We start from the raw sequence: 115,343 nt of genomic DNA on the forward strand, positions 1-115,343 counted from the left end.
AGGAATAAAGGTAGCAAAAAAATTAGGTATACCATGCATTTGTGAAGTGAGGGATCTATGGCCTGAAAGTATAGTGGCGTATGGTGCTTTAAAAAGAAACAGTGTATTTGCTAAAGTATTATATCAAGGCGAGAAATGGATATACAAAAAAGCTGACTCAATCATTATGACATGGGAGGGCGGCAGAGAGTATATTACGGATCAAAAATGGGATAATCAAATTGATTTAGAAAAAGTTAAGCATATAAGTAATGGAGTAGTTATAGACAAATTTGATAAAAACAGTGAAGAATACAAGATAATTGATTCAGATCTAGACAATAAAAGTAATAAAAATATTGTTTATGCTGGTTCTATTAGAAAAGTTAATAATATTGGAATGCTTTTGGATGCTGCAAAAATAATTCAAGATCAGGGTAGGCAAGATATTAGATTCTTAATATATGGCTCTGGTGATGAAAGTGAAACACTAAAAAAACGCTGTGAAGAGGAACATATTAATAATGTAATATTTAAGGGACGGTTTGAAAAGAAGTATGTACCATCAATACTCAAAAAGTCCTATATAAATATACTTCACAATTCAAGTACTTCACTTGATAAGTATGGTCAAAGTCAGAATAAGTTCTTTGAGTATCTAGCAGCGGGAAAGTGTATTGTTCAAACATATACAACTGGATATAGTATTTGTGAAAAGTTTAATTGTGGAATTAGTACTCCTGAACAAAATGCTGTAGAAATAGCTAAAGTTGTTATTTCAGCTTGTAGTGATGAAAAGAATAATAGGTTGATGGGGGAAAATGCTCGTCAAACGGCCTATCAATTTGATTTTAATAGATTAACTGAGAAACTTATTAATATTATTGAGAACGTAGATGAAAGAGAGGAGCTATTAAATGAGCATGTACGAAAAAGTAGTTAATAAAGAGGAAAAAATAGCAGTCGTTGGTTTGGGTTATGTAGGTATGCCAATAGCAGTTGCATTTGCTAAAAAGGTTAATGTTATTGGGTTCGACCTTAATACTCACAAAATTGAGCAATATAAGAATGGAATAGATCCTACAAATGAAGTTGGTAATGAAATTATCAGACAAACTAAAGTTGATTTTACGGCTGATCCAACTAAGTTACAGGAAGCAAAGTTCCTTATTGTGGCTGTTCCTACTCCTGTAAATGCAGATAAGACACCTGATTTAAGTCCTATAGAAGGTGTGAGTAAATCAATTGGAAGAAATCTAACAAAGGGATCAATAGTAGTGTATGAGTCTACAGTTTATCCTGGTGTTACTGAGGATATTTGTATTCCTATTCTTGAAAAAGAGTCAGGTCTAAAATGTGGAGTAGACTTTAAAGTAGGGTACTCTCCGGAACGAATAAATCCTGGAGATAAAGCTCATCGATTAGAGAATATTGTAAAAATAGTATCGGGAATGGATCAGGAATCATTGGAAGAAATAGCAAAAGTTTATGAACTAGTTGTTGAGGTTGGAGTTCATCGTGCTAAGTCTATTAAAGTGGCTGAAGCAGCAAAGGTTGTTGAAAACAGTCAGCGTGATATCAACATCGCATTTATGAACGAGCTTGCCATGGTATTTGATCGTATGGGTATCGATACGCAGGAAGTTGTGGATGCTATGAACACAAAATGGAATGCGTTAAGATTTACCCCTGGATTAGTTGGAGGTCACTGTATTGGTGTTGATCCGTATTATTTTCTATATGAGGCGGAGAAGCTAGGATATCACTCACAAATTATTTTGTCAGGTAGAAAAATTAATGACGGAATGGGTTCTTTTGTAGGTGACGCGATAATAAAAAAATTGGTTCTTGCTAACAAAGTGGTTAAACAGGCAAAGGTTGTTATATTAGGTATTACATTTAAGGAAAATTGTCCTGATACACGTAATTCTAAAGTGGAAGACATTATTAAACGACTTAGAGAATATGAGATCGATCCAATTGTGGTTGACCCTTATGCAAATCCTTCAGATGCTAAAAGTGAATATGGAGTAGAGCTAGTTCCCTTTGATATGGTTAATAACGCAGATTGTGTTGTATTTGCTGTTGCTCATGATATGTTTAAGGGCATAACAATGAATCAGATAGATACATTATTTGGCAGTCTGCCAAATGAGGAAAAACTCATTGTTGATGTAAAGAGTATATTAGATAAGGATGAAATTGAGAAGTCCGGTTATAGTTATTGGAGATTATAAAATGAAAATCTTATATATATGTACTTATTATCATAGAGCAATGATTTTTCGCAATTCAATGAATTATTTAATAAAGTTAGGGAATCAAGTAAATGTTTTTAATGCTGTCGCTAAGAAAACAAAAATTGATGATAAATATAAAGACATAATGGATGATTTAGTAATTCATAAGGAATGCTTTAATAAATGGGATAGGTTTGTTTATCGTCATAAACAAAAAAAAATATATAAAGCCCTAGTCTCAAGTTATACAATAACTCTATTTGATATTATTCATTCTCATACTTTATTTAATGGAGGATATGTAACGTATCTTATTAAAAAGTATTTTGGGATTCCTTATGTTGTATCTGTTAGAAATACCGACCTAAACGTATTTTTAAAGATACCAATTTTCATCCGGATTGCAAATAAAATTGTGAGTAATGCTTCAGGTGTTCATTTTCTTTCGACTTCTTATAAAAATCAATTTATTAATGATTATATAAAAAGTGATTTGAAGGACGATGTCAATAATAAGAGTATAGTAGTTGGTAATGGCTTAGAAGAATTCTGGTTAGAAAACAAGGCAAATCCTAAAAAGCGAAGTGAAGGAAAAAAAATTAATATTTTGTGTGTAGGTAAAATTGATAAAAATAAAAATATTATTACGACAATCAATGCTATAAATATATTAATATCAAAGGGTTACGATGTAATATATACAGTAGTTGGACAAGTAGTGGAGGAGAGTGTCTTTAAGGAAATCAAGCAAGTAAGTTTTGTTAGGTACATCCCGTATTTAACTAAAGAGGAGTTAATTAAAATATATAGAGAAAATGACATATTTGTTATGCCATCTATTGCTGAGTCATTTGGTAGAGTATACGCTGAGGCAATGACTCAGGGACTTCCGGTTATTTACACACAAGGACAAGGTTTTGATGGTATATTTAATGATGGTTTTATTGGGTATGCAGTACCTAGTGATAATCCTGAATACATTTCTGAACGTATACTGAAAATTCTTGAAAACTATGTAGATATTTCAATGAGATGTATTGAGCAATGTGAGAAGTTTAATTGGAGTAATATTTCAGAAACTCTGAATCAATTCTATTTGGATTCAGTTAAGAGAGAGGGAGCAATTTGAAGGTAGGACTAATTACATTCCATAACGCTTTAAACTATGGAGCTGCATTACAGGTTTATGCATCCCAGCAAGCTCTAAAGCAAATAGGTGTTGACTGTGAAATAATAAATTATGTAAATGAGTTTAGAAAGAATGCTTATAGTATGAGTTATTTTATAAAAGAGGGCGTAAAAAAAGGAAACTTAAAATCAGTTTTAAAATATAGTGTGGGAAGTCCCTTTATGGCACAAAGGCGAGCTAAGTTCCAAAGTTTTTATAAAGAAAACTTATCATGCACCCAAAGGCTATATAAATCTAGTAGTGAAGCAGAGGATCTCAATACGGAATATGACAAATTTATAGTAGGTAGTGACCAGGTTTGGAATTATAAAAATAATGGAAATGATTTTGCATACTTCTTAAATTTTGTAAAAGATAATAATAAAAAAATTGCTTATTCCTCAAGCTTTGGCCTAGCGGAAATACCTGAAAATCTTATTGGTGATTACAAGAAAAACCTAAAATGTATAAAGTATCTTTCAACTAGAGAGAGCTATGGTGTTAAATTAATTAAAGAAATAACCGGAAAAAGCGCAGAACTTGTTCTAGATCCTGTGTTTTTATTAGATAAGTATCAATGGAAATCATTATGTAAAAAGCAAAAAGGTGATAAAAAGTACTTATTTTGTTATACCAATAAAATGTCCCAATTTGATGATTTTATTTCACAAACAGGTTATCCTTTAGACGGAGTCGAGCTCCATAAACTGACTCAACATTTAAAAGTTAGTGATTTTCTAGATCCTAAGGTAAAAGTTGCTTATACTATCTCTCCAGTAGAGTTTATCGAAACAATCTCTAATGCAGAGTTAGTAGTAACGGCATCTTTTCATTGCATAGCGATTTCAATCATATTAAACAAACCTTTTATTGCAATTTTAACTGGGGATCAGGGAAAAGATGAACGAGTTTTAAATATATTAAGAATTACAGGCCTAGAATCTCGCATTTTAAGCGAGGGAATGACTATAGATGAGATTAATAAACCTATTGATTTTAAAGAGGTTGATTCTAAGCTGGAAGAATATCGAAATAAGTCTTTAAATTTCTTGAGAAATGCAATATGGGGTTAATGATATGATTGTCATATGAAGCGTTTTTTCTGTGGAAATGGGGCAGAACTCCGCGGTCATATTGTGACTTTCAAGTCAAGTGGGATAATCATCCATATTACTGATGCTAAAAAGTGTAGTGAAGCTACACTCACACCGCCATTATTATGTCGGTTTTAGTCATGCAAAGAGTCCCCTTTCCATCATTGGGTTGGGAGTGTAAACTCATGATTGTTTTCTATGAGGATGATAAATGAGAGGAAACTGAAAATGCAAATATTAAAGAATGAACATTTAAAAAAGTATACTTCGGTGAAAATTGGAGGATATGCTAAAAACCTTTATTTCCCTGAAAGTTCAGATGAGTTAGTTGAATTATTAAATAATATCTCAAATAATAAATATTATATCCTTAGTGGTGGATCCAATATTCTTATGAATGATCAAAAAACATATGAACATGTAATAAGTATGAAAAAAATGGATACCACAATTAAACATTTAGGGAATGGGAAATTTTACGTTGGTGCATCAGCTAAATTACAACAATTAATAGACACAATTAATAAAGAAGGATATGGAGGAATCGAATATCTATATTCTTTACCAGCATTAGTAGGAGGATCAATTGCTATGAATGCTGGGAGAGGACAAAAATCTGGCCTTAGCATTAGTGATTATATAGAAGAGGTTTTTATTTATGATCAAGGAAATAAAAAGGTTCTGAGTAAGGAAGAATGTGACTTTAAATATAGATATTCAAATTTTAAAGGTAATAAATCAATAATATTAGGTGCAACCTTTACATTTAAAAAAGTTGATATTAATAACTCTACTGAATTAAAAAAACAAAGGATGAAATTGGTTAAAGAAGAACAAGATAAAAGTGGTTATAATTTTGGTTCTGTATTTAGAGAACGAAATACTATTATAATGCACTTATTTAAACTATTTCATCCTGGTTATAAAAATGGAATGGCATTTTCAAACATGACAGCAAATTGGTTATTAAATAAAGGGGAAGGAACTTATGATCAAGCAATAACTTTAATTAAGTTAGTTGAACGATTACACAAAATTATAGGAAAAAAGGCTATACCTGAAGTGATAATATGGAAGTGATCAGCTTTATTTAGAGACTCTAATCAACTCTCTATTTATGACATCACCTCCAGAAGCGTTGTGTTTTAGAGGGAGTGTGTTTTATGTTTTCAGTTTTTGATAAAAGATATAGTAAATTAGAATTTTCTTGTATTTTAGGAATCATAATATATAGAATACTACTTGATTTTGTCTATTTCAAAGGTGTTACTCCAATTTTCGGATATTCAGGATTTTATACCAACTTTAACTTGGGCAAATACATTACATCTTGGTTAATTCTTTTTATAATTATTCCGTTTGTTATTAGTTTATATAAAGCTACCTTCATTTCGAGTATTATTTTAATTACACTAACGTTACTTTCTTATATTCCATTCACCACCATGGTGGCCTTTCATTCCTATACTATTGGTTTCATAATTAGTAATATTATATATTGGTTGTCTATTTTTATATGTTATGTTTTATTTCCTAATCTAAAGTTTAAAAGTGTCAAAAGTGATAAATTAACATACTTAATTATAAACATTATTTTATTTTTATTTCTTATAACTGTATTGTATATTTCGTTCCGTTATACAGGATTTAGGTTAACATTAGACCTTTTTAACGTGTATGATCTGAGAAGTGAAGCGTCATCGTTTAACTTACCAATTATTATTGGCTATATTTATTCAGCTTCAAAAGCAATCAATCCTGTTTTACTTGTTTACTTTCTGTCAAAAAAAAATTATACCACAACTGTAATTATATTTTTTGTTCAACTATTAAGTTTCTCTATCAATGGATCTAAAACTGTTCTTTTTACTACTTTTTTAGCAGTATTATTATATTGGTTTTATAATAATAAATTAAAATATAAATTACCTTGGTTTTTGTCTATAATTTGTTTATTAGGGATTCTAGAATTATATATATATAAAACCTATTTTATAGTAGCGTTTTTTATAAGACGGGTAATGTTTGTACCCAATTTACTTCACTATTATTATTATGATTTTTTCAGTAGAAACACTCCTGATTATTTTAGACAGAGTTTTTTAAGACACTTTGGATTTGAAACCCCTTATACCCCAATTGATAATCTTATTGGTGCCGTTTATTTTAACAAGCCAGATATGGGAGCTAATAACGGGCTATTTAGTGATGCATTTGCTAATTTCGGCTTTATAGGATTAGTATTAATGCCCTTGATAATTGTGGTTACCCTAAAAATATTTGATGGATGCACAGAAGGGTTGAACCTGAAAATTTTAATTGTTTCTGGTATTACAATTTCTATAATATTTATAAGTTCGTTTTATTTCACTGTTCTTTTGACTCATGGTTTTATTGCACTTTGTATAATGTTGTATCTTTTACCTCGTAAAACAGATTTAAAGATAGGTTTAAAAACATATTCTTAGTTAGTTTAAGAATATGTTTTATTTACGTTCTATGGAAAGGGTAGGAAAATGGATGCTACAGAAAAAAGTGAACATACTTTTAAGAAGGTTATTGAAGGTTAAAGATAATGAATCAATCGAAGCTGCAATAAGAAGGAAGAGGGTAAAAATCAATAAAACGTTTTTTAAAAAGAAAATTACAGTAAACGATATATACTCGACTTTAATTAATCTAGGGATAAATGAAGGCGATAATCTAATGGTTCATGCCTCTTGGAGAGATATGTATAACTTTGATGGAAAACCAGAAGATATTATTGATTGTTTAACCAAGATACTAGGTGAAGAAGGTACACTATTAATGCCGGCTTATGGTCCTAAAAGAACATACTTTGATGTGGAAAATACTCCATCAAGTGCTGGGGTATTATCAGAGGTTTTTCGTTTGCAGCCCAATACTTATAGGAGCGCTTGTACACATTTTTCAGTTTGTGCGAGAGGGAAATATGCTTATGAATTAACTTATAAACATGTAAATAGTGAATATGGTTTTGATACTAATTCCCCTTATTATTTATTTACAAACTTAAAGCATAGTAAGGTATTATTTATTGGTCTTGGTAAAGAACCCACACAGATATCATTGTTTCATTGTGCGGGTTATATTTTAAAAGAGAAATTACCAGTTTTAAATAAACTCTTATCCCATAAATATAAATCTATATTGGTAAAGGATGGGAATATTTTCGGGCGAGAAATGATAATACGTAAGCCTGGTCACAAAAATAATAAAAGGGTTTTTAAAAAGATATTTAGAAGTATAGTGACTAAAAGTCATGTCCGCCATTCTAATATAGATTTTGTTGTGATGGATGCCAAAGAAGGATTGGAAAAAGCGATTGATTTTGCAAGAAAAGGCCAATACTGTTACAGCAATATTGGTAAGCTTAGTAAACATTTTGAATAAGTGGATAACTTATAATATGGAAGTGAACTAATAGAGTGAAAAAGTTTAAATTAAATAAAATAAGGAGAATCCTTTTGGATCTGGTAATTAATTTAATTGCAACAATGTTACCAATCCTTATAGTTCAATTCTTATTATTGCCAATTGTTGCAAGAGAGTACGATGAGTATAGTTATGGACTAGCATTAACTTTAATTAGCCTAATTACACTTTCTGTACAATCGTTTAGTGTATCATTAAGTAATTCTCGGTTACTATTAAATAAAACTTACGTAGAGTCAAATACAGCAGGTGATTTTAATGTCTTGCTAATAATATTTACAATATTAAATATTGTTTTTGTATCCATAGGAACTTATCTATATGAGGGTTATCTAGATATACTTAACTTATCATCAGTTTTATTAATCTCAATATTACAATTAGTTAGGAGGTACCTATTAGTAGCATTTAGAATAGACATAAACTACAAGGCTATACTGTATAGTAATATTTATTTAATAGTTGGGTACCTATTAGGAATGTTACTATTCCTTCATACAGGACTATGGCAAGTAATTTACTTGTTGGGCGAGTTAATTAGTTTAACATATATTCTTTCTAAGACTAATTTAATCCAAGAGCCTATTAAAATTACCAAATTTTTTAAAAGTACTACCAGTCATGGGATTATTACATTAGTAGCTTCCTTTTTAGGAACACTCAACACCCAAGTAGATAGATTAATCCTTTTTCCTATTTTGGGGGCTAAAGCAGTTACGGTATATTATGTCTCAACACTATTTGGTAAAACCCTTTCAATGGGTATTGTCCCGATGAATAATGTAGTTTTGACGTATCTAACAAAAATGGAAAAGTTTAAAATTGGTTACTTTAAATTATTGGTTATAACTTCCACTGGATTAGGAATACTAACATATGCTTTTATTATTATAATAAGTGAACCTATATTGAATATATTGTATCCCTCTTTTGCTACAGAAGCTATGGAACTAATTTTAATTACAACTTTAACAGCTATTATAAATATGATATGTACTGTTATTAATCCTGTAATAATGAGATTTTGTAATATATCCTGGCAAATATGGCTTAATGTAATAAATATCACTATAATGGTCATGTTAGCATTATCATTTATAAATTCATATGGTATTATAGGCTTTTGTTACGCAACTCTAATAGCTTCAATAATTAAACTAATTTTAATGATATTTATTTATTATAAGAATAGTAGCAAAATCAATAGCTAAATAATTTTACAAGATAGGGATATCCTTGTGGATATTAAGGGGACGGTTCTAAAAGTAGACAATCGGAAGTTTTGCGCTCAAAAAGGCTCCACTTGGAGGATGTGAACGCTTGTGGAGCCTTAATTTTTATTTATGTAAACAGCCTGTCCGCAAAATTTTTGATTGCCCTAGAAGAATGAAGTCGCGGCCCCTGGTTTTACAGTTGATGATACTTATCGCTGCTTTTGCTTGGTCTCCTGATGCCCTGTAGATTTGCTTATACTTCGGGTAGGCGGTACCAAAAATATCCTTAATTTTACTCATGCTTTTGGAAGTCATGTGTAGGTAAATCGATGTTGTTTAAAGATCCTTATGACCAAGCATATGTTGGATTAATGGCAACTTTACTTTATCTTCAAGGGCATGTGTGGTAAAGCAGTGTCTCAATGTATGGTATGAAATATTAGGATCCAATTTCATCTTATTTCTAAGTTTAATGATGATATTTTTTATCTTTTTAACATGAGATGATCCCCTTTGTTTTTACCAGGGAAAGCCAGTCATTGTAAGCCCGAATTCAAACTACGCATATAGACAAGTAGCATCTCCTGGTACGATACTTGTATCAATTTAAGGAGGTGCTTTCTTATGCCACAACAAAAATTAACCATTGTCCCCGTTACTCTCGATCCAGTTAGCAAAAATTCTTTTTCACCTACTTCCCCATCAATCCTACCGCAAGCATTTGCACGATTAAAATGGCAAACGCTGAAATCTCCTTCTTCAATGGCGTGAATGAGCACGTTATCCAAACTGTAATGAGGGAGTTGAAGCATCTATGAAGCACGATTACACAAGTGTGAAAAATATCTATATTATTTGCGGAAAAACTGATATGCGAAAAGGCATTGATGGACTAGCCACATTAATACAAGATTCTTTTGAACTTGATCTGTAAGGCGATTCAATAGTCCTGATTCTGGCTGGAGTAAAGATAGATTTAAATGTTTGTATTTCGATGGCGATGGCTTCGCCATGCTTTATAAGCGCCTGGATAATTGAAAACTTCAATGGCCTAAAGATGAAAATGAAGTTCGTAACCTTTCACAACAGGAGCTTCGATGGCTCCTTGAAAGTCGATTCAGCAACCTAAGGCGATTCAACCATCATCAAAAGGTGAGTTCTAAATTTTGTGAATTTTACCTTTATTCAACCATCCGAACTAGATATAATAATAGGAGTGAATTCGAACGGAATGTGGTGAATGATGTGGCAAACGCTTCTACTAATGAAAATCAATACGAAATATTAATTCGATTGCTTGAAGAACAACTGGCTCATTCGAATAAGCAAAACCAAGAGTTATCGAAGAAATTAGATAAAGCATTGAAGCAGAACGAAGCATTGTCAGAACAACTTCGCCAATTAACAAAGCTCATATATAAATCTAAAACCAAAAATCCAAATACAATGTGCCCGATGGGCAAGGTTCATTGTTTGAAGATGACCCGTCTTTTAACGAAACTGAGCACACAGTAGAACAAAGCCAACAGATAATTTCTTATACTGTTGTTCGAAAAATTCAAAAGAAAAAACGAAATGTCTCATTGTGTGATGATGTCGAAGTAGAGACGATTCATCATCACCCTGAGAATATAATCTGTGACTGTTGCCAACATCAAATGATTGAAATCGGCGGTACCCTTGTGCGTGAAGAGGCCAAATTTATTCCTGCAAAAATGATGAAGGTGCAGCATTTTGAACATGCATATGAATGTAAAATCTGTAAAGGTGATGTATCGCAGCCGGCGCAAATAAAACGTGGAAAAGCCCCGCACCCAGCTATTCAACGTAGCATCGCCAGCCCAAGTGTACTTGCCAAAGTCATCTATGACAACTTTGCACAGTACCTACTACTTTACCGTCAGGTAAAGGAATGGGATCGTTATGGCCTTAATACTAATGATAAGAACCTTTCGAACTGGGTTATACGTGCATCAAATGATTGGCTATTGCCTATTTACGAACGTATGAAGCAATTGATGATGGATAAATCGCTATTACATGTCGACGAAACTTACGGGCAAATTATTAACCGATCTGACGGGAAATCTGGTCAAGCCAACGCTTATAATTGGGTCTATCGTAGTGTGCCAAGTCAAGGTCCAACGATTACCCTGTTTCAAAGTTCGTTATCACGTGCACGTCTTGTCCTTGAAAGCTTCATTCAAGAATTTTCCGGAACAATAATCTGTGATGGTTATTCTGCATACGACAAAATCGAAGGGTTTTCTTTTGCGAATTGTTGGGCCCATGTCCGCCGTTATTGGCTTAAAGCCGATAGTAAAAATGGGCGGATCGGCTTAAGCTATTGTGAAGAGTTTTATCGTTTGGAAAGGACATTTAAACATTTATCTCCCAGCAAGCGAAGAAAAAAACGCAAAAAGTACTCGAAGTCCATTGTTGAAAAATTCCTTCATTGGGTTGAAGATTCACCATTATATGGAAAAAACACCCTCGCAAAAGCAGTTGAATACACATTAAACAGGGCAAATGGACTCAAAGCTTTCTTAAATGATGGGCGTATAGAAATTGATAATAATCCAGCGGAAAATGCCATCCGTCCAATTGTGATTGGCCGAAAAAACTGGCTCCACTCTGTAAGTGAGGCAGGTGCAAAAGCCAACGCTATATGTTTAAGTATCGCAGAAACAGCCAAGGCGAACGGCATAGATTTTATCAATACCTCGTGAAGTTATTGACGGATCTTCCGAATCTTGATATTCACAGAAACCCAGAAATATTAAACCAATATCTGCCTTGGTCAAATATGATACAGGCTGAATGTGGACAATAAAATAGCCATATATCTTATAAAAAATCAATGATATTTGGCTATTTGTGATGCGTACCGTGAAGGTGCGCTATTTTTATATTTCGGGCTTACTTTCCGCAAGTACTGGAAACTCCCACCAAAAAGTAAGCGTCAAATAGGCCCCATCTAAAATAATAGGTGGGGCCTATTTGACGCCTACTTTTAAAAAAGATGGCTGATATAAAAGGTGTTTTTACAACCTTTTATTCAGCCATAACATATTAGTTAATTACTTCTAAAGCATCAAATGAAATAGTTGTTCCTGTAGAGGAAGTGTTCTTAGTTCCCTTTACAACAACTTTAATCTTATGTTGCCCATTTGTAAGGTTAAGCTTTTCAAAGACAGTTTGCTGATTTACCGCAGTAGCAGAGTATAAATCTACCTGATTTATTAGTTGACTATCAATATATACATCTGCAATACCGTACATAGCTTTCTTCGTAGTAATCCAACTGATTCCTGTGCCTGTAAATGTATACTCAAAATAGTTTCCAGTAACATTAGTGTATTTTAAAGTACTGTTAAAATATTGAGAACCCGTTGTGTTGGACCATGTGCCATTGTAAAAAATCCCAGTGTTGCTATTATCAATCTTAGTTACAGTTGGCTGTGGGTTACTAATTACTTCTAGAGCATCAAAAGAAATAGTGTTGCCTGTAGACGAAGCATTCCTCACTCCCTTAACAACAATTTTAATTTTATGTTGTCCGTTTGTCAGATTAAGTTTTTCAAAGACAGTTTGCTGATTAAAAGCGGTACCTGGAGTATAAATCAACCTGAGTAATTAATTGATTATCAATATAAACATCAGCAATGCCGTACATCGCTTTTTTAGTTGCAATCCACCGAATTCCTGTTCCTGTGAATGAATATTCAAATGAGTTACCAATAACATTAGTATACTTTAAGGTTCCATTAAAATATTGAGAACCTGTTGTTTTTGACCATGTTCCACCATAAATAATGTTAGTATCTGAATCGTCAACTTTAGTTATTATCGTCCCACCTGATGAAGCTTTTTTAATATTTACACTAAGCTTATAAGGTCCTGAACCATAACTCAAATTAACATCAATATAGTATTTTCCTGCTTGTTCAGCAGTATAAGTTATAGTTTCTGTTGAAGTATCAAAGTTGTTACTAAATGCAACCTCTGGAACATAGTTCATTGACTCGTAATTAACTGTAGTTGCATTTGGTCCATAAAGGTAAAGATCTAGATCACTCCCATTTGTAGCCGTCGATGATAGGTTTAGTGTTATAGTGTCTCCCTTGCCTAACTCCACTGAATAAACATCATCACGGTCATATGGATCTAAGAAATCGTTTATGTCAGTTGATCCTAATGGGGCAGCAAATGGTATATCATCATCAATAACCGTTGGCTTGTTGTTTATGTTTATACTATACTCTCCGGATCCTGTATATGAATTAACAGCTATATAATATGTCCCAGTTTTTTCAACAGGAAGGGAAACATATTCTTCTGAAATAGTACTAAATAATTCTCTAAGCGGGGTGTCATAGTAAACATCTGTTGCGTTTGTATCATAGATACTATAGTCAAAATCTGTCCCGGCAGGACCGTTAAAACTGAAATTGTAGGTTTTCCCTGCTTCGAGATTAACTGCCCATATATCTTTGTAATCATTCATTTCATCAAGTGATCCGGTTACACTATTTGATTGCATCATCACACCTGGAATCTTGTCATCAAATATATATTTTACTGAATTGGATTTCACTGACTCTAAGTTCTTGTAACCAACAGCCGTAACAGTATATTCATATGTTTTTCCAACCTCAGCTGTGTTATCAATGTAATACGTATCCGGTGTGCCACCTAGTAATGTGTAACTTGTTTGGCCGCTTTCTTTTCTATAAATATTATACGAGTTGGCCATTTCATTGAAGTCCCAATAAAGAGTTGGAGCGTTGATATAATCATCGTAATAAACCTGAACATTAGTTGGTGCTTCAGGTGGAGTTAAATTTTCCTTAACGATTAATTTATCGACATTAATTGAAGTTCCACTCTTACGTGCTTTTGGATCACGTTTTCCTGTCCAAACAATCGACATATTATGTTTACCATATGAGAGTGTTTTCTTAAATATGGTTTGCTGGTTTTGAACTGTGTCCGCATATAGTGATACGGTTCCCATATCTTTTCCGTCAATATAAATCTGGGCTATTCCTTGAGTATTATCTTTAGAGCCGACCCATTCAAGTTCATTTCCAACAAAGGTGAAATCAAATTGTCCATTCGTGTTAATTTGGTGGATCGAATTTCCTGAATAGGATGAACCTGTTTTCGTATTCCAATTACCATAGTATCTAATTGCTGTAGAATCGTCTTGGTATTCACCAGGGCCATTACCAATTGCTGACGTTAACGTATAAGAACCTGCTCCGGCATACGCATAAACGTCGATATAGTACTCACCTGAATAATCAGCTGTAAATAGGATTTTTTCTGTAGAAGTACCTACATTTTCTGAATGCTCCAGCATATACACTGATTCAGTTACAGTTTCTGCCCCTTGATCATAAAGGTACAAATCAAAGTCAGTTCCAGTATCACCTGTTAAGGCGAGTTCAACCGATTCTCCTCCTTCAAGAAACACAGAATATACATCATCCGTATCTTCTTGTGAATCGAGTGTTCCCTCAGTCACATCCTGTTCTAGTGCCACTCCTGGAATATCGTTATCAAGATCTGCAGGATCAAAATTCAATGCATTATTTGCATTTACTTTTTTCCCATTGGATACCCAATAATTTAAAGAAGGTAACTCATCACCTGTAAACATTAGAACATCTTTAATTTGATTGGCAGTATAAGAAGACTGTGCACCCATGAGCAATGCTGCAACACCCGTTACATGTGGTGCTGCCATTGAAGTACCATCATAATATGCGTATGCATTATCATAGCTTTGATCTCCAGGATAAACGAGATCTACCTTTGTTAAGCTCTCATTATTACTTTTAACAAAATCTGCATATGGAACAAAATCAAGTTGGTATTGTGATCCATCGTAAATGGTAGAAGATACGCCTTTAGCCGTTATTCCTGAATCTCCTTCACCAATAAAGGAAAGACCTAGTGTATCTTGTGCAAATGTGCTGAATTCATTTCTAAATAAAAGATCTTGCCCGCTTAATAAAAGCCCCTTTTGCCCACTGTTTAAATAACTTTGTAATGAATTTAAATCACTATCAGTAAGTGTTGATGTATATTCACTTCCTAATGCATCACCGGAAAACCAAATGACAATATCGTAATTTTGTAGGGTGCCAGCGTCTGGACCGCTAAAATCAGTAGAAACTGTCCATGTAGTATATGATAATCCAGCATTGTTTAATAAACTTTGGTATTCAGCAAGATAATTAGGATTGTAATAATAACCACTGTTTGACTCATCGTCTTGGACTAATAGTATTTTTGAACTAGGAGTGGCTCCAAAGTACTGCATCGCTTTATTAAATGCACCTTGTCTGTCTCCGTCAATAATATTTTCAAAGCCAAAACCATTAAATATTGCTTTATAATTCATAATTGGATTATATATTTCAGCGGCAGCACCGAATTCAACTCTTTTTGGAACAGTACTTAAGATACTAGTACCAGGAGCCGCAATATCAACTGAATATTGGCCATAATTAGAGAAATTAGCTAAATATCCATTACTATCATGAGCTGCGACGGAAATGATATTCGGACTATTAAAGCTTGCAGGGAAAGTAGGATTGTAATCGTTGTTCATTCCTTCATTTCCTGCTGCAGCAACAAATAACATATTAGAATTGTTGATTGCATTCTCTAGTGCATAATCATATTCACTGCTACCCCAACTGCTATTCGAAATTTTTACTCCCATTGTAGTGGCATATTGTATTGCTTCAATTGCATCAGATGTATAACCACTTCCATCTGGACCAATAAATTTAAGAGGCATAATTTTTACATTTGGAGCAATGCCTGAAATTCCAATGTTATTATTTATCTCCCCAGCAATAGTTCCAGCCACGTGTGTTCCGTGATCGTCAAAATCTTGTGGATCAAAGACTGAATTATCATAATGGTAGAAATCCCAGCCGTTTATGTCATCGATATAGCCGTTATAGTCATCATCGATTCCATTATTAGCAATTTCGTTGGAATTTGTCCAAATTTTGTTTTTTAAGTCTGGGTGATTAATGTCGATCCCTGTATCAATAACTGCTACAACGACATTTTCTTTATTTGTATTTGCATTGAAGGTATCAAGAGCTTCAGGATAATCAATGTCAATATCGTCTGTTCCATATTCCCCTGTGTTATGTAATCCCCATAAATTTCCAAACATTGGATCGTTGGGAATGCTAGAAGTATAGTATTTGTAGTTTGGTTGTACGAAAACTACCGATGGATCATTTTTAAGGTCTTTTACTAAACTTTCAACCTTTTTATCTTTCGGGACTTTTACTACTTCAGCCCCAATAGATGATAATTTTTTCGTTGTTTTTAAAGAGTGTTTGTCTCGAAGTTTTTGTGCAGAAGCCTTTGTTTTAAACTTAATAATTACTTCATCTGTTGCAAATTTTTCTCGTTGTTCGTTTAAAGCGGCAAATTTTTGAGTTTCTCTAGTTTTGCTTTGTGAGGATTTTGTTGATGCTGTTTTATCAGTACTTTTTACTGTAGCCTTCGCAGTGGAACTCTTTTCTAGTTCACTTTTTCTAACTTTGGTACTTTTGTTTTCTACTTGTTTTGTAACGGTTGACGGGGTTTGTTTAATTAACCCCTGCTTTTTTAATGTTTTTTCTGTGGAAAGTTTTCGCTGATCAGCTGTTTTCGTGATTTTGTCTTTTTTACTTAGGTAAGTTGATGATTTTTCATCTTTACTAGCAGCCATCCCGACATTTGTAAGCACTGTCGAAAATAAGAGTAAGAACGCCAAAATCGAGACCAAGTACCTTCGAGTTTTTTTACGAAACATATTTTTTCTCCTCCCTAGTAGGTATTTCGACTTGGTAAAATCGACATACTTCTAATATTTTACTATAATAGGAGGTTTGTTTGTATAAATTTCGACACCGTTTTGGAAAATTTTCAAAAAATAGAAATATAATAGAGGAATAAGTAATTTTATGTAAATTATATGATAATATTATTATCGAAAAATTTTTCTATTAAGAGAGGTTGATAGAGGTTGGGAAAAGGATTAAACAGGCGGAAAGTATTCTTATATACTTTAACCTGCTTATTAATGTTTCTGAATGGAGTTGTTCCGGTTTCAGCCATTAGTAACCAAAGTAATCTTAAAGCTTCACAAAAAACAAGTGAAGTTGATAAAAAAGATGAAAGTATAAAAAACAAAAAAATACATCGAATGATATAAATAAGGCTAATAAAGATATTAAATTTGGACCGTATGATTCATCTAGTTCTTAGAATCAGAAGCATGCCTATCAACCATTTAAGGATAAAGATGAGAATAAAGAGATTGGTTATCGTAAAGACCGCCTTTTGGTAAAGTATAAAGATTCAGTCAGACTAACAAGTAGCGGAGAATTGAGAGCTAATAATAATAACTTGGATTTGACAGGTCAAGCCTTAAACTGTTATAAAATCAGATTTTACTAAAGATTTCAGCGTGGCCTTTAATCAAATAAAAGATGGTGTTCTAGAGGTTGCCATCGCAGGGACAAAACCTCTCCAAGGAACAGGAAAATTACTTGATGTTCAGTTTGAGCCAATTATTAAAAAGTTAAGAACCACAAGCCTACAACTTCAAGAAGGAAACATGAATGATGAGAGTATCGTGATTAAATCACTTACACTTAACAAAAACAATAACCAAATGATTAATACAAAGGTAAGGTGGAAAGCGGAGGCGCTTGGTGAAGACCTCACTTACTCATGGGTTCTTTACGAAGGTTCAAAATCAATCGAAAGAAAAGGATATTCCAAAGTAAATTATTTTGAGACTACTCTTAAAAAGGCAGGAACTTACCGTGTGCTCTTGATGGTAAAAGATATAAATGGGGAAGTGGTTTCGAAGGTTTCGGAAGATTTAATAGCTTTGAACGGTAAATAAGGCACAGCATGAAAAAGAACTGATAATTTGTTTTGTCAGTTCTTTTTTCTATAAATATAGTCCAAAATATATTTTTGCTTAATTTGGATATTTTATGAGAAAATATTCAGGATAATGAGAAGATGGAGGTAAATGAAACATATAGTGCGAGGTAATTAGGAGGGAGGGGTTATGTACATGAAAAGATTAATTTCGATATTTTTAATAATTATAATGATGGTATATATACATCAAGGAACTTTAGCTCAAGCGACCGAGTTAACATCAGATATTACAGTGAATACCGAAGATGAACTTGTTATGGCCTTAGCTAATGAGGATATTAGTTCGGTTACTATTGGAAATGATATTGAGATATCTAAAAATAATTTAATCAATATTAATGGAGATAAAAAATCCATTAAAGGGAACAATCATGTTTTACATATTACTAATGGCGATATTAGTTTTACTAGTAACGTAAAGTTAGATGAATTTAGTAATATAAAAATGAACTCCAATAATCAAATAAACTTAATACTAAAATATGGTGGAATTATTGATAATTTACAAGGAGATAAGATAAATGTAGATAGCAATAGTAGCTTAGAATTATATCGGTCTAGTGTAGCTTATATAAAAATTGAAAATGGACCTGCAAGTAAAATAGTTGATTCAATGATAAACGGGCAAGGTGTATATTTGGATAAATCTCCAAACACGATAATAGATTATGTAACCATAAACTTAGGTGATACATATGGTTATGGAATCTATTTAGCTACTTATTCAAATACGGACATATCAAATACAACTATAACTGGAGGATATTACGGAATCTATGCAAACTTGAATGGGATGTCATCTAACATAACAAATACAAAGATTAGCGGCAGTAAGCAATATGGCATTTACAATAGTGGTGATGTTAATGGAAGTACTTTAGTCCTTTCTAATGTTGAAATATCGGAAACAGGAAGCTACGGCATTTATAACAAAGGAGCGTATTCCCAAGGTACTATTACAATAGCTCCGGAGACAAATTTAACACTTAACACTGGGAACAACATTGGGATTTATCAGGAAAATGGATATTTGAACGATTGGGGAAAAGTCATTCATAACGGAAATCAATTTACGCTACTTAATAGCAATAGTTCTACAATTAATGACCCAAATGAAAATATGAAGTTAATACATCAGGTTGGTCCGATTACATTATTTAATTCCATAAATAGATCTGGGGAAGAAGTTGTTTTGGGGACTGTCCAAGTGAAAACGGAAGAGGAATTACGTAATGCATTGTTAGATGAGAAGGTAAATAATGTCCAACTCATCAATGATATTGAAATTATTAACCCATTAAGTATTGAAGTTAAGGGAATCCTCAAGAAGTTAATTGGTGAAAATTTTAAGTTAAATTTTGTTGATGGTGTAAACCCACAAATAACAGCAAATCAATTTTTGGAAATTGAAAATCTAACTATTAATAATGATAATTCAGGAGGCATAATACTTGAAAAGGGCGGTATTCTTAACAACATTATTTCAACTAAAATAAGAGTATCTTCTACTGGAGAAGCACACATAAGTAATAGTGAATTAGAAGGGATATCGATTAACAATGGGAACCATTCAAAAATAATAAGTTCTAATATTGGTTCATCAGGCATATATTTTTATTTTAGCCAAAATACAATTATAGACAATGTGAATATTAATCTAGGTGATACTTATAATAGTGGGATCATGTTATCGACTTTTACAAGCTCTGACATTTCCAATACAACCGTAAATGGAGGATATTACGGAATCTATGCAAACTTGAATGGGATGTCAGCTAACATAACCAATACAAAGATAAGCGGCAGTAAGCAATATGGCATTTACAATAGTGGTGATGTTAATGGAAGTACTTTAGTCCTTTCAAATGTTGAAATTTCTGATACAGGAAGCTACGGCATATATAACAAAGGAGCGTATTCCCAAGGTACAATTACAATAACTCCGGAAACAAATTTAACAATAAACACTTTGAACAGCATTGGGATTTATCAGGAAAACGGATATTTGAACGTTTTGGGAAAGATCATTGATAATGGAAATCAATACACCATCCTTAATAGTAATGGTTCTGCCATTAACGACCCAATTGAAAATATGAAGTTAATACATCAGATTGGTCCGATCACATTATTTAATTCCTTAAATAAATCTGGGGAAGAAGTTATTTTGGAGACTGTCCAAGTGAAAACGGAAGAGGAATTACGTAACGCATTGCTAGATGAGAAGGTAAATAATGTTCAACTCATTAATGATATAGAAATTTTCAAACCATTAAGTATTGAAGTTAGGGGAATCCTCAAGAAGTTAATAGGAGGAAATTTCAAGTTAATTTTCGGTGAAGATGTATCTCCACAAATAACAGCAGATCAGTTTTTAGAAATTGAAAATCTAACTATTAACAATGATATTACTGGAGGCTTAATACTTAATAAGGGAGGTATTCTAAACAACATTATTTCAACTAAAATAAGAGTATCCTCTACAGGAGAAGCACACGTAAGGAATAGTGATTTAGAAGGAATATCGATTAACAATGGGAACAATTCAAAAATAATAAGTTCTAATATTGGTTCATCAGGCATATATTTTTATTTTAGCCAAAATACAATCATTGACAATGTGAATATTAATCTAGGTGATACTAATAATAACGGGATTATGTTATCGACTTTTACAAGCTCTGACATTTCTAATACAACAATAACTGGAGGATATTACGGAATCTATGCAAGTCTGAATGGGATGTCAGCTAACATAACCAATACAAAGATAAGCGGAAGTAAGCAATATGGCATTTACAATAGTGGTGATGTTAATGGAAGTACTTTAGTCCTTTCAAATGTTGAAATTTCTGATACAGGTGGCTACGGCATTTATAACACAGGAGGATATTCGCAAGGTTCGATAACAATAGCACCTGAGACAAATCTGACACTTAAAACAGGTAATAATATTGGGATATATCAGGAGAATGGACACTTTGATTTGAATGGCAACATTATTAGTGAAAATTCAGGGATAATTATTTCATCAGACTATAAGTCGCAAATTAATGATAATAATAACCAATTAGTTTGTTTAAACCCTACAACAGACTCATTTAAGGATTATGTTCTAATGGAAAAGACATATGTTGAAACTATAATCCTCACAGGTGCAGGCAATGAAACAACTGTGGGACTTAATAAAAATTTACAAATTAATGCTTCTGTCGTCCCATCAGATGCAACTGACAAAACAGTTACTTGGAGTGTGGAAAGCGGTACAGGTACCGCAAATATAAGCCCAACTGGAGTTTTAACTGGATTAAGTTCGGGGACTGTGATAGTTAAAGCTACCGCTAATGATGGTTCAGGAATTTCTGGTTCAATTACTATAAAAGTTGTCATTTCTGTTAACTTTGAAAGTCAGGGAGGAAGCAGTGTAGCAGGAATTATTGTTGATTACGGCAGTTTAATTTCAGTTCCGCAAGCACCAACAAGAACGGGATTTACTTTTGGTGGATGGTATAAAGACGCTGCTTGTACAAATCCATGGGATTTTTCAATAGATACAATCACGAGTGATACTACACTTTATGCAAAATGGAAAATAAACTCGTATTCAGTTACGTTTAATAGCCAAGGAGGGACATTTGTACCATCTACCATAACAAACTATGATACTTTAATTGTTGCGCCTAAAAAGCCAACTAGAATAGGTTATACGTTTGTTGGTTGGTACAAAGAACCTACCTATTCCAATGCTTGGAATTTTAGTTTAAATAGAGTAACATCAAATACCACATTATACGGAGAATGGGTCAAAAATCCATCAGCACCGATATCAATAAAGGCTTCCTCATCATCGTATGATAGTATTAGTTTAAGTTGGGGAGCAGTATTAGGTGCCACTGGTTATGAAATTTATCGAGCCACATCTAGCGCTGGAAATTATTCCTTGATATCAAGGACATCGGAACCCAATTATAGTAATACTGGACTTGTAACAAATACTACTTACTACTTTAAAGTTAAAGCCTATAAAATTTCTGGAAATATTAAAGCGTACAGTGATTTTTCAATAGTAGTAAGTGTTAAACCGACATTTTCTGCTCCTATAAATTTAAAAGCGGTTGGTATAAGTCCTTCTTCAATAAAACTTACCTGGAACGGAGTTAGCGAAGCACATGGTTATGAAATTTACCGTTCTACATCTAGTAATGGTACCTACAGTTTATTAGCAGAAACAACATCCTTATTTTACACAAATTCGGGTTTGGAAAGTGGTAAAGCATACTTTTACAGGGTAAGATCATACAGAATAAGTGGATCCACTAAAGTGTATAGCTCCTGGACACCAGTAATTTATATAATAAATTAAATGTTCTTTTGTATTAGGAGAGCTTGTGTACTGGTAGGTAATCAAAAATTATAAAATTAAAGAGGCGCATGATCTATCATGCGCCTTAATGTATGTTTATTAATGTTAAATAAGTTGAAACATGTTAAGGATTAATTAATTCAAATAACATTGAGTTTATTGCTGGAATTCAACTCTTTTTCCAGAAGGCTCTGAAACTGGCCCGTGCCAATAATACTTACCATCCCCAATTGCTTGAACGGTGGCTGTATATTCCCCAGGACTTCTCATTTGGTTGGCAAAATTAAAATGTTGAACATTTGAACCAACACGTTGAGTTTTTATCAAAGTAGTTCCTCTGTATAATTTGACTTCATAATGTAATGCATTCTCTACTTCAGTCCATTCAAGATTTTCCCCGTTCCAAGTCGGTTTCTGAACTTTATTTAATGTAGTTATCTGGTCAGAAAGAAGGGAAACCGGACCATTTCGATAGGTGTCACTGTCGCTAATAGCCTGAACTGATACAGTATACTCACTAGGGATTATCATTTGGAGGGCAAAGTTAAAATGCCGCTCGCTAGCCTCAACGTGCTCGGTTGCTATTAAAGATGTCCCACTGAATAATTTGACTTCATATTGTGAAGCATTTGGAACTCCAGTCCACCAAATGACAGAACCTTTCCATATAGGTTTTTTGATACTATTTAAGGTTATTTTTTTATTAGAACGCTGGGATACTGATCCGTTTTTATAAAAATTATTGTCTCCAATTGCTTGAATTGTTACTGTGTATTCTCCGGGAGTAGTTATTTGTGATTCAAAGTTATATTCATGAATGCTTCCTGAAACTTGTAATGTAGAGACTAAGGTTCTTTTGTTATATAGTTTGATTTCGAATTGAGATGCGTTTTCAATAGCCTGCCATTGGATAATATCCCCGTTCCAAAAAGGTTTTTGGACTTGAGCTAAGTTAACTGTTTTTTTTACTTCATCAGAAGAAAATGAGACAGGTCCATCTAAATAATTCAAAGCATCTCCAATCGCCTGAACGGTTACCGTATAATTACCAGGGTTCGTCATAAAAGAAGTAAAGTTATATGTTTGCACACTTGCCTCAACCCTTCGCGTATTGACTAATGTAGTGCCATTGAATAATTTGATCTCGTATTGTAAGGCGTTTTCAACTGAATTCCACTGGATAACATCACTGCTCCAGGTAGGCTTTTCGACCTGGGCAAGAGTAGGAATTGGATTTCCCGATACCATTACATCATCTATATAAAAACCTTTATAATTACCTACATAATCAGTTATTAAACCAAATCTAATTTTAAAGTTAGTTGTCGCATAAGATGGGTCAATAGTAAATTCTTGTTTTTTCCAAGTTGAATTGGTTGTAGTTTTATTAAAATAGATACGATTCCAATTCTGACCACCATCTTTACTAATTTCAACATAGATGTAATCATAGCTAATCTCAAAGTCGGCAAATTGCATCCAACTTAATTTAATAGGTGATACAGCTTTACTAAGATCAATGTTTGGGGAAATAATAAAACTATTTTCATTATTGTAGTATTGATCATTTAAATTGGTAGCCCAGACATTAGAACCGGAAAAAGCTGTAAAAGGTGAGGTATAAGGGTTTAGATTTCCCCACTTCCATGATGGATTGGTCCCCATTATGGAATAATCACCGTTGTTATTTTCGAAATCTTCGTAGTATAGAATGTTTTTTCTGTTTCCATCGGATGGAATAGAAGTTTCTCCATCTTTATAATTAATATTATCTCCAATTGCTTGAACAGTTACGGTATATAAACCAGAGTCTGTCATTTGGGCAAAATAGTTTAATTGACTGCTATTAGCCCCTACCCGTTGTGTTTTGATTAATGTAGTGCCATTGAATAGTTTTACTTCATATTGGCTTGCATTAGCAACTCCGTTCCATTGTATAACATCATTATTCCAAGTTGGTTTCTGCACTTGATCTAATGGATTTAGTATTCGATGTTCATCAGATGGAGGTGAAAATAATCCATCTCGAAAATTAATATTGTCCCCAATTCCTCGAACAATGGCATAGTATCTACCGGGAACGGTCATAAGTGAGGTAAAATCAAATTGTTGGACACTAGCATTAACTCGTTGGGTATTTACTAATGTGCTGCCCCTATATAAATTAATTTCATATAGGTTCGCATTAGCAACTCCATTCCATTGTAATACATCTCCGTTCCAAATCGGTTTTTGAACAGTATTTAATGAAGGGATTGTTTTTTGATTTTCGTCTGAAAGGAGTGAGGTAGCTCCATCCCTAATATTTGTATTATTACTTTTTGCTTGAACGGTTACTGTATAAACTCCTATATTTGTCATATAAGGAGCTAAGTCATATTCTTGTTCAGAATCAAGTGTTCCAATCGTCTTTTCTAAAATTGCATCCCTGTATAATTTGAGTATATAACCGTTACTATAATCAACTTCATTCCACTGTACAACATCCCCATTCCAAGTAGGCTTTTGTACTTGAGACAAAGAAGGATGTACTGTTAATTTTATATCATCAATAGAGAAACCATAATCAGTAATTGAATCATCAGTTTCTAAACCGAACCTTACTTTAAAATTAGGTACTGCATAGGATGTGTCTATATTAAACTCAAGTTCTCTCCAGTCCGTATTAACAGTAATATATCCATCAGCGGTATAGATGCGATCCCATGTCTGACCACCATTTTTACTAATTTCGATATGTATAAAATCAAACTCAGGTTCAGTACGAGCATATAGCATTAAATTTAATGTAATGGATGTAGTTATATTACTTAAATTAATGTTGGGTGAAACGACATAACTGTTTTCGTTATTGTTATAGCGGGTATACCAAATTTTACTTGACCGATTACTAATACCATATAATCCCCACTGCCAAGATGGATTAGACCCAGTAACCGTAAAACCACCATTGTTACTTTCAAAGTCTTCGAAGTAAATGAGCCCTTTTCTATTCTTATCAGTAGGAATTGAGACTTCCCCATTTGAGTAATTTGTATTATCACCGATAGCTTGAATAGAAGCAGAATATTCTCCAGGAATAGTCATTTGAGGGAGAAGGTTTACTTGTTGAATACTTCCATCAACTCGCTGTGTATTTACTAGTGTGGTATCTCTGTATAATTTGACTTCATACTGTACTGAATTAGGAACTTCAGTCCATTGAACTATATCTCCGTTCCATGTTGGTTTTTGGACTTGTCCCAAGGTTTGTAGTCCCGTTGAAAAGAGGGTCGATGGTTTGATTGTTAAATTATTTGTGCCTTTAACACTAATTTGACTGCTGGAAAATTTCGGACTCCCCATTAACTTCTCGTTATTACCATAAGCAAGACTATCCATACTTTTGGGTAATAATAAACTAAAAATAAAAAAAGTGATTAAGAGAATTTTAAAATTCTTTTTATGCATATAAAAACCCCTTATTAAATAGTATGAGATTAGAAGTTTAACAAAATATTGATATGTTGGATGGGGAAATTCGAATAGAGCACCCTTTTCCTATTTTTAGGAACAATTTATAATGAATTATATCAAAATATTATCGTTTTCGTTATTATTTTCCAATGTATTTTCCAAACATTCCATATTATTTAGAATAATTCTTTAATATATCCCTAATCCAGTTCTCTGCAAAAATAGTGTAATAGTATGAACGCCTAGTTAATTCCACCCTAATTATGGAGAATTTAGGGAAAAAAACTCCCTAAAATGAAGACAAAACTGATTACTCAATGTAGTCTTCATTTTTAGGGAGGCTGTTTTTTAAGAATTCTATTGTTTATATTATTACTTAATCATATTTAATGTATTGTCTGGAACTACTTTCCTATTTATCTAGGAATTTTTTGTATTCATTTAATTTTTTTAGTAACTCATTATGATCATTTATAGTATTTGAATAAAGTTTTTGGGATTCTTCCAGCTTACCCATTTTTTCAAGGGACATAATTCTTAATGTAACAGCATTTAAATAAATGTCCTCTTCGTCCGTTATTTTTGATAAAAGAGCATTACTTTGTTGAAAGTCACCCTTAATAAAGTAAGCTAAAGAAGAATAATAATAGATTGGTCCAGTAATATGGAATTCTCTGCTGTTAAATTCTTCTCCTAAATGGAGTTTATTGTAATGATTCTTCCATTTATTAATTTGATTAAAATCTTTTAGAGCGGAGTTTAATAATGTATTTGCACTTGTCTTTTCATTACGGTTTAAATATAGAAGGGCTAATTTAATTTTAAACTCAATACTATCTTCATATAGCTTGGAGTTATAACGATCATATTTTAAGCATAAATCATAATATTTTATTGCTTTATTGTTATCTCCTATTTTTTGTGACAAAAGTGCTGCACTATGAAGGACAACTGAATTGTTAGGTTCAACGGCAGTCATTTTTAAAATCAAGTTTTGTGAATTTTCTTTTGCCTTATTATTCATCAAGCCTTCTGCCATATAAGTATTACTTAGATCCAAATAATATTTAATATTGTCAGGATCTTTTGATATAGTTTGATTCATTAACTCTTCTTTAGAGGAGATGTTTTTTTTCTGAACCGCTTTAATGTACAGTTGTCTTGCATCGTAGTAGTTGTATGCCTTATAACTTGTGATAAGTGCAAGGGCAACAATGCAAATATAGATAAACTTTATACTAGTGGCTTTAGAGAATATTTTTTTTGATAACATTGGATTAAATAAGAGTTGTTCTTTTGATATACCCATTGCAAAAAGCCAGAAGATAAGGAGCAAAACAGTTCCATATGATAAATCAAAGTCTATAAAACTGTGAGCAGCAGCAGAAAGCAGTGCAATAAAAATAGCAACATAAACGATGCTTTTTTCTTCAGAATTTCTAGATTTCAATAATAAATAACTAAGATAAGAAAAAATACAGATTAATAATATTAATCCAATCCATCCAGCATCAATGACCCATTCTAAATATCCGTTATGGATTTTGGTTGCCTGATAAGGAATTTGTTGATAATGATTGAACAAAGTAGCCCAACCGCCTCCTCCAAAACCAAACAATGGAGAATCCTTACTCATTTTTAATGCATCTTGATATAGATAAAGTCGTTCCTTTGCAGTCGAGGCATCCAATGTAATTCCAGAAACGCTCTTTTGAAGTCCTTCTGGTAAGGTTTTGAAAAGAAGCCCTTCGTTTTTAAGGTCTAGTAAACCTAAAACTAATGATACGACTACCAAGGAGGGGATAAGTAGACGAGAGAATTTAAATAACATTATTTTTTGTATCTTTGGATTTTTAATTGATCTAATTTTTTTATTTATAAGAAGGACAATAGCAACAGTAAACAACATCATTAATACTAAAATAAAAAATCCTGGATACTGTCTTTGTGATACTTGGCCGTTCTCAATTGATATAAAGACGATTAATGAACTAATTCCGGCTAATGCGGTAAATAATATATATCTTAATTGGAGTCGAATAGAAAGTAGTGATAATCCTATTAGCCATACTAGTGTAAATACAAGCATCATTCCCCTTGAAAAGGACATAATGAAGCAAAGAAAGAAAGGTACTAGTGAACTTGAGTAAAGAATCACTAGTTTTTTATTTTTTTCTGTTGTTAGATTTACTAAGGTGTAAAAAAAGAATAATGCCATAACCATTCCAAAAGTATTTGGATATTGAAAGGCTCCTGCAAAACGGTCATTCAGAATGGCATCACGGTAGTTCAATACTCCATAAAAATTAAGAAGCATGAAAAGGGAAAGCAATATCCCATTTACATGAAACATCAAGGGCATAGCTTTTTTGATAGTCGAGTTTAACGAGCTCCATGTGAGTAAAAAAAAGAATTCTACACAGAAGACCCACTTAATAATTAAATCCCAGGATCCTTTTGGTGTTTCAGCAAAAGGAAGAAAGATTAGTAACCAAAGTGGTAACAAAAATACTACGCTAGTTTTTAGGAACTTATTCTCTTTTTTTATAAACGGTAAAATTACTACGAGGACGCATAGTAAAGATAGAAAAATTACGATTCCATATAGACTGTTCGGAAAGTAAAGTCCTTTTTGATAAGGTGTAAATAAAAAGATTAAAGATAAAACAACAAAAATTCCCCATTGCATTAAATTAGTTCCCTCCAATAAATAGAACAACCATGTTATCCTTCAACTATACTAAATACTATTTAAAAATTAAATGCTAGTTACCCATCAACGTCCAAACCCCTTCTTTTTTTAGGGTTCAATTTATCACGTCTTTTTATAAAAAAGATTTGTTGTGGCGGAGATTGAACAGCGGGTGATTAATACATTGTTCGAAGCTTATGCGTTGTAAGGGACAAACTTGTGATTTCCAAAAAGTACATTCAATCTCCATTTTTCACGGTATGACATGACAAATTTTTTTCAACTATATAGGGGGAAATGGCGGGTATAATTGAACAAATAGTTTGTTTAATCAAACGTTTGATTAGATTCGGTTTCCTGGGAAATTGGTCGAATGAAAGGGGAAAAGGGTGGTGCTATCCGTGTCTAACAACGGAAGTAAGTACGGAAACCATTCCCCTGCTGATAACTTCAGTTCGGACAAGATTCCAAGAATAAACAGCGTACCGTCCCAAAAAACCTATCCAAAAAAGTAACCCATCGTTATGTATAGAAGGATGATTGGAATCGAAAAAAAGATGAATGAAATCACGTTATTCTTTTTCAACTTCTTATTATCTTTAACCCAGTAGAATAGAAGCAAAATATAGTTTAAAAGATTCAAGATTAATGCATATAGAAGAAAATCAAAAAAGGCCTTCATAGGACTATCAGATTGATAATTGATCGCCCCCATTAAAGCACTGAAAAAAAAGAGAATATGTAAAGGAATTGATATCACGTTTACCACTAAATAGGTTACAAACACTCGCATACGATCACACCTTCTATAGAAAATAAGGGATATAGATGAACTATATCCCTTTTCATTATACTATTTACGGAAACCGATTTTTATTTTTTCTATCTTTAAGTCGCACTAGATCGCTGCTTCGGCTACTATTTTAAAATTCCTCCTCATTCTTAGCCATTTCGGTTGTGTATTTGTAAAAGTTATTTAATGAATGTCTGGCTTTCACTTCATCCGATAAATTGCCTAATTCTCTCTTAATATCACCGTTTGTTCCGGTAATAATTGCATCGACAAGAGGGGTGATATCATAGTTATACTGCTTACCAAAAATGGTTCTCGAACCCATTCTTCCTTCAGTTTGGGGCTTATCAGAATAAAGGAATGTCTCAGCCATATACAGCATATCACCAGTCATCGCATAGTTATAAACAACATTGTCATACTTTGTTTTATATATATCGCTGAACGGAATAGCGGTTTTCTTAGCATTTGACTTTCTTTCCGGAAGGAAGAAGGCTGAGTTATAAGTGGTAGCCCCTTGGAAATAATCTTTCTTGTTAAGGGCTTTTTCAATCGCTTCTTTATTCTTTTTCCAGAAAACAACATCGGATAATTTGTTCTCATACATGTCATAGGCTACCGCTTGTGTAAGGAAACCACCCAGTGAATGTCCGGTTAAGTATACCTGAACATCTTTGTCCTTCGTTTCAAGCATAATATCTGCAGTAAATTCTTTGGCATCTTCAGCTTGATCGTTGTTGTTCTCGATTAAGATTTGTCGGTTGGCAAATAACCAGTCACTTGTTCCGTCCGAACCTCTATATGAAATCACAACCTGTTTTCCTTTTTTAAGGGCAATGGCACCAAAACCAAAGCCTAAATTATGGCTGTTTTCAGAGTCGATAACCTTCCAACCAACCAATTCATCATACTTTTCGTCAATGCCATCCAATTCTGTTACGTCTTTCCCTTTGTGCAGATTAATCCAGTTTTCTACATTGACATAGGATAGGTCAGTGATTAATACCTTATGTTTTTGTGATAGATTATAAACCAAGCGATTGTCTGGTTTTTCTTCGTCATCAGGAGCTCCATCGAAATCAGAATCTTTCTGACGCGGGTCTGAAATCATTTTGAAATATATCCCTTCAGCCCAGTCACCAATAAAGTTGCTAGGGACGATTTCTTCACCATCTAGTAAACCATCTTTGTCTTCATCACGTACTAAATAGTCAGTTTTCACAGTAACTCCATTACCCAGGCGTAAACCGTTTATTTCATACCAGTCTGGAATACCGTCTGTATCAGAGTCTTTTACGTAATCAATCGTTTCTTCAGCAGTTTCATCGAAAATTTCATCAAGCTTGTCCGCACTAGAGGCAAAGAAATATTTACCGCCCGTTTCGGTCGCAATTCGTTCAAGTAGACTTTGTTGAACATTTGCACCTAAACCGATTGTATAAATGGTTACATTGTTTTCATTTGCATAATCAATTGCACTATCATCCCAATAGCCATCACCGTCTGTTAGGAAAATAACAAAGCGGAAATTATTTTCATCACCATTTGCTACAATCTCGTCAATTGCTTCCTTCACACCAACATAAAGGTCGGTACCACCACTGCTATCAATCGTGTCGATTGCATATTGGACAGCATCTTTATCGGTTGTTAGGTTAACAAGAGTAGTTGCATAGTAATCGAAATCAACTACGGCCGCTCTATCTTCTTCTGTAAGCTTTTCGACAAAGGATTTTGCTGCTGTTTTACGTAAATCACTAGGGTCTTCCCAGTCCATACTGCCGGACGAGTCGATCGAGAAGACGACATCTATTTTCTTAAGATTTCCTTCATTATTGTAATTTGGGGGCACAATCTCATTTTCCCAAGCTTTATCCCACTCCACTCCATTTAATAATATATACTTACTAAAGTGGGTGACTGTCGCTGTAACAGTTCGGGAGTTCGGATCGTGAACCTGATTTTCTAATTTTTCTAGTCGTTGTTGTTCTTCGTTATAATAATAGATTTCTGGTCTAATAGATTGCCCATTAAAGGATTCATCGTATTGGAATGTCATCGCTGCTTCGTCAAATTCCACTTCAGTTGTAAAATCAAAGCCGGCTCCCATATAACCAGGAATCTCTTCACTTAAGAAAGAATCGACACCCTCTAAGTTTGTAATCGAAGTGGTTGCCGCATCTATTGCCTTCGATGTGATCGAAACACTTGGAGTCACATGATCGTCTTTTTCAATTAATGGAACTTCGGTTGTAAATTCGCCTACTTCATCGCTATCCAATATCCCATTATCATTGGTGTCCTTTTTCAATGGATTAAATCCGTTTTCTCGCTCGAAACCATCTTCCAAACCATCTTCATCTGTGTCCGGACTCAAGGCATTTGTTCCTAATTTAACTTCCTCTAAGTCAACCAAGCCATCAAAATCTGAATCCCCTTTGCTTGGCTCTGTCCCCAGCTCAAGTTCTTTTTTATTGGTTAAGCCATCTTGATCAAGATCTTCATCTCCATCAGACGTACCATTAGTATCAGTATCTTCTTTGGTAGGATCTGTTTGAGTTTGCTTGACTTCATACCCATCAGGGAGACCGTCATCATCCGTATCGGTATTTTTAACATTAGAACCATAGTACTCTTCTTGCGTATCGGACAAACTGTCTTTATCAGTATCCTTTGAGCCGTCTATTACAGTGACATTGGATCTAGATCCTTCTACACCATTTTCAACAGCAACAACATAATAATAGGTAAATCCGTTTAAATTAAAGCCTTCATCAACGAAGTTAGTCTCTTGTAAGTTTTCTCCAATTAACGCAAATTCATCCTCTGCAAAGCCTCTGTACACGTTATAAGAATCAGCATTCGGAATTTCCTCCCATGATGCCTCCCAACCTAGTGCTTGTGTATCAGGGTTTTTTACCCATTTACCAGATTGAAGAATGATTTCATAGCTTGCTTCAACCTCTGTTGTAATCGTATACTCTTTACCTTGTATAGTAACCGTATGAGTTTTCGTAACTTCTTCTTTCTTTTCTTCTGCTTGAATAAATGGAGCAGATGAAGAAAGTAGAGCAAAAATTAATAAGAAGGTTAGGCTCTTCTTAACCTGTTTCTTTTTAATCGCCCAAACGGATATACCTAATACGATTGAGGATAGGATTAATAGAGATATATATAGGGTGAAATTCGTGGGATCACCCGTTTTTGGAGCGTCAATATCATTCGTAACCTTACTGTCTTTGTTATTGTTCGAAGTGTTATCCGTTTTGCTTCCGTTATCAGTTGATTCTGAAGCAGGAGGTGTTGGTGTTGCTGTTGCGGCTTTTTTAGGAAGTTTCACACTGAAAGTTAAAACATTTTCTGCTTTTGGATCCAAGCTATCAATCTTCCAAGTTAGCTTATTAGCAGTTTGTTTAGCGGAGGAACTAAGTACTTCTAATTCCTCTGGTAATGTTGTGGTAACCTTTATATTTGTTCTTTTATGTACTGTGGGATTTGTAACCTTTAAATCATATTTGATTTCTTCATCAGGATTGTAGCTATCATTACTAGTCGTTAGGTCTACCTGCATTTGTAAATCGTCTGCTGCAAAAACGTTTAAATTGTTACTAAATAGAGCAAAAAATAGAACAGATAATAGTAAAAGTAATTTCTTAGTTGGTTTCATCAGTTTCTCTCCCCTTGGTTAGAAGCTTGGCGTGTATGACTAATCTTTCAGTATCATCCGTTGAACACGTTGACAACGTAAGAATAGTTTCTGCCTGTTCAATTTTTGTGTTCGTAAAAATTGAAGAATTATTTTTTATTTTACTCAAAAAGTCCTCAAATTCGGTCTGCTCTGGAAAGGACACCTTCATCCATTCTGAATCGGACTCATTGGCAATCGAAACCGAAAATATTTCCCAATCATATGTATTATCAAGAAAATTAGTTTGTATTAGGCTGTGATTAAGTGTATAAGTCTCATCCAAATACTTGGATAAATTCCCGAACATACTACCATCTTTCATATCATGCCCGTAAATAATGGTATTCTGGTCTAATTTTGTGGATGAATTCTTGCTATCCATAAAAATAGCCCCAGCTTTATCTTTTTCTAAGTAAAAATTATGAGATAAATAGAAATCATTATTATCGGTTTTTACAATCGGATAGTGGATGTTTGTATTTGGCAGCGATAGCCATCCGAGATAATCCTCATTAATACTACTCATTTTTTTAAATACATCTGAATTACCTTTCTTACGTTCTTCCTGATAAATTGTATTTATCTCTTTATATTTTTCGGAAGACTTATGGTAGGAATACATACTAGTTGAAATAAAATATACTGCTAAAATAATTCCGATTGAACTTATGACTATTAAAAACTTTAAAAAGCCATTGACGATATTCATTTCACCCCTTTCATTAGTAGAATATTACATTTTTTCATTTTAACACTTTTGTCATAGGAGAAAATATACAAGTGTTCGCCAAAATGCGACAATAGACCCATTTGAGCTTTGAAAATGAAAAAACGGTAATAAAAAAACGCCAATAATGGCGTTTGGTCCTTGTTTATGATTGTTTATTATTTATTGTTATTTTAAAATTCCTCACTATGTACCTCACTTATTTAAAGGTGCTGTTCATACCAATGGATAAGCTCATCGATTTCAGCATTCATTTTTGCTTGAGCTAGCTGTGTTTTTTCTTTTTCGGCTAATGGAAGAAAATCAGCTACAACATCTAGATCTTCTTGATCGCCTTTTTCAACAAGTGAACGGAGGAGCTTGTATACCAATTGGGTATCATTTTCACTTACTTGCTCTACTAGGTAATGAAGGTTTTCTTTTGGAATCATCAATAAAACACCTCTTGAAAAAAATAATGTGAATTTAGGTTGCACAAAGCAACATATTCTTAATATAACGCTTAAAGGTTGGTTGAATTGTGAAAGTTGTAAGAATTATAGGTTCTGCAATTATATGAGTCTGATAGAAACAACACATAGTAACAATTTTAGTCAATGACAAAATCGAACAAATCTCTTTAATTCTTTCTCGTACAATGGGAAAATTTTGAAAAATGGTAGTAGAATAGAATTAAACTCAGATAAAAGGGGACTTGTCTTGTGGCGGATAAAGCTAAGAATATTAAAAAGATTAGAAAACAGTATGTTGCCAGATTAAATGAGATAAAGGAAGACGTAAAGAAAGTAAAAGAAGTGGTCAATGATGATTGGTACAAAAGTATAGGGTTAGTTAATGGAACAAAGGATGACTTCAAACAATGGTTTTCAGCAAGACTGGAAGAAATTTATGCAGGCTATTTAATTCAGCTCATTGCTTCAACTGAGCAGGGGTTGAAAAGAGTTTATGCCGAAATTTTTAACCAGGAATTTGATCTGGATCGAAATATCATAGCGACCATTATCGTACGTCTAAATGGACAAATGAACATTTCCATTCCACAGAGTGAATACGAACAAATAAGACGGCTAATTACCTTAAGAAATACGTTAATCCATGAAAATTTCCGAGTATCCGCTATTCTACCTGGAAGGGGTAGCGAGCTACACCTTTGTTAAAGATTATATAAAAAGCTATAAAAATACATTCAAGCAATATTTCAAGGAAATTGAAAGCAAATGTAGTTAGGGTGTTGGGGCACGCCCATTATGAACTTTTAATTGAAGCAAAGCTTAGAATGTCGGCAATATTATTTTAACTTTGTCCTCTATCCTTGATACAGATTCGAGAAGTCGTGATAGTGATAATGAAAAAGTGACAACAAAAAAACGCCAGATAATGGCGTTTGGTCTGTGTTCATGATGAGTATTATCGGTTGTTGTTTTTGTTGTTGCCAGTTAAATTATTTACAACATTCTTAGTAGCATCAACCGTGTTCATTGCGATCTTTTCCGTAGTTTCTAAAGCGTTATGCATGGTTTCAAAAGCAGAGCCTGCTGTGTTCTTTAAACTTTCTGCGACACCTTGGTTATTTTGTTGATCCTTATTATTTTTTTGATTAGCCATTTAGTCTCACCTCCTAAACAGCCATAGGATATGTATTATTACGATAATTATTCAGATGAACATTCAATTAAGGAACGACTGCATAAGCCTTCCGAAGAGCTTTAATAAATAGATTTGGAACGTGGGTACGATTCTTCTTTTTGGTTAGGAGGACCGTACCCACATTTCGAAACACTTGATTGTTTTAGTTTCTATTACTTTTTGGCGTGTAAAAGGTTTAGGATTGCAAATTTTATGGCGGTTTCTCGATTGTCCTGCTGTTCCGCCATTCCGCTTTTAGCATTCGGCCCGTCTTTTTCGAAATCTTCCTGATGAAAGGCTAAAGAATACATCATTCCATTTTGTAATGTAAATAATTTAAGCGTGTACTGCTTCCCTTTGTAGTTGTACTGTTCAATTTGTTCCACAAAAGTGATTGAATGGAAGGTGATATCACTCTTCAACTCTTTTCCCTCTTGCCTGCCTTCTTGCTTTTTCTGTTGAATGGATTTTGCTTTTTTACGCTTATGTACGTGTTCTTTTGTTGGATAAAGAAATAATTTTGTATGAGGGTCTGCAATAACAGAGATCGGATCTTTGCCTATTCCAACCGTAATATCTCTTAGTTGTTTTGCACAATGAAGTTTGTGATTGAAGGATGAAAGGAGCGGCGCAACCTCAAGGACATAGCCATTTTTAAAAATGACATTTGTTCGTCTACCATTTTGCGTCGTTCTGTAAACTTGATTCGGATTGATCCAAATTTTTGTATCTGTTGCCAATTTAGTTGGTAGAATACAAATTCCTAGAATCGGGTTAACCATCACCTGGATACATGTTAATATCGCCGAGGATTTCTCTTGCTGACTTCTTGGCACCACTAAGGTTAAATCCGTTCATTTTAATACTATTTTCTAGAATTTGAGTAGGGGATAAATTAACCAGGAATGTACTCTCCACTTCGTTTATGATCGAACAAGGATTGCCAAATTGATCATAATGCTCCACCATAAAATTAAGCTGTTGATTGATTAGATAAAGATCTTTAATTTCCACTAGGTCACTTCCTTTAATTGGTTTTGGGTATGAAAACACTTGGCTAAGGAGTGGCAGGATGACATAGGAATGTTTTTACTATGTTTACATTTTTATCACCCACTTTCAGTATGTGTTTACTTAGATTAATGGCAGCATGATGGTTAGATTGTGATAAGAAATTGATGGCGCGACAATGGTTAAGGGCTTTCAGTTGTAGGTAGTATTGTAGTGATCTTAGAGGACTGGAGTATGAATGAACATAGATCGAACCAGTGATTGGTATAATAATATATTAGTATTATTTTACTTAAATGTTTATTAATTCAAATCATAACACACTGGTCCAATCGAAAATATGGAAATTATTGTCCAAAATTAGTCAGAATTATGAATGAATTTAGACTAAGGCGACTATTAAATTTACATTTGACGGGAAAAACCTGCAATTCATAAAGAAATGAATAGTTATTTTAATAAGTAAAGGATTGAAAATCGCCGATTCAATTTTCTTATTTGAATCGGCGATTTATTATTCATTTTTTATTAAAATGGGGTGCAATCCTATCAATGCGATTCGTCCATATTCCTCCATTATAATTCTTTGGAAGACGATCCAAGTCGGTTATGGAATCAAAGCCCTCTGACCATTCACCATCACCTGCAACAAGGATCACTCGTGTATTGGCAGCTTCCATTCTATCGAGAAACTTAGAGGGGAATCCCCATAAATATGGAGCGTACTTTTCAGGGATATGGAGCTCGGTGTTTTGACAAGCGGGTGGTACATAACCTGTCCAACCAGTGGCTATGTATGGAAGGAGGCAGCTTTTCATCGTATCCATAGACATGACTCGAAGTTTAGGAAGCTTCTCCTTTACGACTTTAATCGGTTCATTGTCCCCATAAACCGTAATCAATTTTTGTTGTTCCTGTGGTAATTCATCTAGGTAGAGAGCAAGCAGTTTTCCATCTTCCTTCCGATTGCTTTTTATATGAATTAACAAATCTTGCTTTGAGAATTGGGATAATACCTCTGTCATAGATGGCATTAAGCCAATTCCTTTGCCGCGGAACTGGTAGGTCTGCCCATCGTCCGCAGTATATCCATAGCCGATGTCCAATTCCTTTAATTCACTCATCGTGTATTGTGATGGCTCGCCGTTTGCATTTGTTCGACAATCAAGCGTTGCGTCATGAAACACAGCAAATTGATCATCCTTTGTTCGCTTGATATCAAATTCTACTAGATCTGCTCCTTGTTCGAATGCTGCTTGAATGGAAGAAAGGGTATTCTCGAGATAAGGATGTTCAGGTTTATAAATACGTTCGGCTGTACATGTATTCCATTTAATTCCTTCCATACTAAACGTTTGCGCCACGCCACGATGTGCTAGTAACAAAGGTTCCCTGTTTCGATCCTTTGTGAATAGGGATGTGTTATTTAGATAGACAAAAGCTATGAAAATAAGGAAAAATATAAGGAGTTTTTTATGTCTTCGCTTTAATTTCTTCAAAATTTCTTCCTCCAACTGATAGTATACGAATCGATCGATCGTGGACTTAATCAATTTAAATATAGCAAATCTTTCACGGAAATATTTTGGTGCTTTTTTGATAATAAATAATTTGTTAAGACTAGATTGGTTTGAGCTAATCCATGCTAGATTTATTGAACAGAGCCGGACATATGGTTCTTTATTTTGATAAAATACCCTTTCTGCTGACTTATGTGGACACAGGATTCGCTATTTAGATAAAAACCAATGAATAATGCCAATTGAAGATTAAATAACGAACCTGTTGTCCATTTAGTCTATCAAAATGCCCCTTTTTGCGGAAATAGAGGAACGTATGTCCGTTTCCAAAAAGGGGACCAAGGGGACGGTTCTTTTGATTGCCTACATTACTACTAACTTTCTATTTCCATTGCTGTCTTCAATTTTTCCTTAGCCCCAGCTTTCCAATTTTTCACCGCAGATAATGATACTTGCTCGATCGCCGCGATTTCTTTTGTACCTAGCCCCTGCAAGCAATAATACAGTACCCACTTTGTCTGATTTTCGGTCAGCTGACTGCATTTGCAATAGGAAAGTAAGGTATCTTCTTCCAGCGGAACCATTGTGCCCTCATCTACAATATATTCCCATAAATCCTCCAGGGCTGGAACCTCCCGTTCGTGACGTTTTGTTGACTTCGTCATTTCAGTCAGTAGCTTTCCTTTTATGTAGCTGTAGGCATAACTGGTGAACTCACCTTTGTCAGGATTGAATCGGCTGTATGCCTCCCATAATGCGATTAAGCCGAGCTGGGAGAACTCTTCTTTATTTTTATAGATGTTCAATTTTCGCATAATGCTGTGGATCATCGGTGTGTATTGGGTTGAAATTTGTTCAAAGCTTTCCATTGGTAATCCCTTCAGAAAGCGCGCTTTGTCCTTGTATTCCTGGGTACATTTACCATAATAGAATGGGCGAGTTGCATCACCATTAGGAAAATCGATTTTGGTGTGGAAAAACCTCTTATTATCTGGAAATGGGGTTCAAAATTGAGTTTTGGTAGGGAGAATTGGGATTTTGGCTGGATTAGAGGGTTTTGCAGTAAAGGAAACAGCGGCATACTGAATAAGGGAAGCAGGGCGACGGTTCCTGATTATGTTATAATATGAATAAAATAAAGTGGTGTTTGGTTTGTTCGTCATCGATAAAATAAAGCTTTAGGATGTGGGCTTATGTTAACCGAAGAGGAGAATCAATTTATTCAGGAATGCATTCCTTTTTACGCTCATTTAAATATCGATGAACTAGAGCAGTTGAACCAGGCCATAACGCGACGGTTCTTAACTAAGGGGGATAAACTATCACATCTGAATGATAGTTGTAGCGGACTTGTGATTGTTGAGAGTGGTCGAATTCGTGCCTATATTATGTCTGAAGATGGCAGAGAAATTACCCTATTTAGGCTGCTAGAAAAAGAGATTTGCTTGTTAACCGCATCATGCATGTTTCAAAATGTGAATTTCTCTGTTCAGTTTGAGGTGGAAAAAGAAAGTAAAGTTTTTTTCATTCCTACTTCCGTATTTGAAGAAATTAGTTCTTACAATATACATGTAAAAGAATATGTGCTGGAGCAGATGACTTCACGATTTTCTAGTGTGATGTGGGTAATGGAACAGGTCGTTTTTGGAAGCTTATCGAAGCGCGTAGCCGGATTTATTTTAGCACAAACCGCCCTCGAGAATAGTAAGACCTTAACGATCACCCATGAAGCGATTGCCAAAAATATCGGATCTGCCCGTGAAGTCGTCTCAAGAATGCTAAAGCATATCGAGAGCGATTGTATTATTCACACAGCCAGAGGAACGCTGGTTGTCGATGATATGGAAAAATTAAAAGAATTAGCTAAATAAAAAGATGTTGGCCGCGATGACCATCATCTTTTCAGTTTTATCCTAATGTTAAACAAATTTATAATTTATTTTTAATATACTCGATCATTCTCGGTGTGATATGAGGAATGATTAGTGGCAGCATATTCGGCATTAAGGCATCCATCGTCTTCGGTAGTAAGTCTGGCATCAATTGTTCCATGTCCTCTGGAAGTGGGCCCACTCTGAGTGAAACCTCCCTGAGCATGTCTGGCATGACTTTTGGCATAATGTCTGGAACGAGTTTTGGCATCAAGGTTGGCATCATTTTTTCCATCAGATTCAAACCGCCTGGCGTATGCTTCATTGCCTTCATCATTGTCACCATACCCGGTGGCATATTTTCCATCATTGGTTTAAACAGTGTCGCCATAATATCAGCTAACACTTCTGGTTTCATCAGCACGATGAATTTTTCAAAATAACCCCACATTTCCATTGAGTAATCGGTCTTGTCTTCAATCGGGTAGCCAAGGCCTTCCATGACAAAGCGGGCCAGGTCTGTGACGTGTAAACCGAGCTTATTTTTATCATTGGAGTCACGAAGCTGAACCTGACAGCATGGACATAGCGCCACGACTGTATCCGCTTTGACATCGACTGCCTCTTGCAGGCGCATTCCGCCTAATTTGGGAGCGACTGGCGTTTCGCCGATTAGGGTCAGCACCGAGCCACAGCAGTAGCCTTGCTCTCGATTGTGTTCCATTTCGACGAGGTCCACACCCGGAATCGCTTTAAGAAGGTCCCGAGGCGGTTCATAAATTCCTTGTGCTCGCCCGGCGTGGCACGAGTCGTGGAAGGTAATTCGCTTATTAATTTCATTGTTGAACTCAAGCTTGCCGTCCTTGATCGCCTCAGCCGCGATTTCCGAGTAATGCTTTACTTCAAAGTCGTATTCTATTCCTTTCTTTGCAGCGAGCTCGGCATATAATTCCTTCCAAACTAAGCCACATGCTGGACAGGAGGTCACGATCGTTTTCGCACCGCGCTTTTTCGCTTCCGCTACATTGTGCTCAAAAATTTCCTCGAATACATCCCATTTTCCAGATACCTTCATTGGGATTCCGCAGCATGCCTCGTCGTTACCCATATAGGTAAAATCAACCCCGGCTGCGTCCAATAACCGTACCGATGCTTCGGCCACATCGGTATTGACGAAGGAAGCTGTACAGCCAGCAAAATAGAGGACCTCGCCCTTATCCTTGATTTTCGCCTTAATATCTTCAGGCACCCAGTCTGCTCGTTTTTCCTTTTTGCCAGCCCAAATATTTCGTTCGCCCCTAAGGGATGCAGCCATCATTTCAAACGGTGGGAACGTCATCTGTTTATCCTCATTTATCAGTGTGCCGCGCAAATCCATCCAGTTATGTTCCACTGGAATATCCAACTGGCAGCGTGTGTTGCACACTTCACAGGTTGTACAAAGTAGGAAGTTCTTCACCGTATCTGGATTGAATTTTTCCCGTCCAGCAATGACTTCCCGGAGATAATGATATTTTCCTCGTGGTGATTGTGATTCCCAGCCTCGTCCGGCAAATTGCTCGCAGGATGAAACACAATAGCCGCAGCGCGAACAAGCTGTTGCATAATAGGCAACATCACCTGGGATTCCTTTTTTCTTTCCTTCGCGCACAGCTTCGCCAAATGGCGCGGTTGCGGCGTTGGCGAACGGTCGGATGAGTGGCTCCAATGTAGAGGCGGTGCCCATCACAGTGTCAATCATGCCGCTGCCTATTACCTTATTTGGGTTCAACAAGCCTTTCGGGTCGATCTTTGCTTTATACGATTTTATTTGTGCATAACGATCGGTACCGAACACACTTTTCGCTTCGCGGCGGAAATAAAGTCCCGGTCGCATAAGCCGAACCACCGTGCTTTTTCGCGATTTCGATGACCGAAAGAGACAAGGCAAAGGCCATATTAAACGCAAAGGTTCGTTCATCATGTGGAATGAATCCTAATAGAATAACCTTTTCACCCTTGGCGGCCATCCCTTCAAGCACAAAGGAGTGTTTGATTTTTGTATCAATTTCATTGAGGACCGCTGCCAAGCTTCTTAATGGGACAACCACCTCGGTTGGAATGATAGAAGGTCCGATTCGTTTAAACCGCATTGGTCTAAATCGTTCCTTCCACTCATGCTGAGCCGCCTGTTCAGAAAGCTCCGTCCCTCTATGTTGAACGATGATTCGTTCTAGGTCACGATCGATTGCTCCATGTCTTGATTCTGGATAAGCGATAAGCATGACAAAGGTTTCAGGTAAATCGGGCTCAGGCTGGCGTTTTTCCTCTTCATAAGCGTGCCCATGACGATGTGGTAGCTTCTTCTTTAATTTCATCGACTCTGGATTTAAAAAGGTAATCGACCAAATTGGTAATTTTGCTTCATAGATCGCCGTTAAGGCAGCGCCGAGCTCTTCGTTAGTTTGAAAAGAAATTAAGCGATGGATTTCTGGTTCCAGTTCTCTAACCTTCATTGTGATTTCCGTAATAATGCCGGTAATACCTTCTAAATCAGCAATATAAAGCTTAAGCTCTTCACCTGAAAACGTTTTGGATTGTCCGTCTGGTAAAATAACCTTCGCCGCTGTTACATTTTCCTTAAAAACCCCATATTCATAGCCACCGAATCCTGTGCCACCTTGGGCTAACAAGCCACCGACAGTTGAAGAGGGCAGGGAGGAAGGATACAAAATGAGGTCCAGATCTTCTTTGTTCAGCTGCCTTTGCAGCTGCTCCCAAATGATGCCGGCCTCCACTGTAACAGTGAGGTTCGATTTGTCGATGGAAATAATCTTGTTCATTCCCGAAATGTCCACGACGATGGCTCCTTCCTCTGGTAGGACTCCACCAAACCCGGATGTAGACATACCACGAGGAACGAGTTTTATATTTTCGTTGTGCGCTAGTTTAACTAACTCGCTAATTTGTTGTCCATCCTTTGGACGAACGACTGCGCCAGGAATTCCAACCGGGAGGAAGGGTTTGACCAAGCCCGGCAAAGCGCCAACGTCAAAAGAATACATTTTCCGTTCCACTCGATCCGTCCGCACTCTGTCCTGGAACAAATCTACTAATTGCTTCTCTACCTTTTCACCTATTGTTACCATTGTAATTCCCTCCGAAAAAACGATAATTTGTACTACCCTAAAGCTGAAAATCGAAAAAGGATAAATGATATGTTGATATATAAACTTACAGCTTAAGTATCGTTAATCGACAGGTGTGAACTCTGTGATAATGTCACAAACCAAGAGTCAATATGTTACGGATTTATTACAGTTGGAGAAGCAAGGGGGGATGAGTTAAAAGAGGGTTTTGGGATTGATCCGTCCTAGTTATTGGTATTACTCCTTTTGGAATGGCAGGTGATCCTAGACTGATGATCTTAAATTACAACCGGATAAGAATTGATCAAGCCCCGTTTCATGTTTTTAGGGGCAATCTCTTGCTTGTTCTTTTGTCTTGATCGTTAAAGTCATTGTGACACTTAGCTTTTCATACACTATTTTTACAAAGAAGGATTTACTGGTTTAACAAGGAAGTCATATGTACCTAAAGCCCTGCAAGCAATAGTACAGCACCCAAAAGCCGATTCAATATTCATATTTGAATCGGCAATTTATTTATCTATTCATTAAACTTGGGCCCAATCAAATCAATCCGATTCGTCTATATTCCTTCTTATATTGTGGGTGTTAAATCCTAAGGAAACAGAGGGAAAGTTCATGCGTTTTCTTAATTAATGATATTAGCATATCAATTAAGAGGGTTGAGATTTAAATAATCGTGTTACTGAGGGATGGAATTTTCAGCGTTGATGTAGCCTGCACCATAGATGTTGTTGTTGTGAGCCTCATCGTTCCATAGGTCTGTACCTTTGATTAACATCTCTTTTATTTGTTTTGGTGATAGGTTTGGATCTTTTTCTTTGAAGAGTGCACAGATTCCAGCACAAATTGGGGTGGCCATTGAGGTACCTGATAGAACGGTATAATCATTGCCGACACGTCTGCTTTTTTGTAGTTTATCTAAGTAAGAGTTTGGCGAGCGCAATGAAACAATGTTGACTCCAGGTGCTAGAAGGTCTGGTTTTTCAAGACCATATAGAGTCGGGCCACGACTAGAAAATTCAGCAACTGTGTCATCCGTTCTTTCGACCGTATCACGGTCATCTAGAGCCCCAACCGTAATAACTTCATTGCTTACGCCAGGACTGGCAATCGTCCCTCCATTTGGTCCTTCGTTTCCTGCTGCAACACAAACCACAATTCCTGCATTCCAAGCTGACTCTACGATTTGCACCATTGGGTCACGGTCATCTGTTCCATAGTTTTGCGCAGTACTACCTAGCGACATACTAATAATATCGATTTTATCAGTATTATTTTCATTGTACTGAATACACCACTCGACCCCTCGCATGACGGTCTCAAGAGAACCGGACCCTAGTTTGTCCAATACCTTAACTCCTACTAGATTGGCAGCCGATGCAGGACCAGTATACTCTGGCGAAGCAGAAGCAGCGCAACCAGCACAGTGCGTCCCATGACCATTGTCGTCATAGGCTTCCTGTTCGTTATTTACGAAATCCACAAATTCTGTAATTCGATCGCCAAGGTCAGGGTGTTGATATATCCCTGTGTCAATAATCGCAATCTTCACACCATTGCCTGTCAACTCTTTGCCACCTCTAACGACATGCTTCGCGTTGGCGGAAGGTACTGCTACATTTAGTAAAGCCTTCACTTCACTGTTTAAATAGATTCTATTAATATGTTGGCAGCCTGAGAGAATTTCTTCTAACCCATTTGGAGTCACGTTTGCACTAATGCTGGAAATTCTGGAGAATCGATATCGAACCTTATTTCTCATGTGTTGCTTCATCACACCTTCTACTTCTTGACAGCCGGTATCATAGCAACCCTTTTTAAACTCAATAATAACCGAGAATCTTTTAGTCTTTTTTATAGTTCCTTCAAAAAACTTATGCAAAAAGCACGGTGTCCACTTGAAGGGTCTATAGAGATTTAACAGCTCCTCCCGCAACGGGCGCTCCAGTTTATTAGCATGAGCTCGTACCATTTGAACCATTGAATAACCAAACAAATTATTATCTCCTCCTTTCATAGTTAATAAACAATCTATGAAGGTAGAAAGAATATGGCTTGAGCGCTTGTCCTATTTATAGAAAAAAGGCTTAAGCAGGAAGGCGGTTCTTATAGGGATCAATCGGAAGTTTTACGAAAAAAAGACAAGACTAGTGGAGAAGAATGAAGTCATGGTCCCCGGTCTATGGGGATTTAATATTTTATTTTCTTCTTTCGGCGCATCATTCTGTTTTCTAGTGGACAATGATTCTATCCATCCCTTATAGTTATCATCATAATAAGGATGGGGGAGGGAGTACGATGTATTTAATGGATTATCATCACCACACAAATCATTCTTTTGACTCCAATGCAAAAATGGAGGATGTATGTATCCAAGCAATCAAACGTGGGATAAAGGAAATTTGTTTTACAGAGCACTTCTCCGTTAATCCACTTGCATCAACATTTGGACATATGAATTTTGATCGTTATTTTCTAGATATAACAAATTGTCGAGAAAAATTTGGCTCACTCCTAAATATTAAGGTAGGCATTGAGCTGTGTGAGCCCCACCTGTTAATGGAGCAGTATCAGGACGAAATTGGCCCACTCGATTTAGATTTTATTTTGGGTTCCGTACATAATATCGATAATCGCAAACTTCGACTTGTTCTTCAAGAGCATCAGCATCACGCCTATCAACTCTATTTTGAAGTGCTATATAAATTAGTAAGTTTAGCAGATATTGATGTCCTTGCTCATTTAGATTTAATGAAACGCTATGCGCATAAAGAATTCGGGTTGTATCATTTTCCCGACTATGAGGAAGGCATCCGTGAAATTTTGAGAAAAGCGATACAGCGAAATATCGGGATAGAAATCAACACATCTGGACTTCGGTCTGATTTAGGTCAGCCCCTGCCTTCGTTTGAAATTATCAAGCTGTATAAGGAATTAGGGGAGAGATCTTAACCATCGGCTCAGACTCTCACAAAGCCGAAACCGTTGGAGCGGGAATTCAAGACGCCTACGCAATAGCTTTAGAATCTGGATTTACTCATATATTCAAATTTGATAAACGGAAGGCAATTGCGGTGAAAATATAAGGAAGTTCTCTAATGCAGGAGATTATCGGCAGACCTCAGGGCTTCGAAACCCGAGGGAAAAAATTGCCAGTAGCAAAGGTTTAGCGGACATTTCTTTGAAATTTAAGTATTGAACGGACATATAGTTTCTTATTTTGATAAAATAACCTTTTTGCAAGACTTAAAGGGACATAGGATGCCTTATTCATATAAAAACCACTGAATCATGCCAAATAATGAGCAAATAACGAACCTGTTGTCCGTTTAGCCTATCAAATCAACACTTTTTGTGAATATAGAGAACCAGATGTCCGTTGCCACAGATCAGGTAAAAAAGACAAGTAAATTCATTTTGATGTACAGTTTTGCCCACAAAAAAAGGCGCGAATTCGCGCCTTTTTACTCGTTAAGTATCTAACATTTTTTGTTGCGATATGTTAATTACAACTGATAGATCAGCTGTTAGCTATATTAAGCGTTAAACCTCTTTGTTTTTCTTCTAACCGCTTACTTTCGTACCATTCAACAATTTTACGTTCTTTTGCAGTCAGGTAGCCTACTTTAGCCCTAGGTGCAGTTTTTCTCATGTTTTTCTTATTCATTTTTATCCCCCTAATGAATCGTACGGAGGTATCCGTATTCGGAAACTGGCGAGCATAATCATGTCAGCATGACCTTAGCCCCTATAGTTTTGCGTCATCATTTTTCAATGATTTTGCCATTATCGTACGATTTTGAATTTAGTACTATTATAGGATAATATTACTACTTTTGGAAGACGTAATAAGCTATTCTTCCTGTTTTTCTATTACATTTTCTTGTCCACTAGAAGCAAGCCGATTAAATACATACAAATTCGAGCCTTGCGAGCCATTCTCTCTTTGCGTTTCGAAAACGGTGAGGATACCTAAGCTTGTTGCCTTATTAATCATACGTTTGAATGAAGTTCTGGAAATACCGTGATCATAGATATCTTCATGAATCGTACTTAACATGGTGCCAATTGCTGTGTTGCACACCCCAGGAATTTGTTCTGAAAAAAACATGAGCCATTTAAAGCCGACTAATTCACTTTTTGAAAAAACCTGCTTATATTTTCCCATCCATAACTCCATATGAAGCTGATAGTCCTCTACAGACTCAAACTTCGAAAACCGTTCTAAGGGATCGAACTCATTCATCTTCAGCCTTATCATTCCGCATCACCCTTTTACATTCTATATAGTAATTCAGGGTGAATTTGGGTAGGGTAAATGGAAAAAATCAGGAAAATTTGTGAACACCGTTCTTCAGCAAACGATTAAAATATGTCGACAAAAAAATTTCGGAATTCTAAGCATTTAATTTTTTAATAAAATAAAATTGTGATAATATAAAATTAACAAAATGTTCACTTATCTAACATATAATAGACAAAAAGGAATATTGAACAACTTGGTTGTTTGTGGATGAGTTTGGGTTTTGTAACGCTAATGAATAAAGGGTTCGGAAAACCCCTTTTCCGAAAATCGAAAAATATTAGGATTCTTCGATTTTCAATATCTCGAATTTCACTGTTTTCCAAATGAAATGTAAGTTTTTATGTTTCACCATTAACCAAATGAAAACCTTACCTATTTAAGCTGGCCAATCGGTCAGCTTCTTTTTTTCGGAAGCAAGATTCGCTAGAACAGCTGGAAAAAAGGAAACCGCTAGTACATGACAGCCAACACCCTTCTTCAAATTTTCAAACTTTAGGAAAAGGGATTATAATTTAAGTAGCTAGAGTTAATGCGCGGAAATCAGGAAAAGGCCGGTGGATATCGTTGTTACAAGGATAGGGAGGGACTAGTAATGAATGATTCATGTCAAATTCAGGAGCAATTGGTGCAGCCAGTCGTGTCGATTCGGATGAAAACTTCAGTTGATCAGTTGCCCATGGTCATTGGGCAATCGTACGGAGAGATTATGAAATATTTGAGTGAGAAAGGCGAAGCGGTTGCTGGAATTCCATTTGTCGCCTACTACAACATGGACATGCAGAATTTGGATGTGGAGATTGGGATGCCTGTAGCTCACCCTATTGCTGGGAGAGGTCGGGTTCAGCCTAGTGAAATTCCTTCAGGAAAATATGCTTCATGCACACATATTGGTCCTTATCCAGAAGTCGGCAAAGCCTATGATAGGCTCTCAGAATTCGTTATGGAAAACAAAGAAGTACCAACTGGAGTCGCCTACGAATACTATTTGAACAGTCCTGAAGAAGTACCGGAAAGTGAACTCGTAACAAAGGTTGCGTTTCGATTGAATTAGTTGTAGATAAGTAGGTATAGTTCAAGTTTCAGTTGGAGAATCATTTTATCGATTATAAGAAGTGATTCGAGGAACTAGATTGATTATGTCGGCTCAGGGCTGAGTCGGCTTTTTTTATGTGAGGCCATTAAGAAAAAAAATTTATTTAAGATTTCTTTATCGTAACTTCATGTATGATCGTTAAGATAAGGATAGGATAGAAATTATTTGTATAAACCAGAGGGGGACATTTCAATGTTAAAGGGAAAGAGTGATTTAGCCCATCTTATTCCAAAAATACTGCAGAAGCTATTGAATGCTTCGCTCGTTTTTCTAGCCATCATCTTGTCTTTTTTATTAATCAAGGAATTATTTATGTTTAGTAAATTGTTGTTGCTTGAAGAGGGAAGTAAAAATTATCAAGTTTTTCTCGATAGCATCCTCATTTTCTTTTTGTATTTTGAGTTTATAACAATGATCGTGAAGTATTTTAAAGAAAGCTATCATTTCCCGCTTAGATACTTTATCTATATTGGGATCACCGCGATGATTAGATTAATTATTGTGGAGCATTCTAATCCAGTTAGTACATTGCTGTATTCTTTTGTCATCTTAGTCCTGATTATTGGATATTTCATTATGAATTTAACTCCGCGTGATCGTCCCGAAAGCAGTTGGTTCTTTAAGCGATAATGCTACTGTAAGGGGTTTTCAAAAAACGCAACTCTTCTAAAAAAATTAATCAATCGTTTGATTAAGATTAATGGCGTTTGTAAACATAAATTTAAATCAAACGTTTGATTAGAAGCCAAAATCACTAGACACAATAAAGGACACTCCCATAGTGTGAATGGGTAATGGTTTATTTTGTTTTTTGAATGATACAATTGCTTATAACTTACCTTGACCTGCCATTTGCTATTCCATATTATTTTCTCTAGTGTTAGAATCTACTCGGATGATTTTGTGCAATGATTAATCATATATAGTTTAATTTCATAATACTAAGCGTTTGCTGATCTATCCCATCGAATGACATCTCTGCTCCATTTTGGTCAAGGTTTAATACGATAAGGGAATGTTTCAAGTAAGGAACTAGGCAACCACTTCGCTTGGCGAAAACCATTGTGAAGAATACGACAAATGTTTAAAATAAATATAGTCAAAATCTGAATAGGTTTACCGATAAATTGGTCGAAAAGGTGTGAATAGTGGGTGGCTACCGACTGGAACATATTGAAAATGGACAATTTGATTGTTACAATAAATCTGTTTTGTAAAACGCATATTATTTAGAAGATCATAGTCATATATTAATTAAAAAAGAGGTAGTCTTTAATGAGGAAAAGTATTAATTTACCGTTTTTATCTATAGTGTTTATCTTATTTTATTTAATTCATTTAAAAATTACAATCGTACCTGGTAGCGACGACTCTTGGTTTGCTGAAGCTTCCGAGAATACCCCCTTTTGGGAATGGATAACTAATCGATATTTGACATGGTCGGGACGTCTTTTCCGGATGCGATGCTTTATGCTTTGTTAGATGAGTATCTATGGTTATGGAGAATTCTAAACTCGATATTTTTCATGATTCTTGCTTACGGATTAGTCCGTCTAATTAAAAAAGAAGTTACTAAATTAGAGTTTATTTTTGCACTTTTAGTAGTAGCGTATATAAATGAAGGTATATTGAATAATGGACTTTTTTGGATAACAGGAACAATGAATTATCTTTGGCCAATTGCACTAGGAATAGTAGCGATGATTCCTTTCGCAAATAAAATTCTTGGGATTGACCCTGTGTTGTCTAATAAAAGTTTAGTCATCTACGTTCTTTCTGGTATTATTGCATCAATTTCCAATGAGCAAGTTGCTATGTGTATGTCAACCTTTGCTTTAATTTTTTTAATTGTGACCTACATAAAGTACAAACTAATTGATAAAAAACTACTGTTTTTTACTATCTTGATTTTACTTGGTACTTGCATTTTGATTTTCGCTCCCGGAAATGCAGTAAGATGGGATAATGAAGTCGAGAGATGGTTTCCAGGCTTTGATCAGTTTTCCTTAAAGACCAAATTACATTTAGGTTTTATATGGCTCTATGGACAGTTGTTTGTTGTCATGAGAAACATAATATTGCTGTTATCATTAACAGTGTTTATTTTATGTTATAAAGAAAAGGATATAACCAAATATAGGTATATCTTTTATGTTTTTTCAGCCCAATTATTTGTTCTTATTTCATCAATAATCTTGAATCGGAATGTCCTTTATAATTTTGGACTAATTAATTCTTATCGAATAAGTCAAAATATTCTTCAGCCATGGACAAGTGATATAGGGTTTTTATTAGCATTATTTCCGTATGTATTTTGGACATTATTTAGTTTTTGTCTTGTAATTTTAACTCTTAAAAAGAGTAAACATCCATTTTTTATTTTCCTATGTTTGGCGGCTGCTGTTACGACCCTAATAATGATGTTTTTTTCGCCAACCATTTATGCGTCAATTGAGAGACCATTAGTCGTGGGGTCCGTTTTAATATCCTCTATTATTATCCGTCTAATGATTGAAAATGAATTCTTAAAAAATAAAATAAACATCATTATTCTCAGCTGTTTTCCATTGTTAAATGTGTTGCACTTAATTAAGAATTGGTAAACTGGTTAGTTAGGAAATCATGAAAATATAGGTGAATAAAGAAAGTATGTTAATTGAAATTAATTTTTTTCGTTGTTCCTTGAGATCTTTGGTAAAAGGGAAATAGGGAGTAAAAAGGGGAAAGTTACCATAAAAGAGTATAATGACAAATAGGTATCGACTTTAGGGAGTTATTAAATGAATAATAAAAAAGAGGTTTTCAATTATCTTGTATTTGGGGTACTAACGACAATAGTGAATATTGCAAGCTATGGACTCCTAACAAAAATAATGAATATCGATTATAAGGTAGCGACAACGATTGCTTGGTTATTATCTGTAATCTTTGCTTTCATCACTAATAAAATGTTTGTTTTTAAGAGTTTGAGTATCGGGATAGATACACTGATAAAGGAATTTTCCTCATTTCTTTTTTTTCGTATCCTTTCATACTTTATTGATTTGGCCATGATGATTGTTTTGGTAGAATGGGTAAGGATGGATGATGTCCTAGCGAAAATTTTTGCCAATATTGTCGTGGTGGTTTTAAATTATATTGCAAGTAGGTATTTTATTTTTCAAAAAGCAAACTAATCTTTAACATTGATTAGTTAAAAGAATGAGGTATTATTCTTTGTTGCAATTAAGTAGTTCCTAATTTTATTTTTTTCTATTTCGGCAAAGCCGTAATTTTGAGATCAATACATGCTCTAGTCAAAAATGATTTAGGAAAATTGTAGCAAATGAATTAAATTAGCCGTATATTCGATTGGAGATTCGGAATATACGGCTATTTGTCATGCGCGTTAGTAATTTTTTTTCTTAAATAATAATCTACTGATAATCAGAATGATACTACACCCAATTGTCACGATACAACCTAATATAAAACCAGGAGGCAAATACTTTAATTCAATACTATGTGTGCCTTGCTGTATATCAAAACCGATGAATCCACCTAGTTTTTCTACTTTTACAGGTTCCCCATCTAGAGTTGCTTTCCAGCCACGGTCATAAGGGATTGATAAAAATAATGTATTTGCTTTTTGTACATTAATGTCTCCATTAATTTTTGTATTTGTCCAATTGGATACCTTTAGAGACTGTGATTTCAATTCATCAATCTGCTGTTCAAACTTTTTCATGTCTAATGCATAATACATCTCTTGAGATAATTGAGTTTCTGGTACTACAAACTCTATCTTTACCGTAACTCTTTCATTTGAAAAAGCACCTAAATCTAATACCCTCTCATTATGATAGGTCGGATAAACTCCAAGAGGTTTTCCATTTATATATATATTAGTCTCGTTAAACCCTGCAAATCCTTTTCCAGCTGATAAAAACATGTAAAATTGCTTTTTATCGGATAAATCAAAGGATTTTTCAATAGATCCTTCCAATTCTGGCTTAATCTTCTTAATTAGTTGAACTGAGCCATTTTTTGTAACTTCAAGATTGTTATAGCGAGTGGAATTTGCCTTCGCTTTTGTGAAAAGTTCAGAACCGATAAAAGTATTTTGCTTGATAAAAGGATTATCTTCGGAAATATTAAAATCCACCTGCTTTTTATCCACTACAAAGCCAATCGGTAGGACATTCTGATTTTCATATAAACAAAACTCACCTTTACAATTCATCTTTTTATATCCATGTTTATTGATTGATTTATTAGTAACTGCATATTTAAACCCAAACATTGCGTCAGTAGAAAGGATCCCATTATTTTGTGCAGCGGACCGTGGTCCTAAAGTAGTACTGTATCCCAATTCATTCAGAAATTTATGTAATGTACCGTTTGATAGGGTATTAAAATTTGTCATTCCATTATAGCCAAATCGCATTGAATCATTTGCTGTTAATAAGTTTGCTGCATTTGTACGAAATAAACCGGAATCATTATTGTTCATTTCCTTTATAATGTGCTCAAATGAAGAATTAGCATTATAAACATTTCTTGGGATACTGTATCCAGGATAACTATTTAATGTTTTAACATGATGATAAGCATTGAAGCTCATCTCAATACAAATGGTGATTAATAGTAAAGCAGAAACCCAATTTCGTCGACTACTAACAGACACTTTTAGATATAGCAACAAGCTAAATATTGTCATAAATCCAATATTTAATAACGCCTTCTTGATTGACATCCATTCTGGAGTTAGCTTTGTTAATAACATTAAGATAAAAACATTGACTGCATATATAATAAATAAAGAAGGAACTTTTCTTTTGTCAAAAGTACAATACGCTCTATAAGCCAGGTAAATTAAAACAAAAGAAAAAACAAAAGAAAAGCGGTATTCATATCCGACCGGTTCTTCAAATGCATGCCAAATAATATTAATTCCCTTAATTTGAAAACTCAAAAACAATAGCCACAATAAAAGAAAATACATAATTTTTTCTTTAATATTTATTATTGAATTAATAAAGAATAGTGGAAATAACAATAAGACGAATACGCCGCTATAAACATTTGGCATATCAAATAGATGGGTACTTCCTGTATAAAGTTTTGTGGAAAATTCAAAAAAACCAAAGGAAGTATCCAACATTCCTTCCCAATTGGTTGGCTGGTTAGTGTTGTTTTTTAAATGTAAGAATGTAGGAACTGTGATAAATGCCGATAACCCTCCTGCAAGTAATGTACAGACAAAAAAGGAAGCAAATATTTTTAATTTGTTTATTACATCACTGTTTTCAATAGAAATAATTCGAATAATAAAATAAAGGAATGTAAATATCCCTACCATGTAAGCAATATAGAAATTTGCAATAAACAAAATAGCTAAGGAGATAATCAGGAATTTATATTTGTAAGTGAATAATTTTTCAACTCCCAATAAAACCATTGGAAGCATATAAATCGCATCCAACCACATAATGTTAAAGAAATAGCCAATCGAAAATGAAATTAACGCATAAGCGGTTGAAAATAATAAAGGATTTAACCTTTCACCCTTAATCATATTAGACAAATATACGTTCATCATTAAACCTGCTAAGCCAATCTTAATAAGGCTCATTAAAATAAAGGCTTCAGGCATAAACTTAGGGCCAAAAAATAAGACAATAACTGAAACCGGACTTGATAAATAATAAGCAAAAGTCGCCCAAAAATTTAATCCCATCCCTGCTTCCCAAGCGTAGAAGATACTACCATTCCCTGTTAACACATTATAAAAGTAATTATAAAACTGAATATATTGAGTAAATTGATCGGCCATTAGAATTGAACGTTCCCCAAATGGGTATACCCTCCAAAGGGCAAAGACTCCTCCTAGTAAAAGAAAGGGCAATATAAAAGAAGGGACGAATTTTTTTAATCGTTCATAAATTTTTTTCATTTTTTCCTCCAATAACTTCCACTCGTTAACATTACATGAAAATAGGCATCGAATTTTCGACACCTATTTCGCTTTATATTATAAAAAATATATTGTCGAAGTTCTTACTTATTGTATCCTCTATCCTTTATTTACAACTCCGATTTTCCTTTTATTTACACTTTCAGCTATTTTATTGGTGGATTTTTCCTTAACAATGTAATTTGGTCGTGCTTTGACCTCGATAAAAATTCTTCCGATATATTCACCAATAATCCCGAGGAATATTAACTGAATACCACCAAAAAATAAAATAATGGATACGATTGATGAATAACCGCTAACAGGGTTACCAAATAAAAGCTTTGAAAAAATCACATAAAACATATAGAAAAACGCAGAACTAGCTGTAAAAAAACCAAAATAGGTAGCCCAGCGTAGTGGAGAAATGGTAAATGATACAATACCATCTATAGCATAATGAACTAATTTCCAAAAACTCCAGCTAGAATTTCCTACTGCTCTTTCCACATTTTCAAATTCGATACATTTTGAATTATAACCAACCCACATAAACAAACCTTTTGCAAAACGATTCCGCTCTTTTAACCTCAAAAAGCTGTCAACTGCTTTTCGATCCATCAAACGATAATCTCTGGCGCCATCAACAATCTGTACATCGCTCATATTGTTAATTAGCTTATAGAATTGTTTTGCAAACCAGCTTCGAATAGGTGGTTCACCACTTCGAGTGGATCTTCTTGTATAAACAACGTCATAACCGCCGATTAACCAATCATCAATCATTTGCGGTAATAAACTTGGTGGGTCCTGAAGGTCCACATCCATTAAGACAACAGCATCGCCGTATGCAGCTTCAATCCCAGCTAACATAGCAGCCTCTTTACCGAAGTTTCGGCTAAAGCTGATATATCTTACGTTTGATTCTTTCTTACTTAATTCTTTCATTTTTAGCTCTGTTAAATCCTTACTACCATCATTGACATAGATAAATTCATAATCAATACCTTCAATTTCTTTTAGAACCGGATTAACAACAGAGTAAAACAATTCAATTGATTTTTCTTCGTTATAACAAGGAACGACGACGGAAACTACCTTCAACACATTCACCGTGCCCTTTCTATTTTTATTGTATAACAGTGATGAAATCTCGTCGGTAAATTGTATTTGACCAACAATGAGTATTTATGGAACAAAACAGTACTATTGTATCAATTCATCTATATATTTACAATACAAAGGATGAATTATAGTAAATTATGGTTATAAATTATTTTAAAAAAATAATGGATAATAAGAAAGGGGGTTTCAATTACCTTGTATTTGTTGGAATAACTACATAAGTAACTATTGCAAGCTACGGACTCCTAACAAAAATAATGAAATATTGATTATAAGTTAGCAACAATGGTTGGTTACAAGACAAAAGGCACTCGATGTACCAATCGAATGCCTTTTGTCGTCATAAATTTTAAAAATAAATTAACTTTCATACAACTAATAGGTAACCCATCAGGATTCAAGGGAAAATATGTCGCTTGTTCGTAACCGGATCGATTCGAATCGGTTCAACATCCACACCGATTTACAACAGCAACTCATGTCAGCCTTTGAGTGTTGTATTTGGCATTCTGCATTCTTCTATGTAAACCTTTTAATTATTTTATGGCAAAAATTTCCTCGAAAGAGGACACGCGTATTAATTGGTTTTTTAAGTCAATATCAGAGCCGACCTGGCTCGCCTGCAGACTAGTAACGGCACTTTTAGGAGCTATATTGTATTTTGCTTTAAATGGTTTTGCTAAAATTAATTCCATTCCTTTTTTCATTTTGTCTTCTTTATCAGTTGTGGTAATTTTCAAATCTGAGGTGTCAACAATCAGAACATAGTCATTAAAATTTTTGTTATATAATTTGCTTTCTAGCTCCAATAAATATGAAGTATTTTCCTTTTCATCCAGTAAGCCTGCAAGTAATAATGAATTGCTTTTCTAATATGTTAATTTCGATTTTGTACATAATGCCCTCCGCTGTTAAGGTTTTGGTTTGGATTTAAGTAATATTTCTATAATTTAAAGTATGTTCCTTAAAATAACCTTAAACTTAATTTCTATTGCTAATTGAGAATAAATGAATATAAAATTCACATAACAGAGTAAGGGAGAATTCTCTACAAAATACGGAAAATAAGAGATAGGTAAAGGCAACGAGGTAAATCCTTTACGTGGACTTGGATGAGAGGAAATGCATAAATGTAAATTAATGAGAGGCTCCAAGGAATAGGAAGCAGAAGAACAGTCCTTCTGCTTCCTATTTCAAAGCCCAGACTCCCTGTTCAAAGTAAAGAATCACATCTTCCATTCTTTGTTTCTGTGATTCTGCCATTGGTAGCTGTGTTGCTTGCTCGAGCTTGATCCATTTGTAGGCTGTTGATTCGCTGTCCATTTCAAAATGACCATTTGTAATCGTCCCCCTGTACAGAATCGCAAATTCCTGCCGAACCTCGCCATCTGAATAGGCAATGACTGTCTTAGGATTCGAATAGGTTCCGATGATGTCGGTGACTTCGACCTTGTAGCCTGTTTCTTCTTGGACTTCTCTGATTGCGCATGTTTTTAAATCTTCTCCGAAATCCATCGTTCCACCGGGCATTGTCCATTTTCCGTTATCACGACGTTGCAAAAGCAAAATTTCGTTTTGGTCATTCACAATCGCAACTGCGGCAGCCGGCTTAATCGAATTTGCAGCTGGTGCACTCGGATCATTTGTAAAATCAGAACGAGTTATTTTCATTTGCGATTGCAGCCACTCTGCTACTTTATCTGTCAGTTCAAGCTCTTGTTTATCATTCCCAGGTGGTGTTTTGATGAAAAAAATGGTCGTACCAGGCTTTGACTTTTGTGCATAACGAACACCAGGCGGAGTTTTATAAAAGTCGCCTTTTTTAAACTGATAGACTTCACCTGTTTCCACATCTAAATATTCTGTCATTCCACTCATCAAATATTGATATTCATTCGCTTGCGTATGGTAGTGCGGCTTTTCATATGAAAAATTGTTATAAGCTGTGATTCCAATTTCAATTTGATCATCATCAATATGTACTAATTTTTGCGGTCGGGCCAATTTTCCCACTAAATATTCTCTCGTGGAATCAGTCAAAGCAGCATCGATATCCTTCTTCGCAATCAACCGAATTTTCCGTTCCATTCGATCCCTCCATTTGTATAAAAACTACAGGATATATTCAATATACAACAAATTCGAAACACGAAATGAAGCAGTTATGAAAAAATGTATGAAAAAAGCCCACCTAACTTACCTATTTTAGATTATAAATTCATTGACTGTGTTAAGGGATTTTCCTCTTTTTATTAGAAGCATAACTATGCAAAATCATCCCTAGAATAACAACGAATATTCCAAACCAGGATAATAGCGAAGGGATGGGAATCGACAAAAATAGTAATTCCCCAGTTAATGCAAATAGCACTTCCATTGATTGTGTTGCTTCTACAGAGGCTAGCTTTTTCAAGTTTCCTCTTACCATATCGGTTGCTTTGAAAAATAAGACCGTTGCGATGACGCCTGAACAAATGGCGACTAGCAAAGCTTGAAGACTTTGTCCTTTACTAGGTAATCCTTCGGTAAAGAGTCCGTACATAGAAAGTAACAACCAAAATGGCAGACTGGCTAAGGTCATGCCTAGCACCCGTTGATAGGCATCTAACCGTCCTCCACATACCTCCATCATTTTTCGATTTCCTAATGGATAAGCAAATGAGGCAATTAGGACCAGGGATAATACCTAGTAATAGATTTTCTACTGAAAATTTCTGAGCATGTTCGATTTGCAATAATACAATTCCAAGCAGAATGATAAGGGACATAACAAGACCTTTAAACGGAATTTGCCCTCTTATTTGTAAAGGTCCATTCTTTGTGTGGATTGTTTCAAAAAATAACGGCGCAAGCAATGCGCCTGAAATAATGGTAATTTGCCAAGTTCCGGCAATTAGCCATCCAGGGTGAGTAAGCTGCCGCAAAACACAATGGGGCATAAAATAAGCCGAATCCAACAACACTCCATAAGAACCAGCTTACCGGTTGGTTTCTCATTTCGGTCCATAGGGGGCGTAAATTTTTCCGAATGAGGACAATGAACAAAAGAAAAGGAATCATAAAGATATATCTAAGCGAAGCACTCCATATCCAACTACCGCCTGATAACTCCATCGATGCATTAAGAACAAAAGTAAAAGCAAAAAATAAAGCCGAACAAATACCAATTAAAATAGGCTGCAAAAATGTCACCTCGTATGGAAACAGGAAGCCGGTTCTCTGCTTCCTTGTTGAAGGAAGCGAAGACCCTCCATTCGTCTTCCGCAAATTTTGTAGAATATAAATATGAATTCGGTGAAGTATATTACCAATAAATGGATAGACTAAGCGTATTAGCTAAATTTAAGGAGCAATTCAAATGGTAGGTCTCATTATTTCCATTATCGTGTTTAACACGGTGGCTTATAAAGAAAACAAACTATTAATTGGTAGCCAAGTTGCCCATATTTGGTTGTTCACAATTGCTCTCCAAACCGTTTTCGACACTTATGTAGATTTAAAATATCATGCTTATTGGTATTTTTCAAAAAATGTTGATTGGGAATCGTTAATTGCACTAGTCTTTTTAGTTCCACCCGTAAATGTGTTGTTCATCAACTGGTTTCCCTATCAAAAGAAATTAGCAAAGAAAATACTTTATTTTATCGTATGGGAAGCAGGATTGCTGTTTTACGAATGGCTGACATTAAGTCCTTCACCATGGGGCTATTTTCATTACGGCTGGTGGAGTCTTTGGCATTCCCTTTTCATGAATCCTATTCTTCTCTTAATTCTGATGGGGTATTACAAATGGATTAGTCATTTGGATTGGAGCGTTCCAGACAGATGAAGAAGAGGTGAATTACTCTTAGGGTATCCTGGTTTCTATTTGTGTTCTTGTTTCAAATGTTATATTTAGCGTGCATATCAGGAAAACTTGTATCAAAAGTTGTGGGAAACGTGCATAAATTTTAAAAGTTGTATCATAAAAGTTGAAAGTCGTGCATATATTTCAAAAGTTGTATCATATATTTTTAAGGTTGAATCATAAACGATCTTTTGTGTGCATAAGTGGAAAATCCTGTGCATTTAATTTTATGAAAAAATGATTTTTCTGAAAAAAATTACTGATTTTTATGAAATTCACTTTATATTTTTAAAAAGGACCTCATTTTGTCTCAAAAAAGAGATAAAATGAGGTTTTTGTTGTTTTAGTGCTAGGAAACTATGAATTTCTGTTGATACGCCGTATTTATCTCGCAGTTGACAGATATTTTTACTATAAACATATTTTTTATGAAATTGTCAGATTTTTCATTGACATAGGTGACAATTACAATTAGAATAAAAGTCGTTGAGTGATAATGATTATCATTATCGGGAAATATATTAAAAAATACATAAACAAAGAAAAGGTGGCAGTGAATCATGAATCTGGGGAAATTAGTTAAGCCTCTATTAGTAAGTAGTGTACTAGCGCTTGGTCTAGCAGGATGCAGTACAACTCAAAGCGGTTCCGAAACGAAAAAAGAATCAGCCGAACCGAAGAAGGCTGAGAATCAAGTCGTTAATGTCTATACAGCTCGACATTACGAAGCAGATGATGCAGTGTACCAAAATTTCACGGAAAAAACAGGCATCAAAGTAAATGTTGTCAAGGCTGAGGCGGAAGAGCTGATTGAAAGGCTGAAGCGTGAAGGCGAAAGTACTCAAGCAGACTTATTCATTACGGTTGACGGTGGTGTCCTTGCCAACGCTAAGAAAAATGATGTTCTTCAAGCCGTTACCTCTGATAAGATCGAAAAAAATGTACCCGCGAAATTCCGTGATAAGGATAATCAGTGGGTTGGTATGGCGACAAGAGCACGCGTTATCGCTTATTCGAAGGACCGTGTTACTCCTGATCAACTATCCACATATGAGGACTTAACAAGCGATAAATGGAAAGGTAAAGTATTAGCACGTTCATCAACAAGCTTATATAACCAGTCATTACTAGCTTCTTTTATTGAGTTAAATGGCGAAGAAAAAGCTGAACAATGGGCTTCTGGTATCGTGAAAAACTTCGCACGACAGCCAGATGGTGGAGATCGTGACCAGGCGAAGGCGATTGCTGCAGGCGTGGGTGATGTGGCAATCATGAACACGTATTATGTTGGTCTACTTGCAAATTCTGAAGATCCGGAAGAAGTGAAAGTAGCGAACAGCATCGGTGTTTTCTATCCGAACCAAGAAACAGCTGGAACGCATGTAAACATAAGTGGAATTGGTTTGACTAAGCATAGTAAAAATAAAGAAAATGCAATTAAGCTAATTGAGTATATGACGGATGTTGAAGCTCAGGAGTTCTTATCCTCAAACAACTTTGAGTTCCAGGTTAACCCAAAAGCAAAGCAAGCAGAGTTGCTTGAATCATGGGGCGATTTTAAAATGCAAAAGCTTGATTTTGATAGTTTAGGAGAGCACAATCAAAAGGCTATCGAAATCTTCAATAAAACGGGATGGAAGTAATATGAAACTAGCACCACTTAAGCGTTACGCACAAAAAGAGCTTAACGGCTGGTGGATAATCAGTATGATAGCGGCGGCAGTTATTCTGCTGCCCATTCTTTATGTTTTTGTGGAGCTGTTCCAAGCGCCTAATGAAAACTGGTTCCAAATCCGCCAATATCTAATCAAAAATTATTTCTTCAATACCGTTGTCCTTGTGTTGTTAACGGGAGTGATTACAGCCTTTTTGGGCATTACGCTTGCCTGGCTGACATCGGCTTATGACTTTCCCTTTCGAAAGTTTTTTCGTTGGGGCCTAATCCTGCCGTTAGCTATTCCACCGTATATTGCAGCCTATACGTATCGAACGATGCTTAGCTATACAGGTGTTATCCAAACGACACTTAGGAATTCGTTTGATTATCAGCTAGAACCGGAACTTTTATCGATTTCCTCCCTACGTGGGGCAGTGTTCATTTTTAGCTTATTTTTGTTTCCATACGTATACATTATCGCTAGAACATTTCTGGAAAATCAAAGTGCAGCCTACATTGAAAACGCGAGGCTGCTTGGCCGAAAACCACTGGCTGTATTTTTCAAAGTGGTCCTTCCGCTTTCAAGGCCAGCGCTGATCGGCGGAGCTGTACTAGTGATTTATGAGGTGCTGAGTGACTATGGTGTCACCAGCTATTTTGGTATTCACACGATTACTACAGCCATTTTTCAAACGTGGTTTGGGATGTATGATGTTGATACAGCAATGAGACTAGCGGCTTGGTTGATGATGTTTATTGTCGGGATGATAATCCTTGAGAGGATACTTCGTCAGCGCCAGCGCTATCATTTAAGTAACAAATCAAGACCGCTTGTTCCGAAAAAGTTAAAAGGGATTTCGGCCGCGGCAGCCTTTATCTATTGTACAGTGGTGTTTTCACTGGGGTTTTTCATTCCATTGGTTCAATTAATTTCATGGGCCGGATTGACTGCTGAAAAGGTATGGGACCCAGCGTTTTTCACCCTGCTATATCAAACCGTATCGGTTGCAGCCATTTCGACTGGTATCATTCTGATTGTTGCCGTTATTGTAGCGAATGTAAGTCGTTCTAAATCTACCTTTTCGTTTGTATTATCAAAATGGGTCACATCTGGATACTCGATCCCTGGTGCGATTATTGCAATTGGAGTCCTAGCAGTCTTTATTAGGCTGGATAAGGAACTGGCTCCGCTTTATTCAAAGCTGGGACTCGGAACGGCACCGCTCATCCTCAGCATGTCAATGGCGATGCTTGTTGTAGGCTATACGATTCGGTTTATGGCTACCGGATTTAATGCGATAGAGGTGGGCTTTGAGAAAATCGGCTCAAAGTACACGGAAGCTTCAAGACTCCTAGGAAATGGTAGAACAAAAACGTTTTTCAAGGTGGACCTACCCTTAATCAAAGGTGCATTAATAAGCGGTTTTATCCTGACTTTTGTGGAAATTTGTAAGGAGCTGCCATTAGTCCTCCTGTTAAGACCATTCAATTTTGAAACGCTAGCCACGAAGACCTTTCAATATGCAAAAGACGAGATGATTCATGAGGCTTCGATTCCTTCGTTGATGATTATTGGTCTGAGTGCATTGTCCGTGTTGATTTTTCAAATGATTGATAAGAGGGTGAAGTCATGAATATTCTTGAAATACAAGGTCTGGCCTTTTCTTTTTCTCGTAGTCAGGCGCCAGTCATAAACGATTTATCCTTCTCGGTTAAAAAGGGTGAAATTGTGGGCATTCTTGGTCCTAGCGGTAGCGGAAAAAGTACGCTACTTCGTCTTGTTGCAGGTCTTGAAATGCCTAAAGCAGGTATTATTAAGATTGCGGGAACACCTGTTGTAAATGAAGGTTTATTCGTTCAACCGGAGAATCGTGGGGTTGGTATGGTGTTTCAGGATTATGCCTTGTTTCCGCATATGACTGTAAAAGATAACATTCTTTTCGGTCTATCGAGTATTCCGCGTAAAGAACGGGGCAATCGACTAAAGGAAATGCTTGAGCTTGTGCAAATGGAGGAGTTTGCTAAAAGATACCCTCATGAGTTAAGTGGTGGTCAACAACAACGGATTGCACTAGCTAGGGCACTTGCGCCAAAGCCGAAATTACTTTTAATGGATGAACCGTTTAGTAATCTTGATGCAGATTTAAAGGAGTCTATCCGAAAAGACCTCGGGGCTATTTTGAATAAAGCTGACATGACCTGTATTATGGTCACTCATGATCGCCGCGATGTCGATGCGATTTGTGACCGCAGTATCTCGATTGGCCCAAAGCCAGAAAGTAACGCCTTAATAGATAAACTAGTAAATGTCAGGTAAGTAAACGGCACCGAAAATTTTCTGTTCGGTGCCGTTTAGTTAAAGGGGTTCGGAATGGTCATATTCCGAACCCCTGTTTAGATTTTTCCATAATATTATACTTCTTTATAGATAGATGGACCCAATATTTAAACCCATTCTTTCACATCGCCAGGTTTAGATTAGTCTGAGCTAATCAAAGCTAGGTATTGAACGGACATAGAGTGCGTTATTTTGATAAAATAAAGATTTTGCTAGACTTAAGGGGACATAGGATTCCCTATTCATATAAAAACCATTGAATTATGGCAAATAATGATCAAATAGCGAATCTGTTGTCCGTTTAATCTATCAAAACAACAATTTATGTGAAGATAAAGGAACAGATGTCCGCTACCTCAACTGTTTTGTCTATGTTAATCCTAATTTTGATTCTTATTAATTTGTTATCCTAATTAAATTGGTTTTGATACTTATTAACCAAAGCAGGCACATTACGAATATAATTTTGGGTCTCAGAGATATACAAGTATCTTGAGTTGAGCACATTACCTGGCCCGGCATTATAAGCGGCTAAAGCTAATTCAAGGCTTCCGAACCGATTAAGCTGAATCGCTAAATATTTAGTTCCACCCTCAATATTCTGAGCAGGATCATAAGGATTGATAACACCTAATCCCTCAGCAGTTCTCGGCATTAACTGCATCAAGCCAATTGCGCCTGCAGGGCTATTTGCATCGGGATTGCCCCAGATTCTTGTTCGATTACAGCCGCAATGATAGCAGGGTCGATTCCATATTTGGTTGATGCAGCTTGAATTTCTTTGCCCCATCTCATGATTTTATCAGATGAATCATATTCAACCAGGACAGGCTTGTTATCTACAACCTTTACAAGCATCGGTTCACCATTTTCAGTCATTACCCGAACAGTTATCATATCCTGAAGTGCGCTAAAACCATCTTTTAGATTGGTTTTAATAATATCCCAATCCGTTGATGCACCTTCAGAAACTTTTGATTGGTCATTCTCTAATGCTACATAATTAAAGTTTAGATCTTTGAATTGGCTGTTTTTCGTAATTTCCTCGCTGATACTCGATAAATTTTGATTTGAATCGTGGCTTTTAAAACCAACCTTTGAAGCCAACAGCTTAACCGTATTTTTGATGTTAGTTTTAAAAATCAAATATTGTTCCTTCTTATAGGCGACAGTATCGGAGACGCTCACTCTTCCTTCTGTGAATAGAGGCGACTGCTGTTGCTCACCAAAAGGCTCATGTCTGGCCATTTTTTCAAAGGCCCAATTCTCGATTTGCTCCCAATTTACTTTTCCTGCTCCAAAAATCAAAACTGCTAAAATACCTATAAAAATAAAAACTTTTCGAAAAAATGGCCAAATCCAGCGTTTCATAACGGGTTTAATCTTTTTTCGTATTGGTTTGTGATATTTTTTCAAGAGAAATTCCTCGCTTTAGTTTTAAAAGCCTTTAGTTTTCAGATTCCCTGCTTATTAACCAAGCTAAAAGCACTGGATTATCCAGTGCTTTTTTTAATTAGTAAAATTGTGGAAGGGACGCTGACTATAAAAGTCTAATTTGAGTTTTGTTCATTATTATCATACATAATATAAGGGGAATTTAATTTGAAGATTTATTGAATTATTTTTGAAGAGGAGAAGCGCTTCTTTATTGACCACTTTTCTAATGGTCCGGCCTTCGTTATGGTCAATAGGAAGTCATTATTGACCACTTTTCTAATGGCCCGGTCATCGTCGTTGTGGTCAATAGCAGGTCTTAATTGACACTTTTCTAATGGATCGGCCTTCGTTTTGGTCGATAGGAAGTCATTATTGACCACTTTTCTAATGGCCCGGCCTTTGTTGTGGTCGATAGTTAGCCTTTATTGACCACTTTTCTAATGGCTAGGTCATCGTTGTGGTCAATAGGAAGTCTTTATCGACCACTTTTATTCTTGCCCGGTCTTGTTTTGGTCAATAGCGGTCTTTATTGACCATTTTACTCCTGACTAGGTCATTGTTATGGCTAATAGCAAGTTTTTATTGATCAATTGCTACTGGCCGGGCCTTCGCTTTGGTTGATAGCGGCCAACTTTATTTATTAGTTCTCACGGAGCTTCTTTAACAATCTATCATGCAGCTTTGAAAGGAGAACGTAAGCTATAAGTGCTCCAATAAAATTCAACATCATGTCCCATTGGGCATCCCAAATGTCTCCCTGGGTCCCAAGAAAATTCTTCGCTGTTTTCCCGCCGTGAGCGATTTTTGTAAATACCCATTCACCAATTTCGTAAATAGCAGAAATAGTAATAGAAAAACTAATCGAAATAATAAACAGCCATTTTCCCTTTGTTAGCGAGGTCATTCTTAATATAATTTCCCTAAAAACAATAACGAACAGGCCCTTCAAAAAATGGCCAAACCGGTCATAGTGGTTTCTTTGAAAATCAAATTGGTCCTTTAGCGAATCGAATAATGGAACTCTTGAATATGTATAATGTCCGCCAATAAAAGTCAGGATGGCTAAAATGAAGATAATCGTATAGGACAGAGTCGTCAGCCGAAACTTTCTATAGCAGGCAATCGAAACAATAATCCCAATTACAGCTGGGCTAACCTCTAACATCCAATCAAAGAAATCAACTGGTTTAATGGCAGACCATATGAACACAATCACAGCAATGAACAAATATACAATATGCACCCAAACTACTTTCTGTTTAACCATCTTCTTCATCCTTTATATTAAGTTGTTTCTTAGTATTGGCAGGAAGTGGATTTTGATTCCAAGATGGAGAAAATGTCTGGATTTTTATGGACATTATATGATGTTAGGTGAATGACTGGCTCAGGTAGCTTGTGCTGTCTCCGCTTTTTCATCGTTATTTCCAGAAGTGTCCTGCTTGATGCTGTCTTTCGTGCCGCTAGAGTGATCATCACTTAAATCTTTACCACTGTCTCCTTTGCCAGCAACTTTGTTTTTATTTTTCCCAAAAAGAGGTCCTAAAGGGTTGAAGCCCAGGAATAGAGTGACTACAAACGAAATGGGAATGAGATAATCCATGATCAGAAATCCTGGAAAGCTGCCCTCAATAATGGTGGCTTTATTTTTGGTTTCGGTTAAGAAGTAGTAATCCAGACCGATGGCGGCAGTGTACGTAAGGATAGCGATAGCAAGGGTCCTGAACAGCTTCATTTTCCCAATGGCTGCGTGGTAAATCATTGGCAGTAAAACTGGAATGACTACGTAAATGATCGGACCATACCCATCAGGTATGTATTTTACGCTAAGCAGTGTCAGTATGATTAAGAATGATGCGGCAAAGAAGGCGTTTTTGGCAACGCCACGAACCCATTTGAGATTTATGTAAGGCAGTTTGGCGAGGATCATGCTGACGCAGATTGTCGTCGTTTCGAGTTTTGTTAAATGGTAAAAGCCTAGATTGAGATCGGGCAGATGTTCTGCAGGAACTAAGTTGATTAATAATGTGCTTATTGGTATAGCTGTTGCGATTGCTGTAAGGATGTTGAGAGATAGATGGTTTGGGAATTTTAATATGAAAGGAAGGATGATAGCCGCGATTATTAAGGGTGCATAAAGTGTGAGAAAAAAGTCATAGTAAGTTGACATAAACAGGCAATAGGAATATCCCACAAATAATGAGATCATTTTCTTACCTAAGTTCAATGATAATACCCCCTAATATAACAAATCTATACTATGTATATAATAGAAAATTAAAGATATTACCTATATTGAAAGTAGGGGGCCGGTTCTTGAGCTTCCTTCTGTCTGCTGGATTTAATATCAGGGGATTAAAGTTCTATATGATCGAAATTTGACCTATTTACTTAGACAGGATTTGATGTTTAATAGCAATATATTTCGGAGAGAAAAGGGTGTAACCATTGTTATTATTGAATTTGCAGCTTGTTCATTCAAACGTTTGATTAAAACATGTTTCCCGGGAAATCGGTCGAAAGGAAGGCGAGGGGATGGACCAACTAGCTTTTCCTTTGTCGGAAGTAGATGAACTTTCCCTGTCCTTCCAATCTTCACAACTTCCACATAAGTTCCTCATAAGAATTACATAAGCTCTTAGTATTATAGAGACATGAAGAACAAGAGGTGTTTAAGAGTACCTTATCTTCAAATAACTAAGTTAAAAACTCATTTAATATAGTAGGGTCGGAAAACCCTGCCTCCTGAAAATCGATAATAATAGGACCCTCGATTTTCAAAAGTTAGTACTAACGATAGTGCTATGAAATCTGTTTTAAAGTTTTAAGATTCACCCTTTCTAAAGTAAAAAACCTCTCTATTGCAAAGCTAGCCGAATAGGCTAGCTTCTTTTTTGCGAAAAAACATACGATTACCACGTTTAAGGACGCTCACTATTCTTTTAAAAACTATAAATATAACACATTTCTACTTAGAAATAACATTAAAAAACATTGTGAATACGAAAAATGAAATTTTGTTCAAGTTGTGAGAAAAGGCTTACACTTTTTAGAATATTCACTATAATAAACTCATGAACAAAATTTTACGTGTTGAACAAAATTTTACGAGGGGAGGTTTAACCTTGTACTCTCGAGATGAAATGATCATGGTTGTAAAGATGTACTATGAGATGAAGTTAACACAAAAAGAAATCTCTGAAAGATTACCGTATTCTCGTCCTACCATTAGTCGAATCATCGACGCTGCAATAAAAGAAGGAATCGTTGACGTTAAGATTAACTACACACTTAGCTCAGTACAAAAACTAGAAAACAAAATAAAAGAAAAATACTCCTTAGAAAAGGTTTTTGTCGCACCTGTATATGTTCACGATGATTCATTGATTTTAAACGATGTCGGCAAGGCTGCAGCAGAATATTTATTTGAGATTTGTACTGACAACACCATTCTTGGTATTTCCTGGGGTAACACATTGACCCATGTCATTCCTTATTTAAAAGCAAAGCCCTTAAACAATATGAAAATTGTCCAATTGAACGGCGGTATTGCAAGAAATTCATTTTCCACAGGTTCCGCACATCTTCTAGAGAAGTTTTCGGAAGCGTTTTCGAGTGAATATCAACTTTTGCCAGTCCCAACTATTGTTGATACTGAATTAATTGCCACTGTGATGGCAACAGATTCAAGTATTAAGGAGACGTTAGAACTTGGTAAGGTAAGTAATATTGCTGTTTTCGGAATTGGAAACGTTTCCCGAGACAATGTTTTGTATAAGGGTGGCTTCTTTAAAAAAAATGCTTATGGAGATTTAATTTCAAAAAAAGCAGTTGGAGATATTTGTTCCAGATACTACAAGGAAGATGGGACGCTTGCTGATGAAGAATTAAACAAACGTACAATTGGGCTTCAGCTAGAAGATCTTCGTGAAAAAGAGTATTCGATTGCCATTGCTTCAGGTGTAGTTAAGGCTAAAAGTGTAATCGGTGCATTGAATGGAGGATATATGAACGCGCTGTTTATCGATGAATTGCTCGCAGCAGAAATCGTTAAATTGCTTACAGGAGATGTAGTTACATCAAAATAAGGGGGAAATTTCATGAAAGCAGTAAAGCTATATGAACCAGGAAATTTAAAGGTTGAACAGGTTGATACGCCAAAGATTAGTTCTGAGGAAGTATTAATTCAGGTGAAAGCAGTTGGGATTTGTGGTTCTGATATTCCACGTGCACTTGTAAAAGGAGCTTATTATCAAGGGCTGACGCTAGGACATGAATTTGCCGGGGAAATCGTCGAATGTGGATCGGATACAGACCATTGGGAGGTCGGTGATCGGGTTACAATAGCTCCGCTTGTACCTTGTCTGGAATGTGAATATTGCCAACAAGGAAAATATGGACTTTGCGATACTTATAATTATTATGGTTCCAGAACAGATGGTGCAATGGCCAAATACATTAAGGTACATAAAAACAATCTATTAAAACTACCAGACACGATATCCTATGAATCTGGTGCCATGGTAGACCCTGCAGCAAATGCCGTGCATGGCCTATGGAGAGGTAATGTTCAGAAGGGTGACACCGTGGTGATTATGGGGCTTGGAGCGATTGGGCTGTTTGCTGTACAATTTGCTCGCGAAATGGGCGCGAAAGAAGTCATTGCGATTGATATTTTTGAAGAAAAGCTTGAAATTGCGAAGAAATTAGGAGCAGACCGAGTCGTAAATTCAAGGAATATCGATCCAATTGAAGCGTTAGCCGATACAAAAATTAATGTCGTGTTAGATACTTCTGGCTCACCAATTGCCCAAAATCAAGCTGTTAGCATTACCGGAAAAATGGGACGCGTCGTTTTCTTAGGTATTTCCAATCAGGAACTGCGTTTATCAGCCAAAGCAGTAGATAAACTGCTTCGCAATGAAATTGGGATCCATGGTTCTTGGAATTCATTTTCTGATCCGTTCCCAGGAAAAGAGTGGGATTATTCAATTCAGTTAATGGCGAATGGCAAAATTCAAACAGATGAAATTGTCTCTCACCGATTTCAATTAGAAGAAACACCAAGTGTCTTTGAAAAAATTAAAAACAAAGAAATCATTTTTAATAAAATCCTAATTTTTCCGAAGGAGTAAAACCTATGACCACCAACTATTTATTAGGAATCGATTTGGGGACCCAGTCTTTAAAGGTGGGCATTTATAACGAAACTGGAACATTACTTTTGAGTGAAAGTTCCGCATACCGAACAAACCATACCCAAGCTGGATTATCTGAGCAAAATCCAAATGATTGGTGGCAAGCTCTTAAGGATGTATTAGCAAAAGCGAAGGAAAAGATCGATTTGGGATTAATTAGTGGAATATCACTTTGTGCGACTTCCTCAACGGTTGTTTTAACGGATAAATCCTACCAACCGGTTGCACCTGCACAGTGTTGGATGGATCAAAGGTCGGTGGACGAAGAAGAGGAGATTAATCGTAATACCAATCCAGTTGTGGAAGAGCGCTTGCTTTTTTCGGGAAAAAAGACCTCTGTTGAATGGATGACCACGAAGTCACTCTGGCTCAAGCGTCATTATGATTTGTCCGACAAATATATTCTCGAGCAAATTGATTGGATGAACTACATGTTGACTGGAGAAGTGGTTGCCTCTAAATGCAATGCGACCTGCAAATGGAATTACGTTGACCATCTTGGCGGTTTTTCTGAGCCATTTTTCCAAGAAATCGGTTTAGACGGTATTACTAATCATTGGCCAAGCCGAGTTCTAAAGGTTGGCGAAAAGGTGGGAGAAATTACAGAACATGTCGCTTTTGAACTTGGAATAACAGCGGGTACACCCGTATTTCAAGGCGGAATTGACGCCCATATCGGAATGATTGGGTCTGGTGCTTTAGAGAATGGGCACTTAAGCATGATTACTGGAACAAGCTTTGTTCACTTAATGCACCACGATCATCCTATTTTCAATGATTCTTTGTGGGGGCCGTATGATTCTCCGTTGATTGATGGTCATTGGTTGCTTGAAGGGGGCCAATTATCATGCGGGTCGATTATTACGTGGTTTCTCAATGAATTTTATTCTGGACGTTCAGATTTTAATGAAATATTTGCAGAGCTAGAAAAAAATATGGAAGACATCGAGGTGGGAAGTGAAGGATTGATTGTCCTAGACAGTTGGAAAGGAAATCGGACACCCTATAAAACGCCTTATGCATCTGGAGCATTTATCGGACTTACGCTTTCGCACACAAAATTTCATATCTATCGTGCGATATTAGAGTCAATCGCATTTGGGACAAAAAACGTAATTGAGACGTTTAAAAATTCCTCCATCCCAGTTAAAAAAATTATTGCTGGGGGAGGTGGAACGAAAAACACTGGTTGGATGCAGATGATAAGTAATGTGACAGGACTTCCTATTTATATACCAAAAGATGAGGAAGCCGGCACAAAAGGGGCTGCCATTATTGCTGCGTATGGAATTGGATTATTTCCTTCTATTAAACAAGCATCCAATCAAATGGTCACGATGCAAAAAGTATTTGAACCCGATCTGAATAAAACGGCTCAGTATGGGGATATTTTCCAAATCTATCTAGAGTTAAATCAACTTCTATTTCCAATCATGAGAAAAATAAAAGAAGGAAAGGGGGAAAGTCATGAAATATGTACTTGAAATGAAAGACATTTCAAAGTCATTCCCAGGTGTTAAAGCATTGCAGAATGTAAATTTTTCTGTTAAGCCAGGTGAAGTCCACTGCTTAATTGGTGCTAACGGCGCAGGAAAATCCACGTTAATGAAAATTTTATCCGGTGTCTATACAATGGACGAAGGACAAATTCTATTAAATGGAACAGTAGTGAAATTAACTTCACCATCTGAAAGTAAAGCACAGGGTGTTGCGACCATCTATCAAGAGCTTTCCCTTGTTGAAGACTTAAGTATTGCTGAAAATATTTTTCTTGGAGATTATTTAAAGCCAAAAGGCGGCTTTATTACTTGGAGCAAAGTAAATAGTAGAGCGAAAGAATTTTTTGCCTTACTTGGACTCACTCTCTCTCCTAACCTATTAGTGAGAGATTTGAGTATGGGCTTAAAGCAAATGACTGAAATCGCGAAGGCAATTGCTTCTGATTGTAAAATTATTGTAATGGATGAACCATCCACAGCCCTATCAGGTGATGAGGTAAATAAACTATTTGATGTTGTGAGATTGCTAAAAAAACAGGGCTACACCATCATTTATATTTCACATAAATTAGATGAATTATATGCTATTGGCGATCGCGTAACCGTTCTTCGAAATGGTGAGTGGATAATCACCGAGGAGATTAAGGATGTCAGCCAGCCAGAGCTCATCCAGCATATTACCGGGAGAAGAATCGAAAGGCAGAGTAAAGATCAAATTTTTGAACAGAAAGAGGAGTACTTAAAAATCCATAAATTCTCAAACAACAAGTTGAAAGGGGTTTCATTTTCAGTTGGAAAGGGAGAAACCCTAGGGCTATATGGGCTAGTTGGATCTGGAAGAACAGAGCTGCTCCGGGCGATATATGGGGCAGACAAAATTGTCGATGGTCAGCTTTTCATAGACGGAAAGAAAAAGAAGATCATCTCACCTGAAAAAGCAGTAGATGAAGGAATGGGATTCGTTCCGGAAAATCGAAAAACTGAGGGAGTTATATTAGATTTATCAATTCAAGAAAATGCTTTTCTGCCATCGTTAAATCGTTATTCGAAAAACAGGTTCATCCAAAACAAGAAAATAAAAGAGTCGATGCTAGAGGCGATTAAGAAATTAAGTATAAAGGCCCCTAGTCCAGACACTGAAATTCGTAATCTTAGTGGAGGAAATCAACAAAAAGTTATTATTTCAAAATGGCTAATAAACCAATCAAAATTATTATTATTTGATGAACCAACCCAAGGGATCGACATCGGGGCAAAAGATGAAATCTATAAAATAATGAAAGAGTTAGCTTCTCAAGGAACCAGTATCATCGTGGCTTCCTCTGAAATTGATGAGTTGTTAGCTATTTGCGATCGAGTGCTCGTGATGTTTGAAGGAAAGGTGATCAAAGAATATTCATCCCCCACTAATTATAAAAGTGAGATTTTGAACGCGGCTGTATCGGGTTCTTAAGCTTATCTCAAGGAGGCCCTTTATGATTACGAATACACAATCAATAGAAGTAGAAGTATCGAAACAAAGAAATTTTAATATTTTAGATTTTATCAAAAAGTACAATCTATTCTTTATTTTTGTTGGGTTTCTCTTAATTGGAAGTATACTCTCTGATAAATTCCTAACGACACAAAATATACTAAACGTGTTTCAACAATCAGCATTCGTAGGAATTGTCGCGATCGGTATGACGTTTGTTATCCTGGTGGCTGGTATTGATCTTTCTGTTGGTGCAGTCCTTGCGCTTTCAGGAATGCTTGTTTCGATTATGCTCACAAAGGGGTTGAACCCAGGCCTAGCGATTTTGCTTACTATTTTGGCTGGGGCTATCATGGGCTTCATTAGTGGGTTCATCTCCACGAAATTTAAGGTACCTGCGTTTATCGCGACACTTGCTATGATGGTGAGTGCGCGAGGTTTTGCACTACTAACAACCGATGGAGAGCCAATCTATGATTTGCCACCTGTTTTTACCGCACTAGGAGATAGTGTGATGGGAAATATACCTGTCCCGGCAATTATCTGGATTGTGTTTACCATTATCGCCATTATCGTATTAAAATTCACGACATTTGGTCGGAAATTTTACGCAGTAGGTGGGAATGCGGAGTCCGCGCGTTTATCAGGTATTTCAGTGGAAAAGTATATTACGTTCACATTTATTATCTCTGGTACGCTGGCTGCGGCAGCTGGGGTGCTCATGTCAGCCTGGCTAACAGTAGGGCAGCCCACAGCAGGTAATGGGCTCGAATTAGATGCCATCGCAGCAGTCGTCATTGGTGGCACAAGTTTAGCCGGGGAAAAGGTAGTATTGGCGGAACTTTCATTGGGGTTTTAATCATGAGCATGATTGTAAATATATTTAATCTATTAGGTCTTTCATCGTATTATCAATCGATCTTTATGGGACTGATCATTGTCATTGCTCTAATTATGAACCAATTGATGACAAATAAAAAATAGGGGGCAACATTAATGAGAAAAAATATCAAATTTTTAGCGATTCTAATGGTTTTAGTTCTGGTCCTAACAGCTTGTAGCAGCAAGAGCAGCACGAGCGATGGAGAGAAGAGTAAAGAAAAAGAAGACAAACTAGTCATTGGTTTTTCCCAGGTAACACTTGAATCTCCATTTTACACATCATTAGTGGACGGTGCCAAACAAGAAGCTGAAAAGCAAGGCGTGGAACTGATCGTTGTCGATGCACAAAATGATATTGAAAAGCAGAATGCAGATGTGCAGTCGTTGATCACTAAAGGTATTGATGTTTTACTCATTAACCCAGTAAATCCATCTGCGGTTTCACCAGCATTAAAGGCAGCAGAACGTGCTAACATTCCTGTTATTACCATTGACCGAAATACAAAGGAAGAAGTCTTATCTTATATTGGTCGAGACAACACAGCAATGGGTAGAGAAGCTGGAAAAAAGGCAGTTGAATTACTTGGTGGTACGGGGAAAGCAAAAGGGAAAATTATTGAAATCCAAGGTGATGCCGGTGGAACCGTTATGCAAGCTCGTCACGGTGGTTTCCATGAGATTGTAGGCAAGGAATCTGGGATTGAAGTGGTCGAAGGACCATATAGTAACTATATTCGTGCCGAAGCAGTAGCGGCCATGCAAGATTTATTGCAAGCTCATCCAGATGTAAATCTAGTCTATGCACATAATGATGATATGGCTCTTGGTGCCATGCAAGTGCTTGAAAAAGCAGGCAAGCTAGAAAACGTACAGATTATAGGGATTGATGGATTAATGGAAGCAGTCAAACAAATCAAAGGTGGGAAATATAAAGCAACGGTTATCAATGATCCTATTTCATTGGGAACATTAGCTATTGAAACAGCTGTTAAAGCAGGTAATGGCGAAGATGTAGAAAAGTATGTTGACGGTGGAACTGGACTAATCGATGAGAGCAATGTCGATAAATATTTAGACGATACGAAAAAGTTTGCAGAAATTAAATAAATGGGGCTGATTATGAATGGATTTGCAAAAATATATTGATCATACTTTGTTGAAAGCAGATGCCCCTATAGAGGCAATTGAAAAATTGTGTGCGGAAGCAGCAGAACACCAATTTGCTTCCGTATGCGTTAATCCAAAGTATGTAAAAAAAGCTAGTGAGCTATTAATAAATACTGGTGTAAAAGTCTGTACAGTAATCGGCTTTCCGCTTGGTGCAAATGTAACTGAAACAAAAATATTTGAGGCAAAGCTGGCTCTTGAACATGGTGCCACAGAATTAGACTATGTTCTTTCTGTTAGCGATATAAAAAATGGTGATTTTGCTAGTGTCGAGGCTGAGATGGAAGCATTTGTAGCGATAAAAGAGGAAAATCAGAGCATAATCATTAAAGTCATCCTTGAGACCTGCTATTTAACTGAAGAAGAAGTAGTGAAAGTTTGCCAAATAGCGAAAAAAGTAAAAATTGATTTTGTAAAAACTTCCACAGGATTTGGACCCAGGTGGTGCTAAAGAAAGCATGGTTTCTTTAATGAAAGAAACCGTCGGGTCAGAAGTAGCAGTAAAAGCTTCAGGTGGAATTCGAACTAAAAGTGATGCAGAAAAATTCATCCAGCTCGGAGCAACTAGAATTGGTACTAGCAATGGAGTATCGATTGTAGGCACCGTAGACGAACCTGTTGAAACTTCAGGGTACTAAATAGTTAAACATTACCTTTTATGAAAGATTTCAATTGTTGAAGAAACTATTCTAGTGAGATAAATATAATGAACCGTATGTGATGACCTTACCGTACGGATCTGTTAGGAGGGGCGCATGAATAAATTCATGCGCCTACTCTATTTTTAAAAATTTCGATTATTTCTTCTAATGTTTCTTTAATATTAACTTGTTGAATTTCTTTATCTTTTGCAGATATTTTACCTTCGGGTTTAAGTTGTGCTTCTAATGTATAATCACTCTTTTCCCAAATACACTCCGGTTTTAATAACTCAGTAAAACAAGATAGCAACCCCTAGGCTTGACTATTTTACAAAAATTCATCTGATTATTCAAAAAAGATAGTTTGTTTATGACTTAACTCACATACAAATCGTGTCAGATAATTTAAACTATTAAAAAACTATTGAATGTGGTGAATAGATTGATTGATGTTAAAGAGAAGACGGGTTCAGGATTGCTAGTAGAATCATTGATTAAGAATGGAGTTAGGGATATTTTTGGGTGTCAAAGTGATAGATTTATGTCATTCCCTCAAATTATTTCAGATTATTCAGATGCAAAATACATACAATTAAAACATGAGCAGGCTGCAGTTCATGCAGCTGACGGTTACGCAAGAGCAACTGGGAAGCCTGGAGTGGTCCTTCTAAGTACGGCTTCAGGTGTGACGAATGGTGTGACCAGGAATTGCAACTGCTTATAGCGACTCAGTACCACTTGTTGTTGTCACTGTACTGTCCAATTTTAACAAAATGACGAGGGAATCAAGCTCGGAACTAAATTTTACTGGTGTAAATGTTCCGATTACGAAGCATATCTTTACGATTACTAACGTTGATGAAATCCAAATGATCATACAGCAAGCTGTCCAGGTAGCTGCTGAAGGGCGACCTGGTCCAGTGATCGTTGAAATAACTGATGGGGTACTCGCCCAACCTACACTGTTAAGCTGTTTTGATCTTCCAAATCCAAAACCGGCTGAAGCCTGTAAAAATGGCAAACGATAAAGCGTTCGCCAAGGCTGTTGAACTGATTGAACAGGCTAAGAAACCTGTGTTTTTCATTGGTGGTGGCGTAATCAGTTCCAGGTGCGGCAGAGGTTTTACGAGAGATTATCGAGCTGACAGGGATTCCAGTGGTCAGTTCATTAATGGGGCTTGGGGCGATGCGGGCAGCTGATCGTAATCACTTAGGAATGCTAGGAATGCATGGAACCTTTGCTTCAAACAAGGCAGTCCATCAAAGTGATCTATTGGTATCAATTGGAGTTCGGTTCAGCGATCGAGTAACTGGAAAAATCAGTGGTTTTTCACCAAAATCGAAAAAAATCCATGTGGATATTGATCCTGCTGAAATTAACAAAATCATACAGGTTGATTTGCCAATTGTTAGTGATGCGAATGATTTCCTTCAGTTTGTAAAAGAAAATCTTGATTTTGAACAGACCCAGTCAAACATCAAGGAATGGGCCGGGGTGACTTCGACGATGAAACGGATAGTCCCTCGTTTTGATAAATCCAATAGTATTTTGAGACCGCAAACGGTTATCCGGATGCTCGATGAATTTTCAGGTGAAGACACGGTTGTGGTTACTGATGTGGGACAGCATCAAATTTGGACCGCTAACCATTATCATTTTACAAAACCAAGAACGCTTGTGACATCTGGTGGATTAGGGACGATGGGTTATGGGCTGCCGGCAGCGATTGGAGCGATGGTTGGCAGTCCGATGAAGGAGGTTGTTTGTGTTTCTGGGGATGGAAGCTTTCAAATGAATCTCCAGGAATTGATTACGGCTGTTCATTATAAGCTTCCAATAAAAATCGCAATTATGAACAACGGGTATTTGGGCATGGTGCGCCAATGGCAGGAAATGTTCTATGATCGTCGTTATTCTTCAGTAAAAATGACCTCGCCAGATTTTGTTAAACTTGCTTGTGCCTATGGGGTTGAAGGCTATCGCGCTAATACAGAGGATGAAGCAAGGGAAGTTATCATGAAAGCCTTTCTTCACGACGGCCCAGCATTAATGGAGTTCAATGTAATCGAAGAGGAAAACGTCTACCCAATCGTCCCACCAAATCACAGCAACGACCAGCTTATTTTGTCAAAGTAACGGAAGCATTCTGGATGATTCTTGTGCTTCCAACGATTGCTATAATCTGATTCGATACTACATGTTTTGTATGAGATTTTGTGGTGGTCAAGTAAACAGAATAGTAACATTGAGCAGAAGCTTGTATCGGTAATGATCGAAACAATCTCTGCTTTTTGTTTGGGAAGGAAAGGATTAATTTGTATTTACCTTGATGATGATCTTTTTTGGTCACGCAAATCAAAAGTAATTTGCATTTTTCTTCCTTAAAAAAATTTTAAATTTATCAAAAACAATCAAAAAAAATCAAATAAAAAATGGTAATATAAATCTAATTGTTAAATATTTTTTTTACTAGATAAACACCCAATCACACTATTAAAAAAACTAACTTAGAATTTTGCAGGAGGATTAACATGTTTAAAAAGTTGTCAATAAAACAAATACAGTGGGCTAGTTACATTTCAATCTTAGTCATGCTATTCATCATTAGCACCACGTCTTTCCTTAGCTTCTCCAAAATGTCAGATTCGCTTGATCAGATTACCAAAAAGGAAGCGTTGAAGGGGAAAATTACCTCCGATCTAAATGATCTGATGACACAAATGAGACTTGATCTCGCAAACTATTTGCTTGAAAAGTCACAGGAAAATCGTCAGCGCTCACAGAAAGCGTTAAATGATGATATCGCGTCAATTAAAGAGAAAATTAAGGATTTGCGTCCATTACTTCCAGACTCAAGCTTAAAAAACCTTAATGAATTTGAGGGGAATTTCAACAAGTATACCAGTATGATTCCTTTAGCATTAGAAAAATACAATGAAGGAGACCAAACAGGCTTTGAAGATCTTTCTGTTGCCATGACACCGATTGGCGAAAAAGCACGTACAGAGCTTGCTAAGTTGCAAATAAAAATTGATAAATCAATGATAAATACCATTAAGGAAAATGATAACCAAATTTATATCAGTAAAATCACGATTGGTATTATCTCTGGAGTTGCAACGATCTTCAGTATTCTTATTGTTATTTCCGTTACAAGAATCATCGGGCGCTCAGTAACAGGTGTTGTAAAAAATGTGGGAATTACCACCAATTCAATAGAAGAAATCCTTCAAACAATTGGACAAACAGCTAAAGCTGCTAAAGAATTAGACCAGTCGATGGACAAAGCAAATCAATCCGTAAGTGAGCTCGTAGCCTCGATTCAACAGGTTGATGGGAATACAGTTGAAATATCATCTGGAGTGGAAGAAATCTCTGCTGCAATAGAACAGATGAGTACCTCCATCCACTTAGTTGCAGGTAGCGCAGGCCAACTTTCCCAGTCATCCGAAGAAACCTCTTCAGCAATTCAAGAAATGATGGCATCGATTGAGCAGGTCGCCCTAAGTATTGTAAATGCAAGTACTGGAGTTGACCAAATCTCTGCGGCTATTGAAGAAATGAGTAGTACCATTAAAGTCGTAAGTGGAAACGCAGTCAGTTTGACGGAAACTTCTGAAAAAACCTCAGAAACAGTTGAGGAAATGGTCGTCTCAATTAAGCAGGTTGCAGCTAGTACACAGACGGTGAACGAACTTAGTAACACTGTAAAGGGAGACGCGCTTGTTGGCATGAACTCCTTGAATGAAACATTGACGGGAATGAAGGAAATTTCGAATGTAATTGAACATGCTAGTAATGTAATTTCTGGATTGGGACGAAGCTCAGAGGAAATTGGCAGCATCATTCAAGTTATAGATGAAATTGCCGAACAAACCAATCTTTTGGCCTTAAATGCTGCAATTGAAGCGGCACGTGCCGGGGAACATGGCAAAGGGTTTGCAGTTGTTGCTGATGAAGTACGGAAATTAGCAGAGCGTTCAGCGAAGGCTACGAAAGAAATCGCCATCCTAATCAAAGGCATACAAGCTGAAACTGCAGTGGCAATCACCTCAATCAATGATGGTGCACATAAGGTGAAAATAGGAAATGAGCTTGCGGATAAAACAAATGAAGCAATCAAGAAAATTACAGAAGGAATCGCCAATGTAACGGAGGAAATGAATTATATTGCAAAAGCAACTGAGGAGCAAACGAAAAATAGTGAATTCATCATCAAAGCGGTTGAAAATGTTACGTCACAAGCGCTAGAAATGACTCATTCAACTAAACAACAATCGATTGCAGCGGAAGAAATTGTGAAGGGAATCATTAATACAAAGGACCAGATGCATCAAATCTCGCTAGCGACGGGTGAACAAGCTCAGGGAAGCATGGCCATCGTCAACGCAGTCGAAAATGTAACCTCACATTCGAATACAGTAAGCTACGCAGCGACCGAACAGGCTCTAACTGCTCAGGAAATCGTAAAAAATATTAATCTAATTAAAGAAATGGTTCATCAAATGACAATTGCAACTAAAGAACAATCTTCATATGGACAAGATATTGCATTCGAGGTCGAAAAAGTCCGCAAACAAACAAAAGATCTCGAGGCCAGCATCGAAATCCAAACAAAAGAAGCGGAAGAAGTCGCTCAAGCCATCGAAGGCGTCCACACTCAAATGGAAAAGCTAAAATAGGGTGTTTATTCTGGTTGGTGAGTACTTGCACGGAATTTAATTATAGGAAGACTGGGGTAAAAGATTAAGAAAAGAGCAAAGATGGTGACGGCCAATGGCACACCAATCTTTGCTCTTTTTCATTTTATTAGGAAGAACTTTGTGGCTAGATAGAACAGCGCAAGTGACACTCAGCTCATCTTTTTGATTATTAGGTTCATAAATGAATGGAAATCGAGTGGACCTTATTTTTGTTTAAACAGATCAAGGAAGGCGTGGTAGATCTCTACGCCCTGAAACCAAAATAGGCTTGTTGCTGTAAGGGAAAAAGCTGTAATCATAACATAACGAACCCACATATTGATTCCTCCTTTATTTTGTTTGCAAAAATAAAGGAGCATTGATCACATAATTCGATTGAAAAAAGACAGGTATAAGGAAAAAAACGCTTAAGCACAAGAATGCAAATAGAAATATTATAAAGAAAATGGATATAAGTGAATAGGTAAGGTCAATCGCTTGAGTTGCAATGATTGGAGATTTCTTATTATCGTCACTCTTTAATTGATAGGGCTCTTCCTTTTCATCACTAATGACCAGTTTCACGGTTTTGTCTGTTTGATCCGCTCTAACGTTGCTGTAGCAATGGCAAATAGTAAACACCAAGAAAACCGAGAGCAAAAGGAATGAGGAGAACCGACTTTGCTTCAATGCAACCCACTCCCTTAAGAAGAGATATGAAGATTATGAGATTAAAGATGATTGGTGATTTTTATCATAACTCCTGTGGTAATAATTGAAAAGAAAAACAATTAGACAAATTTTGAACCTTCTTCATGCATTTAAAACATTACGCCGTAATATTTTGTTGAAAAAAGTTCGGATTCGTCTGTCCTAATCTATGATTGGTTTTTGAATGGACATATAAGACTTTATTTTGCAAAAATCCCCTTAATGCTGTCCTTAGGAGGACACAGGATGCCTTATTTAGTTTAAATCCATTGAATAAAGCCAATCAATTATCAAATAGCGAATTTGTTGTCCACTTAGCCTGTTAAAATAGCGCTTTGTGTAAAGATAACGGAACGGATGTCCGCTCCCTCAGGTGGAAATCATTTTTGAGCTCAGGTTAATAAAAAGAGGCAAATCATCTAATCACGTTAGATGGTTTGCCTCTTTCATTATTCTAAAAATCAGTTGAATAATATATATATAAGTCCAAATCCGAAGCGGAAGGAAAGATTCCATGCTAAGTTGTATGTGAAATCAATCCCAGCTGCCGATTAGCACAATTTTTGCCAAAGTCTGTTGCTAACTGTCATCGAGTGTTGTTCGATGATGGAGTACGCTGCATTGGTGATGGCTTGAGGTAATGTTTCACCAGTAGCGTGAATATCGTTAAAGGATACATCTGAATATCCGTGTGTTTTAAAGGTAAAGCCAAATTCTCTTAATTTATCAACAATGATCATGGCGTGATCTAGGCTTTCCTCAGGCTGGAATTCGGTTTCATGAATAAACTCGCCTTTCTCATAATCATACCAACGATCCCATCTGTTTAACTTCCAACCTAGAATTCTACGAGCAATTGAATCTGTTTTGTTCATAATATAATCCCCTTTTTTATTATTTTCCTTAGAACAATGTTTCTAAATCTTTCCCCAAAAACTAGTAACAGATGCCAACTTTGCCATAATAGGCTGTTTCGATTGTTTTGCAAACTCAAATTGCTGCTCCAAATTCAAAATCCTAATTAGTTGTTTTATAACAGTTTGTTAATTGTTTTTTATTATATAACACACTTAAGGAATCGACAATATATTATTTTGATTTTTTTGAAATTTAGGCAAAATTACCCTTGTGATGTGGAAATAATTAAGTGATTGCTAGTGGAGCGCAGGGACGTACTCGTGTTTTTACTAATATTTATTTTTTTGTTTTGTTCCGATTTAGTTTCTGCATCATAAGCTTTAGTTATAAGGGGTGGTGCAATGAACAAGGATTATTATGATGTCGAGACACTGAAGCATATTAGGAACAAACTTGATTATATTTACTCAATTGCCAAAAGTAACAATCATGACAACCCTGAATTAATGGACACCATTGAAAATCTAGCATTGATAGCAAATATGTTTGCAAACATTCATATTAAAGCGTTAAACAACCAAACTGTGACAGCATCCCCTCAAGGCTACATTCTGGCCAAACTGTCTAACTCTTACTCGAGAATGAAAGGCTATGAAAAACGAAAAGAGGATGATTTTCAAAGTTGGGAGCTTTAGGACTAGAAAAACGTACTATTCCAGCTTTTGTTCTTTTAGGAAATAGGTAGATCAAAGTAATAAGCCTGCCCACCTTAAAAAATGACAATCTTTTTTCGTGTATAAAGGTGAAAACCGTTGGGAGAATGGAGCCTAATATAGTTTTAATCAAACGATTGATTAAAATTGGTTTCCCGGGAAATTGGTCGAAATGGGTGGAAGGGTGGAGAGGTTTAACTGAAGTAAGGTAGTAATCATGTTGAAAGAGGCTAACCACATCTACAATGGTTAGCCTCTTTTTTTATGAAGGAAGCAAAAGCTTCGTCCCTATGCTTTCTCTTAACAAATAAGCAATCCACTTACAGTGCGGATGGTTACGAATGTTTTCGAGAAGGCCGATGACGATGGCGCGGTTCATGGTTGGTTCTATGATTTGCCCACGCAACAGCACCAATGATTCTTTTTCGACCGATTCTTCCATTTCGGCGATTTTTTGATCGATGATTTCGAGCAGTCCTTCCTTCGTTATGGTTTCTGTCAGCGGTTGTTTCAGAATTTCGATTTTCTCCTGTGAAAGAAAGGATATCGTTGTGTGGTTCGCGAGCAGGTTTGTTTTTTCAGCGAGCGATTTAGCTAAAAGCTCTACGTCCACAGGAAAACTATAAAATAAAAATAGGTGTGCATAGGTTTTCATAAACCCTTTAATGCAACAAATTAAATCATATTTAACAGCATCGATTGACTCACCATACAGCCTTTCAAGCATCAAAAGAATACTATTATCAATGAGCCGGTCGTAATAGTTAATTTTCCTGAAGAACTCCTCATTGTTAAAGGAGTACGTTTGATCTTTTACAAAGATTTTGGCGAAATCGGAATGTTTTTGATAGGTCTGATAGATTTTAAAATAAAAATCATATAAAAGAACATCTTTGTTAGAATTTCTGACTATATAGTCAATGTCCGAAGTGCTCTGAACCATAAAGTGGTCAATTAAGGCCAAAATCAATTCGTCCTTTGACTTAAACGACAGATAAAAAGCACCCTTGGAAATACCGCAATAGTCCGTGATTTGTTGAACAGTGGTTGCTTCGAAACCTTGTTTGGCAAAGAGCTCGATTGCTTTCTCCATAATTAATTGTTTTTTAATCATTTTTTAATATCTCTCCTATGGTTCTTTAGTTGACAAATGACCCGTTAGTCATTAGTATAAGAAATTGAGCTAGACAAGTCAATTAAGGGTAGGTGTAAGTGTGAAAGGTTTAGTTAATTTTGTCCTGAAAAATAAACTAGCAGTATGGTTGCTTACGATAATCATAACAGCTTCCGGAATTTATTCTGGAACACAAATGAAAACTGAGACAATACCTGATATTTCTATTCCTTATTTAATGGTCATGGATGTTTATCCAGGAGCGACACCTGAAAAGGTAATGGAAGATGTGTCCATGCCAATCGAGAAAGCCGTCGAAGGTCTAGAAAATGTAAAATTCGTTTATTCTAACTCTTATTCTAATATGTCCAGTATTCAAGTGGAATACGAATATGGAATTGATATGGACGAGGCAAAGCGAGCACTTGAGGCAGCATTAGATAATGTGAAGTTACCTGAAGTTGCACAAGAGCCGACTGTCACGGCAATTAGTATGAACATGATGCCTGTTGTCGCACTTAGTGTCAGCAGCACGACTGAGGATATTGTGAGATTAACCAATACTGTTGAGGATGTATTACTTCCTAAAATCGAGAAGATTGACGGGGTTGCTTCTGCGACAATCACAGGCCAACATATCGAAGAGGTTCAACTAACCTATGATAAAGCAAAAATGGCTGAGCTCGGCATAACAGAAGATACAGTCAAACAAATGATTCAAGCCAGTGATATGGCTGTTTCATTAGGTTTATACGAATTCAAAGAAGGTGAACAGGCTGTTTCTGTTGACGGCAAGTTCATGACTGCTGATGAACTGAAGGGAATGATGATTCCTGTCACACCATCTGCAACTAACCCGGTTCCATTTGTAAAATTAAGCGATATTGCAAAAGTTGAAATGGTTGGGAAAGTCCAATCTGTTTCCCGCACAAATGGTGAAAATGCGATTGCAATCCAAATTGTTAAAGAACAAGAAGCGAACACAGTTGATGTTGTTAATAAAGTGAAAGACTTAGCAAAAGAACAAAAGAAGAAAATCGATGGTCTTGTTATCGATGTCTCACTTGACCAAGGTAAGCCTATCGAAGAATCCGTATCGACAATGGTTGAAAAAGCAGTATTTGGTGGAGCAATCGCTGTCCTAATTATTCTGCTATTCCTTCGTGATTTTAAATCAACGATTATTTCAATCGTTTCCATTCCAGTTTCGATTTTTATGGCCATGTTGATCATCCACTGGTTGGAAATTACATTAAATATTATGACGCTCGGGGCCATCACGGTTGCCATCGGTCGTGTAATCGATGACTCGATCGTCGTGGTCGAAAATATTTATCGCCGTCTTCATTTAAAAGAGGAAAAGTTAAACGGTCGTGCGTTAGTGCGTGAAGCAACAATTGAGATGTTCAAGCCAATCCTGTCCTCTACACTTGTAACGGTTGCCGTTTTCGCACCATTAATCTTTGTGGGCGGAATGGTTGGAGAGTTGTTTGCACCGTTCGCGTTAACGATGACGTTTGCATTGGGAGCTTCCCTCATTGTTGCAATTACGATCGTACCGGCATTAGCTCATTTCTTATTTAAGAAAAAGCTTTATACCGAAAAAACCGAAAGTAGTCATAAAGAGGCAGGAAAATTAGCGAACTGGTACAAGCGTGTGCTAGCTTGGACTTTAAACCACAAAATTATTACGTCTGTTTTGGCTATTGTCTTATTAGCAGGAAGCCTGGCGTTAACGCCCATCATCGGCTTTAGTTTTATGGGAAGCGAAGAAGATAAAGTGATGTATCTAACGTATACTCCTGGTGCTGGTGAGCTTAAGGAAGAAACGTTAGAAAACGTAGCAAAAGTAGAAGAAAAGATGCTTAAACGCGATGATATTAATATTGTTCAAATTTCCGTTACAGAAGCCGGTGACCCAACAGCTGCGATGATGGGTGGCGGAGGCGACGGTGCATTAATGTACCTCATCTTTGACCCGGACATGGAAAACTTCTCAGAAGTGCGCGATGACATCGAGGATTATGTAGCAAACATTGACCAGTCAGGTGAATGGAAGAGCCAGAAATTCGGATCTATGGGCGGGGTAGCATCAAATGAAGTCAGCTATACCTTCTACAGTGAAAATCTAGATAAACTATATGATTCCGTTGAAAAAGTCGAAAAGGTTATGAAAAAGAGCGACCGTTTAAAGGATGTTACTTCAAGTGCGGAGGCGGCATATGTAGAATACACCTTTGAGGTCGAGCAAAACAAGCTCTTGCAATATGGTTTAACAACGGGTCAAATCGTTATGATGTTAAACCCAATGAAATCGCAAGATGTGTTAACAACGATTGAAAAAGACGGAGACAACCTAGATGTCATCGTTCAGCAAGAACAAACGAAAACACCAAAATCAATCGATGAGCTTTTGGCTACTCCTGTTCCAACTGCTGTTGGTGGTGTGATGCCTTTATCACAGCTGGTTGAAGTGAAGGAAGGCACCACTTTTAATACACTTGCGCGCAGTAAAGGCGAATACTACGCAACCGTTTCTGGTACAGCCATCGGCGAAGATATTTCGAAAGCAACATCCGAAGTGAAAAAAGAGATAGATAAGCTAGATTTACCGAAAGGCGTTGAAATTGGCGTTGCCAGTGTTCAAGCAGACATGACTGAAACCTTTACGCAGCTTGGAGTTGCTATGCTTGCGGCCATCGCGATTGTTTACTTCATCTTAGTGGTGACATTTGGTGAAGGTCTTGCACCATTTGCCATTCTATTCTCGTTACCGTTCGCCGTAATCGGGTCCTTCGTCGGATTATTGATCGCCGGCGAAACCATCTCCGTATCGGTCATGATGGGTCTATTAATGTTAATCGGTATCGTCGTCACAAACGCAATTGTGTTGGTGGATCGAATCATCCACATGGAGCGCGGCGGAATGGAGATGCGCGAAGCGATTCTCGAAGCGGGTGCAACGCGTCTACGCCCAATCTTAATGACGGCGATTGCCACAATCGGTGCATTAATTCCACTAGCAATTGGCTCTGGCGGTGGCGGCCTAATTTCTAAAGGTCTCGGAATCACCGTAATCGGCGGTTTGACCAGCTCCACGCTATTAACCCTGATTATTGTGCCAATTGTATACGAAGTGTTGTCAAAAATGCTAAAGAAAAACCGTCGAGAAATTCAAGAAAACTAGGAAGTGGGGGACGCGGGTCTCATGCTCCTGTTTGGGAATATAAGTATTGGTGCTTGCTAAGAAAAGCCGCTACAAATTGTTGGTTAATTTGTGGCGGTTTTTTCTATTGTTATGAAAATTAGCGAACATATAGCTATCAAACAAAACAGAAGCTAGAAAAATAATCGATAAAGAAGAGCTATTGACCAAAACGATGATTCGGCCAGAAGAAAAGTAGTCAATAAAGAGGCTCTATTGACCAAAACGAAGACGTGGCCCGAAGAAAAGTGGTCAATAAAGAGTGTCTATTGACCAAATGAAACGAAGACGTGGCCCGAAGAAAAGTGGTCAATAAAGAGTGTCTATTGACCAAAACGAAGGCCAGGGCAAGGAGAAAAGTGGTTAATAAAGAGTGTCTATTGACCAAAACGAAGACGTGGCCCGAAGAAAAGTGGTCAATAAAGAGTGTCTATTGACCAAAACTATGATCGAGCCCGAAGAAAAGTGGTCAATGAAGAGGCTCTATTGACCAAAACGAAGACCTGGCCAGAAAAAAGTGGTCAATAAAGAGGCTCTATTGACCAAAACGAAGACCCAGCCCGAAGAAAGTGGTCAATAAAGAGTGTCTATTGACCAAAACAAAGACTTGGTAATCAGCATATTCTTAAGAGTTCACTTAAGAATATGCTGATCTCTACAACACACTCCGAATATAAGGTTTACAAAAAGCTACCAACGCCAACCCTCAAATATACATGCTGATGGTTAATAACGACCATAACGAAACATAATCAATTAAGGATCATTTTCCTCGAAATAAGCAAATTTGCAGTTTCCTATTTTTTGATAGTGATTTAATAATATTCTTCTTAAATTCCTTTTCGCAACAACTCCCCCACACCACTCCCAAACCATTCTGGTCGACACCTTTATCCCTGGAAAAAGCAGTCTTAGCTCCTCTATATTTCGAACAACAGCTAAGCTAATGTCTTCAGCCTGACCACAAATACCACAAACAAGCCTTCTCCCAACGATATTCACATACAAAGATCCGCAACAGGCACTAATAAATCCTTTACGCACTGTGTCAAATGTATACGGTGGAAGTTTGTCGTATGGTGGCTCAATAATGTGTGCTTGAAGTAAAAATTCAGCAAGTTCTCTGTGCTTTCCGTTTAATAGACTGGGTCTGGTATCTAAATTTCGTAAAAATCGATTGAGTTGTGAATGAAAGATAATTTGTTTATTTGTAGGGGCCTGATATAACTGAAATTCTGAATTGATAAAAACCAGGTATCTTTCTGTGGGGATATTAAATCCGTTTTTTAGGAGAAATTCTCGGAGCAGCGTATCACTACGGTTTAACTGGTGCAGCGGGTTAGGCCTTTTTTTGGTGGTCCCAAAGTAGTAAAAATTATCTTCGTGGTAAACATAATCTCCTTGTAAATTTTTAACCTCGCATGGAAATAACGTTTCCTGTGCAATCATTAGATTATCAATTTGAAATTGACTTCCTCCACATTCTAACAGTAAATCATTTAATACGAAAAATTTGTCGCTGATCCCGGCATCAGTGAGCTGGGCATCAAACTTTACTTCCCCTTCATAGCCTTTGACTAGGTTTGACAAGCGTTGTTTTGAAGCAGGAGGCAAGTTCATTCGCACATTAAGCTTCTTTAATATCTGCAATTCTTTGGATTCCTGACAGTTTTTATAAGCCATGTTTCACATCCTTCCTCAAATACTATCTTTATTTTATAAAATCAATCTGACCAATTTTGTGAAAATTACGTGAATTATTAGATTTTGTTAAGGAGTTACATTCCAATTTGATGTCAAGATATTGCAGAACATGGCGTTCATGTTACAAACATTAAAGTTTATTTACTTTAAACTGTATTAAATGGAAAATATATTTTCCTATTTTATACTTAGTAATATTGAAAACTTCTTTCTTTTTAAAATAAATAGATTAAAAAAATAAATCAAATCGTAGCCAAATTCAGGGGGGCAAATATTAATGTTTGAGTATGATACAGATTTAGAACCATCAGCAAAAATCAAAGTAATCGGTGTTGGCGGTGGCGGAGGTAATGCGGTTAACCGGATGATTGAAGATGGGGTCGAGGGAGTAGAATTTATTACCGTTAATACGGACGCACAAGCACTAAAACAGTCAAAGGCACCCATCACAATGCAAATTGGTTCAGCATTGACAAGAGGCCTCGGCGCAGGTGCTAATCCTGAAGTGGGAAAAAAGGCAGTTGAAGAAAGTGAAAAGGAAATACAGGAAGTATTAAAAGGTGCAGACATGGTATTTGTTACGGCTGGAATGGGCGGTGGTACAGGTACTGGTGCGGCACCCGCCATTGCTCGAATTGCGCGGGGGCTTGGGGCGCTTACAATTGGTGTCGTTACACGACCGTTCAAATTTGAAGGTCGTAAGCGGGCAAAAAATGCAGAAATGGGGATCGAAGCGATAGGCAATGCGGTCGACACCTTAATCATTATTCCCAATGATCGCTTATTGGATATTGTTGATAAACGTACTCCGATGCTTCAGGCTTTTCGTGAGGCGGATAATGTGCTACGACAAGGTGTTCAAGGGATTTCGGATTTAATTGCTGTACCGGGTTTAATCAATCTTGATTTTGCTGATGTGAAGACAATTATGTCCAATCGCGGTACAGCTATTATGGGAATTGGAGTTGCAACAGGCGAAAATCGTGCAGCTGAAGCGGCTAAAAAGGCGATATTAAGTCCATTGCTAGAAACATCGATTACCGGTGCACAAGGTGTGCTAATGAACATTACCGGCGGCAGAAATTTAAGTTTATTTGAAGTACAAGAGGCTGCTGATATTGTTTCTTCTGCCTCACATGAAGAGCTAAATATGATTTTTGGTTCAGTTATTAACGAAAACCTAGATAAGGAAATTATCGTCACTGTAATCGCAACTGGGTTTGCTCAACAGTCAAAGTCAAAAAATGCAACATCTGGCTCAGCAGAAGAAGATGCAACGTATTCACAATTTAACGAACAGCGAAGACAGTCAGCTCCTCGAGAATATCGTGACCTATCACAAGGGTACAGCGATCAACCCCAATACCGTGAACCGTCACAGGGGTACAGTGATCAACCCCAATACCGTGAACCGACACAGGGGTACAGCGATCAACCCCAATACCGTGAACCGTCACAGGGTTACAGCGATCAAACCCAATATCGTCACACATCAAAAGGATACAGCGAGCAAGCTCCACAAGTGTATCATGAACCAACACATGAATATACGAATGCAAGAGAAGATTATGAATCGGAACGAGAGTATAATCGTCGCATTCGAGATCAAGATCAAGAACAACAGCAAAAGAACGATGACACTCTAGATACTCCATCGTTCCTAAGAAAGCGCCGATTTAGATAATTCAAGGACAGAGAAATCCATCTTCATCCCCCTAGCCACCATCGAATTTGTGAAAAAAACATACCAACCATTTTAATCAAACCTTTCATTCTTTATAATTAAGGTTAATGAAAGGAAGCAGAGGGATGGTTCTCGGCTGTAAGGGGGAGAATAATGGTTTCCGTAAAATCAATGAAGATTGATGGTCAAGATATACATATTTTTAATAGTGCAATTTATATATATGAATCAAGCAATGGGCAGACGTTGCAGTTGGATGTGATTGTCAGTGAGGTTGTATTAAAGAAATACAAGGATGAAGAAAGCCTGATTATTGGAGTAGAGCTGGAGGATGGTAGAATTATTAGCTCGATTATGCTCCTAAACACACTGCCTGGGGGTCTGCCTCAGCTTAATTTAGTTTGTGAGCTAGATGAACAGGAATATAATGAATACGATGATTTCGAGCGAGTCGATGAAAATAACGCTCAGTTTCCGAACGTAGAAGCGGGGATAACCCTTGAAGAAATAAGAAAAGTTGAGATGCCCAATGAAAAAATCAACTTAAAACTCACGCTGCCAATTGATCAAGTTGAATGGCTTAAAACACAAAAAACTAAAGATCTAAATAACCTATTCAAACAACTACTCTACGAATTAATGAAGGACTAAGAAACATAGGGACGGTTCTTGAGATTCCCCCGCTACCAGAATGGGAAGAACTGCCCTCGTGTTTCCGAGCTATCCAGATTGGGAAGAACTGCCCCCATGTTTCTGACTATCCAGAATTGAAAGAACCTCCCCCATGCTTCAGAGCTTTCCAGAATGGGAAGAACTGCCCAGCGTTCTTCCAACCCTTTCCACCTCCTCGCTTCCTTTACATATTTATTCACTTAATTGCAACAATTAAATGCGAAAAATATCACATTTCCTCTTACAATAAAGAAAGTCATTAGAAAATTGCATCCTATGTGAAGACGGAGTTGACATTGAAATGAAAAAACGAAAGAAGCTTCGTTTGCAAACGACGATCACCCTGCTTGTCACAGCCGTAATATGCACTTGTTTTTTAGTTGCCTATATTTCAAGCATTCAATATGTTAAATCGACCACATTATCCAAAATTGAAGAAAAGGCCAGAGATATTTCGAGGACCGTTGCGATGTCGCAAGTTGTCATTAATGGGCTTTCCCACAAAGAGGACGAAGACAAGATACAGCCTTATGCAGAAAAAATCCGCAAGGCAACAGATGTCCGATTTGTCGTCGTTTTAGACATGAATGGAGTTAGAAAATCCCATCCACTCACGAATAAAATTGGCAAAAAGTTTGTAGGTGGCGACGATAAACCTGTATACAAGGGGAAAGAGAATTTTTCGATTGCCAAAGGAACTTTAGGGATGTCCCTCCGTTTCTTTACCCCCGTTTATGATGAAAAAGGAAATCAGATTGGTGCTGTGGCAGTCGGAATTGCCATAGATGAAGTTCAAGAACAAATGGATAAAACTAGTAAAAATATCTATATTAGTGCTCTTATTGGATTATTAGTCGGCATTATCGGAGCCGTTTTTTTAGCGAAAAAGGTAAAACGAATCATGTTTGGCATGGAGCCTGATGAGATTGCAAACTTGCTCGAGCAAAGAAGTGCCATGCTGAAAAACGTACGTGAAGGTGTCCTAGCTGTGGAACAAACAGGCACGATCACTCTTTTAAACCAAGAAGCGGAACGATTACTAAAAAATATTTCGTCCAATGATCAATTTGATGGAAAAAAAGTGGATGATATATTGCCGAACTCCCATATCAGTACCGTATTAGAAACAGGCCTGAAACTGCTCGATCAGGAATATTCCTATAAAGGGCTTGTGATTGTTATGAATATCGTGCCGATTACCGTTGATGATCAAATTGTTGGTGCAGTCGCAACATTCCGTGATAAGAGTGAAATGAAGCTAATGGCGGAGCAGCTTACCAGTGTCCGCTTATATGCAGAAGCTTTGCGAGCTCAAACCCATGAATTTATGAATAAGCTTCATGTCATAGTCGGGTTAGTACAATTAGAATTATATGATCAAATCTTAGGTTATGTGAGGGACCTAAAGGAACAGAGTATTTCGGCAGCTGATTTCTTTACAAAAAATATTAAAGATCCTGTTCTCTCCGGATTTTTGTTAGGTAAGGTTAGCTATGCCAGAGAAAAAGGATCTGAACTGAAGTTTACGGATGAAACCTTTTTGCCTACACCAAAAAACAAAGATATCGTGAAGGATTTGGTGACCATCCTTGGGAATTTGATTGATAACGCTCTAGATGCTTTAGCCTATTGTGAAAATAATGAAGTGATCGTTGAAATCATCCCGATTTCGGATGGAGAATTATCGATTACTGTAATGGATAATGGTATAGGAATGAGCCCTGAGGTTCAAAAGAGCATCTTTGAAAAAGGGTTTTCAACCAAGGGGGCAAACAGGGGGTTCGGGTTATATTTAGTATTCCAAAGCATCAAGGAGTTGAATGGCAGGATTTCAATTTCCTCAGAAGAAGGTACTGGAACAAAGATAAACGTTATTATTCCATTTGAAAAACAGGAGTGATTCAGGATGATTCGTACAATCATTGTTGAAGACGATCCGATGGTAGCCCAAATCAATTCGCTTTATCTTGGAAAAATAGACGGGTACGAGCTGGTGGCAGCTGTGCCAACAGTCCAAGACGCACTTCCGATTATTGAAAGAGATCAAGTAGACCTCATCTTATTAGATATTTACATGCCTGGAGAGGACGGCTGGAGCTTGTTATCGAAGATTCGCTGGCTAGGTCAGGGGATTGATGTCATTATTATCTCTGCCGCAAATGACAAAGAAAGTATAAAAAAAGCAATTCGTTACGGAGCAGTCGATTACTTGATTAAGCCATTCGAGTTTGAACGCTTTCATACAGCATTAACCTCTTATAAAGAGGATCAGGTATTTATTGATGAACAGGAAGAACTCAGTCAAAATGATCTCGATAATTTGCTGTTGCATAAAGAACAGCATCATGTCGCTTGTACGGAGCTACCAAAAGGATTAACGAAAAACACGTTAAAGCTTATATGGGAAAAGATGCTTGAACATCAGGCAGAAGTGTTCTCAACTGAAGAAATGGCTCAGCTTGTCGGAATATCTCGAGTATCGATGAGAAAATATCTTTTCTTTTTTGCCGACATTCATATTATTGAAACAGAGATTGTTTACGGTGCTATCGGCAGACCCATTTTCAAACACAAAATCGTCAACCTTGACCATCAACTAATTGAAAAATATTTAACAAGCTAGGGTAGGAGAATTAATCTCCTGCCCTTTTTTTGTGCAGGGAGACTTGTCCTCTGCTTCCAACTCAAAAGGAAGCAAGAGAAAAGTCCCCCTGCTTTCTTTAGTTACAAAACTCTTTATATATTTTCATAAACTATTATGTTTTTGGCTAATTGAGTACGATTCAGGTAGCGGGAAAACAGTTTCTCGAGGGGAAGGAAATTGCCTTAGTGGAGGGGATTATTTCTTAATACTTTAGCCGCCTTTTTTATTTATCTAAGTTTGTGAATCTATTCACAAATGTGAACATTTTGTGAACAAATTGAAAGTGTAAAAACACAATTATGCAATTTATAAAGGAGTGAAATATATGTCAGTTCCTGCAATAAAGTTAAAACAACCAAAGATTCAACAGGTTGAAACAAGCACAAAAAAGCCAAGTGAAGTAAAAGCAATACCACTACTTATTATGATCCTTATCGGTGTAGCGCTTTGGATGGTACCGGCACCTGCAGGTCTCGAAGCACCTGCTTGGCACTTATTCGCGATTTTCGTCGCAACTATTGTTGGATTAGTAAGTAAGCCACTACCAATGGGAAGTGTAGCGATTCTCGCATTGACGGCAACAGTTTTAACACAAACCTTGACGATCGAACAAGCACTTAGTGGTTTTCAAAACACAACAATTTGGTTAATCGTTATTGCGTTCTTTATTTCGAGAGGATTTATCAAAACAGGTTTAGGCTCTCGTGTAGCTTATATCTTTGTCAAAATGTTTGGTAAGAAAACGCTTGGATTGTCTTATTCCTTACTAGTTAGTGACTTGATCTTATCACCAGCGATGCCATCAAATACGGCTCGTGCAGGTGGAATTCTTTTACCAATTATCCGATCTCTATCTGAAACATTTGGTTCACGCGTTGGCGATGGTACTGAACGTAAAGTTGGAGCATTTTTAACAAAAGTAGCTTTCCAAGGTGACATGATTACATCTGCCATGTTCTTAACGGCAATGGCTGCTAATCCGTTAGCTGCCCAAATTACAGCAGATTTAACAGGAGAAACCATTTCGTGGATGGGTTGGGCAACAGCCGCAATCGTACCTGGACTTATTAGTTTAATTTTAATTCCATTTGTGATTTACAAATTATATCCACCAGAAGTGAAAGAGACTCCAGAAGCACCAGCAATGGCTGCGAAAAAGCTAAAAGAAATGGGTCCACTAAAAAAACAAGAATGGTACATGATTGGCGTATTCGTTCTTATCTTGGCTCTTTGGATTTTTGGAACAACCTATGGTATTACAGCAACGACAACAGCCTTTATCGGTTTAGGAGTATTGTTATTAACTCAAGTATTATCTTGGGCTGATATAAAGAAAGAAGAGGGCGCATGGGATACATTAGTTTGGTTTGCTGTGTTAGTTATGATGGCTACCTTCTTAAATGAGTTAGGCATGATTCCTTGGTTCAGTGAAACAATGAAGGGCGCTGTAAGTGGAATGGATTGGATGTTAGCTTTAATCGTCCTTTCAGTGGTTTACTTCTATTCTCATTATTTCTTTGCCAGCAACACTGCACACGTAAGTGCAATGTACGCAGCATTCTTAACGGTTATCGTAGCAGCAGGAGCACCACCGTTAGTATCAGCATTAATTCTAGCATTTTTCAGTAACTTGTTTGCCTGTACAACGCATTATGGTTGTGGTCCGGCACCTGTTTTCTTCGGAAGCGGATATGTTACTCAAAACAAATGGTGGTCACTCGGCTTCCTTATTTCCATCATTCATATCATCGTTTGGATCGGTATAGGTGGAGTTTGGTGGAAGATCCTAGGACTTTGGTAAAAAAAGCTTAACGAATAAAAGATACTGCCGATAGCGGATTCCCCCTCCCGATCTATTATGATCAGACTCTATCGGCGGTAGTTTTCATTTAAAGTGGAGGAGAGCTTATGTCATCTAATTGTTGTTTAGCTCCAATTATTACAGAACATCGCCCAGAGTTATTTCATGGCAGCGATGATGGCTATGAATTAGTAATTCCCTTTTTAGTTTGCTCGGAATGTGGCGACATTCAGCTAAACGCTGTGGACGCTAATAAAGATAAGAGATTGCAATCGGTAGGAGGAATTTAATCATGCGGGAAATCTCAGCAAAATTAATTACAGAAACAGTTAAAAATCTTTGTATGAGTGCAGCTTGTGACTTACCTGAAGATGTAGAAAAGTTAATTGCTGCAGGCTTAGAAACAGAAGAATCCGAGTTTGGTAAATATAGCTTAGAAAAAATCTTGAAAAATGTAAAACTAGCTCGCGCAGAACAAGCGCCCATGTGTCAGGACACAGGAATGACGGTTATTTTAGTAGAGGTTGGCCAAGACGCACGTGTTGTCGATGGTGACTTCACGGATGCTATCAATGAGGGTGTTCGCCAAGGCTATGAAGAAGGCTACCTAAGAAAATCGGTTGTGTCAGACCCTGTATTAGACCGCAAAAACACAGGCGATAACACTCCAGCCGTCATTCATATGGAAATCGTTCCAGGAGATCAAATCAAAATTCAAGTTCTTCCAAAAGGTGCAGGAAGCGAAAACATGGGTGCCGTGAAAATGTGCAAGCCAGCTGAAGGCATCGAAGGCGTTAAAGATTTCATCGTTAACTCGATTACACAAGCTGGTGGAAACCCTTGTCCTCCTGTCATTGTTGGCGTTGGAATCGGTGGAACAATGGATAAATGTACATTATTAGCGAAAAAGGCATTAGCTCGTGAAGCTGGTTCACCTAATCCAAACCCTGCTTATGCAGAAGTGGAAAAAGAACTGCTAGAGCGCATCAATAAATTAGGCATTGGACCACAAGGTTTTGGCGGAAAGGTTACGGCTTTAGCTGTTCATATTGAAACCTATCCAACACATATTGCAATGCTACCGGTTTGTGTGACATTGAACTGCCATGCAGCACGTCATAAAGAAGCAATTTTATAAGGGGTGGAAAAAATGACAAATATTAAACATCTTACTACACCATTAACATATGACCAAGTAAAGGATTTAAAAGCCGGTGATCAAGTATCGATTACAGGTGTCATTTATTCAGCGCGTGACGCAGCCCATAAAAACATGGTCGATGCATTGAATGCTGGCGAGTCCATGCCAATCGATGTAACAGACCAAGTTATTTACTATGCTGGTCCAACACCTGCTAAACCAGGCAAGCCAATTGGTTCCTGTGGTCCGACTACTAGTGGACGGATGGATGCTTATTCGCCAACGATGATGGAGCAAGGATTAAGAGGAATGATCGGTAAAGGTCCTCGCAGCAAAGAAGTGATCGAATCGATGAAGAAAAATGGTGCGGTATACTTCGCAGCAATCGGTGGAGCTGCAGCATTAATCGCAGACACGATTAAAAAGGTTGATATCGTTGCTTATCCAGATTTAGGACCAGAAGCTATTCGCCGTATGGAAATTGAAAATTATCCTTGTATTGTCGCTGTCGATTGTGAAGGTAATGACCTTTATGAAATTGGTGTTAAGAAATACAGAATCGAAGACTAACAAGGAATTGAGGTGCAAATTTTAATGCTTAAATATGATGTTGTAGTTGTAGGAGCGGGCGGTGCCGGAATGATGGCGGCACTATCAGCGAGTGAAGATAAAAGTTTGCGTGTCGCTTGTATTTCAAAAATTTTCCCAACACGTTCCCATACAGGAGCGGCACAGGGCGGAATTAACGCAGCGATGGCTTATCGTGATGCCAACGATTCAACGGAAAGCCATTTCCGTGACACGGTTAAAGGAAGCGACTTTTTAGCAGACCAGGACGCGGTTGAATTTTTCACATCGAATATGCCAAAGGTTATTTCTGAATTAGATTATTACGGAGTTCCGTTTTCACGTGATGAAAATGGCCGTGTTGCGCAAAGACCATTTGGTGGCGCATCTAGTCCTAGAACGTGCTATTCAGCGGATAAAACAGGACACGTTATCTTACATGCACTATATGAACAGTGCTTAAAGAATAAAGTTGAGTTTCTTGATGACTGGCATCTTTTATCCGTTGCGGTAGAGGACGGAAAATTCGAAGGTATCGTCGCAATGGAAATGCGTACGGGCGAGATTCGTGCGATTCAAGCGAAAGCAGTTGTTATCGCTACTGGTGGATTTGGTCGTATTTACTGGAGCAGAACAACAAATGCAATCAATATGACTGGTGATGGGACAGCAGCTTGTTTTGAAGCGGGAATTCCATTAAAGGATCCAGAGTTTGTCCAATTCCATCCAACTGGTTTAGCTTCAACTGGGGTGCTTTTATCAGAAGCATGTCGTGGTGAAGGCGGATACCTATTAAATAAAGACGGCGAAAGATTTATGGCTCGTTATGCTCCTGAAAAAATGGAACTTGGACCTCGTGACCTCGTATCCCGTTCAATTGAAACGGAAATTAAAGAGGGTCGCGGTTTTGGTGAAGGAATGAACTCTTATGTTCTAATGGACCTTCGTCACTTAGGTGAGAAAAAAATCATGGAACGTCTTCCACAAGTACGTGAATTGGCGATGGATTTTGAAGGTGTGGACCTCATTAAGGAACCAGTACCTATTCGACCAAGCTGTCACTATATGATGGGCGGAATCCATGTTAGTGATTATAAAACATGCAGTACACCAATCGAAGGAATTCACGCAGCTGGCGAATGTTCAAGCGTATCGATTCACGGAGCAAACCGTCTTGGCGGAAACTCTGTAGCGGATGTAGTGTTATTTGGTAAATATGCTGGTCTTGGTGCGAAAGAAACAGCGAAGCGACGTTCATTTGCAGGTACGAAGAAATTAGAAGCTGAGACACTTAAATGGAAGGACGAGTTTGAAACGATTCGTCACAAGAAGACGGGTATCAACATGTTCAGTATCCGTGACCGCTTAGCGGAAACAATGTGGTACAATGTTGGGATTTTCCGGACTGAATCGGAAATGGCTCAAGCGCTTCAAACAGTTGAGCAGCTTTTAGAAGAATATAAGGATGCTTTCTGTGGAGATTCTTCTATTAAATATAATATGGCATTTTTAAACTACGTTGAAATTGGTAATATTTTAAAACTTGCCAAGGCCGTAACAATGGGTGCCCTCAATCGTAAAGAGAGCCGTGGCTCGCATTCGAGAGCGGATTATCCTGAGCGTAATGATGGTGAGTTCCTGAAACATACATTGATTCATAAGGAAGGGGACAACTATCGTTTAGATTACATCCAGGTAAAAATCACGAAATATCAACCGAAGGAGCGGAAGTATTAATATGTATACTACATTATTTTTCAAGATTAAGAGATTTGATGGCGAGCGCGAATGGTTCCAGGATTATGAAATTCCTTATGAAAAAGGAAAGACGATTCTGTGGGCGCTAACAACAGTTCGTGAAACACTCGATCCGACCCTTACTTTTACATCAGCTTGCCGACACGCAATTTGCGGTAGCTGTGCCGTTCGAGTTAACGACAATGCTTTTCTTGCCTGTAAAACGTCATTAGATGAAGTTTTGGAAACCTTCAATACAAACTATTTAACTTTTGAGCCGTTGAAAAATTTCGATGTGATCAAAGACTTAGCGATTGCTTGGGAACCAAAAATGGATAAGATGGAGCAAGTAAAGCCATGGTTAATTCCATCTGATGAAGGTACAAAGGAAGACGGTTTTATTCAAGCAGAGGATGATTATCATGAAATCGCTGCGCCAACAGATTGTATTTTATGTGGTGTGTGTGCATCTGAATGTAATCAGCTTGCGATCAATGATGGAACGTATTTAGATCCGTTTATTTTAAATCGTGCTTATCGTTTTGCAGTCGATTCTCGTGATGGCTCACCAGAAGAGCATATACGTCCGGTTTATGAAAATGAGCTATGGAAATGCTTGCACTGTATGCAGTGTGTGACGAAATGCCCAAAAGGTATTCCATTGACTGAACAAATTGCTTATTTACGTGCAGAGTCGATCAAGATGGGTGAAACGAAAAACCTAGGTGCCAGGCATGCGTTTGCGTTCCATGATGATGTACGAAGCAAAGGACGCCTAAACGAAGTAATGCTACCGATTAAAACAGAAGGTATTGTGAACACGGTAAGTAAACGTGTACCGTTTGCCTTAAGAATGATTACAAAGGGTAAAATTAACCCGCTCCATATGCCAAAGGCCGTTGAAGGTATTAAAGGAATTCGCGAAATTTATAAGTATGCTGAGGAGGTTAGAAAATCATGAGTCTAAAATACGCCTTTTTCCCAGGATGTACATTAGAATCAGCAGCTGAAGAGCTCATGATTTCTACAAAAAAAATTGCATCCGCATTAGGAATCGAATTAATCGAAATTAATGGTTGGACATGCTGTGGTGCAAGCCATATTCAAGACGTAGACAATTTATTGGCTACATCTATTAACGCACGAAACATTGCCCTTGCAGAAGAAATGGGCACGGTGAAGATGTTAACAGTTTGTAATACGTGTACATTAATGTTGCGTACAGCTAAGCTGAAAATGGACAAAAATGAAAAACTTCGCACGCAAGTGAATGAAGGTTTAGATCGAGCTGGTCTTAAGTATAAGGGTACAACTGAAGTGACTCATCTTCTTTGGGCATTAATCGAGGATTACGGCTTAGAGAATTTACGGAAGAAAGTAGTAAGACCTTTAACTGGTTTAAAGGTAGCGAATTTCTATGGCTGTCATATCGTTATGCCACCGGATGTAATGGGCTTTGAGAATCACATGAACCCACAATCAATGGAAATGGTTGCTGATGTATTAGGTGCAGAAAGTGTTGATTTTGATCAGCGATTAGCTTGCTGTGGTTTCCATTCAGTTTATCCAGCTGAAAGAGAAGTAATGGATTTAACGGCTAAGAACTGCTTGTCACCAAAATATGCTGGAGCTGATTGCATTGTTACTCCATGTCCGTTATGCCAGTTGCAGCTGGATGCTTATCAGCCGGAAGCTCAAAAAGTAAATCCAGAGGATATCTCAATGCCAATTCTTCACTTACCACAGTTAATTGGTCTTGCTCTAGGATTTTCACCAGAAGAGCTGGCGATCCAACGCCACGTGGTTGACGCGATCCCAGCATTAAAACGCTCACTAGTAATGGCATAAGGGGAATTTCTCCATGGATTATGTGTTTGAGAAGAAGGCTAAGTTAGTTGGGAAGATTGGTAGTGGAAAGCTGTGGTTGTTAAATATTACGGATGACTGGATTCATGATCAATATGGCGATAGCCATATTTATTACGGAACGATTCATTCAAGTAAGCAAGCCTTTCACCCCGTTTCAACCTCGATCACTGGCTATTTTCAGGACGAAGACACAAAAGGGTGGATAAAGGTCAAGGATGGTGTCGCCATTCTCGCCGAAGAAAACCCTGAAAACTCCTGGAAGACTAATATAAATGAGTTTGTCAAAATCTCGATAAAAGCAGGGTGTACCGGAAAGTTAAGTTTGGAAAGTTAACAATCAACATTTGATTTAACCCTATATCTTTTATCTCTCTCTGTACTAAATAGAAAAGTCCTTCAAGTTGGAATTTGATTTCTATCTTGAAGGATTTTTTGTTTTTTGAAGCAAAGGGATGGTTCTTTTGCTGCAAAAGAATGGTGTAGGAGGACAGATGGTTCACCTGCTTCTTTTGTAAAAAAACTCCTCATGCTTCAGTTGTAAATGTGAGCGTTTTCTTTTATTTTTACGTTATAATAATTAGGCAATTAATAAGGGGAAGTGGTGGAATGCAATCGATCACAATTGGGGATTTAGTTAAACGATTTTCATTGGAGGTTTTGGCAGGGAAACAGCATTTGCAGCGGACTGTCACAAAATCTCGATCACATCGGCCAGGGCTTGAGTTTATCGGCTTTTTTGAATTTTTTCCGATGGAGCAGGTTCAGGTTCTTGGGCAAAATGAAATAACCTATTTACATACGCTTGATAAAGAAGAGCGGGCGATGCGGGTTGGCAATATTGTTAAGTACCATCCGCCTTGTTTTATCGTGACGGACGATCAGCGGGGGCTTGTCAATTTAATGCGATACTGTGATGAGGAAGGCATCCCTCTTCTGCATACAAAGGAACCAACCTATGAATTCAGTGCCAAGCTTGATTCTTTTTTAGTCAAAGCATTAGCACCAGAGATAGCAGTTCATGGAGTATGCCTCAATGTTTTTGGAATGGGCATTTTACTTCGCGGTGTTTCAGGTATTGGGAAAAGCGAGACCGCCCATACATTGATTGGGCGAGGGCACAGACTCGTTGCCGATGATATTGTCGTCCTGAAGAAGCTCAGTCCACAAACACTGCTCGGAACTCATAATGAAACAAACAAGGAGTTTCTCGCTCTTCGAAGTATTGGTCTGTTGAATGTAGTCCGACTTTATGGGAGAAAAGCCTATCAGGATGAGACAAGAATTTCACTCGATATTGAATTGACAAGATGGAAGGATAACTCCTTAAATAATGAGCTTGAGGTAGAGCCTTCATTTACTGAATATTTGGGTGTCGAAATTCCTCATATTGAAATTCAGCTCCAGCCGGGCGTGATGTTGTTGGCCTAATTGAAGCCGCAGCTAATAACTGGTACCTAAAGCAGCAAGGCTACAGTGCAGCCGACGAATTTCTAAAAAGACTTGAATCAGACTTGCCAGAATGAAGTAAACAGGGGGACGAGCCTATGGTTCTCCTGCTTTTTTGTTTGGACCCGTTCTTACTTTGAAAATAGGAAAAAACAAACTGTTTATTATGTTGCAAATAGTTGGCAAGTATAGTCATTTGTTTAATACAATAAAAGAAAAGCGTAGTTGGTTTTCTGATGGAGCACTTCAGAATTAATGTGAGATATCCCATAAATCATAAGAAATTCCATTGTTGACCTAGTTCATTTTTGTGATGCACTCGTATGATACGGTAAGACAATTTCTCATACGATGAGGTGTTCGTAATGGCGATACGAATGAAATATGTACCGATTGTGTTTACGCTTCCTTTTTTTATTTAAGTTTCAAATCTGATACAATGGCTGTCTTGTTATCGGGCGATACTGACGCAGTAAAAGGATTATCTCATGGCAGTCTATTCCTTATTCTAATGCTTACTCTTCTCCTCATGACCGTCCAAAATCTGTTTACGATCATTCCTCTTATTTTATTAATCTCGATTAATGTTTCTCTGTTTGGATTTACAGGAGGATACCTGTGGAGCTGGCTCGGCAGTGTTGCTGGTGCAGTGGTTTCATTTTATATGACACGATATTGGTTTCAGAATTTCTTTTCAAAGTACGTCAATGAAAAATGGGAAACAAAAATGGAGGAAAATGGGTTTTGGTTCGTTTTCTTTGGCCGAGTCATGCCGTTCATTCCGACAAGTGTAGTCAATATTGCAGCGGGCATTAGCTCTATTCGCTTCCTAAAATTTTTCTACGCTACCGCACTTGGCAACCTAATATACTTCTTCTTTCTTTCAGCTATTTCGCTCGGAATACTTTCTATCCCATGGGAAAATGGCATTTATGCAGGAATCGCTGCTCTAGCTCTAATCATTTTTCTTGTCATCAAGAAAAGGAAGCATGGGGAAGTTTCGCTTGTTTCCCTCCAAACAAGTGATCATGTGGAAGTTGTCGAATCAGTTGAAAGCAGTGAACAAATATAAGTATTGAGACCACCTCTTAAACAAGTGAGCCTCTTTTTCCCTCGTGAAAAAGGAGTGTGTAAAAAAACATACACACTCCTTTCTTACTCCTTTTCAGAACTGTTCTGGTAATTTTCTCCCCAACAGATGTGGAAGGATTGTCTCCCAGCTTCCTCAGTTTGCCAATGATTAATAATAATGCAGGAAGAATTAACCCATAAACGGAGGCAAAGGGTGTCCAAATTGACCCAATAACGGACAGAAAGTAGGCTGAATTCGGATAGGCTATTAATGAAAGAACAATCATGATCATGGAGAATGGAAAAAATAAAAATTGATATTTTTTTAGCCTTAATGTTTGCGCTAAGCTCAAGGAAGATGCATAAAAACAAATGGTCAGTTTAAAAAAGATTGTGATAAACCATAATATGGCAAGGCTGGCCTCGATTCTTTGAATGAAACCGCCTATATTAATCCTTGTTGCTAAAAGAAAAGTGGGGTAGATGACGTTTGTTGTTGTTCTATATCCGATCACTAGTATGGTTACTAGGGAAATGATTATAAGAATGATTCCCCCAAACAAATAACCAATTATAAAGGAACGCTTAGCATCCTTTGTTCCGTGGACAAAAGGAAATAGCATTAAAAACACGACAAGCTCCATACATGGAGTTCCGATAAATGGGAGAGCACCATTGATGATTGATTTCATGCCACTTTCATAGATTGGCTGAATATTTACTAGCTCAATTTGTGGAAGAATTAAGAGGATGAGAATTAAAAAAAATAAGATCACCCATGGAAATAACATCTCTGAAGTACGTGAATACGCTTCTAGTCCATAATAGAGCCCAAAAAGAACGATGGCTAAAAAAAAGATCTCAATAAACTGAATCGGCGTGGCATCCAATATATGAGTGACCATGAAATCTCCTATATTTCGTAGGACAAGTGCAGAAATAAGGAAGAAATAGGCTGAAAAAGAGAGGGATACTAACTTTCCTAACCACTTTCCGAGGATTTTCTCGCAATATTCCGCTAAGGTCATCTTTGGAAAAGTACTCCCTAATGCATTGTATAGCAATACAAGCAAAACCCCTACAATAACACCCACAATGGCAGCGAGCCAAGCATCCTGCTTCGCTTTAGCAGCAAAAGCGGATGGCAATAATAAAACAGAGCTTCCAATTAGATACATCATCACTAATACTGAAAATTGCACATGAGATATTTTTCCATTTTCTAGCATTATTATCCCCTTAGCCCTCTATTTGTTCTATTATTATCCTTCTTATAAAAATAAAATATACAACTTTTGAGAGCCTCGAAAATTTATCATAGACCACTTTTTCAAATCAGCAGGAATTCAAAACATTTTTATTAAAAAAGATGAAGAAAGGTAGTACAATTATTAGATTAGAAAATCCCATTGTTATTGTAGGAAAATTAGTTTAAAAATCTGAAGTCCGAAGAAAGAGGTTATGAATTTTGTTGCTGATATTGACGATGCTGATGCTAGGAGTTTTGCTTGGTTTTATTGGTGCTGGCGGGTCTGGCTTTATTATTGCCCTTCTTGTTACGGTTTTTAATATCCCAATCCATTCTGCGATTGGAACCGCAGTTCCGGTCATGTTTTTTACAGTATTGACCGGAAGCTTGAGTCATTTTCGGGATGGAAATATAAATTTAAAGAAAGGGATTATGGTCGGGTTATTTGGTGGTGTGGGCGCTTATTTTGGAATGCGCTTGACTCCGTTTATAAATCCTAATGTGCTAATGCTGTTTACCGTTTCAGCCCTCACACTTTCAGGAATTCTAATATGGGCCAAAACGAAAATAGTTTCAGAACCTAACGAACAGCAAGAAGAATTGGGATTCCTCCGTTATGCTGCTGTAGGACTAGGGAACGGATTCATTTCGGGTACGTTCGGCATCGGTGCGGCACCGTTCATCCAACTATCCTTGTTAAAATGGCTCCATTTCCCGATGCGAATTGCAGCAGGGACAACAATGCTGGTCATTCTCCCGATTGCCCTGTTTGCATCAATTGGCTCTTTTCAAAACGGCTACTTCGATATGGAATTGTTTTTACAAGTGGCATTAAGCACGATGATCGGTTCATATATTGGTGCAAAATTAACGAAACGGCTGCCGCAAATTTTCTTGCGCTATGGCATTGTCGTAACTCCAATTGTGAGCGCAATAGTGCTGTTAATTAATTTCCTGTAAGACGTGTGCACAGCTGGTTAAGTTTTAGATTTGAGGCAATAAAAATGAGGGTGCTCCACAAAAAGCCAAAACTTTTCGGAGCACCCTCATTTTCAATATATGTTAAACTCAAAAATCTCTCAAACTGCTAACCCAGTAGAACCACGACTATTTGAAAATTGCCGCCATGATTTCGTCTGTTGTCATTCCGCTTTCGACCTCGTACATGCCTGGCTTCAAGGAATTGGCTAGACCGCGTCTATCTACTTCCTGTGAAAATTCCAACGCATTTGGAATGATTTTTGATTGAACAAGAGCATTACCAACATCAATGCTTGTCATCCCTGAAGCAACAAAGAGCGCGGTGCGGTACACGACTTTTTCTGTGCCTTTTTGCTCCTGTTGATCTTTATTTTTAGCATCTGTAGTATCAGCATTTTTTGCCGCAGTTTTCGCTTTCTTTTCTGCTGCTTTTACGGCTGCAACCTGGGCATCCCATTCTTCTTGGGTCTTAATAACAAAGCCGTCAGATGAAAGCTCCTTTTTCATTTGTGCTGCAGTCATTTTTTCTGCTGCAACCGTTTTAACTGCCGTACCTGAATCTGATCCACCAAGAAAATAAACAATGGCCATTAGGAAAGCTGCGATGAAAATGCCTCCGGCTACACTGCGCATCGTTTTAGCTGTCATTTTCAACCGTTCCCCTTTCACTCTTAGGTTTGACGTAAGGAGTTAGACTGCTCTCGATTTCAGCTTCTGTTTTTTCGAATTTTGTTGCGATGCTTTCAAGCGAATATCCGCGTCTTTGCATGTCAATCATTTCACGGAGTGCACTCTGTTCCTCAGGATTACCCGCCACTTGGGCAGAAATTTCTGCATCAATTTCAAGATTTCGAACCTGTTCCTGAAGCTTATTTATTTGATCATTGTACGTAAAGGTCATATGGTCTAATTGCTGTTGGACATCATTGGATGTCTGCTTTGCTTTGTAAAAAGACATAATGAACAGCACTACAGCAGCTCCAAATAAAATGGCTAACGTCCACTCCATCATACTTGCTCATCCTCCACTTAAATTTATTTATTTGCATCGCCCTATTATACATCGATTCATATCATAATTCGATAAAAAATAACAAAACACGACAAAAGTCTTAGCTGAGAGAAAAATTACCCAATCCCTACCGTTGAATTGACCAGTCCCGCTTCAACTAATTCATACCAAAGCTACGTATAAATAGTAATGGTGCAGAATATGTATTTAGGATAGGTAAAGGGGGGATTACTCTGCTAAAAATTATTTTGAAATTGATTAGTGTTCTCATCATGTTATTTGGTGTTTATCTTCTTTTTTTCACAGCGAACGAAGGAATTGGTATTATTGTAGCGATCGTCGGTTTTGTATTATTTCCAAGCGGCGGTTCGTTTCATTCACGAAGCAGAAAGAGATCACGAGCAAAAAGCTCTGACTATGATGACGATGATAATGATGAAAGTGTTAATGGAGTTGATAGTGATTCAGACGGTGGCGATGATTAAGAATCAGCAATGTTTTTTGGGAAAATAGGAAATGAATAAATCCACAAATAGGGCGCAGGGCTAACCAGTTAAAGGGTAGCATTATGCGCTTTTTATTTTTAAGCACAATTTTTGTTCTTCACTTTTTTTAAAAGTCTATGAGTTATATAATTTTGTTAAGTGCCTCGAAATAGTTCCTAGCACTGTACAAACTTTGTTTAAATCAATTTATCCCTCTGTTTTACGAGGAGAAAGGACCAATAATGAGACTTTATATTGATTCTGCAGATGTGGAAAAAATTAAATATTTAACAAAATATTATCCAATTGCAGGCGTAACGACGAATCCGTCGATTATCGTCAAGGAGAACCGGCCGTATTTAGAGCTTCTTAAGGAAATACGAGCAGCAATTGGTGACGAAAAGGAACTATTCGTACAGGTAATAGGTGATACAGCTGAGGAAATGGTCGAGGAAGCAAAGTATATTCGCCATCAGCTGTCTGGAAAAGTGGTCATGAAAATCCCAGTTACAGAAGAGGGAATTCGGGCGATTAAGCTGTTAACAGAGGAAAATATTCCAACATTGGCAACAACGATTTATACTTCTTTTCAAGCGCTAATTGCTGCAATGGCAGGTGCGCAATATGTAGCTCCATATGTAAACCGGATGGACAATTTAACTATTGATGGTGTAAAAGTTGTCGCGGAGATTGCCGAGCTTTTCAAAAACTACCATCTGACGACTGATATTATTGCCGCAAGTTTCAAAAATGTCCAACAGGTTCATGATGTTTGTCTCGCAGGTGCTCAAACCGTAACAGTAGGACCTGACTTAATCGAAAAGTTTGTTGCTTTCCCAGCAACCGAAACTGATGTTCGCGTGTTTAAATCAGAGTGGCAAAAGGCATTCGGTGAAGATAAAGCTAGTTTAATTGATTAATGAATTGAGGAGAGCTTGGTTTCTTCAGTATTGAGGAGACCGAGCTTTTTTGTGTTTAAGGGGAAATGGTAAATATTAACTTAATGACTTTGTAATATATGCTGAAAATTCCATTATTTATTTTCGATATAATCAAATTATGTAATAGGAGAATGTACAAAAAGGTGGGTAATGCATGGGAAGCGCTGCTAATCAGTTCATTGATCAAGGGAATTCTTTGAAGCAAGCTGGGGATTTAGAAGGTGCTAAAATTAAATTCTTTAAAGCATTGGAATTTGATCCTTTAAATAGATCTGCTTATATGAGTTTAGGGAAAACGGCATATTTATTGAAAAATCAAAATTTAGCCTTAAAGTGTTATTTAGCATCGATGCATTTACTGCTATCACCCATTGAAAACGATATACAGCATGATCAATTATCCTGTCAATTAAAAATCCAGCACGATACGTTTCCGAGCTATTTTTTGACCTCTTTACCTCGTAAGTCAGCCTTTGTTTTGTACCTATATCCTAATACTCCAAGACATGCAGCACATACACTTATTGATTTATCACCGATTCAATTACGTGAAAATCCGTATTTGAAGCCATATGCTGAAATCTATCATTCCTTCATCTCTAAAAATGGTACACATTCGCTAATATTAAATAAATATCACAAAACAACGGATGATCAATTAGCCTGCGATCAAAGTTATTATATTCCATATGGGAGAAACTATTTCCTTAAGGAGATTCAATGGGGAAAAATCCTGAACAATGACGTGCTGAATCTTTATTTTTAGAATGCGAAATATGACATTTCGGAAACGGCAAGTAACCTGCCGAATTTCGCAAGTAAATCGTCCAAATTGGCAAGTAAAAATCCAAATGACGCAAGTAAAAAACGGAACGCCCAAGTAAACCACTCGCTAAAAAGGTGTCCCTACTCTTGGGGACACCTTTTTAAAAACAATTCAGTGCATCTACAATTTACTTCTTACGGACTCGAGCTTTCGTTCCATCGTATTTTCCTTGTCGCGACGATCATCGATACGAATATTGGTGCAAACACGTTCTAATCCTTTTTGAAATGGGATCTCATGGATTTGTCTAACAATTTCAAGCAGGTCCGCAAGCTCTCCTTCAATCAACGTGCTCATTGCGGTTAATTCATATTTTATCGTATCCTTGTGCTGCTCGAGGACCTTGTGAATGTCAGCGACATATTCGCTTACACTTGGTGTCGAAGTGCCAACGGGAATCACGGTAATATCAATAATGGCCATTTTATTTCCTCCAAAATTTTAAGGATTTTTCACTAATTATGATAAAAAAAGTTACCTATCTCAAACTCTAAACGACTATAATCTTCCGTTGCGAATTACCTCGGTCATCATTGCTGTGTTTGGGTAATCTAGGTTCTCGTAAAGCTCTATTACCTTTTCTAAATCGTAATCTACCCTTTGAATTGACACTTTTGCACGCCCGTCCTCAACCTCAACTAAACCGTAGGAAGCCTTTGCCATTCCATCGAATGGAAGTCCGACGCTGCCAATATTCATCACAATTTTACCGTTGATAAAGCGAATATAGGGACGATGAATATGCCCGTAAACATATATTTGTGCGTCTTGTGCTCCCTGCATTAAGCGAGTCTCCAAAACATCATCACCACTATCAGGCAATACAATCTCAAATAAGCTTTCTGGTGTAGCGTGGAATCCATGGATTGCCACATTATTTAGATTGATTTTTAGATCAGAAGGAAGACCTCGAAGATAATCAAGATCGGTTTCATCTAGTTGTGAAACGGTCCAGTCACGTTCTGTTTGCATCATGTTCAATGCTTGAGGGGGAACCTCTCCTTCTCGGACACCACGGACAACCCATTCATCCGCATTCCCCTTTATCACTTCTGTATCCAATGAGCGTACCAGTTCAAGTGAACGCTTCGGTTCAGGACCACGGTAACAAACATCCCCGAGCACATAAATCTTGTCAACTTCCGACCGCTTTAACTCTCTAAGCACTGCATCAAGTGCTACGGCATTCCCATGTATATCTGAAATAAAGGCTATTTTCATCACGTATCCAACCTCCAACACTAAGAATGGCTAAATTTTACCACCATGGAAAGGACAAGTCTAATATGATGACGGCCTTGGGAGCATCAAATAGCGAAAGGCAACCGAAATGAAACTTTAGGGACACAGAGGCCCTTATTATGATGAAATTCCCGGTTGTTTAAGATTTACTGGACATGGAATACCTTATTTGCAAAAAAACAATTGAATCATGCTTGATTATTAATGAATAAGGGCTCTGGTGTCCGTAAAACCGATCAAACTGCCTCGTTCTGTATAAATAGCGTCTGTGATGTCCGCACACAAACACGATTAGCAACAAAAAGAAGGGGACACCAGACAAATCGATATTTTGCAATAAACCTGATTAGCAATAAAAAATGACTAACAAATTCACAGACGGTTTGTTAGTCATTTTTCATGTTTTGTAATAGTAGTTATGGAACCCGTCAAGAATTGGGCCTGTTATTTTGTCATCAGCCAATCTACCATAAGCTGTGTTTCCTCATCGGATAAGAGGTTGCCGGGCATCATGCCCTTCCCTTCCATAATGAGTGTATGTAATTCTTCCTCGCTATATTTATCTTTCAAATTTGTTAACGCTGGCCCCGATGCACCCTTAAGGTCCGCACCGTGACACCCAACACAGCTTTTGTTATAAAGACCTTCTGCATCCTTCGGTTCATCAGCTGAATCATTGCCGCAACCACTTAACAGGAAGAGCATTCCTAAGACTAATATTACGATTTTTTTCATTCGTTCCCCTCCACAATTGGATTTTGTTAGTAAGCTAATTATTTGTAAAATCGACCAGTATCATTCAAAATGTAAGACTTTTTTTCTGAAAGTCCTATTAATAAATTGTGACATGAATAGAGTGGTGTCGACCAAAAATTGTCGAAATGAAAATTTAGTTGAAACTTAAGCATTATTACGCCTTTTAGCTAATTTTTTTCTAGTTCGAATGTCATAAAAATCTTTAAATAACAGTGCTGAAATGCAGTTTTTGTAGAACGGAAAACGTTGAATATTTAAATTTACCTCAATATAATTAAGGGCGATTACATATGTATCTTTGACTTCGTTAAATATGTCTGTTGATTTCATATCAATCAACAGATTACTCAATAATCAACAATGTTCTTATACTAGTTTATTTATAAAAAAGGAGGAAGAGTTTTGAAGTTTAGTAGATTTGCAGCTTTGTTTGTGGTCATCCTTGTCTTTCATGCTGTTTTTGCAGGATTTGTCTTTGCGGATACAGAAGCTTCCTCAGCACCAACATCAAACTACGATTACCTAATCATCGGACTTGGACTTGCCTTTGTTGGTATGATTAGCATAGGAATTAAACAACATCACCAAAGAAGAAATTAACACATACAGCTTAAAAGTGTGGTTATTTAACGCAGTAAAGCGGTGGGGGACAGTCCCCCACCGCTTTATTCTGTTAAAGTGTTTTGGCTTCCATGTAGAGAGCCTGGATGAATTTTTTTATGTTGACGCGGGGGTTTGTTCCTGTGCTTCCGGTCCCGGCTTTTCCCTCGAGCTCGCGCATTTTGAGACGAATTTGTGCATAGTCAAAGAAGGTTGAGGCGTAATGTTCAAATTTTGGGTTTGTGTAATCGGTCAGACCGAGCGCTGCAATATGGTCGAGCGCCTGGTGGATCGCTCGGCGAACTCGTTGTTCTCCTGCTTTTATTTCTTTCTTTAATTCGCAAGGTGAAACACTGCGACCTAATCGTTTTTCTACGATTTTCTCATATAATTCCTTTAAAGATGGAGTAGCGCGATTTCCCATTTGTTCGATATCGTACATAACACTGAGAAGATCAAGTAAATCCTTGTTTCCACTTTCGCCAATGATCCCAAGCTCCAGTAAAATATTTTTACCTGAAGCAATAATTGCATAAGTTTCATTCTGGCTTGAGCGCGAAGCTCCCATCATTGGTGTTACAGGTTGATTAAGCTGCTGCAGTCCGCTTAAGGAATTTTGAATTTGCTGGATTGAATTTTTTAATAGAAGATGCTCCTGTACCTTCTTTAGTACATTGACGACCTCAAATCGGTTAATCGGCTTCGTAATGTAGTATTCGACGCCAAGTGAGTAAGCCTCTCCAATTAAGTCCTTCGTTTCAACTTGTGAAATCATGATTATTTTTCCATTGAACGAAGGTGCAATTTCTCTAACTGTTTCGATTCCGTCCCGATTAGGCATAAGCAGGTCAATGAGCAAAATATCTATCTTCTTTGCAGCTAGTATGTCGGCATAAACTTCTGAGCCATCCTCGGCTTCACCAACTACAATCCCAAGGTCATCATCTTCAATTATATTGGCAAGCATTGCCCGAATTGGGGCAGAATCATCCACTATAAAAAAATTCATTTATCTCATCCTCTCTCCAGCAAACTCTCAATTGGAAGGCAAATTGTAAACACTGTTTTATAGATTGCTTCAGGTTCGTCTAACGTAATTGAACCACCAAATTCTTCAATCGTGTCTTTAACATAGGATAAACCAATGCCGGTTGATGCCTGGCCGATATTGTCAAATTTAGTTGTAAATCCAGGAGTAAATATGAGCGTTCGATTTCGCGGGCTTATTCCTGAACCATTGTCTTTTACCTGGACTGCGAGCATGTTTAAATCCATTTTGGCATCAATATGAATTTCTCCGTTCGCCTCGATCGCTTCAACGGCATTGGCGACAAGATTATTAATCAGTGAAAGAAGCATAAACGTGTTATAGCTCGGATGGATTCCCCAAATATTGTTAGTAAAAGTAATGTTTTTTCCAAGCATGACTGCATACCGTTCGTTCCCAGTGACAATAACATGAATGATTTCGTTGATAGTCATAAAATCATCCATTTTTTCCTTGGCCATTAGCTTTGAAAGACCTGCATAAATTCGCTGATTGTCTTTTTTTATTTCATGAATTTCCCCGGCGAATTTTAAGGCGGTTTTGGCGAATTCGTTTTGGCCGCTCGCTTTTAAGTCCCAGGTACAAGTTATAACCAGCACTTGTTAAATTCTCCGTATTCTTCATTGTTTTTTTTAGCTGAATCATTTCAACATAAAGGTTGGAAATGTGAACAAGCATTTGTTCATTACGGAGCTGTTGGGCGGTTGCTGCAATTCGTGATTCCCGGATAACGATTAGGTTGAAAAAACCAAGCACGAAAAAACTGCGGATGATTGCAATCACACCAATCGTGAAGGCGCTATTCACACTCATATCCACATGGTTATGAAATGACCGAATTCCCATCTCCGTAAACGTTGCAATAATCTCCATGATGACGCCAAATAAGCCGATAAGTAACGGTTGTTCATAGAATTTTTTAATTTTAAATAAATGAAACATCATCGCAAATACCAAGTAATAAAAAAACACAGGAAAATGGCGTTCAAGTGCATCTTCAAACAGCATGCCATCACCTAGTACTCTAAGGGCAACTCGAAATAGAACGACTGCCACACCAACATGAACTCCGGAAAGGATTGGTTTCATTTGCCGCGACCATAATAAAAAGAAAAAGAAAACTGGAGTGCCGAGACTTACGCGAACATTTTCTTCAAATGGATATAATTTTAATTCGCCGGCGAGCGGAACCATGATAATCATGGCTAAATATACAAGAATTTTGTTTTTCACGGCTTACACATCCTGTTTGGATAAAAATGATGTTGTTACGACTGACTTTAATTGAATTATTTTCCCCAAAACAATCCACGTCTACCGTATTTAAAACGGGCTTACTTCGAAAACAAAACACACCCAGCAAGAAGTATTGATTTCATTAACATTGTACGGGAATTGCAAGATTATCAAACACGTAATTATGACAAATTTATTAAGTTCGAAATCCAGTGTGTTAGATTTTGTAGTTTTTCGTAGGGTGGCAATTATCATCAAATCAAGCAAGAAGACAGTTTCCCCTTTCTTATAAATAAGCATTTCTGTCTTCTTGCTTCATTAAACCCAGCAAGGTTGATGATATTTTTTAAAAATTAATATTGTGAATTGCTTCACAAGATTGGCTTCAGTATGATATTAAATTAATTTTTCACTAACGTAAAAGATTTGGAAGCAATTTACGAAAACAAAAAGAAAAGAAAGAAGGTGACAGGAGGTTCATGAAGATGATGAACTTCTAAACCAGTCACAAAAAAGGTTTGGCCTTATTTTTATTGCACTAATCATTCTACTATTCATTATCTCGTTTGGAGGGAAGACAACATGTTTTGGATTCAATTTCTAATCGTGCTTGCCTGTATTTTTATTGGAGCACGCCTTGGCGGCGTGGGTCTAGGAGTAATGGGCGGCGTCGGTCTAGCGATTCTCGTGTTTGGGTTCGGACTACAACCGACTTCAGCACCGATTGATGTTATGTTAATGATTCTTGCCGTTGTTACGGCAGCAGGAGCGCTTCAAGCGGCTGGAGGCATGGAATACCTTGTTTTTCTTGCTGAAAAGGCTCTTCGAAAAAATCCTAAATGGATTACATTTATTGCCCCATTGGTAACTTATATTTTTACTTTCTGTGCAGGTACAGGTCACGTTGCATATTCCGTTCTACCTGTTATTGCAGAGGTTGCACGTGAATCAGGAGTACGTCCTGAACGCCCAATGTCAATCGCTGTAATAGCATCACAGCAGGCGATTACCGCTTCGCCAATTTCGGCTGCAACGGTTGCATTATTAGCTTTATTGACTGATTTTAATGTGAACTTACTTCAAATTATGTTGATCTGTGTTCCATCAACTTTAATTGCTTGTATGATCGCTGCTTTTGTAATGAGCAAAAAAGGTAAAGAGTTAAACATGGACCCTGAATATTTAAAACGCCTTGAAGCAGGACTTGCTCCAATTAAAAAGGACAAAAAAGAATTTACACCTAATCCTGGCGCAAAGCTATCTGTTATTTTCTTCTTGATTGCTGCAGTACTAGTTGTTTTACTTGGTTCGTTTGAAGAATTACGTCCAGGCTGGGAAATCGAAGGCGTATTTACTCGAATGACAATGCCAGGTGCGATTGAAATCGTCATGCTTACGATTTCCGCCCTAATGATTATTTTCTGTAAACCAAATGTAGATGAAATTGTTTCTGGAAGTGTGTTTAAAGCAGGTGCAACAGCTGTTGTTGCGATCTTCGGTATCGCTTGGATGGGTGATACATTCTTCCAAGGAAATATGGCCCTGATTTCTGGCTCGATTTCAGATTTAGTTACAGCAGCACCATGGTTGTTTGCACTAGCATTATTTGCTCTATCGATCTTGCTTTACAGCCAAGCTGCAACAGTTCGTACACTAATGCCACTTGGAATTACACTTGGAATTAACCCGGCATTATTAATTGCCATGTTCCCAGCTGTTAATGGATATTTCTTTATCCCG

At 37.0% G+C, this 115,343-nt stretch carries 97 protein-coding genes, 6 pseudogenes and 1 riboswitch (2 of these 104 running past the window's edge); of the genes and pseudogenes, 62 read left to right on the forward strand and 41 right to left on the reverse strand.

Annotated features, from left to right (window positions below; all coding sequences use genetic code 11):
• The 8 genes from RGF10_RS02450 to RGF10_RS02485 all read left to right on the forward strand — a co-directional run.
• Positions 1–922 carry the 3' portion of a glycosyltransferase family 4 protein gene (locus tag RGF10_RS02450; protein WP_318506971.1) on the forward strand. It extends 56 nt beyond the left edge of the window, so the window shows 922 of its 978 coding nt (coding positions 57–978); its start codon lies off the left edge, out of view; its stop codon occupies positions 920–922.
• A complete protein-coding gene (locus tag RGF10_RS02455; RefSeq protein ID WP_318506973.1) occupies positions 897–2,216 on the forward strand; it encodes a nucleotide sugar dehydrogenase in 1,320 nt (439 codons plus the stop codon). Before RGF10_RS02450 ends, RGF10_RS02455 begins: the two co-directional genes overlap by 26 nt.
• A 1-nt stretch (position 2,217) precedes the next feature.
• Positions 2,218–3,348, forward strand: coding sequence for a glycosyltransferase family 4 protein (locus tag RGF10_RS02460; protein WP_318506975.1), 1,131 nt, complete (start codon positions 2,218–2,220; stop codon positions 3,346–3,348).
• Positions 3,345–4,460, forward strand: coding sequence for a polysaccharide pyruvyl transferase family protein (locus RGF10_RS02465; RefSeq protein WP_318506977.1), 1,116 nt, complete (start codon positions 3,345–3,347; stop codon positions 4,458–4,460). The genes RGF10_RS02460 and RGF10_RS02465 overlap by 4 nt, the downstream gene beginning before the upstream one ends.
• 249 nt (positions 4,461–4,709) lie before the next feature.
• Positions 4,710–5,561: an FAD-binding protein gene (locus RGF10_RS02470; RefSeq protein WP_318506979.1), complete on the forward strand. Its 852-nt coding sequence runs from the start codon at positions 4,710–4,712 to the stop codon at positions 5,559–5,561.
• A gap of 83 nt (positions 5,562–5,644) precedes the next feature.
• Positions 5,645–6,949: an O-antigen polymerase gene (locus RGF10_RS02475; RefSeq protein ID WP_318506981.1), complete on the forward strand. Its 1,305-nt coding sequence runs from the start codon at positions 5,645–5,647 to the stop codon at positions 6,947–6,949.
• Between the two features lie 52 nt (positions 6,950–7,001).
• Entirely contained in the window at positions 7,002–7,895 is an 894-nt protein-coding gene (locus RGF10_RS02480) for an AAC(3) family N-acetyltransferase (RefSeq protein WP_318506983.1), read from the forward strand.
• Between the two features lie 74 nt (positions 7,896–7,969).
• On the forward strand, positions 7,970–9,148 hold the full coding sequence (locus RGF10_RS02485; RefSeq protein ID WP_318506985.1) for a lipopolysaccharide biosynthesis protein: 1,179 nt from the start codon (positions 7,970–7,972) through the stop codon (positions 9,146–9,148).
• Positions 9,149–9,487: 339 nt separating this feature from the next.
• On the opposite strand, the gene RGF10_RS23725 is transcribed toward RGF10_RS02485, so the two are convergent.
• Positions 9,488–9,607, reverse strand: coding sequence for a tyrosine-type recombinase/integrase (locus tag RGF10_RS23725; protein WP_412176671.1), 120 nt, complete (start codon positions 9,605–9,607; stop codon positions 9,488–9,490).
• Between the two features lie 168 nt (positions 9,608–9,775).
• Between RGF10_RS23725 and RGF10_RS02490 the strand changes: the two genes are divergently transcribed.
• From RGF10_RS02490 to tnpC, 4 genes are all read left to right on the forward strand, one after another.
• On the forward strand, positions 9,776–9,922 hold the full coding sequence (locus RGF10_RS02490; RefSeq protein WP_318506987.1) for a hypothetical protein: 147 nt from the start codon (positions 9,776–9,778) through the stop codon (positions 9,920–9,922).
• A 43-nt stretch (positions 9,923–9,965) separates the two neighbouring features.
• Positions 9,966–10,085: an IS66 family insertion sequence element accessory protein TnpB gene (gene tnpB / locus RGF10_RS02495; protein WP_318506989.1), complete on the forward strand. Its 120-nt coding sequence runs from the start codon at positions 9,966–9,968 to the stop codon at positions 10,083–10,085.
• Positions 10,086–10,396: 311 nt separating this feature from the next.
• Positions 10,397–10,666, forward strand: coding sequence for a hypothetical protein (locus RGF10_RS02500; RefSeq protein ID WP_318506991.1), 270 nt, complete (start codon positions 10,397–10,399; stop codon positions 10,664–10,666).
• Entirely contained in the window at positions 10,621–11,880 is a 1,260-nt protein-coding gene (gene tnpC, locus RGF10_RS02505; protein ID WP_318506993.1) for an IS66 family transposase, read from the forward strand. Before RGF10_RS02500 ends, tnpC begins: the two co-directional genes overlap by 46 nt.
• A 343-nt stretch (positions 11,881–12,223) precedes the next feature.
• Here tnpC and RGF10_RS02510 read toward each other — a convergent pair whose 3' ends face one another.
• Together RGF10_RS02510 and RGF10_RS02515 are read right to left on the reverse strand one after the other, a co-directional pair.
• The gene (locus RGF10_RS02510) at positions 12,224–12,778 is read right to left on the reverse strand and encodes a hypothetical protein (RefSeq protein ID WP_318506995.1); all 555 of its coding nucleotides are present in this window, start codon (positions 12,776–12,778) and stop codon (positions 12,224–12,226) included.
• Positions 12,750–16,985 carry a S8 family serine peptidase gene (locus RGF10_RS02515; RefSeq protein WP_318506997.1) on the reverse strand — a complete coding sequence of 1,412 codons (4,236 nt, stop codon included), beginning with the start codon at positions 16,983–16,985 and terminating at the stop codon, positions 12,750–12,752. The genes RGF10_RS02510 and RGF10_RS02515 overlap by 29 nt, the downstream gene beginning before the upstream one ends.
• A gap of 657 nt (positions 16,986–17,642) precedes the next feature.
• Here RGF10_RS02515 and RGF10_RS02520 point away from each other — a divergent pair.
• Positions 17,643–18,086, forward strand: a complete 444-nt coding sequence (locus tag RGF10_RS02520) for a hypothetical protein (protein WP_318506999.1) — start codon at positions 17,643–17,645, stop codon at positions 18,084–18,086.
• 177 nt (positions 18,087–18,263) lie between these two features.
• Positions 18,264–22,493: an InlB B-repeat-containing protein gene (locus RGF10_RS02525; protein WP_318507000.1), complete on the forward strand. Its 4,230-nt coding sequence runs from the start codon at positions 18,264–18,266 to the stop codon at positions 22,491–22,493.
• 156 nt (positions 22,494–22,649) lie between these two features.
• Here RGF10_RS02525 and RGF10_RS02530 read toward each other — a convergent pair whose 3' ends face one another.
• From RGF10_RS02530 to RGF10_RS02555, 6 genes are all read right to left on the reverse strand, one after another.
• Positions 22,650–25,943, reverse strand: coding sequence for a hypothetical protein (locus RGF10_RS02530; protein ID WP_318507002.1), 3,294 nt, complete (start codon positions 25,941–25,943; stop codon positions 22,650–22,652).
• 418 nt (positions 25,944–26,361) lie between these two features.
• A complete protein-coding gene (locus RGF10_RS02535) occupies positions 26,362–28,638 on the reverse strand; it encodes an O-antigen ligase family protein (RefSeq protein ID WP_318507004.1) in 2,277 nt (758 codons plus the stop codon).
• A 502-nt stretch (positions 28,639–29,140) separates the two neighbouring features.
• Positions 29,141–29,434, reverse strand: coding sequence for a hypothetical protein (locus RGF10_RS02540; RefSeq protein WP_318507005.1), 294 nt, complete (start codon positions 29,432–29,434; stop codon positions 29,141–29,143).
• A gap of 130 nt (positions 29,435–29,564) precedes the next feature.
• Positions 29,565–33,101 (reverse strand): VWA domain-containing protein, encoded by a 3,537-nt coding sequence (locus RGF10_RS02545; protein ID WP_318507007.1) that lies wholly within the window; start codon positions 33,099–33,101, stop codon positions 29,565–29,567.
• Positions 33,088–33,831, reverse strand: coding sequence for a class B sortase (gene srtB, locus RGF10_RS02550; protein ID WP_318507009.1), 744 nt, complete (start codon positions 33,829–33,831; stop codon positions 33,088–33,090). The genes RGF10_RS02545 and srtB overlap by 14 nt, the downstream gene beginning before the upstream one ends.
• Before the next feature lie 221 nt (positions 33,832–34,052).
• On the reverse strand, positions 34,053–34,280 hold the full coding sequence (locus tag RGF10_RS02555; RefSeq protein WP_318507011.1) for a hypothetical protein: 228 nt from the start codon (positions 34,278–34,280) through the stop codon (positions 34,053–34,055).
• 270 nt (positions 34,281–34,550) lie between these two features.
• Here RGF10_RS02555 and RGF10_RS02560 point away from each other — a divergent pair, with 270 nt between their 5' ends.
• A complete protein-coding gene (locus RGF10_RS02560) occupies positions 34,551–35,006 on the forward strand; it encodes a hypothetical protein (protein ID WP_318507013.1) in 456 nt (151 codons plus the stop codon).
• A gap of 250 nt (positions 35,007–35,256) precedes the next feature.
• On the opposite strand, the gene RGF10_RS02565 is transcribed toward RGF10_RS02560, so the two are convergent.
• The 5 genes from RGF10_RS02565 to RGF10_RS02585 form a co-directional block, all read right to left on the reverse strand.
• A complete protein-coding gene (locus tag RGF10_RS02565; RefSeq protein WP_318507014.1) occupies positions 35,257–35,454 on the reverse strand; it encodes a hypothetical protein in 198 nt (65 codons plus the stop codon).
• Positions 35,455–35,648: 194 nt separating this feature from the next.
• Positions 35,649–36,257: a hypothetical protein gene (locus tag RGF10_RS02570; RefSeq protein WP_318507015.1), complete on the reverse strand. Its 609-nt coding sequence runs from the start codon at positions 36,255–36,257 to the stop codon at positions 35,649–35,651.
• Positions 36,250–36,489 carry a competence protein ComK gene (locus RGF10_RS02575; RefSeq protein ID WP_318507017.1) on the reverse strand — a complete coding sequence of 80 codons (240 nt, stop codon included), beginning with the start codon at positions 36,487–36,489 and terminating at the stop codon, positions 36,250–36,252. Before RGF10_RS02575 ends, RGF10_RS02570 begins: the two co-directional genes overlap by 8 nt.
• A gap of 515 nt (positions 36,490–37,004) precedes the next feature.
• Entirely contained in the window at positions 37,005–37,985 is a 981-nt protein-coding gene (locus RGF10_RS02580; RefSeq protein ID WP_318507019.1) for a glycerophosphodiester phosphodiesterase family protein, read from the reverse strand.
• Between the two features lie 395 nt (positions 37,986–38,380).
• Positions 38,381–38,875 (reverse strand): sigma-70 family RNA polymerase sigma factor, encoded by a 495-nt coding sequence (locus RGF10_RS02585; protein WP_318507021.1) that lies wholly within the window; start codon positions 38,873–38,875, stop codon positions 38,381–38,383.
• Between the two features lie 324 nt (positions 38,876–39,199).
• On the opposite strand from RGF10_RS02585, the gene RGF10_RS02590 reads away from it, so the two are divergent.
• Entirely contained in the window at positions 39,200–39,877 is a 678-nt protein-coding gene (locus tag RGF10_RS02590) for a Crp/Fnr family transcriptional regulator (RefSeq protein WP_318507024.1), read from the forward strand.
• Positions 39,878–39,935: 58 nt separating this feature from the next.
• Here the strand turns inward: RGF10_RS02590 and RGF10_RS02595 are convergent, their stop codons facing one another.
• The 3 genes from RGF10_RS02595 to RGF10_RS02605 form a co-directional block, all read right to left on the reverse strand.
• Complete coding sequence (locus RGF10_RS02595; RefSeq protein ID WP_318507026.1) at positions 39,936–41,528, reverse strand: (Fe-S)-binding protein; 1,593 nt, start codon at positions 41,526–41,528, stop codon at positions 39,936–39,938.
• Between the two features lie 145 nt (positions 41,529–41,673).
• Positions 41,674–43,005 carry an FAD-binding oxidoreductase gene (locus RGF10_RS02600; RefSeq protein WP_318507029.1) on the reverse strand — a complete coding sequence of 444 codons (1,332 nt, stop codon included), beginning with the start codon at positions 43,003–43,005 and terminating at the stop codon, positions 41,674–41,676.
• A gap of 682 nt (positions 43,006–43,687) precedes the next feature.
• Entirely contained in the window at positions 43,688–45,004 is a 1,317-nt protein-coding gene (locus tag RGF10_RS02605; RefSeq protein WP_318507031.1) for a S8 family peptidase, read from the reverse strand.
• Between the two features lie 302 nt (positions 45,005–45,306).
• On the opposite strand from RGF10_RS02605, the gene RGF10_RS02610 reads away from it, so the two are divergent.
• Positions 45,307–45,960, forward strand: coding sequence for a histidinol-phosphatase HisJ family protein (locus RGF10_RS02610; protein WP_318507033.1), 654 nt, complete (start codon positions 45,307–45,309; stop codon positions 45,958–45,960).
• A 568-nt stretch (positions 45,961–46,528) separates the two neighbouring features.
• On the opposite strand, the gene RGF10_RS02615 is transcribed toward RGF10_RS02610, so the two are convergent.
• Both RGF10_RS02615 and RGF10_RS02620 read right to left on the reverse strand, forming a co-directional pair.
• Entirely contained in the window at positions 46,529–46,675 is a 147-nt protein-coding gene (locus RGF10_RS02615) for a hypothetical protein (RefSeq protein WP_318507035.1), read from the reverse strand.
• 37 nt (positions 46,676–46,712) lie between these two features.
• Positions 46,713–46,803, reverse strand: a riboswitch (cyclic di-GMP riboswitch).
• Between the two features lie 58 nt (positions 46,804–46,861).
• A complete protein-coding gene (locus RGF10_RS02620; protein ID WP_318507037.1) occupies positions 46,862–47,269 on the reverse strand; it encodes a hypothetical protein in 408 nt (135 codons plus the stop codon).
• 637 nt (positions 47,270–47,906) lie between these two features.
• Here RGF10_RS02620 and RGF10_RS02625 point away from each other — a divergent pair.
• From RGF10_RS02625 to RGF10_RS02640, 4 genes are all read left to right on the forward strand, one after another.
• Positions 47,907–48,365, forward strand: coding sequence for a GyrI-like domain-containing protein (locus tag RGF10_RS02625; protein ID WP_318507039.1), 459 nt, complete (start codon positions 47,907–47,909; stop codon positions 48,363–48,365).
• A 234-nt stretch (positions 48,366–48,599) separates the two neighbouring features.
• Positions 48,600–49,037, forward strand: coding sequence for a phosphate-starvation-inducible protein PsiE (gene psiE / locus RGF10_RS02630; RefSeq protein ID WP_318507041.1), 438 nt, complete (start codon positions 48,600–48,602; stop codon positions 49,035–49,037).
• 806 nt (positions 49,038–49,843) lie between these two features.
• Positions 49,844–51,010 (forward strand): DUF6056 family protein, encoded by a 1,167-nt coding sequence (locus RGF10_RS02635; protein WP_318507043.1) that lies wholly within the window; start codon positions 49,844–49,846, stop codon positions 51,008–51,010.
• Positions 51,011–51,187: 177 nt separating this feature from the next.
• Positions 51,188–51,583: a GtrA family protein gene (locus RGF10_RS02640; RefSeq protein ID WP_318507045.1), complete on the forward strand. Its 396-nt coding sequence runs from the start codon at positions 51,188–51,190 to the stop codon at positions 51,581–51,583.
• 212 nt (positions 51,584–51,795) lie between these two features.
• On the opposite strand, the gene RGF10_RS02645 is transcribed toward RGF10_RS02640, so the two are convergent.
• From RGF10_RS02645 to RGF10_RS02665, 5 genes and pseudogenes are all read right to left on the reverse strand, one after another.
• The gene (locus tag RGF10_RS02645) at positions 51,796–54,342 is read right to left on the reverse strand and encodes a YfhO family protein (protein WP_318507047.1); all 2,547 of its coding nucleotides are present in this window, start codon (positions 54,340–54,342) and stop codon (positions 51,796–51,798) included.
• A 120-nt stretch (positions 54,343–54,462) separates the two neighbouring features.
• A complete protein-coding gene (locus RGF10_RS02650; protein ID WP_412176672.1) occupies positions 54,463–55,455 on the reverse strand; it encodes a glycosyltransferase family 2 protein in 993 nt (330 codons plus the stop codon).
• 548 nt (positions 55,456–56,003) lie between these two features.
• The gene (locus tag RGF10_RS02655; RefSeq protein WP_318507049.1) at positions 56,004–56,174 is read right to left on the reverse strand and encodes a hypothetical protein; all 171 of its coding nucleotides are present in this window, start codon (positions 56,172–56,174) and stop codon (positions 56,004–56,006) included.
• Between the two features lie 481 nt (positions 56,175–56,655).
• The gene (locus RGF10_RS02660) at positions 56,656–57,555 is read right to left on the reverse strand and encodes an NUDIX domain-containing protein (protein WP_318507051.1); all 900 of its coding nucleotides are present in this window, start codon (positions 57,553–57,555) and stop codon (positions 56,656–56,658) included.
• Between the two features lie 142 nt (positions 57,556–57,697).
• Positions 57,698–58,581: pseudogene (locus RGF10_RS02665) on the reverse strand (multidrug resistance efflux transporter family protein).
• Between RGF10_RS02665 and RGF10_RS02670 the strand changes: the two are divergent.
• The 5 genes from RGF10_RS02670 to RGF10_RS02690 all read left to right on the forward strand — a co-directional run bounded on the left by RGF10_RS02670 (position 58,505) and on the right by RGF10_RS02690 (position 63,288).
• Entirely contained in the window at positions 58,505–58,750 is a 246-nt protein-coding gene (locus RGF10_RS02670; protein ID WP_318509691.1) for a hypothetical protein, read from the forward strand. The pseudogene RGF10_RS02665 and the gene RGF10_RS02670 sit on opposite strands and share 77 nt — an antisense overlap.
• A 75-nt stretch (positions 58,751–58,825) precedes the next feature.
• On the forward strand, positions 58,826–59,296 hold the full coding sequence (locus RGF10_RS02675) for a hypothetical protein (protein WP_318507053.1): 471 nt from the start codon (positions 58,826–58,828) through the stop codon (positions 59,294–59,296).
• Between the two features lie 578 nt (positions 59,297–59,874).
• Positions 59,875–60,957, forward strand: coding sequence for a Fe(3+) ABC transporter substrate-binding protein (locus RGF10_RS02680; protein ID WP_318507055.1), 1,083 nt, complete (start codon positions 59,875–59,877; stop codon positions 60,955–60,957).
• A 1-nt stretch (position 60,958) separates the two neighbouring features.
• Entirely contained in the window at positions 60,959–62,605 is a 1,647-nt protein-coding gene (locus RGF10_RS02685; protein WP_318507057.1) for an ABC transporter permease, read from the forward strand.
• A complete protein-coding gene (locus tag RGF10_RS02690) occupies positions 62,602–63,288 on the forward strand; it encodes an ABC transporter ATP-binding protein (RefSeq protein WP_318507059.1) in 687 nt (228 codons plus the stop codon). The genes RGF10_RS02685 and RGF10_RS02690 overlap by 4 nt, the downstream gene beginning before the upstream one ends.
• 430 nt (positions 63,289–63,718) lie before the next feature.
• On the opposite strand, the gene RGF10_RS02695 is transcribed toward RGF10_RS02690, so the two are convergent.
• The 4 genes from RGF10_RS02695 to RGF10_RS02710 form a co-directional block, all read right to left on the reverse strand.
• Positions 63,719–63,973: a lytic transglycosylase domain-containing protein gene (locus tag RGF10_RS02695; protein ID WP_318509311.1), complete on the reverse strand. Its 255-nt coding sequence runs from the start codon at positions 63,971–63,973 to the stop codon at positions 63,719–63,721.
• Positions 63,973–64,725 (reverse strand): hypothetical protein, encoded by a 753-nt coding sequence (locus RGF10_RS02700; protein WP_318507061.1) that lies wholly within the window; start codon positions 64,723–64,725, stop codon positions 63,973–63,975. Before RGF10_RS02700 ends, RGF10_RS02695 begins: the two co-directional genes overlap by 1 nt.
• Before the next feature lie 661 nt (positions 64,726–65,386).
• Positions 65,387–66,013, reverse strand: coding sequence for a DUF2238 domain-containing protein (locus tag RGF10_RS02705; protein ID WP_318507063.1), 627 nt, complete (start codon positions 66,011–66,013; stop codon positions 65,387–65,389).
• Between the two features lie 120 nt (positions 66,014–66,133).
• Positions 66,134–66,973: a hypothetical protein gene (locus RGF10_RS02710; RefSeq protein ID WP_318507065.1), complete on the reverse strand. Its 840-nt coding sequence runs from the start codon at positions 66,971–66,973 to the stop codon at positions 66,134–66,136.
• An 898-nt stretch (positions 66,974–67,871) separates the two neighbouring features.
• Between RGF10_RS02710 and RGF10_RS02715 the strand changes: the two genes are divergently transcribed.
• From RGF10_RS02715 to RGF10_RS23735, 14 genes and pseudogenes are all read left to right on the forward strand, one after another.
• The gene (locus RGF10_RS02715; RefSeq protein WP_318507067.1) at positions 67,872–68,834 is read left to right on the forward strand and encodes a sugar-binding transcriptional regulator; all 963 of its coding nucleotides are present in this window, start codon (positions 67,872–67,874) and stop codon (positions 68,832–68,834) included.
• Between the two features lie 12 nt (positions 68,835–68,846).
• The gene (locus tag RGF10_RS02720; protein ID WP_318507069.1) at positions 68,847–69,881 is read left to right on the forward strand and encodes a galactitol-1-phosphate 5-dehydrogenase; all 1,035 of its coding nucleotides are present in this window, start codon (positions 68,847–68,849) and stop codon (positions 69,879–69,881) included.
• 5 nt (positions 69,882–69,886) lie between these two features.
• Positions 69,887–71,428: an FGGY-family carbohydrate kinase gene (locus tag RGF10_RS02725; protein WP_318507070.1), complete on the forward strand. Its 1,542-nt coding sequence runs from the start codon at positions 69,887–69,889 to the stop codon at positions 71,426–71,428.
• A complete protein-coding gene (locus tag RGF10_RS02730; protein ID WP_318507072.1) occupies positions 71,412–72,896 on the forward strand; it encodes a sugar ABC transporter ATP-binding protein in 1,485 nt (494 codons plus the stop codon). Before RGF10_RS02725 ends, RGF10_RS02730 begins: the two co-directional genes overlap by 17 nt.
• A gap of 22 nt (positions 72,897–72,918) precedes the next feature.
• Positions 72,919–73,776, forward strand: a complete 858-nt coding sequence (locus RGF10_RS02735) for an ABC transporter permease (protein ID WP_318507074.1) — start codon at positions 72,919–72,921, stop codon at positions 73,774–73,776.
• A 2-nt stretch (positions 73,777–73,778) separates the two neighbouring features.
• Positions 73,779–73,901: a hypothetical protein gene (locus tag RGF10_RS02740; protein WP_318507076.1), complete on the forward strand. Its 123-nt coding sequence runs from the start codon at positions 73,779–73,781 to the stop codon at positions 73,899–73,901.
• A gap of 12 nt (positions 73,902–73,913) precedes the next feature.
• Entirely contained in the window at positions 73,914–74,906 is a 993-nt protein-coding gene (locus RGF10_RS02745; RefSeq protein ID WP_318507078.1) for a substrate-binding domain-containing protein, read from the forward strand.
• Positions 74,907–74,922: 16 nt separating this feature from the next.
• A pseudogene (deoC, locus tag RGF10_RS02750) lies at positions 74,923–75,604 on the forward strand (deoxyribose-phosphate aldolase).
• 445 nt (positions 75,605–76,049) lie between these two features.
• On the forward strand, positions 76,050–76,331 hold the full coding sequence (locus RGF10_RS02755) for a thiamine pyrophosphate-binding protein (protein ID WP_318507080.1): 282 nt from the start codon (positions 76,050–76,052) through the stop codon (positions 76,329–76,331).
• Positions 76,332–76,380: 49 nt separating this feature from the next.
• Positions 76,381–76,635 (forward strand): hypothetical protein, encoded by a 255-nt coding sequence (locus RGF10_RS02760; protein ID WP_412176673.1) that lies wholly within the window; start codon positions 76,381–76,383, stop codon positions 76,633–76,635.
• Entirely contained in the window at positions 76,622–76,807 is a 186-nt protein-coding gene (locus RGF10_RS02765) for a hypothetical protein (protein ID WP_318507081.1), read from the forward strand. The genes RGF10_RS02760 and RGF10_RS02765 overlap by 14 nt, the downstream gene beginning before the upstream one ends.
• Complete coding sequence (locus tag RGF10_RS02770; RefSeq protein ID WP_318507083.1) at positions 76,764–77,744, forward strand: thiamine pyrophosphate-dependent enzyme; 981 nt, start codon at positions 76,764–76,766, stop codon at positions 77,742–77,744. The genes RGF10_RS02765 and RGF10_RS02770 overlap by 44 nt, the downstream gene beginning before the upstream one ends.
• Positions 77,745–78,139: 395 nt before the next feature.
• A pseudogene (locus tag RGF10_RS23730) lies at positions 78,140–78,610 on the forward strand (MCP four helix bundle domain-containing protein); the annotation flags it as partial.
• A 759-nt stretch (positions 78,611–79,369) separates the two neighbouring features.
• Positions 79,370–80,290, forward strand: a complete 921-nt coding sequence (locus RGF10_RS23735; RefSeq protein WP_412176710.1) for a methyl-accepting chemotaxis protein — start codon at positions 79,370–79,372, stop codon at positions 80,288–80,290.
• 351 nt (positions 80,291–80,641) lie between these two features.
• Here the strand turns inward: RGF10_RS23735 and RGF10_RS02780 are convergent, their stop codons facing one another.
• Entirely contained in the window at positions 80,642–80,980 is a 339-nt protein-coding gene (locus RGF10_RS02780; protein WP_318507087.1) for a hypothetical protein, read from the reverse strand.
• Between the two features lie 572 nt (positions 80,981–81,552).
• Positions 81,553–81,876 (reverse strand): BC1872 family protein, encoded by a 324-nt coding sequence (locus RGF10_RS02785; RefSeq protein ID WP_318507089.1) that lies wholly within the window; start codon positions 81,874–81,876, stop codon positions 81,553–81,555.
• Between the two features lie 384 nt (positions 81,877–82,260).
• Here RGF10_RS02785 and RGF10_RS02790 point away from each other — a divergent pair, with 384 nt between their 5' ends.
• Positions 82,261–82,554, forward strand: coding sequence for a hypothetical protein (locus RGF10_RS02790; protein ID WP_318507091.1), 294 nt, complete (start codon positions 82,261–82,263; stop codon positions 82,552–82,554).
• 280 nt (positions 82,555–82,834) lie between these two features.
• On the opposite strand, the gene RGF10_RS02795 is transcribed toward RGF10_RS02790, so the two are convergent.
• Positions 82,835–83,686, reverse strand: a complete 852-nt coding sequence (locus tag RGF10_RS02795) for a TetR/AcrR family transcriptional regulator (protein ID WP_318507093.1) — start codon at positions 83,684–83,686, stop codon at positions 82,835–82,837.
• Between the two features lie 100 nt (positions 83,687–83,786).
• Between RGF10_RS02795 and RGF10_RS02800 the strand changes: the two genes are divergently transcribed.
• Positions 83,787–86,873, forward strand: a complete 3,087-nt coding sequence (locus RGF10_RS02800; RefSeq protein WP_318507095.1) for an efflux RND transporter permease subunit — start codon at positions 83,787–83,789, stop codon at positions 86,871–86,873.
• Between the two features lie 774 nt (positions 86,874–87,647).
• On the opposite strand, the gene RGF10_RS02805 is transcribed toward RGF10_RS02800, so the two are convergent.
• A complete protein-coding gene (locus tag RGF10_RS02805) occupies positions 87,648–88,574 on the reverse strand; it encodes a nuclease-related domain-containing protein (protein WP_318507097.1) in 927 nt (308 codons plus the stop codon).
• Between the two features lie 298 nt (positions 88,575–88,872).
• Here RGF10_RS02805 and ftsZ point away from each other — a divergent pair.
• From ftsZ to RGF10_RS02875, 14 genes and pseudogenes are all read left to right on the forward strand, one after another.
• Positions 88,873–89,832, forward strand: a pseudogene (gene ftsZ, locus RGF10_RS02810) (cell division protein FtsZ); the annotation flags it as partial.
• A gap of 600 nt (positions 89,833–90,432) precedes the next feature.
• Positions 90,433–90,930, forward strand: a complete 498-nt coding sequence (locus RGF10_RS02815; RefSeq protein ID WP_318507099.1) for a hypothetical protein — start codon at positions 90,433–90,435, stop codon at positions 90,928–90,930.
• A gap of 322 nt (positions 90,931–91,252) precedes the next feature.
• Complete coding sequence (gene dcuS / locus RGF10_RS02820) at positions 91,253–92,851, forward strand: DcuS/MalK family sensor histidine kinase (RefSeq protein WP_318507100.1); 1,599 nt, start codon at positions 91,253–91,255, stop codon at positions 92,849–92,851.
• Positions 92,852–92,857: 6 nt separating this feature from the next.
• Positions 92,858–93,574 (forward strand): response regulator, encoded by a 717-nt coding sequence (locus RGF10_RS02825; RefSeq protein ID WP_318507102.1) that lies wholly within the window; start codon positions 92,858–92,860, stop codon positions 93,572–93,574.
• 346 nt (positions 93,575–93,920) lie between these two features.
• Positions 93,921–95,396, forward strand: coding sequence for an anion permease (locus tag RGF10_RS02830; RefSeq protein ID WP_318507104.1), 1,476 nt, complete (start codon positions 93,921–93,923; stop codon positions 95,394–95,396).
• A gap of 107 nt (positions 95,397–95,503) precedes the next feature.
• A complete protein-coding gene (locus RGF10_RS02835; protein WP_318507106.1) occupies positions 95,504–95,686 on the forward strand; it encodes a hypothetical protein in 183 nt (60 codons plus the stop codon).
• A 2-nt stretch (positions 95,687–95,688) separates the two neighbouring features.
• A complete protein-coding gene (locus RGF10_RS02840; RefSeq protein WP_318507108.1) occupies positions 95,689–96,534 on the forward strand; it encodes a fumarate hydratase in 846 nt (281 codons plus the stop codon).
• Between the two features lie 12 nt (positions 96,535–96,546).
• Positions 96,547–97,107 (forward strand): Fe-S-containing hydro-lyase, encoded by a 561-nt coding sequence (locus tag RGF10_RS02845; RefSeq protein WP_318507110.1) that lies wholly within the window; start codon positions 96,547–96,549, stop codon positions 97,105–97,107.
• Positions 97,108–97,131: 24 nt separating this feature from the next.
• The gene (locus tag RGF10_RS02850; RefSeq protein WP_318507112.1) at positions 97,132–98,841 is read left to right on the forward strand and encodes an FAD-dependent oxidoreductase; all 1,710 of its coding nucleotides are present in this window, start codon (positions 97,132–97,134) and stop codon (positions 98,839–98,841) included.
• A gap of 1 nt (position 98,842) precedes the next feature.
• Complete coding sequence (locus tag RGF10_RS02855) at positions 98,843–99,802, forward strand: succinate dehydrogenase/fumarate reductase iron-sulfur subunit (protein ID WP_318507114.1); 960 nt, start codon at positions 98,843–98,845, stop codon at positions 99,800–99,802.
• A complete protein-coding gene (locus tag RGF10_RS02860; RefSeq protein WP_318507116.1) occupies positions 99,799–100,689 on the forward strand; it encodes a CoB--CoM heterodisulfide reductase iron-sulfur subunit B family protein in 891 nt (296 codons plus the stop codon). Before RGF10_RS02855 ends, RGF10_RS02860 begins: the two co-directional genes overlap by 4 nt.
• Positions 100,690–100,702: 13 nt before the next feature.
• Positions 100,703–101,044 (forward strand): molecular chaperone GrpE, encoded by a 342-nt coding sequence (locus RGF10_RS02865; protein WP_318507117.1) that lies wholly within the window; start codon positions 100,703–100,705, stop codon positions 101,042–101,044.
• Positions 101,045–101,316: 272 nt separating this feature from the next.
• Positions 101,317–102,233, forward strand: a pseudogene (hprK, locus tag RGF10_RS02870) (HPr(Ser) kinase/phosphatase).
• Positions 102,234–102,595: 362 nt separating this feature from the next.
• A complete protein-coding gene (locus tag RGF10_RS02875; RefSeq protein ID WP_318507119.1) occupies positions 102,596–103,228 on the forward strand; it encodes a TVP38/TMEM64 family protein in 633 nt (210 codons plus the stop codon).
• A 16-nt stretch (positions 103,229–103,244) separates the two neighbouring features.
• Here the strand turns inward: RGF10_RS02875 and RGF10_RS02880 are convergent, their stop codons facing one another.
• Entirely contained in the window at positions 103,245–104,456 is a 1,212-nt protein-coding gene (locus RGF10_RS02880) for a GerAB/ArcD/ProY family transporter (protein WP_318507121.1), read from the reverse strand.
• Positions 104,457–104,695: 239 nt separating this feature from the next.
• On the opposite strand from RGF10_RS02880, the gene RGF10_RS02885 reads away from it, so the two are divergent.
• Complete coding sequence (locus RGF10_RS02885) at positions 104,696–105,436, forward strand: sulfite exporter TauE/SafE family protein (protein WP_318507123.1); 741 nt, start codon at positions 104,696–104,698, stop codon at positions 105,434–105,436.
• Positions 105,437–105,583: 147 nt separating this feature from the next.
• On the opposite strand, the gene RGF10_RS02890 is transcribed toward RGF10_RS02885, so the two are convergent.
• Together RGF10_RS02890 and RGF10_RS02895 are read right to left on the reverse strand one after the other, a co-directional pair.
• Complete coding sequence (locus RGF10_RS02890) at positions 105,584–106,105, reverse strand: hypothetical protein (protein WP_318507125.1); 522 nt, start codon at positions 106,103–106,105, stop codon at positions 105,584–105,586.
• On the reverse strand, positions 106,095–106,469 hold the full coding sequence (locus tag RGF10_RS02895) for a hypothetical protein (protein WP_318507127.1): 375 nt from the start codon (positions 106,467–106,469) through the stop codon (positions 106,095–106,097). Before RGF10_RS02895 ends, RGF10_RS02890 begins: the two co-directional genes overlap by 11 nt.
• 272 nt (positions 106,470–106,741) lie before the next feature.
• On the opposite strand from RGF10_RS02895, the gene RGF10_RS02900 reads away from it, so the two are divergent.
• The 3 genes from RGF10_RS02900 (at position 106,742) to RGF10_RS02910 (ending at position 108,661) form a co-directional block, all read left to right on the forward strand.
• Positions 106,742–106,954, forward strand: coding sequence for a hypothetical protein (locus RGF10_RS02900; RefSeq protein WP_318507128.1), 213 nt, complete (start codon positions 106,742–106,744; stop codon positions 106,952–106,954).
• Between the two features lie 242 nt (positions 106,955–107,196).
• On the forward strand, positions 107,197–107,874 hold the full coding sequence (locus RGF10_RS02905) for a fructose-6-phosphate aldolase (RefSeq protein WP_318507130.1): 678 nt from the start codon (positions 107,197–107,199) through the stop codon (positions 107,872–107,874).
• A 175-nt stretch (positions 107,875–108,049) separates the two neighbouring features.
• Complete coding sequence (locus tag RGF10_RS02910; protein WP_318507132.1) at positions 108,050–108,661, forward strand: tetratricopeptide repeat protein; 612 nt, start codon at positions 108,050–108,052, stop codon at positions 108,659–108,661.
• Positions 108,662–108,841: 180 nt separating this feature from the next.
• Here the strand turns inward: RGF10_RS02910 and RGF10_RS02915 are convergent, their stop codons facing one another.
• From RGF10_RS02915 to RGF10_RS02925, 3 genes are all read right to left on the reverse strand, one after another.
• Positions 108,842–109,144, reverse strand: coding sequence for an MTH1187 family thiamine-binding protein (locus RGF10_RS02915; RefSeq protein WP_318507134.1), 303 nt, complete (start codon positions 109,142–109,144; stop codon positions 108,842–108,844).
• A 75-nt stretch (positions 109,145–109,219) separates the two neighbouring features.
• Entirely contained in the window at positions 109,220–109,942 is a 723-nt protein-coding gene (locus tag RGF10_RS02920) for a metallophosphoesterase family protein (protein ID WP_318509315.1), read from the reverse strand.
• A 465-nt stretch (positions 109,943–110,407) separates the two neighbouring features.
• On the reverse strand, positions 110,408–110,698 hold the full coding sequence (locus RGF10_RS02925) for a c-type cytochrome (RefSeq protein WP_318507135.1): 291 nt from the start codon (positions 110,696–110,698) through the stop codon (positions 110,408–110,410).
• Positions 110,699–111,121: 423 nt separating this feature from the next.
• On the opposite strand from RGF10_RS02925, the gene RGF10_RS02930 reads away from it, so the two are divergent.
• Complete coding sequence (locus tag RGF10_RS02930; protein ID WP_318507137.1) at positions 111,122–111,319, forward strand: hypothetical protein; 198 nt, start codon at positions 111,122–111,124, stop codon at positions 111,317–111,319.
• 73 nt (positions 111,320–111,392) lie between these two features.
• Here RGF10_RS02930 and RGF10_RS02935 read toward each other — a convergent pair whose 3' ends face one another.
• Genes RGF10_RS02935 through RGF10_RS02945 form a run of 3 tightly spaced genes read right to left on the reverse strand, consistent with a single transcriptional unit; the run spans position 111,393 to position 113,600 of the window.
• Positions 111,393–112,328 carry a response regulator gene (locus RGF10_RS02935; protein WP_318507139.1) on the reverse strand — a complete coding sequence of 312 codons (936 nt, stop codon included), beginning with the start codon at positions 112,326–112,328 and terminating at the stop codon, positions 111,393–111,395.
• 5 nt (positions 112,329–112,333) lie between these two features.
• The gene (locus tag RGF10_RS02940; protein WP_318507140.1) at positions 112,334–112,966 is read right to left on the reverse strand and encodes an ATP-binding protein; all 633 of its coding nucleotides are present in this window, start codon (positions 112,964–112,966) and stop codon (positions 112,334–112,336) included.
• Positions 112,875–113,600: a hypothetical protein gene (locus RGF10_RS02945; protein ID WP_318507142.1), complete on the reverse strand. Its 726-nt coding sequence runs from the start codon at positions 113,598–113,600 to the stop codon at positions 112,875–112,877. Before RGF10_RS02945 ends, RGF10_RS02940 begins: the two co-directional genes overlap by 92 nt.
• A 585-nt stretch (positions 113,601–114,185) precedes the next feature.
• Between RGF10_RS02945 and RGF10_RS02950 the strand changes: the two are divergent.
• A pseudogene (locus RGF10_RS02950) lies at positions 114,186–115,343 on the forward strand (anaerobic C4-dicarboxylate transporter family protein); it runs 157 nt beyond the window's last position.

It is taken from the genome of Bacillus sp. T3 (genome assembly GCF_033449965.1).
Classification (GTDB): Bacteria; Bacillota; Bacilli; order Bacillales; family Cytobacillaceae; genus Bacillus_BU.

What these genes read in the sequence shown, in the direction of transcription:
- RGF10_RS02455 (WP_318506973.1), top strand. Translation starts at nt 897, where the DNA reads ATGAGCATGTACGAAAAAGTAGTTAATAAAGAGGAAAAAATAGCAGTC.
- RGF10_RS02460 (WP_318506975.1), top strand. Translation starts at nt 2,218, where the DNA reads ATGAAAATCTTATATATATGTACTTATTATCATAGAGCAATGATTTTT.
- RGF10_RS02470 (WP_318506979.1), top strand. Translation starts at nt 4,710, where the DNA reads ATGCAAATATTAAAGAATGAACATTTAAAAAAGTATACTTCGGTGAAA.
- RGF10_RS02475 (WP_318506981.1), top strand. Translation starts at nt 5,645, where the DNA reads ATGTTTTCAGTTTTTGATAAAAGATATAGTAAATTAGAATTTTCTTGT.
- RGF10_RS02480 (WP_318506983.1), top strand. Translation starts at nt 7,002, where the DNA reads ATGCTACAGAAAAAAGTGAACATACTTTTAAGAAGGTTATTGAAGGTT.
- RGF10_RS23725 (WP_412176671.1), bottom strand. Translation starts at nt 9,607, where the DNA reads ATGAAATTGGATCCTAATATTTCATACCATACATTGAGACACTGCTTT.
- RGF10_RS02490 (WP_318506987.1), top strand. Translation starts at nt 9,776, where the DNA reads ATGCCACAACAAAAATTAACCATTGTCCCCGTTACTCTCGATCCAGTT.
- tnpB (WP_318506989.1), top strand. Translation starts at nt 9,966, where the DNA reads ATGAAGCACGATTACACAAGTGTGAAAAATATCTATATTATTTGCGGA.
- RGF10_RS02515 (WP_318506997.1), bottom strand. Translation starts at nt 16,985, where the DNA reads ATGTTTCGTAAAAAAACTCGAAGGTACTTGGTCTCGATTTTGGCGTTC.
- RGF10_RS02525 (WP_318507000.1), top strand. Translation starts at nt 18,264, where the DNA reads ATGAAAAGATTAATTTCGATATTTTTAATAATTATAATGATGGTATAT.
- RGF10_RS02530 (WP_318507002.1), bottom strand. Translation starts at nt 25,943, where the DNA reads ATGCATAAAAAGAATTTTAAAATTCTCTTAATCACTTTTTTTATTTTT.
- RGF10_RS02535 (WP_318507004.1), bottom strand. Translation starts at nt 28,638, where the DNA reads ATGCAATGGGGAATTTTTGTTGTTTTATCTTTAATCTTTTTATTTACA.
- RGF10_RS02540 (WP_318507005.1), bottom strand. Translation starts at nt 29,434, where the DNA reads ATGCGAGTGTTTGTAACCTATTTAGTGGTAAACGTGATATCAATTCCT.
- RGF10_RS02545 (WP_318507007.1), bottom strand. Translation starts at nt 33,101, where the DNA reads ATGAAACCAACTAAGAAATTACTTTTACTATTATCTGTTCTATTTTTT.
- srtB (WP_318507009.1), bottom strand. Translation starts at nt 33,831, where the DNA reads ATGAATATCGTCAATGGCTTTTTAAAGTTTTTAATAGTCATAAGTTCA.
- RGF10_RS02555 (WP_318507011.1), bottom strand. Translation starts at nt 34,280, where the DNA reads ATGATTCCAAAAGAAAACCTTCATTACCTAGTAGAGCAAGTAAGTGAA.
- RGF10_RS02565 (WP_318507014.1), bottom strand. Translation starts at nt 35,454, where the DNA reads ATGGCTAATCAAAAAAATAATAAGGATCAACAAAATAACCAAGGTGTC.
- RGF10_RS02570 (WP_318507015.1), bottom strand. Translation starts at nt 36,257, where the DNA reads ATGGTTAACCCGATTCTAGGAATTTGTATTCTACCAACTAAATTGGCA.
- RGF10_RS02585 (WP_318507021.1), bottom strand. Translation starts at nt 38,875, where the DNA reads ATGGAAAGCTTTGAACAAATTTCAACCCAATACACACCGATGATCCAC.
- RGF10_RS02590 (WP_318507024.1), top strand. Translation starts at nt 39,200, where the DNA reads ATGTTAACCGAAGAGGAGAATCAATTTATTCAGGAATGCATTCCTTTT.
- RGF10_RS02600 (WP_318507029.1), bottom strand. Translation starts at nt 43,005, where the DNA reads ATGGTAACAATAGGTGAAAAGGTAGAGAAGCAATTAGTAGATTTGTTC.
- RGF10_RS02610 (WP_318507033.1), top strand. Translation starts at nt 45,307, where the DNA reads ATGTATTTAATGGATTATCATCACCACACAAATCATTCTTTTGACTCC.
- RGF10_RS02615 (WP_318507035.1), bottom strand. Translation starts at nt 46,675, where the DNA reads ATGAATAAGAAAAACATGAGAAAAACTGCACCTAGGGCTAAAGTAGGC.
- RGF10_RS02620 (WP_318507037.1), bottom strand. Translation starts at nt 47,269, where the DNA reads ATGATAAGGCTGAAGATGAATGAGTTCGATCCCTTAGAACGGTTTTCG.
- RGF10_RS02625 (WP_318507039.1), top strand. Translation starts at nt 47,907, where the DNA reads ATGAATGATTCATGTCAAATTCAGGAGCAATTGGTGCAGCCAGTCGTG.
- psiE (WP_318507041.1), top strand. Translation starts at nt 48,600, where the DNA reads ATGTTAAAGGGAAAGAGTGATTTAGCCCATCTTATTCCAAAAATACTG.
- RGF10_RS02635 (WP_318507043.1), top strand. Translation starts at nt 49,844, where the DNA reads ATGGTCGGGACGTCTTTTCCGGATGCGATGCTTTATGCTTTGTTAGAT.
- RGF10_RS02640 (WP_318507045.1), top strand. Translation starts at nt 51,188, where the DNA reads ATGAATAATAAAAAAGAGGTTTTCAATTATCTTGTATTTGGGGTACTA.
- RGF10_RS02645 (WP_318507047.1), bottom strand. Translation starts at nt 54,342, where the DNA reads ATGAAAAAAATTTATGAACGATTAAAAAAATTCGTCCCTTCTTTTATA.
- RGF10_RS02655 (WP_318507049.1), bottom strand. Translation starts at nt 56,174, where the DNA reads ATGAAAAAAGGAATGGAATTAATTTTAGCAAAACCATTTAAAGCAAAA.
- RGF10_RS02660 (WP_318507051.1), bottom strand. Translation starts at nt 57,555, where the DNA reads ATGGAACGGAAAATTCGGTTGATTGCGAAGAAGGATATCGATGCTGCT.
- RGF10_RS02670 (WP_318509691.1), top strand. Translation starts at nt 58,505, where the DNA reads ATGAACAAAAGAAAAGGAATCATAAAGATATATCTAAGCGAAGCACTC.
- RGF10_RS02675 (WP_318507053.1), top strand. Translation starts at nt 58,826, where the DNA reads ATGGTAGGTCTCATTATTTCCATTATCGTGTTTAACACGGTGGCTTAT.
- RGF10_RS02680 (WP_318507055.1), top strand. Translation starts at nt 59,875, where the DNA reads ATGAATCTGGGGAAATTAGTTAAGCCTCTATTAGTAAGTAGTGTACTA.
- RGF10_RS02685 (WP_318507057.1), top strand. Translation starts at nt 60,959, where the DNA reads ATGAAACTAGCACCACTTAAGCGTTACGCACAAAAAGAGCTTAACGGC.
- RGF10_RS02690 (WP_318507059.1), top strand. Translation starts at nt 62,602, where the DNA reads ATGAATATTCTTGAAATACAAGGTCTGGCCTTTTCTTTTTCTCGTAGT.
- RGF10_RS02695 (WP_318509311.1), bottom strand. Translation starts at nt 63,973, where the DNA reads ATGCAGTTAATGCCGAGAACTGCTGAGGGATTAGGTGTTATCAATCCT.
- RGF10_RS02705 (WP_318507063.1), bottom strand. Translation starts at nt 66,013, where the DNA reads ATGGTTAAACAGAAAGTAGTTTGGGTGCATATTGTATATTTGTTCATT.
- RGF10_RS02720 (WP_318507069.1), top strand. Translation starts at nt 68,847, where the DNA reads ATGAAAGCAGTAAAGCTATATGAACCAGGAAATTTAAAGGTTGAACAG.
- RGF10_RS02725 (WP_318507070.1), top strand. Translation starts at nt 69,887, where the DNA reads ATGACCACCAACTATTTATTAGGAATCGATTTGGGGACCCAGTCTTTA.
- RGF10_RS02730 (WP_318507072.1), top strand. Translation starts at nt 71,412, where the DNA reads ATGAAATATGTACTTGAAATGAAAGACATTTCAAAGTCATTCCCAGGT.
- RGF10_RS02735 (WP_318507074.1), top strand. Translation starts at nt 72,919, where the DNA reads ATGATTACGAATACACAATCAATAGAAGTAGAAGTATCGAAACAAAGA.
- RGF10_RS02740 (WP_318507076.1), top strand. Translation starts at nt 73,779, where the DNA reads ATGAGCATGATTGTAAATATATTTAATCTATTAGGTCTTTCATCGTAT.
- RGF10_RS02745 (WP_318507078.1), top strand. Translation starts at nt 73,914, where the DNA reads ATGAGAAAAAATATCAAATTTTTAGCGATTCTAATGGTTTTAGTTCTG.
- RGF10_RS02760 (WP_412176673.1), top strand. Translation starts at nt 76,381, where the DNA reads ATGACGAGGGAATCAAGCTCGGAACTAAATTTTACTGGTGTAAATGTT.
- RGF10_RS02765 (WP_318507081.1), top strand. Translation starts at nt 76,622, where the DNA reads ATGGCAAACGATAAAGCGTTCGCCAAGGCTGTTGAACTGATTGAACAG.
- RGF10_RS23735 (WP_412176710.1), top strand. Translation starts at nt 79,370, where the DNA reads ATGAAGGAAATTTCGAATGTAATTGAACATGCTAGTAATGTAATTTCT.
- RGF10_RS02785 (WP_318507089.1), bottom strand. Translation starts at nt 81,876, where the DNA reads ATGAACAAAACAGATTCAATTGCTCGTAGAATTCTAGGTTGGAAGTTA.
- RGF10_RS02790 (WP_318507091.1), top strand. Translation starts at nt 82,261, where the DNA reads ATGAACAAGGATTATTATGATGTCGAGACACTGAAGCATATTAGGAAC.
- RGF10_RS02795 (WP_318507093.1), bottom strand. Translation starts at nt 83,686, where the DNA reads ATGATTAAAAAACAATTAATTATGGAGAAAGCAATCGAGCTCTTTGCC.
- RGF10_RS02805 (WP_318507097.1), bottom strand. Translation starts at nt 88,574, where the DNA reads ATGGCTTATAAAAACTGTCAGGAATCCAAAGAATTGCAGATATTAAAG.
- RGF10_RS02815 (WP_318507099.1), top strand. Translation starts at nt 90,433, where the DNA reads ATGGTTTCCGTAAAATCAATGAAGATTGATGGTCAAGATATACATATT.
- dcuS (WP_318507100.1), top strand. Translation starts at nt 91,253, where the DNA reads ATGAAAAAACGAAAGAAGCTTCGTTTGCAAACGACGATCACCCTGCTT.
- RGF10_RS02825 (WP_318507102.1), top strand. Translation starts at nt 92,858, where the DNA reads ATGATTCGTACAATCATTGTTGAAGACGATCCGATGGTAGCCCAAATC.
- RGF10_RS02830 (WP_318507104.1), top strand. Translation starts at nt 93,921, where the DNA reads ATGTCAGTTCCTGCAATAAAGTTAAAACAACCAAAGATTCAACAGGTT.
- RGF10_RS02835 (WP_318507106.1), top strand. Translation starts at nt 95,504, where the DNA reads ATGTCATCTAATTGTTGTTTAGCTCCAATTATTACAGAACATCGCCCA.
- RGF10_RS02840 (WP_318507108.1), top strand. Translation starts at nt 95,689, where the DNA reads ATGCGGGAAATCTCAGCAAAATTAATTACAGAAACAGTTAAAAATCTT.
- RGF10_RS02845 (WP_318507110.1), top strand. Translation starts at nt 96,547, where the DNA reads ATGACAAATATTAAACATCTTACTACACCATTAACATATGACCAAGTA.
- RGF10_RS02850 (WP_318507112.1), top strand. Translation starts at nt 97,132, where the DNA reads ATGCTTAAATATGATGTTGTAGTTGTAGGAGCGGGCGGTGCCGGAATG.
- RGF10_RS02855 (WP_318507114.1), top strand. Translation starts at nt 98,843, where the DNA reads ATGTATACTACATTATTTTTCAAGATTAAGAGATTTGATGGCGAGCGC.
- RGF10_RS02860 (WP_318507116.1), top strand. Translation starts at nt 99,799, where the DNA reads ATGAGTCTAAAATACGCCTTTTTCCCAGGATGTACATTAGAATCAGCA.
- RGF10_RS02865 (WP_318507117.1), top strand. Translation starts at nt 100,703, where the DNA reads ATGGATTATGTGTTTGAGAAGAAGGCTAAGTTAGTTGGGAAGATTGGT.
- RGF10_RS02875 (WP_318507119.1), top strand. Translation starts at nt 102,596, where the DNA reads ATGGCTGTCTTGTTATCGGGCGATACTGACGCAGTAAAAGGATTATCT.
- RGF10_RS02880 (WP_318507121.1), bottom strand. Translation starts at nt 104,456, where the DNA reads ATGCTAGAAAATGGAAAAATATCTCATGTGCAATTTTCAGTATTAGTG.
- RGF10_RS02890 (WP_318507125.1), bottom strand. Translation starts at nt 106,105, where the DNA reads ATGACAGCTAAAACGATGCGCAGTGTAGCCGGAGGCATTTTCATCGCA.
- RGF10_RS02895 (WP_318507127.1), bottom strand. Translation starts at nt 106,469, where the DNA reads ATGATGGAGTGGACGTTAGCCATTTTATTTGGAGCTGCTGTAGTGCTG.
- RGF10_RS02900 (WP_318507128.1), top strand. Translation starts at nt 106,742, where the DNA reads ATGTTATTTGGTGTTTATCTTCTTTTTTTCACAGCGAACGAAGGAATT.
- RGF10_RS02905 (WP_318507130.1), top strand. Translation starts at nt 107,197, where the DNA reads ATGAGACTTTATATTGATTCTGCAGATGTGGAAAAAATTAAATATTTA.
- RGF10_RS02910 (WP_318507132.1), top strand. Translation starts at nt 108,050, where the DNA reads ATGGGAAGCGCTGCTAATCAGTTCATTGATCAAGGGAATTCTTTGAAG.
- RGF10_RS02915 (WP_318507134.1), bottom strand. Translation starts at nt 109,144, where the DNA reads ATGGCCATTATTGATATTACCGTGATTCCCGTTGGCACTTCGACACCA.
- RGF10_RS02920 (WP_318509315.1), bottom strand. Translation starts at nt 109,942, where the DNA reads ATGAAAATAGCCTTTATTTCAGATATACATGGGAATGCCGTAGCACTT.
- RGF10_RS02925 (WP_318507135.1), bottom strand. Translation starts at nt 110,698, where the DNA reads ATGAAAAAAATCGTAATATTAGTCTTAGGAATGCTCTTCCTGTTAAGT.
- RGF10_RS02935 (WP_318507139.1), bottom strand. Translation starts at nt 112,328, where the DNA reads ATGAATTTTTTTATAGTGGATGATTCTGCCCCAATTCGGGCAATGCTT.